Here is a 109,741-nt window from a genome sequence, read left to right as displayed (position 1 = left end):
CGGGTGAACCAGTCGGGAAGTCGGGCCTGTTCACGTTGCTTCCGCCGAGCGGCCGGTGTCGTCGAAGACGGTGTTGCGGAGACGGAGACGGCGGCGGGGAGTGCGGTGGACGGGTTCGGTGGTCTCGGGGATCGGTGGGACCAGGGCCGGGACGGCCTGGTCCCACCGGAACCGGAACGAGCAGGCCCCTAGCGGACGGTCGGGGACGCGAAGCCGAAGCCGCCGTGGTCGCGCATCCGGTAGTTGTCTCCCTCGACGCTGATGATCTCGGAATGGTGGACGAGGCGGTCGATCACGGCCGAGGCCACCGCGGTGTCGCTGAGGACGAGGTCCCAGCCGCTCAGGGGTTTGTCGCTGGTGACGATCAGCGAGCCGCGCTCGTAGCGGTGCGCGACGAGGGAGAAGAAGAGCTGGGCCTCTGCGGCCTGGAGGGGGAAGAGGCCCAGTGCGTCGACGATCAGCAGGGGGTACCGGTCCAGCAGGGCCAGTTCCTCGGTGAGGCGGCCCGCGGCCTTGGCGTCGGCAAGTCGGGCGGCCCATTCGGCAACGGTGGCGAACCGTACCTGGTGGCCGGCCTGGCAGGCGCGCGTGCCGAGGGCGACGGCGAGGTGGGTCTTGCCGGTGCCGGGTGGGCCGAGGAGGACCACGTTCTCCTTGGCGGTGATGAAGTCCAGCTTGCCGAGCATTGCCACGGCCTCCCGGTCTAGTGACCGGGGGTAGTGGTGGTCGAAGTCCTCCAGCGCCTTGGGGGCGGGGAAGCCCGCGGCGCGGATACGGGACTCGGCTCCCGGACCCCCGTACGACGAGGCCGAGGCCGACTTCACCGCCGAAGCGGAAGGCGCCGCCCGCCCTGCCGGCGTGGCATCGTCGTGCCACCCGGTGGACGGCTTCGGGATCAGGCGCCGGTTTCCTTCTCCGTGAGTGTCCGCATGGCCACTGCCCTCATGGCCGCCGCACGCGTGACCGCTCTTCCGCGGCTCCAGCATGGGGCCCGACATATAGGCCAGAATCCCGGCGGACACGATGAAGGCCATGTGGATCACGGTCCCCCAGAGCAGCGCGTGCCGGGAAGTGTGGTGCACGTCGACGAACATCTGCAGCAGATGGACGGACGAAATGCCCACGATGGCGGTGGCGAGCTTGACCTTGAGCACGTTCGAGTTGACGTGCGAGAGCCATTCCGGCTGATCGCGGTGGCCCTGGAGGTTGATGCGCGAGACGAAGGTCTCGTAGCCGCCGACGATCGTCATGATCAGCAGATTGGCGATCATCACGACGTCGACCAGTTTGAGGACGGCGAGCATGACATACGTTTCGTCGGCGTGGCCGTTGATGACATGAACGATTAATTTCCACAGCTCGTTGAAGAACTTGTAGACATAGACGCCCTGTGCGGCGACCAGGCCGAAATAGAGCGGGGCCTGGAGCCAGCGGGTGGCGAAGAGGGCGTATCCGAGCGCGGCGGGCGCGAAACTCGCGACGTCCTTCGGGTCGCGGAACGAGCCCGGGGCCGGAGCCAGGGATGAACAGCTGTGGTCGTGGGCGGACGTGTCATGACTGGTCAACGGCATCTCCAACGACTGCTGCGACGGGTGGCTCCATCATTCTGATGGGCCTTCGCCGACAATTTGAATTCGGTGCACTCGTTGGGATGAATAGAATTTCATTAGGACAAGAGCCAGTTCATGCAGTTGCGCGTCACACGCACATCAGGCGCCGTTTTCAGCGGGGCGAACGGGAGTCCTCGGGCAATGGGAATGAGAGCCGCATTACGCAATCGGTGAAGGGAGGGGGCAGATATTTTGCGGGTGCCCGGCGCGGGCGTGACCTACGGGTTCGTGATCCAGCACCGCTACGCCGCGTCCGTTAAGCCCGGTGTGAGAGCCGGGCGGGCAGGTCGGCCCCTGGCCCCTGGGCTTTGCCCCCAGGGCACACTCGGCGCATCAACTCCAAATCCGACCTCTGCGGCAGGGATGTCTCGATGGACAGCTACCCGGACCTGGTGGAGAAGACGTCTTACGAGGATTGCGGCCCGAGCCCCATCGCGCAGCCGTGAAAACGGCATCTTGGACGCATTTGTCACCAGCCATCCATGGGCCGTCCACACCGCGCGGAACTCCAATGGCGAGCGACATCCGTCGAAAGCCGATCCGGCGGAGGACGTCCCCCTCGTCGTGACCGTCGACGGCTCCAAACCCGCGCGGCGCGACCCGGTCGTGAAAGCACTCAACGCATGGATCAAAAGCGGCGAGTACGGCGAGACCGAGGAACTGGTCCTGTCCGACTGGCTGGAGCGGGTGCGGACCGGCGAGAACTCACGGAGATGAGCGAGCGCGAGTACTTCGCCAACGTCGGCCAGCGCCCTGGCACGTTCGTCGGCGAGAACCGACCTGATCTTCGGCTCCTGACCCGAAGCGAGAGCCACGGCTGCTTCTCAGCGGGGTCGCTCGGCCATGACGACCAGACCCGGCCCGCTCCGCTCGTCGGCGGGGAGCCGAAGTTCGGCGACCGGGCGCAGTCCGGCCCGTTCGATCAGGTCCACGAGTTGTTCCGGGCGCCATTGGCGTGTCGTCCAGCGGACGGGCACGCCTCCGTAGCCCTCGGTGCGCTCCACGTCCTCGTCGCCGACGTGCGTGGCCGTGATGAAGTGCCCGCCCGGCTTCAGGGCGCGTGCGAACACGGCGAGCACCTGGGGCAGGACGTCACGGGGGAGGTTGAACAGCGACCACCACCCGAGCACGCCGCCGAGGGTGGCTTCGCCGAGGTCGAGGTCGGTGGCGGAGGCGACGCCGAAGCGGCAGCCGGGATGAAGGCGGCGCGCGTTCTCGATCATGCGAGGCGAGAGATCGACGCCGGACACGTCGAGTCCGCGTTCGGCGAGGTAGGCGGTCACCGTTCCCGGTCCGCAGCCGACGTCGAGGACGGGACCGAGGCCGCCCACGGTGTCGGCGAAGGCGTCGATCGACGCCTTGAGCCATGGATGGCTGCGGATGTCGCCGACTCCCGTCGTCACCACCATGTGGGCGTAGTTGTCGGCCACGCGGTCATAGGACTCACGGACCGCGTCGAGATCGGCCGGGCGTTCAACGGGGTGGGCGCGCATCGGGCAACGGTAGTACGCGACGGCCCCGTTGGGGCGTTCGGGTGGCTGCCGCCGGACGAAAGACGCTAAGAGGCCTGGCTCAGTGCGGGATCGGTGCGCCAGACGGCGGCGAGTTCGGACAGGGGTACGCCGAGTACCTCGCTGAGCCGGACGATGGTGCCGAACGCGGGCGTCGGCAGCCGGCCGGTCTCGATCTTGCGCAGGGTCTCCGGCGAGATCTCCGCCGCCAGCGCCACTTCGACGGGGCGGCGTCCCGCTCGGGCCGTACGCAGCGCTGCCCCGAGGCGTCGGCCCGCCTCGATCTGTTCGGGGGCGAGCGGATGACGGACCATGCGCCCATGCTAGGGCCGCTGATGTCCGGCGGGCAACAGTCCACCCTCTGGTATAAATATACCTGCCGACCGCCCCTGGGAATCGAGAATCGCGTTGATCGAGCACAAATCCCCCGAAGACATCGAGCGCATGCACGTCACCGGACAGTTCGTCGGCCAGGTGCTGGCCGAACTGGGTGACCTCGCGAGGGTGGGGGTCAACCTGCTGGAGCTGGAGCAGCACGCCCGCCGCCGGATCAAGGAGCGTGGTGCGGAGTCCTGTTACTGGGACTACGCGCCCTCGTTCGGCAAGGGCCCGTTCCGTAACGTGGTGTGCCTCTCGGTCAACGACGCCGTGCTGCACGGACTGCCGCACAGCTACAAGCTGCGTGACGGGGATCTGCTGACCATGGACATGGCGGTGCGCGTCGACGGCTGGGCCGCGGACTCGGCCCGCTCCGTCGTCGTCGGCACCCCGGCCGAGGAGGACCTGCGGCTGATCGAGGCCACCGAGGTCGCCCTGGAGGCCGCGATCAAGGTCGCCCAGCCGGGCAACAGGCTCGGGGACATCTCGGCGGCCATCGGCGCCGTCGCCGCCGAGTACGGCTACCCGGTCAACCTGGAGTTCGGCGGTCACGGTATCGGCCGCACGATGCACGAGGATCTGCACATCCCCAACGACGGCCGCTCTGGCCGTGGCTGGAAGCTGCGTCCCGGTCTGACGATCGCGATCGAGCCCTGGTTCGCGGCCGGCACCAACAAGATCGTCTTCGACCCGGACGGCTGGACGATCCGCTCGGCGGACGGCTCGCGTACGGCTCACTCCGAGCACACGGTCGCCATCACCGAGACCGGCCCGCGCGTGCTCACCCGGCGCCCCGGGAAATAGGGCTTCCCCGTCGCCGAGTTGTCTTGACTCCGGCCGACGGGCCGTCTCCGCGTACGACTCAGCGGCTCCGCGGCTCAGCGGCTCCGCTGTCACCTTCGGCCCAACAGGGCTCCACAGGCGAGGAGTTGCGCATGGAAACACGGGGCGCCACGCCGCCGGGGAGCTGATGCTCTACGACACCCAGGGCGAGCGGGCCACCGGCCGGGGCGCCGTCATCGCGTGCGTGGACACCTCGCACTCCATGTACGTGCCGGGGCCCGGCGGAGTCACCAGGGAGGCGTGGGCCAAGGCGTGCGCCCTGGCGGGCTGCTGGATCAGGCCCGGCACGCCAAGCGCGACTTCGTCGGCATCCTGTTCGCCGCCGCCGACAAGATCCAGGTCTTCCGCTTCCCGGCCGGGGAGTCCGCCGACATCGCCCGGGTGGTCGACTTCGCGGAGACCTTCCTGGGCGGCGGCACCAGCTACCGGAGACCGCTGACCGTGGCCGGCGAACTGCTGGCGGAGGAGTTCGACGACACCGCCGGCATGCGCGGCGACATCGTGATGATCACCGACGACGAATGCGGCGTCAGCGAGGAATGGATGCGTGGCTGGAACGACGCCAAGCGGCGGCTGGGCTTCCGTGTCTTCGGCGTGGCCATCGGCGCGCCGGGTGCCGCCGAAGCCGGGTCGGTCCTGGACGCGCTGTGCGACAACCTGCGGTCCATCGAGGACCTGACGGACGTCCATGCCGCCGCCGACCTCTTCCGCGTGATCCGACCCGGGACTCGGGGTCCCGGGTCGGATCACGCGGATTCCGGCGCCGTTCAAGGGGCCGGACAGCCGGGTGGTCAGACGCTCGATGTCTCCCGGCGTTGCGTCTGCTGCTTCTTCTCTTCCTTCTGCGGTTGCGGCGGCGGTTGCGGCGTGGGTGTGGGCGCCACGGCCTCGGGGGCTTCGGTGGCCTCGGTGGCCTCGGCGCCTTCGGTCGCCGGGGCCGCCTGGCCGGCGGCGCCCGAGACCGCCTTCACGGCCTGGACGGTTTCGGCCGGGGTGGCGCGCTCCAGGAAGCGGAGCAGTTCGACGGGGAAGGGCAGAACGAGCGTGGAGTTCTTCTCGGCGGCGACAGCCACCACGGTCTGGAGCAGTCGCAGCTGAAGCGCGGCGGGCTGACCGGACATCTGCTCGGCCGCCTCGGCGAGCTTCTTCGACGCCTGAAGCTCCGCGTCCGCGTTGATGACTCGCGCACGGCGCTCACGGTCCGCCTCGGCCTGACGCGCCATGGACCGTTTCATGGTCTCCGGCAGGGACACGTCCTTGATCTCGACCCGGTCGATCTGCACGCCCCAGCCGATCGACGGGCTGTCGATCATCAACTCCAGGCCCTGGTTCAGCTTCTCGCGGTTCGAGAGCAGATCATCCAGATCGCTCTTACCGATGATCGACCGCAGCGACGTCTGCGCCATCTGCGACACCGCGAACCGGTAGTCCTCGACCCTGATCAGCGCGTCCGCCGCGTCGACCACCTTGAAGTAGATCACCGCGTCCACGCGCACGGTGACGTTGTCGCGCGTGATGCCGTCCTGGGCGGGGACCGGCATCGTCACGATCTGCATGTTGATCTTGTTCAGTCTGTCCACGAACGGAACGATCAGCGTGAATCCGGGCCCTCGGATGCCCTCGCGCAGCCGACCGAGACGGAACACCACGCCGCGCTCGTACTGCTTGACGACCCGGGCGGCCGACATCGCGAAGATCCCGCACACGCATATCACCGCTATGACCGCTATGACCAGTCCCTCGACCATGATGAACTCCTGACGCCAAAGGTGTCACTAACCACGATATGCCCCAAATGACCCAATGGTCGATCGGCGATCGGCGATCGGTGATGGGCGACCGGCGACCGTGCCGTCACCGGCTCACGCGTCGAGAACCGCCACCTCGACCCGCCCCAGCCGGTCCGCGTCCGCGATGATGTCGATCCCGGTGATCCTGTCGTCCACGATCGTGAACGCGAGCACCAGGAACAGCCGCCCGCCGGGGGCCATCACCAGCCCGGGCGAACCGTTCACCAGCGCGGGCCGGGTGAACCTGCCGCGCCGCGCCGCCACGGACGCGCCCTTGGCCACGCGCTGGGCACCGTGCAGCGTGAGCGGTACGGGGGTGGGGCCGGCCGACCGGTCGGCGCGGAGGATCACGCCCGAGTCGAGCAGCGCGAGAAGCGCCTCGAAGTTCCCGCGCCTGGACGCCGCCAGGAAGGCTTCGACGACGTGGCGCCGGCGCGCCAGATCCGCCTCGGGTACGGGCGATGCCCCCTTGACCCGGCGGCGCGCACGGCTCGCGAGCTGTCTGGCCGCCGCCGGGGAGCGCTCGATCATCGGTGCGATCTCCCCGAAGGGGACGGCGAACATGTCGTGCAGTACGAAGGCCAGCCGCTCGGCCGGCGCCAGCGTGTCCAGTACCACCAGAAGCGCCAGCCCGACGGAGTCGGCCAGCACCGCCTCCTCCTCGGGGTCGTACTCCCCCTCGCGCGGCGCGACGGGCGGCCCGTCCTGGCGGCCCGGTACGTCGAGCGGCTCCTCGCGCCGCGAGGCGCGCGTACGGAGCATGTTCAGGCACACCCGTGCCACCACCGTGGTCAGCCAGCCGCCCAGATTCCCGACCTCGCCGGTGTCGGCGCGACTGAGGCGCAGCCAGGTCTCCTGGACGGCGTCGTCGGCCTCGCTCGCGGAGCCCAGCATCCGGTAGGCGACCGCGCGCAGACGAGTCCGGTCTTCTTCGAAACGCTCCAGGAGCCACTGGCTCTCGTCCATCGCGTCACATTCCTCGGTCGCCGGGTGTCAGTGCAGTAGATCCTCTCAACCCGCCGATGCGGCCGGGAAGCACCCGGTCGGCGAGAAATTGGAGCAGCCATGACGTCATCGATCCTGGTCACAGGCGGCACAGGAACCCTCGGCCGCCTCGTCACGCCCCTGCTGCGCGACGCCGACGACAAGACACGGGGGGTACGGGTGCTCAGTCGGCACGGCCGCGGGTCCGAGAACAGCGGTGAGGACAGCGGCGAGAACGGCAGCGGGAACGGCAGCGGGGGCGGCGTCGAGTACGTCACCGCCGACCTGCTCAAAGGGGAGGGAATCGAGGCCGCGGTGGACGGCGCCGAGATCGTCCTGCATCTCGCCGGCGCCGCCAAGGGCGACGACGAGGCGACCCGGAATCTGGTGCGGGCCGCGTCGCGTACCGGCGTACGGCACCTGGTCTACGTCTCGGTCATCGGCGCGGACCGGATTCCGCTCGGTTATCCCAGGGCCAAGCTGGGCGCGGAGCGGGCCGTGGCCGAGTCCGGGCTGCCGTGGACGACGCTGCGGGCGGCCCAGTTCCACGACCTGGTCCTGACCATGGTGCGCGGCATGGCGAAGCTGCCGGTGATCCCGGTCCCCGGCGGACTGCGGATGCAGCCGGTCGACGCCCGCGACGTGGCGGCCCGGCTCGTGGAGCTGGCCCTCGGCGAACCGGCCGGCCGGGTGGCCGACCTGGCCGGGCCGGGGGTGTACGGGCTCGGGGAGCTGAGCCGCGGCTACCTCCGGGCGCGCGGCACGCGCCGGCCGGCGGTGCCGCTCCGGATTCCGGGAAAGGTCGGGCGCGCGTACCGGGCCGGGGAGAATCTGACGCTCGACGGGGCCGACCTCGGCAAGCGGACCTGGGAGGACTTCCTCGCGGAGCGGGTGGGCGGGGTGAGCCCCTGACCAGGCCCGTTCGGCGTCGTGGCGTCAGCTCCGGAGCGTGCGGAAGAACGCCCGTACGTCGTCCACCAGCAGCTCCGGCACCTCCATCGCCGGGAAGTGGCCGCCCCGGTCGTACGAGGTCCAGCGGGTGATGTTGTTCGTCCGGTCGGCGATGTGGCGCAGCGGGATGAAGTTGTCGTGCGGGAAGTCGGCCAGCGCGGTCGGGACCGTGGACGGCTCGCGGCTCTGCCCGCCGGGATGGGCCGGGATCGTACGGATCGGAGACGCCGCCGTCGTCACCACGCCGGACGCGCGGGGCGCCGAGGCGATGCGCGCGGCCGTACGGAAGCTGGCGTACGAGCAGCTGGCCGACCCCGTTCGGCTCGGCGCCGCCCTGCGCGGCACGGCCGCCCCGGTGCTCGACGTGCTGGGACCCGCCGCGCTCTCCTACCTGGACCGGGAGGCGTTCGTACCCGCGCTTGCCGAGGACGCGGGCGTGCGGGTCGAGCGGGTGGCACGCGACGACTCCGCGCTGACCGCGCTGCTGGCCGGTGTCGGCGAGGACGACGCGGGCGAGAGCGGTCTGGACGAGATCACCTCGCCCGCGTTCCTGCTCCGCGGAAGCGGGGCCACGGACAGGGCCGTCGTGGCGGCGGCCGGTTACGTGACCTGGCCGCGGTCGGTCGGCCATGTGTGTGTCCTGGTCGCCCCGCACCGGCGGGGCCGGCGGCTGGCCCGGATCGTGGCCTCGGCGGCGGTGTCGCACGCGCTCGACGCCGGTCTGCTGCCGCGGTGGCGGGCCCGGCCGTATCCGTCGCGGCGGGTGGCCGCGGCGCTCGGATTCCGGGAGCTGGGCGCTCAGCTCAGCGTGCGGATGTAGTTCGTGGCGGGGCGGCCGTCGATCTCGATCTCGCCGGTGGCGACGAATCCCGTACGGGTCAGCACGGCGCGCGAGGCGGGGTTGTCGTGGGTCGTCTTCGCGCGCAGCGTGGTCAGCCCGTACGTGTCGGCGGCCAGCGCGCAGATCTGCCGGACGGCGTCCGTCGCCAGGCCCTTGCCCGCCGCCTTCTCCGCCATCCGGTAGCCCAGCTCGGCCGACCCGTCCGCCACGTCGACCAGGTTGAAGCGCCCGATCACCTCGTCCGTCGTACTGCCGTCGCCACTCACCAGCACATGGAAGTAGTGCAGCCCGGCGCCCTGTTCGGTGAGCAGGTCGCCGTGCCGTGCGGCGAAGTCGGTGAAGTAGGAGTCGCCCCGGTCGGGGATCGAGGCGGCGAAGTAGGCCCGGTTCTCCCGCTCGAATGCGAGCAGTGCCGGAGCGTGGTCGAGAAGGAGCAGCTGAAGTTCGGGCATATCCGCACGCTACCCGGCGGCGGCCGGGTCATGGCTGGGTATTTTCGGCTCGGAGCGCACGTCAAGGGGCGTGTGGCGGGGGCGCGCCGCCGCCGTATATCGGTGGGGCGGCGGGCCGCCCGCGCGTACCGTTCCGTCGCATGACTGCTGACCTCGATCATGAACTCGATCGTGAACTCACCGAACTCGTGGATGCGGCGACCCGGCTCGTCGTGGCCCACGCAAAGGGCGACGACCACACCATGGCGTGCGCCGCCCGGAACCGGGACGGCCGGATCATCACCGGTCTGAACGTGTACCACTTCACCGGCGGCCCCTGCGCCGAGCTGGTGACCATCGGCGCGGCGGCGGCCGTCGGCGCGTACGACCTCACCACCGTCGTGGCCGTCGGGAACGACGGCCGGGGTGTGATGCCCCCGTGCGGGCGCTGTCGCCAGGTGCTGCTGGACTACTTCCCGCGGATCGAGGTCGTCGTGGGGACGCCGGACGGTCTGCGGGCCGTGCCGGTACGGGAGTTGCTGCCGTACGCGTACGAGTTCGTCCCGGACGTGCCCTAGTAGCCCCTAGGGTCTTTCGTTTGGATCTTGCCGGGCTCGCGGTCCCTGGCACCGCGCCTCGCCGCGTTGACGGCGGAAGGGGAGGCACGGCTCCCGCCATGCCGCTCTCCTCCGCCTCGCGATCCACGGCACCAGACCCCGCTCCCTCATCCGGCCTGACCCAAACGAAAGACCCTAGTCCAAAATCTCGGCCGTCTTGGTCATCGGCCCGCCCGCGCTGCCGGTGTTGATCGTCCCTGTCGGTTCGATCAGCAGGATCGCGGTCTCCTCGTCCGCCACCGGGCAGTGTTCGACCCCACGCGGAACCACGAACAGCTCACCGGGCTCCAGCACCACATCGCCGTCCCTGAGTTGGATGGTCAGCCGCCCGCTGATGACCAGGAACAGCTCATCGGTGTCCTCGTGGGTGTGCCAGACGAATTCGCCCTTGAGCTTGGCCAGCTTGACCTCGTAGTCGTTGAGCACGGCCACACTCTTCTGCGACCACAGCTCGCCGAACTGCGACAGCTTGTCGGCGAGGTTCACAGGAACAACAGGCTCGGACATACGGCACCCTTCCTCAAGGCCGGTCGCCCCGGGGTCGCTCCGCACGCCCCGCGTTCCGGCCGGCCCCATCAGGCTGCCGCGCCCGGACTCACGTGTCTTGTACGTTTTTAGCATGACCGGAGACCGACCCCGCACGTCCGTCAGAGCGTGGAAGCCGCCGGTCCCGGGGATCGCCGAGGTCTTCCACGCGCGCTTCACCGACCACGCGTACCCGGCCCACACCCACGACACGTGGGACCTGATGATCCTCGACCACGGCTCGGTCGATTTCGCACTCGACCGCCGCCGCCATGAGGCGACCGGCACCGCCGGCGTCATCCTGCTGCCTCCCGGCGTCTCGCACGACGGCCGGACGGTCACACCGTCGGGCTTCCGCAAGCGCAATCTCTACCTCGACGAGTCCGTGCTCCAGCGGCGACTGGCCGGCCGCGCGGTGGACGGTCCGGTCTTCGACGACGGGCCGCTGCGCGACCGGATCCACCAACTGCACATGTCCCTCAGCCATGCGGGAGAGACGTTCGAGGCGGAGTCCCGCCTCTCGTTCGTCCGGGAACGGCTCCACATACATCTGGACGCGCTCCGCCCCCGCACACCGGGCCGTGAGGCGAACCGGCTGGCCGTCACGTTGCGGGAGTTGCTGGACGCGCGGACAGCCGCCGGTATGTCCCTGCGTGAGGCCGCCGCCACCCTGCACGTCCACCCCACCCATTTGATCCGCTGCTTCAAGCAGACGTACGGCCTGCCGCCGCACACCTACCTCACCGGCAAACGCATCGACCGGGCGCGTCAACTGCTCCTCGACGGCCACCGCCCCGCCGAGGTCGCCACAGCCGTGGGCTTCCACGACCAGGCCCATCTGAACAGGCACTTCACCCGCCACGTGGGCACGACGCCCGCGCGCTACACGGGCAGATACGTTTCGGGATAATCCGCCACGGATCGAATTGTTACGCTGGCGAGCATGACCGCCATGACGCCCGCCCGGAGCGAACCGGACCTCTCCTATCTCCTCGACCACACCAGCCACGTCCTGCGCACCCGGATGTCGGCCGCGCTCGCCGGGATCGGGCTGACCGCACGGATGCACTGCGTCCTCGTGCACGCCCTGGAGAAGGAGCGCACCCAGATCCAGCTCGCCGAGATCGGCGACATGGACAAGACCACGATGGTCGTCACCGTGGACGCCCTGGAGAAGGCCGGACTCGCCGAGCGAAAGCCGTCCAGCACGGACCGGCGGGCGCGGATCATCGCGGTCACGGAGGAGGGCGCCCGGCTCGCCGCGCGGAGCCAGGAGATCGTCGACGGTGTGCACCGGCAGGCGCTGTCGGCGTTCTCCGACGCCGATCGCGAGGTCTTCCTGCGGTTCATGAACGGCCTGGCCGGCGGGGAGTTGGCCACCGCGTCCGAGACGGCGGGGACGGCGAGGCGGGCGCGCCAGCGCGAGAAGTAAAGGAACTCCCGAGAAAGATAGTCTGCAACGGGACTATCTATTAAGGTCTTTCCTGTCGGCCCGGTTCACGGGCGATCCATCGACGGGGGAGACCCATGTCCGCAGACACGAGCGCAAGTACGAGCGCAGACGCCGATCGAAACACCGGCCCAGGCACGAGCGCAGACACCGGCCCAAACATCGGCCCGGCGGGCACCGCGCCAGGCACCGCGCCAGGCGCCGGGCCAGGCGCCGGGCCAAACACACCCCTCACCGCCCGCACCCGCGCCCTCGCCCTCGGCGTGCTCGCCTCGGGCATGCTGATGATCGTCCTCGACGGCTCCATCGTCACCGTCGCGATGCCCGCCATCCAGGACGACCTCGGCTTCTCCCCCGCCGGCCTCAGCTGGGTCGTGAACGCCTACCTGATCGCCTTCGGCAGCCTGCTGCTCCTGGCGGGCCGGCTCGGCGACCTGCTGGGGCGCAAGCGCGTGTTCCTCGCGGGCACCGGCGTGTTCACCGCCGCCTCGCTCCTGGCGGGCGCCGCGACCTCGCCCGCCGTACTGATCGCGGCCCGCTTCCTGCAAGGCGTCGGCAGCGCGATGGCGGCGGCGGTCAGCCTCGGTATCCTCGTCACACTGTTCACCGAGCCGGGTGAACGCGCCAGGGCCATCGCCGTGTTCAGCTTCACCGGCGCCGCCGGGGCGTCCATCGGTCAGGTCATGGGCGGGCTGCTCACCGACGCCCTGAGCTGGCACTGGATCTTCTTCATCAACCTGCCGATCGGGCTCGCCGCCCTCGCGGTCGCCGCCCGCGTCCTGCCCGGCGACCGGGGCGCGGGCGCCGGTCGCGGTCTCGCCGCCGGCGCCGACGTCGTGGGCGCGCTGCTCATCACCGCCGGGCTGATGCTGGGGATCTACACCGTGATCGAGGTCGAGCGGTACGGCTGGGTCTCGGCGCACACGCTGGGTCTGGGCGCCCTCGCCGCCGCCCTGATCGGCGCGTTCGTCGCCCGCCAGGCGACTGCCAGGACTCCGCTCATGCCCCTGCGGATCCTGCGTTCGCGCAGTGTCGCCGGGGCGAACGTCGTGCAGATGCTGATGGTCGCCGCGCTGTTCTCGTTCCAGATCGTCCTGGCGCTGCACCTCCAGCGGGTGCTCGGATACGGCGCCGCCGAGACCGGTCTCGCGATGCTGCCGGCCGCGATCGTCATCGGCGCGGTGTCGCTGGGGGTCTCCGCCCGGCTGAACGCCCGCTTCGGCGAGCGCACCGTCCTGCTCACCGGCCTTCTGCTGCTGATCACGCTGCTCGCGCTGCTGAGCCGGGTGCCCGAGCGCGCCGACTACGCGACCGATCTGCTGCCCCTGATGCCGCTCGCCGCCGGATTCGGGCTCGCCCTCCCGGCGCTGACGTCGCTCGGGATGTCCGGCGCGGGGGAAGAGGACGCGGGGCTGGCGTCGGGGCTGTTCAACACCACGCAGCAGATCGGGATGGCGGTGGGGGTCGCCGTCCTGTCGACGCTGGCGGCCTCGCGGAGCGAGGGCCTGCTGGCGGGCGGCGCGAGCGAGGCCGAGGCGCTGACCAGCGGCTACCACCTCGCCTTCGGCGTCGGGGCCGGGCTGCTGGTGGCCGCGTTCGCGGTGGCGTTCGCGGTGCTCAGGCCTCGTACTCGGTGAGGTCGATGGAGTGGATGTTCAGCGCGAAGCCGTACTCGGGGTGCTTCGTCTCGCGGTCGAGGGTCAGGTCCAGCTTGCGCAGCACGTTCTCGGACTCGTCGTTGCCCATCCGGTTGATCGCGACGACGCGGTCCAGGCCCCGGTCCTGGAGGGCGAACTCCAGGACGGCTTGGGCGGCCTCGGAGGCGTAACCCTGGCCCCAGAACTGGGCGCCGAGCCGCCAGCTGATCTCCACGTCGGGCAGCACCTCGGGCAGGTAGTCGGGTACGGACAGACCGGCGAAGCCGATCATCTCGCCCGAGGCGAGCAGTTCGACCGCGAAGAGCCCGAAGCCCTCCTCGTCCCACTCCTCCTCCCAGCGCTCGATGTCCTCGGCCGTCTCGTCCAGGTCGCGGACCGAGCCGTCGCCGATCCAGCGCATGACCTGCGGGTCCGAGTTGATCTCGGCCATGGCGGCGAGGTCGTCGTCGGTCCAGCGGCGGAGGAGGAGGCGGGGCGTGCGGATCTCGGTCATGCGCCCATCCTGTCAGGCTGGTCAGGGGTGGATGTCCGCGTAGTCGGCCGCCCGCCACGCGGCGCGGAAGCCGTCGTGCGCGTCGTGCGTGTCCGGGTCGTGCGCGTCGTGCGCGTCGTGCGCGTCCGGGTCGTGCGCGTCCGGGTCGTGCGCGTCCGGGTCGTCCGTCGCCCAGATCCGTACGGTGTCCGTCCCCCAGCCCGGCTCGCCCGTCGCGGCGAAGTCCGCCCACGCCCGCACCATGCGGCGCGACAGCTCGTAGTCCTCGGGGAGCGGCGGGCCGCCGATGAGGAACGCGGTCTCGGGGTCGGCGAGGGTGCCGAAAGCGAAGGGGACATCGGCGCAGTGCCATGGGTGTACGACTCCGACTTCCGTGACGCGCCTTCTGGCGAAACGGGAGAGATACGTCCTGCGGCCCGCGTCGGCGTGGCGCTCCGCGAGGCGGCTGCTGTACTCGGCGAAGGACATGTCGCCGTAGACCGCGAGGTAGATGTCGAGCACGGGCGCGTCGGGCAGCCGCGCCCGGTACGCCGGTACGAGAGTGTCGGGGAGCCCGAAGTCCTTTGCGAACTGCGCCAGTTCACGGTCCGTCGTGATCTTCTTGCTGCTGCCGACGGCGTCCAGCAGCCAGTACTCCTCGGTCGTGTGGCAGACCAGCAGGTCGACGTCGGCGCGGTCCGCCGCGTCGGCGGCGAGGGGGTCGGCGGGCAGCAGCACCCCGTCGACGACCGGGCCGTAGAGCACCGGGTCGTAATGGCGCGGACCCGCCGCCGGGTCGTCGCGGAGGCGGGCGACGACCCGATCGGACGCGCGGACCAGGTCGTACGGGGACGCGCCCGTCAACCCGGCCGCCGTGGGCGGGACTTCGGCGGCCCGCGCCACGAGGCGCGTGGTGTCGGCGGCCAGTCGGGGCGAGTAGGCGGGGCCGACCGCGCTGTGGGCGATGGCGCGGCGGAACAGCCCGCGCGCCCGGTCCGTCACCGTCAGACAGGCGACGGACGCCGCGCCCGCCGACTGCCCGGCGACGGTGACGTTGGCGGGGTCGCCGCCGAAGGCCGCGATGTTGTCGCGCACCCACTCCAGGGCGGCGATCTGGTCGAGCAGACCCCGGTTCTCCGGATATCCGGCTGCCGGGACATGGCCGAAGCCCTCGAAGCCGAGCCGGTAGTTGAGGGTGACGACGACCAGCCCGGCGCGGGCCGGCACCGTGGCGTCGAATTCCGGCTGGGCCGACGAGCCGAAGGTGTACGCGCCGCCGTGGATCCAGACGAGCACGGGCCGCGCACCCCCGGCGCCGCCGCCCGGGCCGTCCGTCCAGACGTTCAGATTCAGCACGTCCTCGTCGCCGGGCGACCACGTCAGCGCGCCCGGCAGTTCGGCGGACTGCGGCGCGACCGGCCCGAAGGCGACGCACTCCCGGATGCCCCGCCATGGGCGGGCGGGCCGGGGCGCCTTGAAGCGGTCGGGGCCGAACGGCGGTGCGGCGTACGGAATGCCGAGCACCGCGACGACACCGGAGGCGGTCCGGCGGCCCCGTACCCGCCCGTTCACCGTGGCGAAGAGCGTCATCCGGCCGTATCTCCGCGCCCGCCCACACTGCCGCCCACACCGCTGTCCCCACCGCGCTCGCGCACCAGCACCTCGATCCCGTCCAGCAGGCGCTCCAGCCCGAAGGTGAAGTCCTGGTCGGGGTCCTCCGGTTCGTCCGGTACGTCCAGTACGCCGGCCGCCAGCATCTCCGCGACGGACGGGAAGCGCGCGGGGTCGGCCAGCCTCCGCATCGTGCGCCCGTATCCGGCCAGCACGTCGTCCGCCGTCCTGCCGCTCGCCGCGACGGCGGCGGCCAGGTCGGCGCGCAGCGTCGCCTCGTGCCCCACATAGCCGTTGACCAGCAGGATCGCCGACAGCTTCTCGCCCCAGTCGAGCCGGGTGCCCTCCAGCGCGACCAGCCCCCACTCCCACCAGGCCACCATCCGGGGCGTGGCGGGCGGGCCGGACACCGGGATACGCAGCGCCCACAGGTTCTCGTCGTAGACCCGGCGTATCGCCCACGCCCACCCCCCCAGCGCCGTACGCCAGTCGGTGCCCGGCGCGGGCGGCGCGGGCGGGTCGCCGATGATCGCCTCCTGCATCAGCATGTACAGCTCGTCCTTGGCCGCGACGTACCGGTAGAGCGACATCGGCGAGACGCCGAGCTTCTTGGCGACGCGGCCCATCGAGACGGCGGGCAGCCCCTCCGTGGCGGCGACACCGACGGCCGTGTCGACGATCCGCGCCAGGCTGAGGCCGGGCTTGCGCCCCTTCGCCGGGCGTTCGCGCAGCCCCCAGGCGGCTTCGATGCTGGCCGGCAGCCCCGTACCGCCGGCACCGTCCTCGTCCGTCATGTCTCCGCCCTCCCCGCTCACACTCCCGCTTGACGCCATCCTAGTTATGCGTAACCCTTACACATCAAGCGTAAGGGTTACGCATAAACGCATCGACGATGCGCGACGGAGGAGCGACGGCCATGAGCCCCCAGAGAGCGATCAGCGCCATCGGCCTGGAGAAGTCCTACGGACACGCGGACGGGCGGGTGAAGGTGCTCGACGGCATCGACCTGTCCGTCGAGCGCGGCACGGTCTTCTCCCTGCTCGGCCCGAACGGCGCGGGCAAGACCACCGCCGTACGGATCCTCGCCACACTCACCGACGCCGACGGCGGCACGGCCCGGGTGGCGGGATACGACGTACGGACCCAGCGGCGCCAGGTGCGCCGGGCCGTCAGCCTGACCGGCCAGTTCGCGTCGGTCGACGAGAAACAGACCGGCGAGGAGAACCTGCGCATGATGGCGCGCCTCGGTGGACTGTCACGCGCGGGCGCGCGCCGCCGGGCCGCGGAGCTGCTGGAGCGCTTCGACCTCACCGCCGCGGCCCGGCGGCTCACCGACACGTACTCCGGCGGCATGCGGCGGCGGCTCGACCTGGCCGCCGGGCTGGTCGGCGCGCCGGAGGTCATCTTCCTGGACGAGCCGACGACCGGGCTTGACCTGCGCAGCCGTCAGGAGCTGTGGCAGGTGGTGCGCGACCTGTCGGCGGGAGGCTCCACGGTCTTCCTCACCACCCAGTACCTGGAGGAGGCCGACCAGTTGTCGGACCGTATCGCCGTACTCGACGGCGGCCGGCTGGTCGCCGAGGGCACGGCGGCCGAGCTGAAGGGCCGGGTCGCCGGGCACCGTCTCGACGTGGTGGTGGCCGACACGGCGGCGTACGGGCGGATCGCGCCGCTCGCCGTGCGGCTGTCGCCGGACACGCTCACGCTCGGCCTGCCGACGGACGGCACGGCGACGCGGGTACGGGCGCTGCTGGACGAGATCGATCCGCGGCGCCGGGACGTCGTGAGCTTCGCCGTGCACGGCGCGACGCTGGACGACGTGTTCATGGCCCTGACGGGCCGCGTAGAAACCTCCGGGGAGCCGACCCATGTCTGACGCCGCGACGCTGTCCCCGGTGGGCCGGGCGCTGAACAACTCCCTTGTCATGACGGCCCGTTCGATCCGGCTCAACACCCGCAACGTGGACGCGATCTTTACCTCGCTGATGCTGCCGGTCATGCTGATGCTGATCTTCGTCTATCTCTTCGGCGGCGCGATCAGGACCGGTACGGGCGAGCCGTACGTCTCCTACGTCGTGCCCGGCGTCCTGCTGCTCTGCGCCGGATTCGGCTCATCCGGCACGGCGGTGGGCGTCAACGAGGACATGAAGGGCGGCATCATCGACCGGCTGCGCTCCCTGGACGTCGGCGGCGCGTCGATCCTGGCCGGCCATGTCGCTTCGAGCACCGTCCGCAACGTCGTCTCGACGGTCCTGGTCCTCGGCGTGGCCCTGCTGATCGGCTTCCGCCCGTCCCCGACCCTCCCGGCCGCCCTGGCGGCGGCGGGCCTGCTGCTCGCCTTCATCGTGGCGATCTCCTGGCTGGCGGCGGCGGTGGGGCTGCTCACCAAGTCCCCGGAGGCCGCGGGTTCCTTCTCGTTCTTCATGATGTTCCTGACCTATCCGAGCAGCACGTTCGCCCCGATCGACACGATGCCGACCTGGATCCACGCCTTCGCCTACAACCAGCCGGTGACCCCGGTGATCGAATCCCTGCGCGGCCTGCTGCTGGGCCAACCCGTGGGTTCGGACCCGTGGGTGGCGCTGGCCTGGTGCCTGGGGATTCTGCTGGTGGCGGTGGGGCTGTCGGGTCGGCTGTTCAGGAACCGGACGGCGTGAGCGCGGCACGCCATGGATGTCGAGGCACTTCGGTTGCCGGCCCGGAATGTACGTGATCAGGTCAGAGCCGCCACCGTGCGGTTCCGGGGAGGGCGGCCAGCAGTTCCCTCATCGACTCCATCACCACGGGGGCGCCCGCGGCTTCAAGCAACTCCCGCCCCTGCGGGCTTCCGTGGTAGCCGATGAAGGGCATGCCCACCGCCCGGGCCGTCATGAGGTCCGTCCGTGTGTCGCCGATCATGACGTGCCGCTTGGGGCCTCCGGCGGCCGGCACCATGGCCAGCTTGAGCGGGTGCGGATGAGGCTTCATCAGCCTGGTGTCCCGGTCGCGGCCGATGACCGGACCGTCGACGCGGTCGAGGACACCCAGCCGCTCCAGAACGCGGGCGACGGCGACCGGGTGGTTGTTGGAGGCGACCGAGAGATGCCGTCCCCGTGCCCGCCAGGCCCGGATGAAGTCGGTGGCGCCGTCGGTCTCCACGCCGTGCTCTGCGGCCTTCCACTCCGCGGCGTCGAGCGTGTCGCGAATCTCCAGGGCGACCCGGCGCCATACGCCGGTTCCGGGGTGCTGGTCGTGTGCCGTCAGGATCCGGTGGGGGTCGTCGACGCCGTCCAACTCGGGCAGTACGGTGCCGTTCAGCCGGGCGATGTCGTGCAGGTCCCGGGCGATGTCGGGGGCGACGCTGCCCGGCGGCCCGGCCCCGGCGCCTTCGCCTGCCCCGGGCCGGGCGAAGAAGCGGACGACGGGGCCGTCCAGATCCAGCACGACGCAGCCGGCCTCGCTCAGCATCCGCTTCAGGGCGGCATGCCGGGAAGCGGGCTGCGAGGCCGGCGGGGCGGACAAGGCGGCCTTGGCCGGTGAGTCCGGTGGGGCTGATGGGGCCTGCGGGGGGACAGGCCGCTCGGGTGAGGAGTGCGGCGGAGAGAGCACGATCAGAATTCCGCCTCGATCGCCCGGTGCTCCCAGCGCGAGTCGAAGAACTTCTGCGCCCGGCCCACGAAGCCCAGCCGGCCGGACGCGGAGTCGGCGCCGGGGTCCGCCCGGTAGGGATGGAGCAGTGAGGCCGATCCCAGACCGATCGCGTCCTTGATCGTCATCACTTCCCCGGTCCTCTCCCACATGACGTCGTGCTCCGTGATCTCGTAAAGCCCCTGGAGGGCCAGATTCCCGTTCAGGATGTACAACTTGAAATCGGGAATCCAGGACACGACCCGCACCTCGACCGTCACCTCGGGAACGAGCCCCTTGGCCTGAAGGTCGAACAGGGACTGCCGGATCTGGGACACACTCCTGAAGAGGATGCCCTGAAGCCGCTGGACCGGTCGCGGATCGTCGGGATCGTCGACGTTCGTCGGCACGTCCAGCGGAGCACGGGTGTCGGGCAGCATCAGGCGGGCCGTGATGCGCGCCGGGGGCCTCGTCCCGCCCTCCTGGATGCGCTGGGCCTGGTCGGAGACACGGTTCGCCAGTACCTCCGTGGTCATCGAGTAGACGTCGAGAGTGACCTCGTTCGCCTCGAACGCCTTGTTGAGGGACGGCCCGAGCAGCACGGCGGGCACGCTCTCCGAGACGATCGCCTCGCCCGCCGCCTCCACGGGCGCCGCGCCGCCGGGCAGTCCGGGCGCCACGAACGTCCCGCTTCCGCGCCGGGTCTCGATCAGCCGCTCGTCGCGCAGCACGTCGAGCGCCTTCACGACGGTCGACCTGGACGTGCCGAAGCGGTCGGCCAGTTCCTCGTTGGTCGGCAGCCGTCCGGTCGCCCGGTAGTCGCCGCGGTTGATCGCGGCACGCAGACCGTCCGCGATCGTCGCGTACAGGTACCGGGGCTCTTCGTGATCTGACTCTCGATGCACCACCCCGCAACCGTACAACCACGCCGCAGTTGTGTGCAGTTGAGTCGGACAACTTCCTGACCTCGCCCAACCCCGCTCGACCCTGCCCAACCAAAAGACATACAACTACACAAGTTTGCCAGCCACTTACCAGCGGGCATGAACAACACAGTCAACTACACAAATTTGTACGGGAGTTGATCGGCTTAGTTACCGGCAGCCCGCCCGAAGGAGACCCGCCATGCCCGTGATCGCACTCGTCCTCGCCATCTTCGCCCTCGGCGTCGAGCAGCTTGTCGCCTGGCACTTCGGCGCCATGGGCGTCATCGCACTGGTGCTGCTGAGCATCGGGATCAAGGCCAAGAACCCCACCTGCGCCGGCATCGGCGCGGTGGTGCTGGCCCTGCTCCTCATGCAACCGGGCCCCGGCTGACCACGCGGCGGTGCGGCGGCACGGAGGTACAGCGCTCCAGCGGCGCCGCCCCTCAGAAGATGTCCGGGCACCAGGGCCGTCGTGACGTACGCAGCAGCGCGTCCGTCCGGGCCGCCGCGCCCGGCGTCTCCTCCGTCACGGTGCCCAGCGCCGCCAGCCGGACCGCCGACTCGTCGCCCAGATACAGCGCCCCCAACTCCCGCACGTCCAGCGCCAGATCGGCCGATTCCGTGGTCGGGGCGCAGCTCGCGCCGGCCGGGGTCGCGTCCAGGCGGTAGCGGCCTGAGGCGAGGGACGAGCGGTCGTGGATGTCCAGGACCAGGGTGCCGGAGGCGGCGTACGTACGGGACTCCAGCGCTCGTACGGTGTCGAGGATCCGCACCCACAGGAAGTCCGCCTGGGTGACGATCCTGGCGGCGCGCGGGTCCGGGAGGAAAAGGGGGAGCAGGTCGTCGGGGGCGCGGTGGTCGGTGCGGACCGTGGTGATCCAGTCGACCGAGCAGACATACCGCCACAGCGCGCGCTCCGCCGCCGCCGTCACGCCGATCGCGTCGAGCACCGTCGCCGTGTTCAGCGGCTGCTTGGCATCGCCCCACACCTCGTCCGCCTTGTACGTCAGCAGGCCCTCGACCTCGCCCGACGCCGCGCGGTACACCGCGTAGAACGGCTCGGTCCACGGTGCGCCGTACGAGACGGCCGTGCCCGTGTGGACGCGCCACCAGCGCTCGTTGCGACTGATCACGCCGTGCCGCAGCGAGCGCAGCCGGTCGTGCAGTTCGGGGCCCAGCTTCCGTACCTCCGCGCCGTCGGCCAGGTCGATCCGCCCGCCGTCGTCCGGCTGTCCGGAGGCGCGCGGGTCCAGGCCGGCGCGCGGTACGTCGATCGACCACTGGGTGATCGAGGTGGCCGGGCCGAAGCCGTACCGCCCGTAGATCGGGTATTCCGCCGCGATCAGCGTGGACACGACGTCGCCGCGCTCCTTGGCCTGAGCCAGATCGTCGTTGATCATCCGGCTGAGCAGCCCGCGGCGGCGGTGCGTGGGCGAGACGGTGACGTTGGAGATCGCGCTGGCCGCGAGCCTGGCGCCGCCGACGGCGGTCAGCTCCTGCGGGAAGGTGCGGTACGTCGCCACGCAGCGGCCCTCGTCGAACGCGCCCCGCACGCGGCGCACGTCCATGAACGCCCCGCGGTCCGCGACGTCCTCCTCGCTCACCGCGGGCGACCTGAGGAAGCCGGTGTTCAGGGCGCGGAGCCAGTCGGGGAATTCGGATTCGCTGATCATTCGGACGTCGATGGCCATGCTCGTACGCTAAACACGGACCGGGCGGAATGTCCTGCGGATTTCCGCCGGCCGGCCGAAGGGACGCGTGGGAGACGCGTGGAGGGCGCGTGGGGGGATGCGTGGAGGGCGCGTGGTCAGAACACCGCCCGTACCTCGCCGACCTCCGCATCGCCTCCCAGCAGCGGCGCCCGCCCGATCCGCGTCACCACCGGCCCCTCGACCCCCAGCAGCCCCAACGCCCGTGCCAGCACCGGCCCCAGGGCGCGCAGGCCGCCGTCGTCCACCTTGAACGCCAGCGCGCGGCCGTCCGCCAGCGCCACCGCCTGGACGGCCTCCGCGCCCATCTTCGACAGCGCGCCCGGCACCTCGCGCATCAGCCAGGTGTCGGTCCTGCGTGTGCCGGCCACATACGCCGGATGCGCCCGCATCGCGTCGGCCACCCGGCGCTCGGCCGTGCCGGGCTCGGCGAGGACCAAGTGCCGGAAGGCGCGGGCGAGTCCGGTGAGGCTGATGGCCATCAGCGGGGCGCCGCAGCCGTCCGTACCGACCGCCGCGACCCGCTCCCCCGACGTCTCCTCGACCACCGCGCCGACGAGCCGCTGCAACGGATGGGACGGCTCCAGATACGTGTCCAGCGGCCAGTCGTTGCGCAGGCACGCCATCAGCATCGCGGTGTGCTTGCCCGAGCAGTTCATGGTGACCCGGTCCCTGATCCGCCCGGCCGCCAGATACGCCTCGGCCTCGACCGGGTCCAGCGGCAGATCGGCCGGGTTCAGCAGGTCGTCCGCCGTCAGCCCGGACTCGGCGAGCATCCGCTGTACGAGATCGAGGTGGAAGTCCTCGCCGGAATGGCTCGCCGCCGCCAACGCCAGCCGCTCATCCGACAGTTCGACCCCGGCGCGCAGCACGGCCGCGGCCTGGAGGGGCTTGTTGCTGGAACGCGGGAAGACCGGTGAGTGCGGGTCGCCGAGCGCGAACTCCACGCTGCCGTCGGCCGCCAGCAGCACCAGCGAGCCGCGGTGCGCGCCCTCCACGAAACCGGACCGCACGACCTCCGCGAGGACCGGGGGCACGGTGGTGGTGGCGTGCGCCGCCCTGGTCGTGGTCGTGGTCCTGCGAGTCGTCATCAACGGGCCTTCCGGGGCGGGGACCGCTCCGGAAGGCAGCAACGGCATGAGGCGGCCACGGCATTACGTGAGCAGGTCGTCTACTTGTGCTTCGCCCTCACGGTACCTGCGGGCGATCTCCGCGCCGCACTCGTCCGCCGTCCGCTGGAGATGGTGCCGGCGCTGCGAAACCTGCTGCTCGTGGCGGACCAGCCGGCCCATCGCGGCATGCAGTTCCTCGTCCGTACGGGCCACGAGGTCCGACAGCTCCACCTCGGCCAGCGCCTCGGCGGCGAGCAACCGGAACTCCTCGCTCCGCGGTGTGGAAAGAGTCACATGCCGGGCCGACGACCGGTGCAGCGAAGGGGTGTCGGCCAGGATCTCGGAGAGCCGGTCGACGACCGGCGTCTCGGGCGCCGCCCGGCGCGCCAGCTCGGCCCGCAGGATGTCGATACGGCCCTGGAGCAGCCGGCGCAGATAGCTGAGGTCGGCCTCGTCGCGCGTCGCGTCCCGGCGCAGGGCGCGCAACTCGGGCAGTCGCAGGGCGTTCCCACCGCCCGGTGCCCGCTGTGCGGGGGGCCGGACCGTCGCCGCACCGGCACCGGCACCCCTGCCGGACGCCGTACTGCCGATGATCGGTACAGGACCGGGCGACTGCCCGGCACCAGATGTGCTCATGCGTGCTTACTTCCCCTCGCTCCGCGTGCGTGCATCGTGCCACTCCTGCCCCCGCGCTTGCAGGCGATCTGCACCCGTTCGGCCCTGGATGGGCGCTGGATCGGCGCCGGATGGACGCCCGCTAGGTTGGTCCGTATGCGAGCAGTGGTGCAGCGGGTCGACGGCGCGAGCGTCGCCGTGGTGACGGAATCCGGGACCGAGACGGTCGGCGAGATCGCGGGCGAGGGGCTGTGTGTGCTGGTGGGGGTCGCCCACGGGGACACCGCGGAGAAGGCGGCCCAACTGGCCCGCAAACTCTGGACGCTACGGATCCTGCCGGGCGAGCGGTCCTGTTCGGAGGCGAACGCCCCGCTCCTGGTGATTTCGCAGTTCACCCTGTACGGGGACGCCCGCAAGGGCCGCCGCCCCACCTGGAACGCCGCGGCGCCGGGCGAGGTGGCCGAACCGCTGGTGGACGAGGTGGTGGCGCACCTGCGTGAACTGGGGGCGACCGTCGCGACGGGCCGGTTCGGAGCGGACATGCGCGTCTCGCTCACGAACGACGGCCCGTTCACGGTGCAGTTGGAGATGTGAGCCCCACCGAGACCCACCGAGACCCACAGAGACCCACAGAGACCCGAGCCCCACCGAGGCCCACCTGCGGCTCAGGCTTCCACGACCACTTCCTGCGCCGCCGCGGTGTTCCCCGCCAGCAGCTCGGCGTCCAGCGGCACATTGCGCTTGACCAGGGCCAGCGCGATCGGCCCCAACTCGTGGTGGCGGGCCGATGTCGTGATGAAGCCGAGCTGGCGGCCCTCCTCGCCGTCGGCGGCGAGCCGTACGGGCGTGCCGTGCCCGGGGAGCAGCACCTCGCTCCCGTCCAGGTGCAGGAAGACCAGCCGGCGCGGCGGCTTCCCCAGGTTGTGGACGCGCGCCACCGTCTCCTGGCCCCGGTAGCAGCCCTTCTCCAGGTGGACGGCGCTGCCGATCAGGCCCAGCTCGTGCGGGATGGTCCGGTGGTCGGTCTCGAAGCCCAGGCGCGGCCGGTGGCCCTCGATGCGCAGGGCCTCGTACGCGAGGATCCCGGCCGGCGGGCCGTTCTCACGGGCGTACGACTCCAGGTCGGCGCGCGGCAGGAAGATGTCACGGCCGTACGGCGTCTCCCGTACGACGGCCCCCGCGGGCGCCTCGGCGATGGACCCGGCCGGGACGTGGACGACGGCGAAGTCGTCCGTACGGTCGGCGACCTCCACGCGGTAGAAGAACTTCATCGACTCCAGGTAGGCGATCAGCGCCTCCTGGGTGCCCGGCTCGACGTGCGCCCATACCGTCTCGCCGTCGTCCACGAGGTAGAGCGCGTGCTCGATGTGGCCGTTCGCGGAGAGGATCAGCGCCTCGGTGGCCTGGCCGGCGGGCAGCTCGCTGACGTGCTGGGTGAGCAGCAGCTGAAGCCAGCTGAGCCGGTCGTCGCCGGTGATGGTGACGACGCCGTGGTGCGAGAGGTCCACCAGGCCCTTGCCGTCGGCGAGGGCGCGTTGTTCGGGGAACAGATCGCCGTAGTGCGCGGCGACACCTTCGTCCTGTCCTTCGGCGGCCACGGCACCGGGCAGGGAGAGGAGCGGGCTGGTCGTTGACTGTCGCTGCATACCGACAAGCCTACGACCCGCCTGCCGATGGCCCACGAATCGCCTACGAATCGCCGCTCGCCGCGCGGGCGGCGCAGCCCTGGCACGTGCCGAAGATCGCGAAGTGCTTCATGTCCGTCGTGAAGCCGAACGTCTCGCGCAGCTTGTCGGTGAAGTCGGCGGCGACCGCGACATCCGCCTCGATGACGTTCGTGCAGTCGCGGCAGACCAGATGGATGTGGTGGTGCCGGTCCGCGAGGTGGTACGTCGGCGCGCCGTGCCCCAGATGCGCGTGCGAGACCAGGCCCAGCTCCTCCAGCAGCTCCAGCGTCCGGTAGACGGTGGAGATGTTCACGCCGGACGCGGTCCTGCGCACCTCGACCAGGATGTCGTCCGGCGTCGCGTGTTCCAGGGTGTCGACGGCTTCGAGGACAAGCTGGCGCTGCGGGGTCAGGCGGTAGCCGCGCTGCCTCAGGTCACTCTTCCAGTCGGTGCTCACCACGCACCCAGTGTAGGCAGCGCCGCCCGGATCGCCGTAGGGGAAGCCGTACGCGGAACATGGGAGAGGTCTGTCCCCAGGGGGAGGTCTGTGGGGGAGGTCTACTTGAAGAACGCGATGCCGTCGTCCGGCAGATCGCCGATGTCCTTCGCCCAGGCCGCGACCTGCTCCGGCGAGACGACCTTCTTCAGGTGCCCCGACATGTACGCGCGCAGCGGGACCTCGGGGGTGGACTTCTCGCCGACCCACATCAGATCGCTCTTCACATAGCCGTAGAGCCGCTTGCCGCCGTTGTACGGGCCGGCGGACGCCGTGCGCGCGACCGCGTCCGTGACAAGGTCGATCTGCGGCTTCTGGTCGGCCAGCTCGCCGTACCAGATCTCCACGATGCCCTGGTCACGCACCATGACGACCTCGACCTCGCGGTTCTCGTCGACGCGCCAGAAGCCGGACTCGGACTCGATGGGGCGGAGCTTGTTGCCCTCGGCGTCGAGCGCCCAGGTGTGCGAGGTGTACTCAAGGAAGTCCCGGCCGTCGTGGCTGAAGGAGACCTCCTGGCCGAAGTTGGCCTTCTCCTCGCCGGGGAAGTCGAAGACGCCCACGCCCTCCCAGTCACCGAGGAGGAAGGCGAGCGGGACAAGGCCCGGGTTCAGGTCGGACGGGATCTCGATCATGAGCAGCTCAGGCGATCTGTAGGGATTCGAGTGGGCGGGGTGCCGTACGGCGGGTGGTCGCTCGGCCCGCGTCTAGTTCTGGCCCTGGTAGAGCTTCTTCACGGCCAGCACCGTGAACGCCAGGATGGCCACGGCGATCAGGGCCAGCAGAGCGGAGAAGAAGTTCTCAAGCACAGGGTGCTCCTCGAAGGGCGTCGGGGCGGTATAGGGCCGGTCCCCAGCGTAATGGGTGGGGACCGGCCCTTCTCCGCAGCCCTCAGCCGAGCAGCTGGTTCTGGAGGATCACCGTCTGCTGGAAGGGGACGCGGGGTGCGTCGCCCTCGCGGGACTGGACGACCAGCGCGAGCGTGTCACCGGCGGCGATGTACGCGTGCCGGACATGCACCGGGCCGCGCGGCGCGACCTCGTCGTACACGTACGTCTCAGTGCCGTACACACCCTCGGAGGGGTACGTCTCGTCGGCGGAGGACAGCTTCTCGACGTCCGTCACCTTCTGCGGCGCGTCGGTGGCGCCCTTGAGGTGGGTGCCGAAGAAGAACAGCGCGGTCGCGGTGGAGTGGAAACGCAGCAAGTAGATACGGGTGGACGTGCCGTCGTCCGCCATGGTCCAGCCGCGTGCCGCGATGTGCCGCAGGCCGTTGTCGCGGAGGTCGGCGGCCATCGCGGCACGGCTGCCCTCGTCGTACTCCTGGAGGAAACGGCTGACCGGCACCCGGCTGCCCTGGCCGGCCGGCGCCGGGTCCGGGCGGCTTCCCTCGGGCGCGGGCAGCAGCAGCCGCTCCAGGTCCGCGTAGTGGATCAGGCCGGAGTTGCCGCGGCCGTACGGGCCGACCGCGCCCGCGGGCAGGGTCGGTTTGGCCAGTGGCGGGTACGTCCAGCGGCCGTCGGCCTTGGTGGCGAGGGTGGGGACGTCAGTGCGGTCGCGGTCGGTCACGGCGTACGCGACGCTCGTGCCGAGCACGCCGAAGACGGCCGCGGCGGCGGTCCAGCGCAGGGCGGCGAACAGCGCGGCGGGTCGGCGGCGGGGTGCGGGGGCCGTGACAGGGGCGAGCGCGTCCGCCTGGGTGACGACCTCTTCGACGGGCGAGATGGCAGTGGTGGTTGTGGTGGTCCGGTCGCTCATGCGGACGCCTCCGGGGACACGACATGGTTCAGCTGATTGGCGAGCACGCGGGCGACCTCTTCCGTGTCCAGCTTCTCGGCGCCGTACGCGTACGCGGTGATCAGCACGTCGTGCACGTACGCGCCGCACAGCATGGCGTCCAGCTTCCGGCCTTCGGCGTCCGGCAGCGGATAGCAGTCGGCGTCGCCGTTCGCCTTGACCGGCGGGCCCTTGGGGAGAGCGCCGAGGATGTTCCCGGTGTCCGACCGGAACCGGGAGAGCGCGCGGTCGGCCCCGGCCTCCTCGACCTGCGCGAGGTGCAGCTCCACGACGAACAGGCTGTCCGCCGCGCTGTAGCTGCGCTGGGCCCCGCCCGTGAACGTCAGCTTCTTCAGGGCCTTGGCGAAACGGTCCCGCTCTCCCGCCTTGAGACCGCGTACGGCGTCCTTGGCGTGCCTGGTGGTGCGCGTGGCGTCCAGCACGTTGTCGTTGCCGAGCGGCCCGATGTCGGGGCCCGGCTGATAACCGTCCGGCACGGGGAGCAACTTGGCGCCGACGCCACCCGGCGGCAGCGGCTTCTCCTCTTCGGCGCTCTCCTCGTCCGGCGCCGGCCAGGCACGGGTGGCGGCGGTACGGTCGGCGGCGCCGACCTTGCCGACGGCCCAGATCCCGCCGCCGGTGGCGACGGCGAGCGCGAGCACGGCCGAGACCCCGACGACCACCCTCCGGGGGAGGCGCCGCGGCGGGGCGGCGGAGCCGATGATGTCCTCGGGGGCCTGCGGCGCCTCCGGCAGCCGGTCGGTCACAGAAGCTCCAACTGCCGCTTGGCGAGGGCCTCGAAGGCCTTCTTCGGGACGGGTCCCGCGTTGTTGTCGTAACGGATGTCCATCGCGATGTCACCGCGGAACGCGACGGCGCGCGCCTGGTAGTACGGGTTGTAACCCGGCTGCCGGTCCGGCTCGTCGAACACCCACGTACGGCCGCTCGTACTGCCCGCGATGGCCGAGCCGTTGTTGCCCGCCCAGTCGTCGTCCCCCATGTACCGCTGCTGGCCCGCCGCGAACGCGGACGCCTCCAGGCTCTGGTCGTCCCGGAACTGGACGATCGTGACCGTCACATGGATCTGGCCCCGCTCCGACCAGCCGACCGTGGCGGCGCGCCGGAAGTCGGCGCGCACCATGTCCTCGAACATGCCGTCCGGCCGCTCGAATCCGCCCGCGAATTCGGCAGGACCGACCCAGTCGGCCTTCGTCTCGGTCCGCGCGCCCTTGGGCTTCTTCACCAGCAGGTCACGCAGGTCACCGTCGGACCTGACCCACCGGTTCGCCGACAGCGACCGCGCCGTGGTCCTCCCGTCGGCCGGAACGAGTTCCGGCGTACCCAACTCGGCCTGGGCCAGCGGCGGCAGCGGCGTGGGCGGGCGCTGGTACTGCACCGCGTAGCCGGTGACGGCTCCGGCGAGTACGCCGAGAACGGCCGCCCCCGCGAGCAGAGCCGTGGTGCGCCGCCCACGGCGCGGGCGCGGTCTCGGGGTGCCGTACGGATCAGGGCTCGTTCCCTGATCAGGTACGGTTTCGGGCGATTCCAAGAGGTCCCCCCACAGGACTGAGGCGCGGATTCCGATACCCGCGCATCCAACAGACCCACCGCACGCCAACGGGGTTGTACAGCAGCGCATTACAGTTCGGGACATGGCGAAGAAGCTCGTGATCAAGGTAACCGCCGGCGCCGACGCCCCCGAGCGCTGCTCGCAGGCCTTCACCGTGGCGGCGGTCGCCGTGGCCAGTGGCGTGGAGGTGTCCCTCTGGCTGACGGGTGAGTCGGCGTGGTTCGCCCTGCCGGGCCGGGCCGCCGAGTTCGAACTGCCGCATGCCGCGCCGCTGCCGGACCTGATCGAGTCGATCCAGTCGGCGGGCCGGATCACCCTGTGCACGCAGTGCGCGGCGCGACGTGACATCACGGAGGACGACGTACTGGAGGGCGTACGGATCGCGGGCGCCCAGGTCTTCGTCAGCGAGGCGATGGCGGACGACGCGCAGGCGCTCGTCTACTGACGTGACCGACGTGTACGGGACGCCGCCCCGGCGCCACGAAATCCGCTCGCGGCGGGGCCGCCCGCCTCCTACCGTCGCCGCATGACGACAGCCACTCCCTCAACTCCCTCCCTCTCGCCTTTCGGGCCGCTCATCGACACCCGCCCGCTCTTCCCGCGCGAGCGGCACGCGCTGCTCGAACTGCTCCGCTCGCTGGCGCCCGCGGACTGGGCGGCGCCCACGGTCTGCCCCGGCTGGGACGTGCACGACATCGCCGGGCACGTACTCAACGACTATGTGCGCCGTATCTCCGGCGCCCGTGACGGACACCGCGGCGCCGTGTTCGAGAACGACGAGACGCTGCCGGACTATCTGACCCGGGTCAACGGCGTCTTCGTGGCGGCGACCCGCCAGATCGGCCCGCGCGTGCTGACCGACCTGCTGGCCCACCTCGGCCCGCAGATCGACGCGCTGTGGGCGACGGTCCCGCTCGACGGCCCGGCCAGGCTCGACGTCTCCTGGGCGGGCACCGACGAACCGAGTCCCGCCTGGCTGGACATCGCCCGCGAGTACACCGAGTTCTGGGCGCACCAGCAGCAGATCCGCGACGCGGTCGGCCGCCCCGGCGCGGCCGGACCCGAACTGCTGGGTCCCGTGATCGACACGTTCATGCGCGCGCTGCCGCACACCCTGCGCGGGCACGAGCGCCCGGACGGCACGTCCGTACGCTTCGACGTCACCGGTCCGGCGGGTGGGTCGTGGTCGGCGGTACGGCGTTCCGCCCGCTGGCTCCCGTCACCCACCGCGCCACCGGCCCCCGCCGCGCACATCACGACGGACCAGGACACCTTGTGGCGCCTGGCCACGCGGGGAGTGACGGTCGAGGAGGCCCGCCTGCGATGCGTACTCGACGGCGACGAGGCCCTGACCCGCGCGGCGACGACGCTGCTGGCGGTGGTCGCGTAGCGGGAAGCGGCCGGGCGGGCTATGAACCGGGGGCCAGCTTGTCCAGGTCGAGGTTGATCTCGAAGGGCACCGGACGACGGAGCGAGCCCCTGAAGATGCCGGCGGGCGCGTAGGAAGCGGTCGGCTCGTCGAGTTCGTAGACGTGGACGACGGGTGCGCCGTCCTCTTCCTCGACGCGCCAGTAATGCGGGATACCCGCCTCCGCGTACTTGCGAAGCTTCACCGTGCGATCGCGGTGGGCGGACTCGGGGGAGACCACCTCGACGGCGAGTCTCACCTCGTCCGGCGCGAACCACGTGCGGTCACCGTCGAAGTCGGCCGTCGTGACGAGCAGATCCGGCTCGGGCCGATTGTGCTGGTCGAGCTTGATGGTCATCTTCCGGCTGACTCTGACGTCGGCCGGTGTCTGCTCCATGAGCGCGACGGTAAGCATCGTGACGAGATGGCCGTGCCACCACCTCTGCGGCGACATCATGAAGACGAGTGCTCCATCGATCAGCTCGGTGTGACGGGGCGCCTCGGGAAGGCGGTCCAAGTCCTCCGCGAACCAGCCCTCCGCACGCGGCGGGCGCATCCAGTCGGGCAGTGCGGTCATGACTTCACCGTAGCGGCTCGCACGTCGAGCGACCTGCCCCGGCAATTATTTCGGCGGCGGCTTCTTCCTGCCGTCCAGCTCGTCCCACCACTCGTCCGACTTCGGGTCGCCCGACCGGTCCCCCGACCGGTCGCCCGACCGGTCCCCCGGCGGGTCGTCCCACCAGCGGTCGTCCGGGCCGCGGGCGTTCGCGATCATCGCCGCGACCGGTGGGATGACCATGGCGACGACGCACATGCCGATCGCGACCGGCACCGACCACAGGCGCACGAACGCCCAGGCGCTGACGAACAGGACGATGCATCCGCCCATCAGCACGAAGTAGCGGCGACGGCGTCGCGTGTACATACATCGAGCTTACCGACGGCACGAAGGGCCGCACCCCGTGTCAGGAAGCGTCCAACCCCTGGGGTGCGGCCCTCCGGCCGATCATGTCCTACTCAGCTCCGACCGCGAGCGGCATCAGACCGCGATGGCCACTTCCGCCAGCCCGCCGGTCCGCGCGACGACCGTACGGTCCGCCGTACCGCCCGGCACCAGCGCGCGTACGGTCCACGTGCCCTCGGCCGCGTAGAAGCGGAACTGTCCGGTCGCCGAGGTCGGGACCTCCGCGGTGAACTCTCCGGTCGAGTCCAGCAGGCGTACGTAGCCGGTGACGGGCTCGCCGTCGCGGGTCACGGAACCCTGGATGGTGGTCTCACCGGGCTTGATCGTCGAGGCGTCCGGGCCGCCGGCCTTCGCTCCACACATATGGGATCTGTCCTCCGGGTCAGGCGAATCTGGCGAGTCTGGCGAATTTGGCGGGCGGAACTACTTGTTGGCGCCGAGTTCGATCGGTACGCCGACGAGGGAGCCGTACTCGGTCCACGAGCCGTCGTAGTTCTTGACGTTCGGCTGGCCGAGCAGCTCGTGCAGCACGAACCAGGTGAGCGCCGAGCGCTCACCGATGCGGCAGTAGGCGATGGTGTCCTTCGCCAGGTCGACCCGCTCCTCCTCGTAGAGGGCGGTCAGCTCGTCGTCCGACTTGAAGGTGCCGTCGTCGTTGGCGTTCTTCGACCACGGGATGTTGCGGGCGCTCGGCACGTGGCCGGGGCGCTGCGACTGCTCCTGCGGGAGGTGCGCCGGGGCGAGCAGCTTGCCGCTGAACTCGTCGGGCGAGCGCACGTCGACCAGGTTCAGACTGCCGATCGCCTCGACGACGTCGTCGCGGAAGGCGCGGATGGACGTGTCCTGGGCCTTGGCCTTGTACTGCGTGGCCGCGCGCTCGGGCACCGCGTCGACCAGGTCGCGCGAGTCCAGCTCCCACTTCTTGCGACCGCCGTCGAGGAGCTTGACGCCCTGGTGGCCGTAGAGCTTGAAGTACCAGTACGCGTAGGACGCGAACCAGTTGTTGTTGCCGCCGTAGAGGATCACGAGGTCGTCGTTGCCGATGCCCTTCGCGGAGAGGAGCTTCTCGAAGCCCTCCTGGTCCACGAAGTCGCGGCGCACCGGGTCCTGGAGGTCCTGCTTCCAGTCGATGCGCACGGCGTTACGGATGTGGTTCTTCTCGTACGCCGAGGTGTCCTCGTCGACCTCGACGATGACGACCTTGGGGTCATCGATGTGGGCCTCGACCCAGTCGGCGTCGACCAGGACGTCGCTGCGGCTCATGTGTTTCTCCTCCGGGGCGGTGTGCGGCGGGTGGTGCGGGCGGCGGCGCCTTCCGGGCACGGGGGCGCGGCGGGCCGCGTACGGCACGGGTGGCACGGGTGGCACGGGGTTGGCCCTGACGGTGGTCGAAGGGCCGGGGAGAGGTGGCGGGAGGTGGACGTATCCCGCTCAGGCGGTGCGACAGAGCATGGCGGCGACGCGGCACAGGTCGACTGCCCGCCGCTTAGTGAGGTTCGCCTGTCCCCGCTGCTGGAGACCGCTGATGAAGCACTGCATGCGTCCGATCGTAGGGACGGATACGGTGCGATGTCACCGGTGTGTCGGATGGTGAGACGAGATCGTCCGATATGTGGGACCGATGGGCGTTCCCGGCGGCCGGGAACCGGCTCCCGCGCCTCCCGTACCCCTGTTCCATCTGCGGAATGGACATCCGCGTCTCACGATACGGCGACCGGCGGGTCAGCCGGCCGGACCGCCGGCCGGACCGCCGACCGGCGGTCCGGCCGGTCAGCCGGTCAGCTCGTCAGGTCGAGGTCCGTGCCCGTGCCCGAGAACCGCAGGCCGTCCTCGGTCGCCGTGACCTTGTCGAGCTTGATCGTCGACGGCAGTCCGTCGATCGCCAGGTCGTAGTCGACGGCCTTCTTCAGCTTGTCCTCGACACCCGGCACCGGCAGGCTGGGCAGCTCGTCGGCGCGCAGCCGTACCTTGTCGCCGTCCTCCAGCGTCACGGTGCTGTACGTCGTGAAGTCGTCCTTCACCAGTCCCTTGAGGGCGTCCGGCACGTCGATGCCCGCGCCCGCCAGCAGATCGTCCAGCGGCCCCGAGACCTTGACCTGGCCCTTCGCCGCCCGCTCGGCCCCGGCGAAGCCGACCGTCGCGCCCTTCGGCGCCGACTTGGTGAGGTCCGCGTACGAGATCAGCGCCGAACCCCGCACACTGCCCGCGACGGCCGACGAGAAGCTGTTGCTCACTCGCACGTCCCGAAGCTCCGCCTTCACCTCGGTGACCTCGATCGCGCGGCCCTCGGCGGTCGCGGTTATCCCGCCGACGCTGATCTCGATCTCGTCCAGCTTCGCGCCCACGACCTGGGTGAGGAAGGGGAAGCCCTTGACGGAGACCTCGGGCTCGCTGCTGAGACCCTGGCTGCTCTTGATCTTGCTCGCCACCTCGGACTCGGCGAAGTACACCGCGGCCCGGTCGACGGCGACGAACAGCCCGCCGAAAATCACGACGAAGATCAGCAGAATTCTCAGTGCGCGCATTGCTCGGTGTCCCCCACCCTGGTCGTACCAGCCCCCATGACGACGGTGAGCCTAATAGGTCGACGTCCGGGGCAACGCCTCGGTTCCGGTTGGCCGGTTCGCCCCCGACCGCCGGACAGGCCCACCGGCCGGGCTCAGAGCGCCCGTCCCAACAGGTAGATCGCGGGCACCGCGACCGTGAGCGGCAGGGCCACCCCGGCCGTCATGTGGACGAAGCGCGACGGGTAGTCGTAGCTCGCCACCCGCAGCCCGATCAGCGCGCACACCCCGGCCCCGAGGCCGAGCAGCGCGCCCTGGCCGCCGATGCCGGTCAGCCCGCCCGCCGCGACCCCGGCGCCCGCGCCGGCCGCGAGCGCGACCACGACCGAGACGAAGCCCGGCAGCGGGAGGGCGCGGGCGAGCGTCGCGGCGGCGACCGCGAGCGCGCCGACCGTCACGGCGTCCGGCACGGCGGCGAGATTCCCGGTCGCGATGATGGCGAGCGAGGCCGAGGCGACGGTGGCCATCAGGCCCTGCATGCGTTCGTCGGCGCCCGCGTAGCTGCGCAGTTGCAGCACGACCGTGAGCAGTACCCACGCGCCGAGCGTGCCGAGGATCGCGGCGAGCGCGTGCTCGTCGCCCACGGCGAGCACCGCGACATCGGCGACGAGCGCGCCCGCGAAGGCGAGCGCGATGCCCTGGCGGGCGGGCCACATGCCGTTCAGCCGGAACCAGCCGGCGGCGGTGACCGCCTGGAGGATGACGAGCGGGACGAGGAGCGCGTACGGGCCGACGGCCGCGCCGCCCGCGAGCAGCAGGGCCAGTACGACGGTCAGCCCGGCGGGCTGGACCCCGGGCGGGATGATCGGCGACCGGCCCTCGGCGCGGGCGCGCTGGGCGTCGGTGACGCGGGGGTTGCCCATGGTGGTGGGCGGGCTGTAGCTGTCCGGGGCGGGGGCGGCGGGCGCGGGGAATGCCGGGGACGCCGGAGGCTCGTACGAGGGCTGCGCCGGGCCGGGGTTCGGGACCTCCGGCGGCAGCGGGTACGCGCCGGACTGCTGCGGCAGGTAGGCCGTGTCGGCGGCGGCCTGCGGAGGCTGCGGGGGCTCGTACCGGACCAGCGGCTGGTAGCGCGTGTCCCAGGTCTGGCCCTCCCAGGTCTGCGCGTCCTGCGCGTTGGACGGTTCCTGGTACGGCTGCTGGTAGGGCTGCTGCTGGTACGGCTGCTGCGGGGGCTCGTACGCCTGAGCCGGTCGCGGTACACCGTATCCCTGCTGCCCGTACGGGTCGTCCTGGTTGTACGGGTCCTGCTGGTTGTACTGGTCGTCGCTCATGGTCGGCGGTTCACCCTCCTGCGAACGGCGGGAGCACTTCGACCGTGCCGCCCTCGGCAAGCCGTACGGTCTCATGCCCGCGGGTCCCCACGGGGTCACCGTCGACGAGGAACGAGCACCTCCGGAGCACCCGGACCAGCTCACCCGGGTGAGCGTCCCGCGCGACGTCCAGCGCCTGGGCCAGGGTGTCCGCCGCGTAAGGCTCTTCGGCGACGCCCGCCGCCGCCTTGGCCGCGGCCCAGTAGCGGATGGTTCCCGCTGCCATGGCGTACTCCTTCCGCTATTTCTCGGCAATTTTCTCGTCGGTCCCCGTCGGCCCTCCATGATGGCCGATCCCCAGCCCCGCCACGGTATCCGCCGCCTCCGGAGCGGGCCGGAGGAGAGATGACCCGCTGTTCCCGACCTCTGACACTGAGCACATGTGGGTTACTCTGCTGCGGAAGAGGATCCGGGCAATGTAGCCCCCGGGTCCTTTTGCGCTTTCCGCCCCAGGGTGCGGGACGGTCAGCGATGCCACATACGCCCCCACGCTCTTCCGGGTGTGGGAGGTGCCCCCTTGCAGGGACCGAGGAGGAACCGACGTAATGGGCGAGCCAATGACGCGGACACGGGAAAGCCGTCCGACCCGAGCAGGTGGGCGACGATGAGTTCTCTGCTGCTGCTCACGAACGCCCTCCAGCCGTCGACGGAGGTGCTGCCCGCCCTCGGGCTCCTGCTGCACCACGTACGGGTGGCCCCGGCCGAGGGTCCGGCCCTCGTCGACACCCCCGGCGCGGACGTCATACTGATCGACGGCCGGCGCGACCTGCCCCAGGTGCGGTCGCTCTGCCAGCTGCTGCGCTCCACCGGTCCCGGCTGCCCGCTGGTCCTCGTGGTGACGGAGGGCGGTCTCGCCGCCGTCACCGCCGACTGGGGCATCGACGACGTCCTGCTCGACACCGCGGGCCCGGCCGAGGTCGAGGCGCGGCTGCGGCTGGCCACCGGGCGCCAGCAGATCTCCACCGACGACTCCCCGATGGAGATCCGCAACGGTGATCTCTCGGTGGACGAGGCGACCTACAGCGCGAAGCTGAAGGGGCGGGTCCTGGACCTGACCTTCAAGGAGTTCGAACTGATCAAGTACCTGGCGCAGCACCCCGGCCGGGTCTTCACCCGGGCCCAGCTGCTCCAAGAGGTGTGGGGATACGACTACTTCGGCGGTACGCGGACGGTCGACGTCCACGTACGGCGGCTGCGCGCGAAGCTCGGCCCCGAACACGAGTCGCTGATCGGGACGGTCCGCAACGTCGGCTACCGCTTCGTCACCCCGGAGAAGGTCGAGCGCGCGCAGGAGGAGGCGAAGGCGAAGGCCATCGCCGAGGCCGCCGCGAAGGCGAAGGCGGCGGAGCCGGCGGCCCGCGCGCAGGACGACACCACCCACCACGCCGACACGTCCGAGGTACGGGAAGGTGCCGTACGGCCTGCCGGGAGATAGGTCACCACGCGTAGACTGCCGCGCGTGGCCAAGGTGACGCGGGACGACGTGGCACGACTGGCGGGGACTTCGACCGCGGTCGTCAGCTACGTCATCAACAACGGACCGAGGCCGGTCGCCCCGGCCACGCGCGAGCGTGTACTCGCCGCGATCAAGGAGCTGGGCTACCGGCCCGACCGGGTCGCGCAGGCGATGGCGTCACGGCGGACCGACCTCATAGGGGTCGTCGTGCCCGACGCGCGCCAGCCGTTCTTCGCGGAGATGGCACACGCGGTCGAACAGGCCGCCGCCGAGCGCGGAAAGATGGTGCTCGTCGGCAACTCCGACTACCGCAACGAGCGCGAGGTCCACTATCTGCGGGCCTTCCTCGGCATGCGGGTCTCCGGGCTGATCCTGGTCAGCCAGGGTCCGAGCGAGCGCGCCGCCGCCGAGATAGACGCCTGGGACGCCCGCGTCGTACTGCTGCACGAGCGCCCCGAGGGCATCGACGACGTCGCCGTCGTCACCGACGACATCGGGGGCGCGCAGCTCGCCACCCGGCACCTGCTGGAGCACGGCTATCCGTACGTGGCGTGCCTCGGCGGCGTCGAGTCGACACCGGTCGTCGGCGACCCGGTGACCGACCACGTCGAGGGCTGGCGGCGGGCGATGCAAGAGGCCGGTCTGCCGACGGAGGGGCGGCTCTTCAAGGCGCTCTACAACCGTTACGACGCGTACGACGTCGCCCTGAAGCTGCTGGCGGGACCGGACCGCCCCCCGGCGATCTTCTGCTCCACCGACGACCAGGCGATCGGCGTCCTGCGCGCGGCGCGCGAACTGCGCATCGACGTCCCCGGCGAACTGGCGGTGGCCGGCTTCGACAACGTCAAGGAGGCCGCCCTCACGGACCCGCCCCTGACGACGGTCTCCTCGGACCGCCCGGCGATGGCACGGGCCGCGGTGGACCTGGTGCTGGACGACGGGCTGCGGGTGGCGGGGTCACGCAGGGAACGGGTGAAGCAGTTCCCGTCGGCGCTGATCGTGCGGCGCTCGTGCGGCTGTTTCTGAGCGCGCTCGCCGCCGTCACTCCGGTGTGAACTCGTACCGCAACTCGTACAGATGGCCTGCCTTGGCCATCACGGTGACCTCGACGGGCCGCTGGTCGGCGCCGTACACCACCCGTAGCGTGCGCAGCACCGACAGGTCGCCGGGCAGTTGGAGCGCTTCGTACTGTTCCTGTGTCGGTATGCGCGCGGAGACGTGGTCGACGCCGAGCCGGGGCGGGTGGCCAAGTGCGGTCAGCAGGGTGGGAGTTCCGCCCTTGATCGGGCGCTGTTCGGCCAGCGGGGCGCCCCGGGCGATGTGCGGCGGGTAGTAGGCATGAACCAGCTCCACCGGGTCGCCGTCGAGGGTGAGTACCTGGCGTCGGAGAACCGCCGTGCCGTCGGCGGGCAGGCGCAGGGCTGCCGCGACGCCCCGGCCGCCTTTATATGGGGCATACGGGATTTTGCCGTGGTTCTCAGCGGGCACTCAGACAGCTCTCATCTGCCGGGCGGATTGTCGAAGACATGACCGACAGCTACCGCCGCAGCGGCGACGAAGACGCGAACCAGCAGCAGGAATCCGGCATCGGTGGCGGGCAGGCGTACCCGCCGCCGCCCCCGTACGACCCGGGCGCGCAGGCCGCAGGTCATCACGCGCAGCCGGGGCATGCCACCCGGGGGTGGGGTGCCGCCGCGCCCGCGCACTCCGGCGCTCCCGCCCACCGGGCCAAGCGGCCCGTCGCGTTGCTCGCCGCCGCCGCGTTCGTCGCGGCCGTCGTCGGGGGTGGGACCGCCGCGCTGACCTCGACGCTGACGGACAACGGCTCCAGTACGGCCGCGAGCACCGTCGCCACCGGTACCACCGTCTCGCAGAGCAGCAAGGGCACCGTCGCGGGTGTGGCGGCGGCCGTGTCGCCCGCCATCGTGGAGATCCAGGCCGAGTCCAGCTCCGGGCAGTCCACCGGTTCCGGTGTGGTCATCACGGGCGACGGCGAGATCATCACCAACAACCACGTCATCGCGGGCGCGCAGACGGTGAAGGCGCAGCTCAGCACCGGCAAGACGTACACCGCCGATGTCGTGGGCACCAGCCCGGACAAGGATCTCGCGCTGATCAAGCTCCAGGGCGCGAGCGGCCTCAAGACGGCGGCCCTCGGCGACTCCGGCCAGGTGAAGGTCGGCGACGAGGTCGTGGCGATCGGCTCGCCCGAGGGGCTGACCGGCACCGTGACCAGCGGTATCGTCTCGGCGCTCGACCGGGACGTCACCGTGTCGAAGGACGAGGGGCAGGGCCAGCAGCAACAGCAGCAGCAGGGCGACGGCAGTGGCCGCCAGTGGCCGTTCGAGTTCGGTGGGCAGCAGTTCAACGGTGACACGGGCTCCTCCACCACCACGTACAAGGCGATCCAGACCGACGCCTCGCTCAACCCGGGCAACTCCGGTGGCGCGCTGATCAACATGAACGGCGAGATCATCGGCATCAACTCGGCCATGTTCTCGGCGAGCGGTTCGAGCGGCGACAGTTCGGCGGCGGGCAGCGTCGGGCTCGGGTTCTCCATCCCGGTCAACACCGTCAAGGCCGACCTGAGCGCGCTGCGCGCCGGGAACAGCGACTAGAGCTGTCCGGCGTGCGAGGCTGAAGCGAGATCAGCGACCAGTGGCCGGCGACCGGTGGCCGGTGGCCGGTGGCCGGCAACCAGCGTCCCGTTCCCGAAGCCGTTCAGAGAAAGAGCGACGACATGAGCCCCGCCGAAGGCGATCCGCAACGCGTCCTGATCGTCGACGACGAGCCCGCCGTCCGTGAGGCGCTTCAGCGCAGTCTCGCCTTCGACGGGTACGACACCGAGGTCGCCGTCGACGGTGTCGACGCGCTCACCAAGGTCGCCGTCTACCAGCCCGACCTGATCGTGCTCGACATCCAGATGCCGCGCATGGACGGGCTGACGGCGGCCCGGCGGCTGCGCGCCGGCGGATCGACCGTGCCCATCCTGATGCTCACGGCACGCGACACGGTCGGCGACCGGGTCACCGGGCTCGACGCGGGCGCCGACGACTATCTGGTGAAGCCCTTCGAGCTGGACGAGTTGTTCGCCCGGATCCGCGCGCTGCTGCGCCGCAGTTCGTACACGGGGTCGGCGGGCGGCGAGCTGCCCGAGGACGACATCCTGGCCTTCGCCGATCTGCGGATGGACCTGGCGACGCGCGAGGTCACGCGAGGCACGCGCCGGGTGGAGCTGACCCGTACCGAATTCACCCTCCTTGAGATGTTTCTGGCCCACCCGCGTCAGGTGCTGACGCGCGAGCAGATCCTGAAGGCCGTCTGGGGCTTCGACTTCGAACCCAGCTCCAACTCCCTGGACGTGTACGTGATGTATCTGCGGCGCAAGACGGAGAGCGGCGGCGAGCCGCGGCTGGTCCACACGGTGCGCGGGGTGGGTTACGCGCTGCGCGCCGACGGCGGTCCGGGCTCCGCGACCGCCGGGCACGGCGGGCACGGCGGCGCGGAGTGACCTCTCTCGTCCATCGACTGCGTACGCTGCCGCTCCGCTCCCGGCTCGCGATGCTCGTCGCCACCACGGTCGCCGTGGCCGTGGCGGCGGCGGCGGTCGCCTGCTGGCTGCTGACCCGCGCCCAGTTGGAGGCCGAGCTGGACAACTCGCTGCGCAGCGTCTCGGCGCCCCAGAACCTGGTGCAGGAGACGCTGGCCCGCTGCGCGACGGGCGAGGCTCCCCCGGAGACCGTCAACGCGCCGTTCGCGTACATCCAGATCGTCGGCAGCGACGGCAGCCGGTGCGTGGACGCCTCCTCACAGCCGGTGAAGGTCCAGTCCTCCGACATCGCCGTCGCACGCGGCACGGAGTCCAGCACCCTGCACAGCTCCACCACCGACGACGGCGCCCCGGTGCGTGTCCGCACCGCGCGGGTGCGCATCGGCCCGGGCGGCGGGCAGTTCGCCGTCTCCGTCTCGCGCCCCCTCAGCGAGATCGACACCTCGCTGAACCGGCTCGCCCTGCTGCTGCTGGCCGTCGCCGGCGCCGGCGTCGTCGGGGCGGGCGCCGCCGGGCTCTGGGTCGCCAGGACCGGCCTGCGGCCGGTCGACGGACTGACCCGCGCGGTCGAACATGTCGCGCGGACCGAGGACTTGGGGCTGCGCATCCCGGCGGAGGGCGAGGACGAGATCGCCCGCCTCTCCCGCTCCTTCAACTCCATGACGGCGGCGCTCGCCTCGTCACGCGACCGCCAGGCGCAGCTCATCGCCGACGCGGGGCACGAGTTGCGTACCCCGCTGACCTCGCTGCGTACGAACGTCGAACTGCTCGCCCGCAGCGACGAGACCGGCCGCGCGATCCCCCCGGAGGACCGCAGGGCGCTGATGGCGTCGGTGAAGGCGCAGATGACGGAGCTGGCCTCGCTGATCGGCGACCTCCAGGAACTGTCCCGGCCGGACGCCCCCGATCCCGGCCCCCTCCAGGTCGTCGCGCTGCACACGATCGTGGAGAGCGCCCTGGAACGCGCCCGGCTGCGCGGGCCGGACCTGACGATAGAGGTGACGCTGCGGCCCTGGTACGTACGGGCCGAACCGGCCGCGCTGGAGCGGGCGTTGGTCAACGTCCTGGACAACGCGGTGAAGTTCAGCCCGCCGGGCGCGGCCATCGAGGTCGCGCTCAGCGCGTACGGCGAGTTGACGGTACGGGACCACGGCCCCGGCATCCCGGCGGAGGAACTGCCGCACGTCTTCGAACGCTTCTGGCGCTCCCCCTCGGCGCGTGCGCTGCCGGGCTCGGGCCTTGGCCTGTCGATCGTGGCACGCACGGTGCAGCAGACGGGCGGCGTGATCGCGCTGCGCCCGGCGGCGGGCGGCGGCACGGTGGCCGCGATCCGCATCCCGGGCGCCGCGACGCCCCCGCCGTCCGGCGGGGCGGGTGCGTCGAGAGCCTGAGCGCCGCTGCCCGTGCCCTCCTCGCGCCGCTGCCCGGCGTCGTGTTGCCGCTGTGAGCTTCCCCGACGCGCCGCCCGACGCCGCCCTGGTGCCCATATGCGGGGCGGCCCCCGGTGAGCCGGGGGCCGCCCCCCGTACGAACACCCTCGCAGACGGGTGACATAATTGTCCTACCGACCACGGGCCGAGCGGAGGGGTGGTGGAAGTGCGCCGGGAGCATCCGCGTGCCGAGCGACTGACCGAAGGACTGACCGTCGCCGTGGCGTCGGTCCTCTCGATCGGCCTGCTCGCCGGTCCGGCGGTCATCTTCGGCACGACCGTCTGGCACCTGGTCACCGACACCGGCACCACCGCGTTCAGCCGGCTCCCGGCGCCGGTGATCTTCCTTGCCCTTGTGGCGCTGCCCCTCGTCCTGGCCGGCCGGGTGTTCCGCTCGCGCCTGCGCAAGGGCGGAGAGCGGCTGACCGCGGCGGTCCCGGCGGTGCTGACGCTGCTCGGCGCGTCCGTTGTGCCGTTCACGGCTCTGTGCCTGCTGTTCGTGTACGCGGACTGACCTCGGACCGACCTCGACCTCGGACCGACCTCGACCTCGGGCTACGGCGGTCCGCCGTCAACTCGCCCTTCGCGCCCCAAGGTTCCGCCGCGGCTGCTTCCTCAGATACTCCGGTTCCTTGATGTACATCGCGCCCAGCGCGGAGAGCGGACACAGCGCACCGCCGTACCCGACGATGGCTCAGCGCCCGCTGTCGAGTGACTGGCCGGGAACCGGTCGCTAAACCGCGGATCTATCTCGTAGGTAAGAGCCGACCCTAGAGAGGCGAGGTTGCCGTGAACGGCGGGGATCGCGGGCAGCTCGTCGGAGGCGTACTCGGCCGCCCCGACCAGCACGACGTGGGACAAGTCGCCGTCCGGATAACAGAGTTCAGCCATCCGAGGCTGCCGGACGCCGCTCCATGTCGGCCACCTGCCGCAGCAGAGCCTCCGGGTCCCGGGCGCCCCGCACATCGGCCTCCACGCTCCGGCCGTTCTCCGCGGTGACGGTGACCTTGACGTCCGAGCGCCGCCCCTGGATGAGCCACGACACAACCGAACGCGCGAGGATGCCCGCGGCGCCACCGGATCCGACCGCGACGGTGATCACGTCCAGGGCGGCGCCCATGGCCCCCGGCACCGGGGCCGGGGCCGCACCCCGCAGAGCCACCACACCGCGAAGCGCGTCCACCTCACGCAACCACGCGTACAGACAGGCAAGTTGGTCATGGCCGACAGCGCCGCCCGGCGCGTTGCCCGGGTCGCAGCCCTGGGCGACGACCGACAGCCGTAACGCCGTGTCCCGCGAATCGAGGTCACTCATGGCGGCATCGTGCCAGGCGCGGAACGGCGAATGAGACGAAATCCGAGACTTCCACCCTTCCCCGGAGCCCGCCGCGCGACGCGGCACGCGACGCGCGGCGGATCTACCGGTCAGGGTTACCGGGTGGGGCTACTTGCCGCCGCCCCCGCCGCCCCCACTTCCGCCGCTCGGGGCGGGCTCGCGCGGCGCCTCGGGGGGCATGGGACCTCCGTCGTGCTTGCCGCCATCGGCCTTCGCCGGGACCACCGCGGTGCCGCCGCGCATGTCACGCGGGTGCCGGAACGGAACGCCCCGCCAGTCCTCGGCGTCCGGCGGTCGCGTCTCATACCTGTCGACGGTCGTCTGTGCGCTCACGCGCCGACCTCCTCTTTCGCGAAGGGCCGCGCCGCCGTAACGTCGACGGCGTGACCGGTGTACCGCGAGGGCGCAAGCCCTGCGGATTGGTCATCCGCCCCGACCACTTGACCTGTCCAGGGTTCTCACGGGTCGGGGCGGACGCTTTGATGGAGCGTCGGGCTGGGCTTCGCCTTCGTCAGCCGAGCGGCAGCGACGCGTGGCCCACGTCGAAGACCAGATACGGCCGTACGGTCCACTCGATCCACCGCCCGCCACTACTGAGCGAGAACCCGCACGGCTCCCCCCGATACAGCGCCGCGACGGCCCCGACGGACCCGCCGTACCCCGTCCAACTCAGCGCCCTCTCACGCTCGACGGGCGCGAGCCTGTCCGTGAGCGCACGCACATCGACGCGGATGGCGTGGACGGCCTCGGCCGGAGTGGGCATCGAGCAACGCGAGATGTGGGTGTGGGCGCGGGCGCGGCTGTCGGGTTCGAACGACTCGTACACGACCCGCTCACACCAGAAGGCGGCGAGCGGTGGGCCAGGTTGACGCGGTTGACGCATGCCGGGACCTCCTGCGTACGGCGGCGGCAGCCGCCCCCTGCTCGTAGCCGGCGTGACGAGCGGCGAGCAGGAGGCGGCCCTTGCAACGACCCCCAACTGGCGCAGAAGCAGGGGCCGATGAGCCGACGCTAGCGTTTGATACTCACCCGTATCAAGAGTGTTACTCCTAATGAGTGATACGAAAAATACTAATGGGTGGTCCCACCTGTCTCGGTGGGACCACCCGTCGTAAACACGCTGCGCGTCAGGCGAAGTTGTCGAACTCGCCTTCCTTGGCGCCGTCGAGGAACCGCTCTCAGTCCGTCTGAAGCCCCGCCAGGATCCGCTCGACCGCACGGCGGGCCGGCTCCGGCAGCGGATCAGCGGCGTCGGCGTGGCGGCCCACGATCTTCGAGCAGAAGAACAGCCGCATCAGCAGACCGTCCCGCGACTCCAAGTCCTCGCGCCGTTCACGCCGTACGCGCTCGGCCAGCTCCGGTACGGCCAGGGAATTGCCCCACAGAGAGGCGGCGTCCAAGCCGCGCGGCGCTGTCCCCCAGTCCTCCCAGTCGAAGAGACAGAACTGCGGAGCGGTCACATTCGCCCAGTTCATGTCGGCGTGCGCCACCGTCCACTGGTTGATCCGCGCGTCCGTCGCGCCGAATGCGCTGATGATCGCCTCGGTGACACGGGTCTGGGTGACGGTGACCGTATCCGGGGTCGCCATACGAGTGGCGTGCTGAACGGCAAGCGCGTCCAGCGAGCGGTTGAACTCCGCCCACCAACTCTCCGGCAGCCCCGGATCCCCGATCAGCGCCCCGCCCGCCTTCACCGGGGCGTCGGGAAGCAACTCCGTCTCATCCGCGCGCCACATCACCGGCTCCATACCGTCCCGCCAGGCCACACCGGCCCACCACTCCGGTTTCACGACCCCGTCAAGCACGGATGCGGGTTCGGTGCCGTTGCAGCCCTGCCCGCTGATCCGTTCAACAGGGCGGCGCTCCACCCGCACCCACGTGTCGCGGTCGCCCCGCCCTCCGACCGGCGTTTACGCACCACCGTGCTTCGGTCCAGCCGGATCCCCAAGGATCGCTCCACCCGGTCGAGCACTTGATCAACAGGGACTTCGCGAAGGTCGACGGAGGCGGGCAACGGAAAGGCCGTTATGACCGCAATGTGCCACGAGCCGACTGCCGGCCAGGCCCCATCCGGCGCGACGCGCGAACAACGGGCGGCCCCCACCTGCGCCGGTGGGGAACCGCCCGTTGTGAACGCGTCGCGCGTCAGGCGAGGTTGTCGAACTCGCCCTCCTTGGCACCTTCGAGGAAGGCGCGGAGCTTGACGCGGGTGGTGTGAATGACCACGCCAGGGTGGTCGCTCTCGCGCATCAGGATCTCGCCGCCGTGCTCTGCCAGTTCAAGGCAGGCGTCAGCCTCGTCGTCGGCGGACTTCGATGACTTACGCCACTGAATTTCCATCACTCTCACGCCTTCATAGTTGCTGTGCAATTGCGCGGATGAAGTCCCGCGAACTATCAGGGTCAAGCGAGCACTGCTCGGTGCGGTCAAGCACTGCCCGCCAGTTCGCGAGCGGTGTCTCCGCATCCAGGAAGGCCGACCCGGTCGGGGTATCCGTCTGGACAGTGTCGAGTTGCGGCACCACGCCATATAGGTACTGGCTCGAACTACCGGCGTTCGGGAAGCCGCCTGCCGCGAAAGGGATCGCGCGAATCGTGACGTTGTCCCGATAGGACTCCTTCAGCAGGTAGTCGAGCTGGCCGCGGGCGACCTCGACTCCGCCGTACACCATCCGCAGCGCCGCCTCGTGAATCAGGAACGTGCACGCCGGTGGATTGTCGCGGTCAAGTACATCCCGACGCTTCAGTCGATGCGAAAGCCGTCGCCGCAGCCGCGCGGGACTGGGCGCCGGCACAGCTCCCTCGTAGACCGCGCGGACGTAGTCCTCGGTCTGAAGAACACCAGGCACATGCATGATCTGCACGGATCGAATACCGGCGGCATGGTGCTCCAACTCCGCCAAGTCCAAGGCCTTGTTGACCAACTCGTTGCGGTACTCCTCCCACCAGCCCTGACCGCGCTCGGCGGCCATGTCGGCGAGTGCGTCGACGTAGGACACGTCGGGACACTGGTAGGCGTTGGCCCACGTACGTACTCGCTCAGCGCTCACACCGAATCTCGCCGACTCGGTGTTGCTGATGGTGGTGCGGTCAGTGCCGACTATCTCGGCGCCCTCGGCGATGTTGTAACCCGCACGCTCTCGCATCTTGCGCAGCTCGGTACCCAGTCGGCGCTGACGTGCCGTAGGCGCTTTCCTCGGTGGCATCGACCTCTCCATCTTGTCGGGTCTCAGTGTGTCCCGCGCCCCAACCGTAGTTCAACAGTCACTTTAATGCTGCTTAGATGTACCACTAATGAGACAGTGCGCTACGGTACTCACACCACTCGGCAACCGAGCGCAGCCGAACGCGGAGAGAAGGCGCCATGACCACCCCCACCGCCACCCCAACTCCCGTACCGCCCCCGCCCCCTCAGGGCGGTGAGACCTACCGACTCGCCGTGCCCAACACGGCCGCCGCGCCCAGAATCGCGCGGGACTTCCTCGGCACGCTCCTCCGCGTCAGTAGGCATGACGCCCTGGCCGACGACGCCCGCCTCTGTGTAACGGAGTTGGTCACGAACGCACACCGGCATACACGAACTCACCGGATCGGGGTGACCGTTGCCGTCAACCGGAAGCGGATCACCGTGTACGTGAGTGACGAGGCGCCCTGGTCCCTGCCCGTACCCAACACCCTCCCCACCGTCCACGAACTCGGCTGCGGACAGGGCGTGTTCCTGCTGGACCGCGTCGCCGAGACGTGGGGGTCGACCATCTACGGGGGCCTCTCCCCCAGCCACAAGGCCGTCTGGTTCACCCTGGCCAGGAACGACACACCGGCATGACCCACCTCGCCGGCCCCCACCCGCCACTGTGGGACTTCGCGATCCCGGCCGTCTGCCTCGGGCTGCTTGCCGGTTCGATCGTTTTCACGTCCACTCCACGGAGGTCCAAGCCGCCGAAATCGCCGGCGCCCCGCGATCCCGCCGACACGTCCAGGCCGGGAGCGAAGCCCCCTTCGTGAGTTTCGCCCAGGGCGACCGAGTTCCGCTCCAGACCCCGGCGTTCGAGCGTCTTGACGTGCTCACCGGTAAGTGCGGCGACGAGGGCGACAAGCTCATCTTCAAGATCCGCCGGCACGGCGACCACGAGGCGAGCGGTGAGGCGGATCTCGCCTTGCGATACGACCTCACGGTCCCCCTCGCCCGCGCCTCGGCGGCAAGGACTCACCGGCGTGTGGCGGCTCCCTGGGCATCGAACGCATCCTGCCCCTGCTGACGCGGGCAGATGAAATGGGCCAGTGATCAAGAAGCCCGATTCTGCGTGATTCATGGGGCGAATGAGTGCGAGGCGGGTACGGTCACGCTGCGGGACATGGACAGCGGCGAACAGACCCAAGTCCCTCTCGCGGCGGTGTGCACCATCCAGTTGACGGACCTGGATGCGTTTGACGATGCCCGATTCGAGGCTTGCCTCCGACGCCGCCGGCAGCTGGTATCGAGTTCTCCTGGCCGGCGGCTTCCTCGTCGCCGTTCCGTTCTTCGTGGCCGCCGCCTCCGCCCGAGTGGCGGAGGCGGCCAACTCGCCCTGATCCCGGCCCGGTCCGTACCCGTAGCCGAATACGCGTGAACGTTTCGCCGTGCTTCTCCGTCATAGTGAAAAGAGAGGGAGGACCGCGGATGGCGGCATGGCGCAGAGTCAGACAGGCCGGCTCGGACGCACGGTCGTCACCCCGCTCCGAGGACGCTTCCATTCGCGCGGTCCTCGCCCTGGGCGGGGTGCCCTGGACCGAACTCGACGACGGGGTGCAGCAGGTCAGGTTGAGGCTTCTGGAGGCGGAGGCGGACCCGGCGCGGGAGGAGATCCGTAATCCGGCGGCCTGGCAGTCGGTCGTGGCTTCCCGTGTCGCCGCCGACTGGCACCGGTCGCGCTCCAGGGACGAGGGGCTGCGGAAACGGCTTGCCGCGCGCTGGGCCCGGGACGATTCGGTTCGCCACCCGCAGGCGGACCGAGCCCTTGCCTTGTCCGTCGCGGATGCACTGGAACGCCTGGACGCGGCTCATCGGCAGGTCTTGACGTTGCGCTTCTACACAGACTTGACGGTGCGTCAAATCGCGCGCCAACTCGACATCCCGGAAGGCACGGTGAAGAGCCGGCTTCACACGGCCACCTCGGCTTTGAAATCGACGCTGCGCGACATGGAGGTGATCTGAGATGCCAGATTTGACGGACTCCGAGGAAGATCGGCTTCGCCGGGCTCTGGCCGTGATCGGCGAAGAGGCCGGACGGGGCGATCCCGTCAAGGGGCCGGTTCGCCCGCGCGCCTCCCGACGTCGCAGGGGAATCGGCATCGGCGCGCTCGTCGCAGCCGTGGCCGCGGGCATCGGCCTGCTGACCTTGACGCTGGGCAATCCGAACACCGCCTCACCGGGCGGCGGCGACCGTGCGGCTCCGGACGCAGGGGGTGCCGGGAGCGGCCAGGGCCAGACACTGCTGGAGTGGGTCGCCTGCGGGCGGACCATCGCGGTCGGCGACGTGATGGCTGTGAGCCCTTCCGGGCAGGACGGCCGACTGACGGTGACGTTCGCCGTGCGGGACTGGATCAAACCCTCCCAGGGCGAGCGCGAGATCGAACTCGACGTCGTCGACCCGGCAGAGGCGCGCGTACGTGAGCCGTGGCGCGTCGGCCAGCATCTGCTCATCGTGGTCCCGCAACGCCGTGACCTGGAGACGGACACGTTCGCCGGGGCCGAACTCGCGGACAATCAGGCAGATATCGAGGAGGCGCTTCCCGAGGCCGAGCGGACGCCGTGCCCGACCGTCTGGCGGGCGGAGCAGAACTGATCGTTTTTGTCCGTTGACGACGGACCGTCAAGTCGTATGTAGTGAACCTGTGCTGACTCGGGGGAGCCACACCACGACTTGTCTACTTGCCGCCAGTCACGTGTGCGCAGTGCAGAACGTCCGTGGTTTTCGCCGAGCAGGTTCTTGACCAACTCAGCGAACGGCGAGGTTGAACGTGTTCGGAAAAGACAAGAGACGAGACGACGGCTCGGGCGACACCGCGGCGCGTAGATCGCCCGTCAGGCGCGCCGCCGTGCCCGCCGTGACCGTGGCCGCCCTGCTGGTCGCCACCGGCGTCGCCTGGGCGGCGGCCACCGACAACATGGTTCCCACGAACAACTACAACAAGGGTTGCAGTGTAGGGAACGCCAACGAGGCGGTCGTCTGTCAGACGGACAACGCGCAGGTCACGTACTACATGGACAGCGGCGGCAGCAACGCGCTGGAGACCGTCGACAAGAACGTCGTGCAGAAGATGATGAGTTCGGAGTACGCGCCGACGGATCTCTCGATCAGCTACGACTCGACGCCCACCTGGAGCGGCAGCGGCGAGACCGACATCTACTACGCGGAAGCGACAGTACCCGGCGGCTCCAGCGGCGTCGCCTGGTGCAACGACGACAGCAGTACCTACCGGTGCGACCAGACGTACATCCGCATCGAAGGCGGCGGCGAGTACACCCATGGTATGACCTGTCACGAAACGGGCCACGCCGTGGGCCTTCTGCACGGAAACAACGCCTCGCCCAAACTGTCGAGGACGAACAGCGCACTTGGCTGCATGCGGACGCCGACGCCGTCCTCCCTCACTCTCGGATCGAACAACAGAGAAAACATCAACGGCCTCTACTGACCGCGAACGGAGGAATGGACAAACGTGAAAACGAACATGAAGAGAACACTGCGTATCGCCGCCATGACAGGTGCCGTCGCCACCGCACTCGTGGCCACCGGACTTCATCCCCGCCCCCGCCCAGAAAGCATGTAGTAGGCAGATGCCTTTCGTTCCCCTTTGGGAGGGGAACGAACGCGTATCACAGTCACCCGGCGATCTCGAGGGGTTCTTGCCTATTCGCACCGCTCCGAGGCAGATCCCGGTCCCAAATGTCTCTTGACGACGCCTCATCAGGTCGTATGTAGTGATCCCGTGTTGGCTCGGGGGAGACACACACCACACCTTGTCTTCTTAGCCGCCAGTCACGTGGGCGCGGGACAGAGTGTCGTGGCTTCGCCGAGCAGATGATCTTTCTCAGCTCTGCGAACGGCGAGGTTGAACATGTTCGGCAAAGACAAGAAACAAGTCGACGGCTCGGGCGACACCGCGGTGCGCAAGTCGCTCGTCAGGCGCGTCGCCGTACCCACCGTGACCGTGGGTGCCCTACTGGTCGCCACCGGCGTCGCCTGGTCGGCGGCCACCGACAACCTGGTCCCCACCATCAACTACAACAAGGCGTGCTACAAGGGCGTCGCCGGTGACGCGGGCGTCTGCCAGACGGACAACGCGCAGGTCACGTACTACATGGACAGCGGCGGCAGCAACGCGCTGGAGACCGTCGACAAGAACGTCGTGCAGAAGATGATGAGTTCGGAGTACGCGCCGACGGATCTCTCGATCAGCTACGACTCGACGCCCACCTGGAGCGGCAGCGGCGAGACCGACATCTACTACGCGGAAGCGGCAGTGCCTGGCAGCTACGTCGGTGCCGCCTGGTGCAACGACCCCAGCAGCACCTACCGGTGCGACCAGACCTACATCCGCATCGAAGGCGGCGGCCAGTACACCACTGGTCGCAGCTGTCACGAAACGGGTCACGCCGTGGGCCTTGTGCACGGAGCCGAATCCGCGCCCAGGCTGTCCCAGACCAGCAGCGCGCTCGGCTGCATGCAGACGCCGTCGAAATCCGGACTGCCGCTCGGACCGAACAACAAAGAGAACATCAACAGCATCTACTGACCACGAACCGAGAGTTGGACGAACGTGAAGAACGCACTGCGTATCGCCGCCATGACAGGTGCCGTCGCCGCCGCACTCGTGGCCACCGGACTGGGCGCCCAGGACTCGGACACTGTCCAGGCCGCCGCATCCGACAAGGGCAAGGGCAAAAGCAACGACATCATCCTCGCGCACGGAAGCGACCGGCTGCCCAACACCACCGCATCGGACTGGACCACCTACGCCGAACACGTCGTTTCCGTAACCCCGGTCGCCGAGTCGGAAATACCACCGACCCCGGAAGAGATCGAACGTGGCGAAGGGATAATCCTGCGCAACGTACAACTGCGCGTGGACAGAGTCGTGTGGTCCAAGGAAAACGTCAGCCGGCCCGCACCGACATCCTTCGACTGGACGGCCTACGGCTGGGCATTCACCGGCACCGACACCTCCCAGCGGGTGAAAATGGCCGGCGAGGACGAACCACGCCTCGAATCCGGCCACAGCTACCTCATGGCCATCGACTGGCAAGAACCCCGATGCAGCCCCGGCGACGCACCCGTACCCGGCCAGTGGCGAGGCCTCGGCGTGGACTCCACCATTCCCTTCGACAATCAAGTGATCGGCGAAGGCGAAATGGAGGGAAAGCCCCAGTCCGCCAAAAAGGTACTCGCGACCCTGGGCATCGAAGAACCGGACTTGAGCCTTGAGGACAAGATGACCGGCAAGGACACCGCCGCCCTCGACAAGGCCCTCGACACCGCCCCGCCCCAGACCGAAGAGCAGTTCGGCCCCGACCCGGCCGAGACGACATGTAAGTAGGCAGCAAGCCTTCCACGGTGACCGCCCGGAGCACAAATTCCGAGCGGTCACCGACCCTTACCCAACTCAGCGAACGGCGAGGTTGAACGTGTTCGGAAAAGACAAGAGACAAGTCGACGGCTCGGGCGACGGCTCGGGCGACACCGCGGCGCGTAAATCGCCCGTCAGGCGCGCCGCCGTGCCCGCCGTGACCGTGGCCGCCCTGCTGGTCGCCACCGGCGTCGCCTGGGCGGCGGCCACCGACAACATGGTTCCCACGAACAACTACAACAAGGGTTGCAGTGTAGGGAGCGCCAACGAGGCGGTCGTCTGTCAGACGGACAACGCACAGGTCACGTACTACATGGACAGCGGCGGCAGCAACGCGCTGGAGACCGTCGACAAGAACATCGTGCAGAAGATGATGAGTTCGGAGTACGCGCCGACGGATCTCTCGATCAGCTACGACTCGACGCCCACCTGGAGCGGAAGCGGCGAGACCGACATCTACTACGCGGAAGCGACAGTACCCGGCAGCCTCACCGGCATCGCCTGGTGCAACGACGACAGCAGTACCTACCGGTGCGACCAGACGTACATCCGCATCGAAGGCGGCGGCGAGTACACCCATGGTATGACCTGTCACGAAACGGGCCACGCCGTGGGCCTTCTGCACGGAAACAACGCCTCGCCCAAACTGTCGAAGACGAACAGCGCACTTGGCTGCATGCGGACGCCGACGCCGTCCTCCCTCACTCTCGGATCGAACAACAGAGAAAACATCAACGGCCTCTACTGACCGCGAACGGAGGAATGGACAAACGTGAAAACGAACATGAAGAGAACACTGCGTATCGCCGCCATGACAGGTGCCGTCGCCACCGCACTCGTGGCCACCGGGCTGGCCGCCCATGGCTCGGACTCCGTCCGGGCCACCACACCCGACAAACGAAAAGCCAACGACATCATCCTCGCGCACGGAAGCGACCGGCTGCCCAACACCACCGCATCGGACTGGACCACCTACGCCGAACACGTCGTTTCCGTAACCCCGGTCGCCGAGTCGGAAATACCACCGACCCCGGAAGAGATCGAACGTGGCGAAGGGATAATCCTGCGCAACGTACAACTGCGCGTGGACAGAGTCGTGTGGTCCAAGGAAAACGTCAGCCGGCCCGCACCGACATCCTTCGACTGGACGGCCTACGGCTGGGCATTCACCGGCACCGACACCTCCCAGCGGGTGAAAATGGCCGGCGAGGACGAACCACGCCTCGAATCCGGCCACAGCTACCTCATGGCCATCGACTGGCAAGAACCCCGATGCAGCCCCGGCGACGCACCCGTACCCGGCCAGTGGCGAGGCCTCGGCGTGGACTCCACCATTCCCTTCGACAATCAAGTGATCGGCGAAGGCGAAATGGAGGGAAAGCCCCAGTCCGCCAAAAAGGTACTCGCGACCCTGGGCATCGAAGAACCGGACTTGAGCCTTGAGGACAAGATGACCGGCAAGGACACCGCCGCCCTCGACAAGGCCCTCGACACCGCCCCGCCCCAGACCGAAGAGCAGTTCGGCCCCGACCCGGCCGAGACGACATGTAAGTAGGCAGCAAGCCTTCCACGGTGACCGCCCGGAGCACAAATTCCGAGCGGTCACCGACCCTTACCCAACTCAGCGAACGGCGAGGTTGAACGTGTTCGGAAAAGACAAGAGACAAGTCGACGGCTCAGGCGACGGCTCGGGCGACACCGCGGCGCGTAAATCGCCCATCAGGCGCGCCGCCGTGCCCGCCGTGACCGTGGCCGCCCTGCTGGTCGCCACCGGCGTCGCCTGGGCGGCGGCCACCGACAACCTCACCCCCACGAACAACTACAACAAGGCGTGCCGCAAAGGCAACGCCGAAAGTGGGGGCGTCTGCCAGACGGACAACGCACAGGTCACGTACTACATGGACAGCGGCGGCAGCAACGCGCTGGAGACCGTCGACAAGAACATCGTGCAGAAGATGCTGAGCGCGCAGTACGCGCCGACGGACCTCTCGATCAGCTACGACTCGACACCCACATGGGACGGAGGCAGCGAGACCGATATCTACTACGCGGAAGCGGCAGTGCCTGGCAACTTCGCCGGCGCCACCTGGTGCAACGACCCCAGCAGTACCTACGGCTGCGACCAGACGTACATCCGCATCGAAGGCGGCGGCTGGTACACCCCTGGTAACAGCTGCCACGAAACGGGTCACGCCGTAGGCCTTCTGCACGGAGCCAACGCCTCGCCCAAACTGTCGCAGACCAACAACGCACTCGGCTGCATGAAGACACCTGTGCCCTACTCCGAACCGCTCGGATCGAACAACAAAGAGAACATCAACGGCCGCTACTGACCGCGAACGGAGGAAGCGACGAGGCGCGCACGGGCAGCGGGCCACCACGGATCTCCCAGGAGATCACCTGTCCGCGAGCGCCGTCAGGCTCGGGCGCGAGGTCGACGCAGTGCAGGTTGCCGCCGCCGGATCCGCCGCCGTGTCCAGTTGGCCGCTCATGTCATGTGCGGCGAGGTGGCCGGCGATGTCGGACACGATCAACCAGGAGTGGCCTGGGGCGTTCCGGCCGTCAGAGGTGGCGAAGTGCCGCGGCCTCGTCGCCGAATCCCACGACGAGCCGGCCGTTGGCGGCGGTCACCGTGTGGACGGGCATCGGGAACAGCAGTTCCCGTCCGGCCTGTTGGAAGGTGGTCAGATCCCAGACCCGCACAGTTCCACACAGGGTCGGGTAGCTCCTTCCCCGCCGTCCGCCGGTGATCAGGTGGGGCCGTCCGTCGATCACCATCGTGGTTGTCGTCCGAATCCTGTCGGTGTCGCCCGTCAGGGTGCCAACCTCTTGACCTTCCGTCAGGTCCCATATGGATACGGCGTCATCGTCACCGGGATGCTCGTCGGGGGCGCCGGCCGTGATCGCGTGCGGGCGCCCGTCGATCACCGCGGTGGCCACGGCGCTGATGGGGTCCTCGGTGTCGGTGATCAGTTCGCGTACGGTCTCGCCCGTACTCAGGTCCCAGACCAGTACGCCCCACTTCTCGCTGCCGGTGACCGCGTGGGGACGTTCGTCGATCACGGTGGTGGCCACCAGTCGGACATGGTCACTGTGATCGGTGAACGGCTCGCCCACCTGCCGGCCGGTGGTCAGGTCCCACACGCGGGCGGTCTCGTCCTCCCCGACGGTCACGGCGTGCGGGCGACCGTCGACCAACGCCGTCGCCACCCCGTTCACTTCGCCGTCGTGGCCGGTGAGAGGCTCGCCCGCCGGTTCACCCGTGGCCAGGTCCCAGACCCGTACCGCCCCGTCCATGTCGCCGGTCACCGCGTGCGGACGCCCGTCGACCACGGTGGTCGCCACCGCAAGCACGTCGTCCTCGTGGCCGGTGAGAGATTCACCCGCCGGTTCACCCGTGGCCAGGTCCCAGAGCCGTACCAACTCGTCCGGGCCGCCGACGACCGCGTGCGGACGCCCGTCGATCACCGTGGTCGCCGCCGCGAACTCCACGTCCTCGGAGCGCAGCGAGTGGGCGAGGCGGGAAGGCCCGGTGGCCCATTCCACTCGCCACTCGGCGTCGGGCTCGCCCTCCACCGGGCTCGCGAAGAGACGGTCGGAAAGCTCCCTGTCTCCGCGCCGCGCCGCGTCCAGGGCGAGCAGTTGCCGACGCGTGACGGGATCGGTGTGGGCATGGGCGAGAGACTGCGGGTCGGTCGACTCGGCATCAGCCGTGGCAGGTTCACTTCTTGAAGTGGCGCTTTGGGTTGCGTGATCAGTCATGGTCGGCACGGTATCCGGCGCCTCTGACAGTGAGTACCGACGTCACGGGTGGCGTGATCGGACGCTCAGCGCCTTCCTCACCAACGCGATGGTCGTCGTCTTCACCGACTCCACGATGACGGCCGGGGGCGAGTCCCAACAGCTGCGCTACGCCGACGTGTTGATCAAGCGCGACGGGGCGTGGGCGTTCCAGACGATGATCCAGGGCGGCTGGGGCGACAACCTCCGCTGATCCGAACGGGAGTGCGGGGGGCCAGGAACGCCGTCAGGACGTACGCGGTCAGGTACGGAGTCGTACGGGGTTCAGGTACAGGGTGAGGGTACGGGTCAGGTACGGGGCTACAGGGGCCGGATCCGGGCGCGCAGGAGGCAGAACTCGTTGCCTTCCGGGTCTGCCAGGCAGTGCCAGCTCTCCATGCCGGTCTGGCCGACTTCGACGGGCCTGGCGCCGAGCGCCAACAGCCGCTCCAGCTCGGCGTCCTGGTCGCGGTCGGTGGCGTTGACGTCGATGTGCAGGGGGAGCTTCCCGGGCCGCGGGTCGCCGCTGGGGCTGAGGACGAGGGTGGGCTGCGGGCCGCCGAAGCCGGCGCCGGGTGGCCCGATCTCGATGCTTCCGTCGTCCTCCCGGCCGAGTTCGACGTACCCGAGAACCTCGCTCCAGAAGATGGCGAGCCGTTCGGGATCGGCGACGTCGATGACCAGCTCACTGATGCGGCATGCCATGGCCGTCAGTGTAGGTGGACGGCTTGAGAGGCAGGCAGAACCGGGACTTGACCCTCACGTGGCGTGAGGCTGGAAGGTGAGGTGCATGAGCGACCACTACAACGCGTTCGAGACGAGCCCCGTGCCCACTCCCGGCCCGGACGCGGTTCCGCCGGAGCCGTTCCGGGGCATCTACGGAATGCCCGCTTTCGTGACGATTCCCACCAGCGATATGGACACGTCGGTGGACTTCTGGACTCGTGGACTCGGGTTCTTCGAGCTGTTCGGCATCCCCGGCAGGCTGGTGCATCTGCGCCGGTGGGCGTTCCAGGACGTACTCCTCGTCCAGGCGGCGAGCGTTCCGGAGCAGGCACCGGCGATGAGCTTCAGTTTCGCGGGCGTACTCAGCCAGGTCGACTCCCTCGTCGAGAACTGCCGTACGTTGCGCCCGAACTCGGTCGACGGTCCACGGGACACCCCCTGGAACACCCGCGATGTGGAGGTGATCACCCCCGAGAACGCACGGGTCGTCTTCACCGCGGCGAAGCCCTTCGACCCGGCCAGTCAGGAGGCGCGGAACCTCGAAGGCATCGGGATCACCGCACCGGACGCCGTTCGCGGCGACAATGCGGAGCATGCCTGATGCCACTGACGCCGACGCCGATGGCCCGACCGATGGCCTGACCGTCGGCCAGGTCGCGGCGCGGCTGGGCGTGACCGTCCGCGCCCTGCACCACTGGGACGAGATCGGCCTGGCGCGACCGTCGTTGCGCACGGCCGCCGGATACCGGCTCTACACCGCCGGTGATCTGGAACGCCTGCACCGCGTCGTCATCCACCGCGAGCTCGGTCTCGGCCTGGACAGGATCCGGGCCGTCCTGGACGACTCGGCCGCGGACGTGCCCGGGGCACTGCGCGCGCAGCGCACGCGGGTCGCCGAACGGATCGACCGCCTCCAGCGGCTCGGCGCCGGACTGGACCGGATGATCGACGCCCACGATCGTGGCCTGCTGCTGACCGTCGAGCAGCAGACCGCGGTCTTCGGCCCCCGGTGGGACCCCGACTGGCCCGCGCAAGCCCGTCAGCGCTACGGGGACACGAAGCAATGGGCGCAGTACGCCGAACGCTCGGCCTCTCGCGGTCCGGAGGAATGGCGGGCCGTCGCCGAAGCCGTCGCCGGCCTCGACCGCGCCCTCGGGGACGCGATGGACGCGGGCGTCACACCTGGCAGCCCGGAGGCGCGTCAACTCGTCGAGCGGCACCGCGAAATCTTCGCCTCGTACTTTCCCCTCACCAGGCAGATGCAGGTCTGTCTCGGCCGCACGTACGAGGCCGATCCGGGTTTCGCCGCCCACTACGACGGCATCCGCGCCGGCCTCGCCACGTGGTTGCGCCGCGTCATCGACACCGACGCACGTGCCCACGGCATCGACCCCGACACCGCGACGTGGCAGTAGAAAGTGCCTCTGGCGTGCGCGGAGGTTCAGGTCCCACACACGGGTGTCGCCAGAAGCGACCCACCATTCGATGGTCAGTCATACGAAAGGCCGTAACCGCCCACGGCGACAGCCCAGTTGGCCCTCACCGGTCACGCTTCACACGCTGTCCAGATCCAGCCGAGCGGGACGAGTCCCAGACCCCGGGCGACCGACTGGGACGCGTGGTTGGCGGCGGTGGTGCTGTAGAAGAGCACGTCCTTTTGCCGGAGTTGGCGCCGGCGCCGGGACCAGGCGGTCACGACGGCCGGGGCGAGGCGTCGGCCGCGGAAGTCGGGGCGGGTCCAGACGCCCGCCTCGGCGGCGGTGCCGTTCGACGCGGGGGTGTGGCAGATCGACACCGGGGACTCGTCGTGCACCGCCATCGCCCACTCACCGATACGTCCTTCGATCAGCTCGGACCACTCACCGGGCTGCCAGTTGTCGGGCCGGACCAGTCGCCGGGCCGCGGCTCTCCCCTCGGCGGTGGAGACGATGACGGGCAGCGGAACGGGCCGGGGCGGGGCGAGTTGGGGCGGGAAGACGTAGGACGGGCCGCCCTCTACGGACACCGGCCGGTCGCCGAGGGACGCTGTCAGGCGGAGCAGCGCGGCAGGGGGCTCGCCGGGGGTGTACTTCTGGTGGTCGCCGTCATCAACGCCGCCCGGGTGCGCGATGCCTGATGCGAGGGCCAGCAGGCGCGCTCGGGGCGACCAGGCCCACACGGCGAGTGCCGTCGCGCCCTTCGCGAGCGTCTGCGGGTGGCGGTCGCCCTGGTACTCGTACGGGTCCGGATCGAGGCCGTGGATGACGTCGACCTCCAGGGCCAGCAGCCGCCCGTCGTCCCGCCCGTCGTCCCTGATCATGCCGCGATGCTAGCTTCGCGTTCGGCTCGGCTTCACCGGGTTTTCTGGAGAGGGGCAAGGGAGATGGGGATGGGGATGGAGATCGAGGTCCTTGAGACGCGTCGCGCTCTGCTGAGCAGGCTGCTGCCCGATGACGATCCGGCGGAACTCGACGTCCGCCAGGGGCAGTTCCACCATGTGGTGCTCGGCGCGGACCGTGTCGTGTGCTTTCCCCGTACCGAGGCGGCGGCCGGCAGACTGCCCGCGCGGGCGGCGGTGTTGCGTGTGCTCGCGGGGCTGGGGCTCGGCTTTCGTACGCCGGAGCCGCTGTTGGAGAGCGGAGACCGGGGAAGCCTGGGAACGGCGGACGAGGTGCCCTTCCTGGTTCTCAGTCGCGTACCGGGGGCGCCGCTGGCCGTTGGCGCGCTCAAGGACCGCGATGTGGCCGAGGCAGTGGCGTCGCAGTACGCCGCGCTGCTGGCCGGACTGGCAGATGCGGGCGCCGACCGTGCCGTACGGGCCGCGCTGCCGCACGCGCCGGAAGACGGATGGCGACGGTTCGCGGCGGGCGTACGCGCGGAGCTGTTCGGGCTGATGTCCGACGGCGGACGGCGGCGGGCCGAACGGGAGTTGGCCGCGCTCGACAGCCTCCCGCATCTCACCGGAGCGGTGGTGCACGGCGACCTCGGGGCGGAGAACGTCCTGTGGGAGGCAGGGGAGGCAGGGGACACGGAGGAGGCAGCGGGCAACGACGGACTGCCCCGGCTCGGTGGCGTGGTCGACTGGGACGAGGTCACGCTCGGCGACCCCGCCGAAGACCTCGCGGCGATCGGCGCCGGCCACGGCGAGGAGCTCCTGGCGCGGGTGCTCACGCGGGGAGGCTGGTCGGACGACGACGCACTGACCAGCCGGATCGCCACGATCCGCGCCACCTTCGCCCTCCAACAGGCCCTTGCCGCGCACCGGGACGGCGACGAGGAGGAACGCGCGGACGGCCTGGCCGGCTACCGCTGAGGCGCCCTTCGCCGTCCGCCCCGGTGCGCGGTGGTCACCAGATGTCCGGGGTGGGTATCGCCCGGCTGAAGTCACCGGCCCGCAGCGCCCCGGTGGGGATCGACCAGTGCATCCAGCCGCCGTCACCCCCGATGTACCAGTCTTCCCGTCCGGACAGTTGGAGCAGGTGGTGGTAGAGGGCCGGGTCTTCGCCAGGTGGCAGCCACGCCGGGCTTGCCGTGGGGAATTCCGGCCGGCCGAAGGCGATGTCCTCGTCGTCGAGCGCGCCCGGCCGCTGCGACCAATCGGGCAGCCGGCCCTCCAGATGCTGGGCGGGCATGGCCTTGGCCATGTAGTCGGCCTCCGGACCCAGGTCGAGGGTGTCCCAGGCCGGGTCCCAGGTGTCGGGAAAGACGAATCCGGGCGATGCCGTCCACGCGACCGGCTCGAAGACGCTGGACCGGGCAGGCGCGTTCGTCTCGACGGCGTGCGCGGCACGGGCCGCGATCACCTTCCCCATCTGTGGGTCCTCAAGGCCGTACGTGCGCGCCAGTTCGTACGCGCCGGGGTCGCACTGCTCGGAGTCGCTGTCGAGAGAGAAGAAGTTGAGCAGGCCCGTCCCGGCCGGGAGGAGGTCACCGAGCCAGGGGGCCAGGGCGTCGGCGTCGAGAACCGCGAGCAGCGTCAGCGGAAAGCCCTCGCAGGTCGGCCAGGGCGTGCCCGGTTCGAGCATCGCCCGGCCGCCGAATCGGCTGTGCCCGGTGGCCTCGCCGGGCTCGGCCGTGGTGAGCGCGAAACCGGGCCGGGCGAGGTCGACGAAACGGGCGGCGAGCGGTGGGCCGAGCCGTTCGGCGCAGAAGTCTCGCAGGGCGGTGAGGGTGGCCTGTGGGTCCATCGAAACATTCAAACACCCGCCTCTGACAGCGCTGTTGGGATCGGGGGCGACCTCGACGTGAACGCAGATGATCGAATCACTCCCTATTTTCCATAGAGAGGACACAGAAAGGTAGTTTGAGGTAAGATTCGTCCCCATGGAGAGCAGTGACCGCGAGCTGTACTCGGTCGGCGAGGTCGCCGAGCGGCTGGGGCTACATGTGCGGACCGTGCGGAACTATGTCCGCGACGGGCGGCTGAAGGCCGTACGGATCGGCAAGCAGTACCGGATCAGCCGGGCGGACTTCGAGGCGCTGACCGGCCACCCGGAGCCGGTGGCCGAGCCGGTGGCCGACGAGCCGCGCGGGCGGTACGTGGAGGTGTCGACCCTCGTGCAGATCGACTCGGTCGGCCCGGACGCCGCGAGCCGGCTGAGCACCTTCGTCACGGCGAGCGCGCAGTCCGCACGCGGCGGCGCGGCGCACTCCCTGCGTATCCAGACCGTCTACGACGAGGAGCGGGCCCGTATGAAGATCGTGATCCTCGGCAACGCCGCCGACACCGCCGACGCGCTGCACCTGCTCGACAGCGTGCTCGGACCGGGCAACGACCTGCTGCCCACCGAAGGAAGGGAGTCGGACCGTGCCTGATCTTCTCGTGGAGCACCACGGCGTACAGGTGCTGGTCTGCGACGCCGACGGCGCCCCGATCGCCACCGAACAGGACGCGCTCGACCAGCTCGTCGGCGCGGCCTTCCAGGGCGCCGAGCTGATCGCGGTCCCGGCCGGGCGGTTCGACGACAGCTTCTACGACCTCAGCAGCGGGGTCGCCGGCGCGATCCTCCAGAAGCTCGCCAACTACCGGCTCCGGCTGGCCGTCGTCGGCGACATCTCGCACCACCTGCGGGCCAGCGCGGCGCTGCCCGACCTCGTACGGGAGGCGAACCGGGGGCGGGACGTCTGGTTCGTGGCCGATCTGGACGAACTCGCGGCGCGGCTCGGCGCCCGCCCGTAAGCCCGTACGCCCGGTAAGCCCGCGACCAGCGTCGCCGGTCGCGGAAACCCCCTGGCCACGAGGCAGTTGGGGTCGGTACCTTCCCCTGGATGACAACTGCATCCGATACATCCAACGACGAACTCATCGCATCCGCCCAGGCCGTACTGAATCCGCACCAGGTGGGTGACCGGCTGTTCGGCGACGTGGGGGCCACGCTGGTCACCGAGGCGGGCAGCCTGTACTCGGGCGTCTGCGTCGATACGGGTTCCGGCACGGGCTTCTGCGCCGAACTCGCGGCCATCGCCGCCATGGTCACCGCCCGCGAGTACCGCATCGCGAAGGTGGTGGCCGTCTGGCGCAGTGACGAGGGTGCGCTGCATGTGCTGCCGCCGTGCGGCCGTTGCCGGGAGTTCATCCGCCAGATCGATCCGGCCAATCTCGACACCGAAGTGGTCCTGGGCCGCGACAGATCGGCGGCGCTCCGCGAGCTGCTGCCCGACCACGAGTGGCCCGACCCGCTGGACTAGGGCCTCTCGTTTGGTGTTCTGTCCATGGAGGTTGGGAACGCGGACAGGCGGAGGGCGGCGGGACGTGTAGCGTCCCGCCGCCCTCCGCACCTCTCCGTGCCCGTGACTACTTGATGATCGTGATCCGGTCGGTCGCCGGCGGTGCCAGCGGCGCGGTGGCCGTGGAGTTCGCCGCCAGGTAGGTGTTGAACAGGTCCAGGTCGGACGCGCCGACCAGCTTGTTCGTGCCCTCGGCCAGTACCGGGAAGCCGTCGCCGCCGCCCGCCAGGAACTCGTTCATCGCGACGCGGTACGTCTTCGCCGGGTCCAGCGCCGCTCCGTCCAGCTTCACGGAGTCGGTGACGATCCGGTCGGCGCCCGTCTTGGTCGTGTCCAGGGTGTAGGTGAAGCCCTTCGAGACCTGAAGGATCTTCATGGACGCCGCGTTGGCGCCGCTGACCTGCTGCTGGAGCGCGGTGATGAGCTGCGCGCCGGTGAGGTCCACGACGTTCAGCATGTTGGTGAACGGCTGCACGGTGAACGCCTCGCCGTACGTCACCACACCGTCGCCCTCACTGCCCGAGGCGGCGTACACGAGGTCCGAGCGGATACCGCCCGTGTTCATGAACGCGATCTGCGCGCCGCCCTTGTCGGCCGGAGCCAGGCCCGCGAGCTGCGCGTCGGCGATGACGTTGCCGAGCGGCTTCTCCAGCGCGGTGGAGCCGCGGCCCGCGATGTCGGCGGAGATGAAGCCCTGCGGCGCGCCCGCGATCGGCGCCGCGGTCTTGTTCCAGCGCGTGATCAGGTCGGTCATGTCCTTGGCCTTGGCCTGGTCACGGCTGACGACGTGGTTGGCCGACTTCACCTTCGTACGGACGACGTCATTGGTCCGCAGGTCGTAGGTGAGCGTGGTGTCCGTGTAGACCTTGCCGAACGACGAAGCCGAGGTCACCATGCGGTCGTTGCCCGCCGGGTCGGGGACGGTGCACGCGTACGCCTGGTGCGTGTGGCCCGTCACCAGCGCGTCGACCTTGGGCGTGATGCCCTTCGCGATGTCGACGACCGGACCCGAGATGCCGTCACCGGGGCCGGGGCTGTCGCAGTCGTAGTTGTACGAGTCGGAGGCCGGCGCCCCGCCCTCGTGGATGAGCGCGACGATCGACTTGACGCCCTGGCGGTCCAGTTCCTTGGCGTACTTGTTGACGGTCTCGATCTCGTCGTGGAACTTCAGGCCCTTGACGCCCTCGGCGGTGACGACGTTCGGGGTGCCCTCCAGGGTCACACCGATGAAGCCGACCTTGACGCCGTTCTTCTTCCAGACGGTGTATGGCTTGAGGACCGGCTTCCCGGACTTCTCGTACGTGGCGTTGGCCGCCAGGTAGGGGAAGTCGGCGCCCCGGAACTTCTTGCCCTTCTCGTAGCAGCCCCCCGTCGGGTGACAGCCGCCGTTCTGGAGGCGGGTCAGCTCGGCGGAGCCCTCGTCGAACTCGTGGTTCCCGACGGCCGTGACATCGAGGTCGATCTTGTTCAGCGCCTCGATGGTGGGCTCGTCGTGGAACAGGCCGGACATTATCGGGCTGGCACCGACCATGTCACCGGCGGCGGCGGTGACCGAGTAGGGGTTGCCCTTGCGCGCGGTGCGCAGCGAGGTGGCCAGATACTCGACGCCACCGGCGGGCACGGCCTTGACGGTGCCGTCTGCCTGCTTCTCGTTGACGTTGCCCGCGGACCCGGCCGGCGGCTCCAGGTTCCCGTGCAGGTCGTTGAAGGAAAGCAGTTGGACGTCCACGGTACGGGGCTTGGAGTGCCCGTGCCCCGGTCCATGACTCTGCGCCCCGGCGGCTGCGGGCGCGGCGGCGGCGAGAGCGCCCAGCGTGGCAAGCCCGGCCACGGCGGCGAGCGCCCGCCGGGCCGCGCGATTCTTCTGCGGTGTCGGTGACATCGGTCCCCTTGTTGCTTCCGCTTGTAAGTTCCGTGTGAAGGATAGGAGCTGCGTGCGGCAGCCTAGAGTCCACGCGCGTAGAGCAACAGGGTTGTTCTGGTTACGACCTGGTTGCCAATGCCCGTCAACGGGCGGCCTTCGCGCCTCACCCGTACGGCGGACATATGAGCGCAGGAACGTCACCGCACTGGCGTACACACGGAAGTGTGTACGCCATGGAAAGCGAGATCACGGCGAAAGCCGTCGTACCCCAGCAGGGGACATCCGAACTGCCCGCCGGTTTCTTCGAGTTGATCGACGACCTCAAATCGGTGGTGCGCGGCGCGCACGTACGGGCCCAGCTCAAGGTCAACACCGAGATGATCCAGATGTACTGGGAGATCGGCCGGACGATCCTGGAGCGGCAGCGCGAGGAGGAGTGGGGGAGCAAGGTCATCGACCGGATCTCCACCGAGCTGCGGACGGAGTTCCCCAACCAGCGCGGCTTCAGCCGCAGCAACGTCAAGTACATGCGACAGATGGCCCGTACCTGGCCGGAGCCAATTGGCCAACAAGCTGTTGGCCAATTGCCCTGGGGCCACATCGTGGTGCTCATGAGCAAGTGCGACACCCGCTTCGAGCTGGACTTCTACGCCCAGCACGCGGTCCACAACGGCTGGTCCCGAGACCGTCTGACGGTGGTGATCCGCGACGAGCTGCATCTCGCCCAGGGGGCCGCGGCCAACAACTTCGACGTGACCCTCCCGGCACGGTCCAAGGCCGTCAAAGAGATCACCAAGGACCCGTACCGCCTCGACTTCACCCGGCTGACCCGTGAGGCCGCCGAGCGAGATCTCGAAGACGCGCTCGTGGACAACCTCGTCCACTTCCTCACCGAACTCGGCTTCGGATTCGCCTTCGTCGGACGCCAGTACCCCATCACCGTGGGCACCAAGGAGTTCCGCATCGACCTGCTCTTCTACCACTTCAAACTGCACCGGTTCGTGGTGATCGAGCTCAAGACGACGGAGGCCCAGCCCGCGCACCTCGGGCAGCTCGGCTTCTACGTGGGCGCCGTGGACGCCTTCGTCCGCGATCCGGACCGGGACGACGACACCATCGGCATTCTGATCGCCGAGAGCCGCGACAAGGCGTCCGTCGAGTTCGCTCTCCAGCTTCAGAATCAGCCCCTCGCTGTCGGCACCTACGCCGGGCTGCCGGAGGAGGTGAAGGAGCTGATGCCCAGCGCCGAGGATCTGTCGCGGATCGCCGACAAGGTCCTCCACCCCGAGGCGGCCACCGATCGCCCGTAAAAGCGGAATTCCGAAAGCGGAACCCGGAGGGTACGCGTGATCGCGCCGTACCCTCGACGTATGAATGAAACGGCAGCCCCCGACCCGGGCCGGCAGATCGCCACCCTTGACGAGATCACCCCTGAGCAGGCACGGGCCGTACTCGCGCTGCTCGATGACGCGGCCCGGGCCGACGGGACGCAGGCCGTGTCCGAGCAGGGGCGGTTGCAGTTGCGCGGGGGGCCGAGGGACGGGGTGCGGCATTTTCTGCTGACCGCCGGTGGGCAGCTCGTGGGGTACGCCCAGCTTGAGGACACCGATCCCGTGGAGGCGCCGGCCGCCGAGCTGGTCGTGCATCCCGCGCACCGGGGGCGCGGGCACGGGCGGGCGCTCGGGGCCGCGCTGCTGGCCGCGTCCGGGAAGCGGCTGCGGGTGTGGGCGCACGGCGGCAAGTCGGCCGCCCGGCATCTGGCGCAGGTGCTCGGGCTGACCATGTTCCGTGAACTGCGGCAGCTGCGACGGCCGTTGGAGCCCCTGGACATCGCCGAGCCGGTCCTGCCCGAGGGCGTCACCGTCCGTACCTTCGTGCCCGGCGAGGACGACGCCGCCTGGCTCGCCGTCAACGCCGCCGCCTTCGCCCACCACCCCGAGCAGGGCGGGCTGACCCAGCGCGATCTCGACGACCGCGAGGCCGAGCCGTGGTTCGACCCGAAGGGCTTCTTCCTGGCCGAGCGGGACGGCCGGCTCGTGGGCTTCCACTGGACCAAGGTGCACGCCGACGAACACCTCGGCGAGGTGTACGTCGTCGGCGTCAGCCCCGACGCGCAGGGCGGCGGTCTCGGCAAGGCGCTCACCGCGATCGGGCTGCGGTATCTGGCCGCGCAGGGCCTGCCGGCCGCGATGCTCTACGTCGACGCGGACAACACGGCGGCCGTGACGGTCTACGAGCGCCTGGGCTTCACGACGCACGAGGTCGACCTCATGTACCGCACGGAGACGTAGAGCACTGAAGCACCAGGCCAAGTAGGCCAAGGGGCGGTGAAGTTGACACCGCCCCTTCTTCACCCCATCCTTTCACTACTTCCCTAGTGAAAGGGTGCTTGCGGGTGATCGAATACCGCATCGACCGGCGCAGCGGTGTCGCCACATACCTCCAGATCGTCCAGCAGACCAAACAGGCCCTACGGCTCGGCCTGCTCGAACCCGGCGACAAACTGCCCACGGCACGCGAGGTCGTGGAAGCCACGGCCATCAATCCCAACACCGTCCTCAAGGCCTACCGCGAACTGGAGCGCGAAGGCCTGGCCGAAGGGCGGCGCGGGCTGGGGACCTTCGTACGCGGCACCCTCGGCGGCGGCCCCGCCGACAGCCCGCTGCGCACCGAACTGCGCGCCGAACTCGCCGCGTGGGCCGAGCGTGCCCGCGCCGGAGGGCTGGAGAAGGACGACGTGACGGCGCTCTTCACCTCCGTCGCCGACGAACACTTCGACACGGAACACCAGAACCAGGGGGAACGCTCATGACAGCTGCGGCGATCGAGGCGACCGGCCTCGGCAAGCGCTACGGAAAGCGTCGGGGCTGGGCGCTGCGCGACTGTTCCTTCCGCATCCCGGAGGGCCGTGTCTGCGCCCTCGTCGGGCCCAACGGCGCCGGCAAGTCCACCCTCCTCGCCCAGGCCGCCGGACTGCTCCCGGCCACCGAGGGCGGCGTCCGCGTCCTCGGCGAGCACCCGGGCGACGTGCGCGACCGCCTCGCGTACGTCGGCCAGGACAAGCCCCTGTACGGGCGGTTGACCATCGGCGAGACGCTGCGCATGGGGCACGAGCTGAACCCCGGCCGCTGGGACGCCGAGGCCGCCGAACGGATCGTCACCGAGGGGCGGCTCGACCTCGGGGTGCGCGTCCGTACGCTCTCCGGCGGCCAGCGCACCCGCGTCGCGCTCGCCCTCGCGCTCGGCAAGCGGCCCGAACTGATGCTGCTGGACGAACCGATGGCCGATCTCGACCCGCTCGCCCGCCATCAGCTGATGGGCACGCTCATGGCCGACGCCGCCGCGCACGGCACCACGGTCGTGATCTCGTCGCACATCCTCACGGAGCTGGAAGGCACCTGTGACTACCTGCTGCTGCTCGACGAGGGCAGGGTCCGCCTCGGCGGCGAGAGCGAAGACCTGCTGACCGCGCACCGGCTGGTCACCGGCCCCGTACGCGACCTGGCCCCGCACACGGTCGTGGACTCCCGCACCACGGGCCGCCAACTCACCGCGCTGATCCGCCCCGACGGGCCGGTCGGCCCCGACTGGCGGACCGTGGAACCTTCCCTGGAGGAAATGTTGCTCGCCCATCTGCGCTCCCCGGGCGCGCCCGTCCTGCTCACCCCGAGCGCCGAAGCCGGGCAGGGCGCCGCGCGCACCGTCGCCGACGAGGTGACGGCATGAGCGCGCTGACACCGCGCGGCCCGGCCTGGGTCGCCGTACGGCAGCACCGCCCCGCGCTGTGGACGGCGCTGCTCGTCGTGGTGTTCGCCATCGGCTGCTGGGGCGCGGCCCGTGTCTGGGTCGGCTCGGCGGGGTTCACGGTGAGCTGCGGCAAGGGGTGTGCCGCCTCTACGGAGGCGGCCGGCTGGTTCCACTGGGCGGAGAGCTACGTCGCGGGCACGACCGTCCTGCTGCCGCTGCTCGTCGTGGTGTTCACCGCCGGTCCGCTGATCGCCCGCGAACTGGAATCGGGCACATACCGACTGGCCTGGACCCAGTCGGTGTCGCCCGCCCGCTGGCTCGCCGTACGACTCGCCTGCGTCGCCGCGGTCGCCATCGCCGCCACCGTCCTGCTGGTCGTCACCTTCCGCTGGAGCAGGCACCACACCCTGAACGAGCCGGACGCGGACCTGTACTCGTCCCTGTTCTGGGGCGACCGCACGGTCTTTCCGGCCATGGGGGTGACCGCTGTCGGCTACATCCTGCTGGCGGTCTCCGTGGGCGCGCTCGCGGCCCTGATCGTGCGCCGCACCCTGCCGGCGATGGCCGTCGGCCTGGTCGCCACGGCGGGAGTCGGGCTGTTCTTCGCCTGGGTACGGCCCCATCTGTGGCCGGCCCTCACGGCCGAGGGGGCCGACGTGAGGGATGGCTCCCACCTGTGGTTCGTGCAGCAAGGCGTCCTCCTGCCCGACGGCAGCCGGATGACCCGGGAACAGTGCTGGGACATGGGCTACTCGAAGTCGCCGTGCGGCCAGGAATCCCCGGCCCTCACCCCCTTCTCGGACTACCACCCCGAATCGCACTTCTGGCCCCTCCAGCTCGTCGAAACGGGCCTCGTGCTGCTGCTCGCCGCGGCGTGCGTCTTCGCCGCTTTCAAGGTATTGCGCCGCGTCCACGGCTGATCCCGGCCGGCCACGTGGTCCCGTCCGCCGCAGGGGGGCGGACGGGATCACGTACGTTCGCCCCGTACGTTTCACCGCGTACGACCCGTGCGCCGCCCCCGCCACGCCCCGCCCCGCTTCCCCGCACGTCATGTCGCCGTTACCGGCCATTCAGACGCGCTTGCGACCCTCACGGAATGCAGCCCGCTGTACCCCCCACTCCGAACGGCAGGACCGGCAGGACCGGCAAGACCGGCAAGACCGGAAGGTTCCGCCTCGCCCCCGCCGGCTCCGACGCGCCTGTCGTGCCCTCCGCGCGGAACAATGGAGGTATGAGCCAGCCCAGCCAGCAGCCTGCCGAGACCCCGGCCCACCCGCAGCCCTCCGTCGGGTCCATCGCCGCACACCGGCCGCACACGGTCGCCGCCGCCGTGTCCGATCTGGAGCCCGATCTCGACGCCGATCTCGACTCGTACGAGCAGGACGACCACGCCGAGGGCGACGAGCTGCCCCAGGGCCGCTTCCTCGACCGTGAGCGCAGCTGGCTCGCCTTCAACGAACGCGTACTGGAACTGGCCGAGGACCCGGCCACCCCGCTACTCGAACGGGCGAACTTCCTCGCCATCTTCGCGTCCAACCTGGACGAGTTCTTCATGGTCCGCGTCGCGGGCCTGAAACGCCGGATAGCGACCGGCGTCGCCACCCGTTCGGCCTCAGGGCTCCAGCCCCGCGAAGTGCTCGACCTGATCTGGACCCGGTCCCGGGAGCTCATGGCCCGGCACGCCGCCTGCTTCCAGCAGGACGTCTCCCCCGCGCTCGCCGACGAGGGCATCCACCTGATCCGCTGGGCCGACCTCACGGAGAAGGAGCAGGCGCGCCTGTTCACCCTCTTCCGGCAGCAGATCTTCCCCGTCCTGACGCCGCTGGCCGTCGACCCGGCGCACCCCTTCCCGTACATCTCGGGGCTCTCCCTCAACCTCGCGGTCGTCGTCCGCAACCCCGTCAGCGGCCACCGCCACTTCGCCCGCGTCAAGGTCCCGCCGCTGCTGACCCGCTTCCTGGAGGCGTCCCCGCAGCGGTACGTGCCGCTGGAGGACGTCATCGCGGCGCACCTGGAGGAGCTGTTCCCGGGGATGGAGGTGCTGGCGCACCACATGTTCCGGGTCACCCGCAACGAGGACCTGGAGGTGGAGGAGGACGACGCGGAGAACCTCCTGAAGGCGCTGGAGAAGGAGCTGATGCGGCGCCGCTTCGGCCCGCCGGTGCGCCTGGAGGTCGAGGAGTCGATCGACCCGTACGTGCTGGACCTGCTGGTGCGTGAGCTGAAGGTGTCCGACGCCGAGGTGTATCCGCTGCCGGGGCCGCTGGATCTGACCGGGCTGTTCGGGATAGCCAAGCTCGACCGGCCGGAGCTGAAGTTCCCCAAGTTCATCGCGGGCACGCACCGCGACCTCGCGGAGGTGGAGTCGGCGTCGGCGCCGGACATCTTCGCGGCGCTGCGGGAGCGCGACGTACTGCTGCACCACCCGTACGACTCGTTCTCCACCTCCGTCCAGGCGTTCCTGGAGCAGGCGGCGGGCGACCCGGACGTGCTGGCGATCAAGCAGACGCTGTACCGCACGTCCGGCGACTCCCCGATAGTCGACGCGCTGATCGACGCCGCCGAGTCGGGCAAGCAGGTGCTGGTCCTGGTCGAGCTGAAGGCCCGCTTCGACGAACAGGCCAACATCAAGTGGGCACGCAAGCTCGAAGAGGCCGGCTGCCATGTCGTGTACGGGCTCGTCGGGCTCAAGACGCACTGCAAGCTCTCGCTCGTGGTCCGGCAGGAGGGCGAGACCCTGCGCCGCTACAGCCACGTCGGCACCGGCAACTACCACCCCAAGACGGCACGGCTCTACGAGGACATGGGCCTGCTCACGGCCGACCCGCACGTCGGGGCCGACCTCTCCGACCTCTTCAACCGGCTGTCGGGATACTCGCGCCGCGAGACGTACCGCAGGCTGCTGGTCGCGCCCAAGTCGCTGCGCGACGGGCTGATCACCCGCATCAACAAGGAAGCGGCGCACCACCGTTCGGGGCGCCCCGCGTACGTACACATCAAGGTCAACTCGATGGTGGACGAGGCGGTCATCGACGCGTGCTACCGCGCGGCGCAGGCCGGCGTACCGGTGGACATCTGGGTGCGCGGCATCTGCGCCGTACGCCCCGGCGTGCACGGCCTGTCGGAGAACATCCGGGTGCGCTCGATCCTCGGGCGGTTCCTCGAACACTCCCGGATCTTCGCCTTCGGCAACGGCGGCGAGCCCGAAGTGTGGTTCGGCAGCGCCGACATGATGCACCGCAACCTCGACCGCCGTATCGAGGCTCTGGTACGGGTCACCGACCCGGCGCACCGCGCGTCCATCACCCGGCTCCTGGAGACCGGCATGGCGGACACCACCGCCTCCTGGCACCTGGGCGCCGACGGCAACTGGACCCGGCACTCCGTCGACGCGGACGGGCAGCCGCTGCGGCACGTACAGGAAATGCTCATTGACGCCCGGAGGCGCCGGCGTGCAGCACCATGAAGCGGACACCGCGGGCTCGGTGGGTACGGCGCGGCCGGCCCACTGCGGCGGCGCGTTCGAGGAGACGGCGGGCCAGGTGCTCGCCGGGTATCTGAACGCCCGGTGCGGGGACTTCCTGCGCAGCCTGCGGCTGTACGGGGAGGCCGGCTCGGACACGGCGGCGGCCCAGGACGCCGCGTCGGCGCTGCGCCGCTCGGCGCGGCGGATCGGGGGCGGCCTGCACACGTTCCGGGTACTGCTGGACCCGGTGTGGGCGGACCAGCTCCGCACGGAACTGGGCTGGCTGTCCGGCACCCTCGCGCAGGAGTACGCGTGCACGGCGCGGCTGCACCGGCTGGTGTCGGCGCTGGCGCGGCTGTCGGGGGCGGGGCCGGTGCCGGGGCCGGTGCCCTCCGCCCGAAACGGCGAAGGCGTGCTGACGGTCGGGGCATCACGCGCCGGGGCGCTGCTGGAGCGGCAGTTGACGCTCGCGCGTACGCGGTCACACTCGGCCGCGCTCCAGGCGCTGGGCTCGTCCCGCTTCCACGCGGTGGCCGACGCCGTCGCCGTACTGGCCTCCGAGGTACCGCTGGCGCCGCTCGCGGGCGCGCCCGCCGCCGAGATCCTGGCGGCACCGCGCGGCGCCGCCGAACGGCGCCTGCTCGACGCGGTGGCCGCGCTGCCCCTGACGCGCGCCGCACACCCGTACAACGCGGAAGCCCTGGTCCACGGCCTCGCCACCCCCTCCGACGGCGAGGCCCAGGACGCCCCGTGGCACCAGGTGCGACTACTGCTCAGGCTCCACCGGTACGCCCAGGAGGTCCGCCGGTCGGCCGGCACCCCGGACCCGGCACTCACCGACGCGGGCAGCGCCCTGGACCGCCACCGCGACGCGGCCGAGGCGGCAGCCGCCGCCGCGAACGCGGCCCGCACCCCGCGGATCGCCCCGACGACGGCGTACGCGCTGGGGGTGCTGCACGCGGACCAGCGCCACGAGGTGGAGGCGGCGCGCTACGACTTCCAGCGGATCTGGCAGCGGACGACGGCGGTGACAGCGTGAACGAGCCCACCGGCGCCCGTACGCACACGATCCTGGCGGCGGGCTGCGTACTGTGGCGCAAGTCCCCATACGCGGCGGACGGCAACGGCACGGAGATCTGCCTGGTCCACAGGCCGAAATACGACGACTGGTCCTTCCCGAAAGGAAAGCTCAAGCACGCGGAGGACGCCCTGGCGGGGGCGCTGCGCGAAGTCCTGGAGGAGACGGGCCACCACTGCTCCCCCGGCCCCCGGCTCGGCACGGTCAGCTACCTGGCCAACGGCCGCCCCAAGCAAGTCATCTACTGGGCGGCGGAAGCCACGGACGGCGCCTTCACCCCGAACGACGAGGTCGACCGCGTCCTCTGGCTCCCCCCACCCACGGCCCGCACCCACCTGACGCAACCACGCGACCGCCTGCTGATCGACACGCTGCTGGACTCCCACTCCCTGCCGGAGAGGCACCCGAAGAGCGCGCCGGAGGCATAGCGGGCGTTGCCGGGCCACAAGGGTCCGCTCTGCCTCCTTCAGACGAGACCGTGTCGCCAACGCAGCGACGGGTTGTCCTCAATCCAGTACGTGTGGGACCTGTCGGTGATGTGGAGCCGTACGGCGTCGATGTCGGGGCTGCCCGCGTCCTGCCACGCGACGAGGGCCTGCTCGATGGCGTCCCACAGGGCCACCGGGCCGCCCTGGCGGACCGTCCAGCCGTCGCCGGCGCCGTCGCCCTCAGCGGTGAACTGGGCGAAGGACTCGCGCTCAGGGTCGAAGACGTACAGCAGTCTGGTCCCGTCGCTCCGAGCGGCCCGGACGAAGTGCGCTCCGGGCGCGGCGAGTTGGGCGAGGAACGCGGGCATCCACTCGTCCAGCATGGTGGGAGGCACCTTCGTCTGACTCTCGCTGTCCGCGTAGGCCGTCCGAGCGGACAGATCACCGGCCACCGGCACCACAGCCTGGGATCGTGCCTGCATGAACGAAGACCGGCCGATGATCCGGCCCTCGGCGGTGCCGTCCCTTCCCACGGTGACCTTGGCCAGGCCACTGCCGTAGCCCCAGGAGCCAACCGTGCCCAGGATGATTCCGCCGGGCTTGGTCTGCCGGACCCACGTGTGCGGAATACGGCGGACGGCGCAGGTGGCGATCACGCGGTCATACGGAGCGCGGCGTGGATGTCCGAGGAGTCCGTCCCCGGCCACGGTCCATGTCGAGAACCCAGCCGCTTCCAGCGCGAGGTCCGCCCGTGCCGCCACATCCGGGTCCACCTCGACCGTCGTTACGTTCTCCTCGCCGAGGCGGTGACACATCAGGGCCGACGAGTAGCCGGAGCCGGTGCCGATCTCCAGCAGCCGCTGCCCGTCCTCCACGTCCAGGTGCTCGATCATGCCGACCACGGTGACCGGAGTGGTTGACGACGATGTGGGCGCCCCGGTGACGAGGTCGGCGGTCCGGTCGGCGGTGAGGTATCCGTCGAGCTGGGTGACGAGAGACTGATCCGTGTAGGCGATCTCCGCCCACTCCGCAGGGCCGGCTCCGAGTGCGGTGACCGGTCGCCACCGGTCGGCGCCCTCGGGCAGGAACACCCCTGGATTCAGGAACAGCTCACGTGGTACGGCCTCCACCGCGGCTCGCCACCGGGGAGTCGTGAGGACGCCGGCCTTCTCCAGCCGGTCGGCAAGGGCCTGCCGCTGGGGCGCGGTGTCGGTCATGGTGCGTCTCCTCGTGTCAGCAAGTCAGCGAATGCGGCGGACATCTCCAGCCCGGTCCTGGCCTCCAGCCACCCCCACTGGCCGTTCGGGTTCAGCTCCAGCCACCAGTAGTCACCCGTCCGGTCCACGGCGAGGTCAAAGCTGCCGGACAGCAACTCGAAGTGTTCCAAGTAGCCGAGAAGCGCCTTGTTTACGTGGTCGGGAAGGTCCACCACGGCGTAGGAGAGGGCTGAGTAGTCCTTGCGCCAGTCCAACAGGCCGGAGTCGATCCGTACGGCGAACACTCGCCTGCCGACCACCAGCACCCGCAGATCAGCCACCTTGTCCACACGGGCCTGGAACAGGTGAGGCGTCACGCTCACGCTGTCGTCAACCTCGGCGGCGGTCACCGGCTCCGCCCACCCGGTCACCGGAACTCCGGCTCGCTCGTAGGGGGTCCACCGCAACGTTTTGTGGATGACCTGCCCGTGGGCGTCGATGAACTCTCGCGCCTCGGCCGGGTCGTTGGTGACGAGCGTCGGCGGCACGGTAAGGCCGAGTCGCTGAGCGAGGGCGAGTTGAGCGGGCTTGTAGTCGGCGGCGGCGTTGCGAAGGGGGTGGTTGACCCACAGCGGACCGTCGAGCGCGTAGAGGGTGCCTCCGAGTCCATATCGGACCTGTGCGGCGGCGAAGCGCGCGTCGTCGTCGCCCAAATGCTCGAAGGTAGGCCAGACAGGGCGGCGCCAGTACACCGACCGCACCTCGGTCAGGTCGGCGGTCCTCGACAGGGTACGAACCTGCCCAGCCACGGGTGCCGGGCGGGTACCGAACCGAGCCGAGACCGTCAGGCCCGCTCCCATATCGGCGGGGTTGAACCTGACCACCGGCACACTTCGCCGGTTGAGTTCATTGATCACCATGTCGGCGGTGACATCGTCCGCATCGGTGGCCACGAGCACGGGCCTCGGCTCGGTCGCGGACACTAGTCGCGCTCGTTGTCCTGGTCGTGGCCCTGGTCGTTCGCAGAGTCCGAGTTGGTGATCGTCGAGGTCTCGGTGCCGCAACTGGTGCCGTGCTTGCCCATCTCGACCACCTGGCCGAAACGGTCGCGGAACATGCCGACCTGCGTCACGGGGTCGATGGTGACCGTGGCGTGCGGACGGAGAATGGTGGTCGGATACGGCGCGAGTCGGCCGGCACCCCAAGGGGGGACGGTGGCGAACCGCAGAGTGGCTGGGGCGCTCTCGGCCGCCCCAGCCATGAAGTCACACGTAGTAGCCATGAACGGAACGTTAGAGACGCAACGTCATGACCAGCGCCGAGATTTCTTGATTTTTCTCAGTCGAGGCCATATTTGCTCCTGATTTCTTGCATGGTTGGCTACCTCCTGTCCCGTGGGATCACAGGATCAGAGATGCTGACGGTTCAACCCGGCGGAAGGACTCGGCCATGGCTCGGCAGCTGCGCTTCAAAGGCACGGACAGCAAGAACGGTGGCTGTCCCGCACTGCATGAGGACATCGATTCAGGCGAGTGGATCGTCCAGGGCAAACCACTCACCGACCCCGAAGACACCTCCCAGCTTCAGCACTTCACGCCCGGGGAGTCCGCGATCGTCGTGCCGCGTGAACTGCTCGTACACTTCGGCCCCAAGGAGGTCGACCGCGTGCCCCAGACGATCAGCTTGGAAGAGTTCGGCCGTCTCTTCGAGACGTTCGAGCACTCCGCCTGGCGGCTCGAAACTCGGCGCGGCTATGCCTCCGACCGAGAAGACGAGACCTACCGGGAGTTCGTGGAGACGGGCACCGTGCAGTGGGATCTCGATGACGAGTGGTGCACGAACATGCGTCATCAGACATCACAAGGAAAGAGCGTCGGCAGGGTCCGCATTGTCGACAGCCCGCCGACTAGCGGGCAGCTCTTCCTTCTTGACAACGCACGGCGCAATGCGGCCACAGGTGAGGACATGCGCAACCTGTGGCGTGCGGACGCCGACCGGCTGCGACTGCCCGCCGAGGACTTCTGGATCTTCGACTCACGGATGATCGCACTGCTTCACTTCGACGACGCGGACAACCTCCTCACCGTCGAAACAATCACGGATCCGGTCGAGGTCAACCGCTACGCCCAGACGCGTGACGCGGCCTTGCACCACGCCATCCGATACGACGAGTTCGCGGTGCGGGTGGCTGCGACAGAACAGTGAGACCGAACCGGTGAGTACGGACTACCAGCAAGCGCGGGTCGCCCTTGGGATACGGCTCCGTGAACTCCGTCTCTCACGACCCGATGGCCGGCTCACCGGTTCACAACTGGCCGCCCTTCTCGGCTGGCCGAACTCAAAGATCAGCAAGCTGGAGCACGGACGGCAAACCGCGACCCCCGAGGACCTGCGGGCATGGGCAGAAGCGACGGGGCAGCCTGACGCATATGACGAACTCGCGTCACGGCTACGGGGTTTCGAGTCCCATATCCGGTCGTGGCGGCGCCAACTCGCCAACGGGCACCGGCCTGTGCAAGACACCTGGAACGCGCAGGTTGACCGGTCCCACACCATCCGCGTCTGGGAAGAGTCCGTTGTCGCGGGCATGCTGCAAACCCCCGACTACGCACGCCACATGTTCACCCTGTACGCGGAACTCCACGGTCTCATCCCGGACACCGAGGCAGCGGTCCGGTCGAGGATGAAACGTCAGGAATGGCTGTACCGGTCGGGCGGAAAGCTACGCGTCATCATGTGGGAAGCCGCCCTGCACGCCTTGATCTGCCCACCCTCCGTACTCGCGACGCAGCTGGACAGGCTGACTGGGGCCATAGGCATGGACACCGTGGAACTCGGCATCGTTCCCTTCGGCGCCTCGCTCAAGATCCCGGCCGCGAACGGCTTCTGGATCTTCGACGACCGGCTCGTCATCACCGAGGACTGGCATGCGGAATTGTGGGTGGACGACAACGTCGGCCTCGCCACGTACCTCAGAGTGTGGGACACGCTGCGCGAATCCGCGGTGTACGGCGCCGACGCGCACCGCGTCATTACGCGAGCGGGCCGGATGCTCTCCGCGTCATGACGTGCGATCCGGCCGATCGGCCTTGACGCCACCGAGGAACGTGGCGAACGCGCCTGCCGTGACGGCGAGCAGCGGGCCGTGCGGGATCTTGGAATCACGGATGCCGGTGGTATCACCGGCGAAGGCCACCTCGACGCAGTTGTCGCCACCCGAGCTGAAACTGCTCTTCACCCAGTGGGCGGCTTTCAGATCAGCCTTGCTGGTCAAGCTTCCTCCTTGATAAGGCCCTTGATGAACTCACGGGACGCCGGAATGTCCAGTGCCCGCGCACGCAGGTGGTTGAACGCGATGTCATAGCGCCCCACGTACCTGGTCGTGTTTCTCCACTTCACCGGGGGAAGGCGAACTGTCCCCGGAGGGTGACGAGGAGCGCACGGCTGACCCGGCCGTCGTACGGCTCTGTTCGGCGGCCTTCGAGGCGGTGTGGGAACGGTCCGTCCCACACGAGCAGTACAGGCCGTCCTGAACCACGAGTAAAGCAGGCACAGTTGCCTCGTGGCCCAGCCATCGGCCCTTTCGCCCTGCGCCTACTCCCTCGCGGACGCAAGTACGCGCGCCAACGTGTCGGCTACGCGAGCCCCCGCCACGGCTCCGGCGGCGACGAGGCGAAGAACCGCAGGATGCCGAGCAGCCGGGAGGCCGGGGGTGCCGTCCAGTGGCGTTCGCCCGGGACCGGGGCGGGGTTCGTCAGGCGGGCGAGCGCCCAGGTGAGGTGGTGGCGCAGGACGCGGGCCTCCCAGGCACGGTCGTACGAATCGCCGTCCGCGTCCCCGCCCGCCTCCCGGTAGCCGTCGAGCATCGCCGGGACGCCCGGCAGTGGCGTCTTGGCGAACTCGACCGCCGGGTCCGCCCACATCGCGTCGCCCCAGTCCACGATCCCGGTCAGCGACACCGGCCCCGGCCCCGGCGTCACCATCAGGTTCTGCGGGGCGATGTCGCCGTGCAGCAGGACGCGGGGCGCCGCGCCGCCGGGGATCCGTTCCGCGAGCCGGTCGAACCAGCCGTCCAGCCAGCGCGCGGCCTCCGCGTCGAGCATGCCGTCCGCCAGCAGCCCGGCGACCAGCCGGTGCGGGGCGTCGGCCTCGGGCTCGTACTCCACAGGAACGCCACGCGCGCCTCCCGGCGGCACCCGGTGCAGCCGCGCCAGCTCCCGGCCCACCTCCCGGAAGACCTCCTCGGCCCCACCGGAATCCCCCAGCTCCGCGAGGTCCACCCCCGGCACCCGCTCCAGCACCATGTACGGCACACCCACCTCCGTACGGCTGTCGTCGAAGGTGACGAGCGCCGGGGTACGCACCCCCGCCGCCCGCGCGACCGGAATCACCGCCGCCTCCTTCACCAGGTCGGCGGCGAACGCCTCCGTACGCGGAACACGCAGCACCAGGTCGGGTCCGAGGAGATACGCGCGATTCGCGACCCCGGACACGGTCGGGCGCACTTTTTCGGCGGGTACGCCGTGTCGGGCGGCGATGGCGGCCAGAGCCGCACCAGGCTGTCCGTCACGGTTCACCTTCCGTTCACTCCCATCCGTCAGCGGCTTCACCTGATCTGCCTAATTTCGGACTTACACAGTGACCGGCACACCGCCGGATCCACCACCCCGACGCACGCCGCCGTACAAGTGCGTACACGCACCCAGGCGGCTCCTGGAAGGAACAACCCGAAGTGAAGCTTCAGCGCACGAACCGGCTGCGCGCCACCGCGCTCGGTGCCCTCGCCGTCTCCGGCGCCCTGGTTCTCACGGCGTGCGGCTCGGACGACAATACGCAGAACTCCGGCTCCGGCGACAAGAGCGCCGCCGCCTCGAACATCAAGTGCGACGACGCCAAGGGCCAGGTTCTGGCCGCCGGGTCGAGCGCCCAGAAGAACGCGATGGACCTCTGGGTCAAGAACTTCCAGCAGGCATGTGCGGGCGTCGAGATCAACTACCAGCCGATCGGTTCCGGCGGTGGCATCACCAAGTTCACGCAGGGCCAGGTCGCCTTCGCGGGCTCCGACTCCGCCCTGAAGCCCGAGGAGGTCACCGCCTCCGAGGAGATCTGCAAGGGCGGCAAGGGCATCAACCTCCCGATGGTCGGCGGCCCCGTCGCCATCGGCTTCAACGTGCCGGGCGTCGACAGCCTCGTCCTGGACGCCCCGACCCTCGCCCAGATCTTCGACTCGAAGATCACCAAGTGGGACGACAAGGCGATCGCCGACCTCAACCCCGACGCCAAGCTGCCGGGCACCGCGATCCAGGCGTTCCACCGCTCGGACGAGTCGGGTACGACGCAGAACCTGAACAAGTACCTCAAGGCCGCCGCGCCGTCCGACTGGAAGTACGACGACAGCTCGAAGTCCTGGGAGGCCAAGGGCGGCCAGGCCGCCAGCGGTTCCTCCGGCGTCGCCTCCAGCGTCAAGGAGACCGAAGGAGCCATCGGCTACTTCGAGCTGTCCTACGCGACCGCCAGCGACATGACCACGGTCAAGGTGGACACCGGCGCCGGCGCGCCGGTCGAGGCCACCACGGAGAACGCCTCCAAGGCCATCGCCGCCGCCAAGGTCAAGGGCACCGGCAACGACATGGCGCTGGAGCTCGACTACGCCACCAAGGCCGAGGGCGCCTACCCGATCATCCTGGTGACGTACGAGATCGCCTGCGACAAGGGCAACAAGGCCGAGACCCTGCCGGCCGTCAAGGCGTTCCTCAACTACGCCGTCAGCGAGGAGGGCCAGAAGGTCCTGGCCGACGCCGACTACGCGCCGCTCCCGACCGAGATCGCGGCCAAGGTCCGCGAGATCGTCCCCACCCTGTCCTGACCCCCGGACGTGGCCGGTCCCCGCGACGGGACCGGCCACGTCTTCCGGTGCACCGCCGCCAGGAGCCGTAACCCGGCTCCGCAGACCGGAGAAACCCGATGGATACAGCAGCCGCACCCACCGACTCCCCGCCACCGCCCCCACTCGCGGGCCAGGGCGCGCCCAAGGGAAAGAAGCAGCCCGGCGACCGGATCTTCCTGGGCCTGTCCCGGGGTTCCGGCATCACCCTGCTGGTCATCATGGCCGCGATCGCCGCGTTCCTCGCCTACCGCGCCGCCCTCGCGATCTCGAAGGACGAGGCGAACTTCCTCACCGCCTTCGAGTGGAACCCGCAGGGCGACCCGCCGCAGTTCGGCATCGCCGTACTCGCCTACGGCACGGTCGTCAGCTCGATCATCGCCATGGTGATAGCCGTCCCGGTCGCCATCGGCATCGCGCTGTTCATCTCGCACTTCGCGCCCCGCCGGGTCGCCGCCCCGATCGCCTACCTGGTCGATCTGCTGGCAGCGGTACCGAGCATCATCTACGGCCTGTGGGGCGCCGTCTTCCTCGTCCCGTACCTCGACGGCCTCAACAAGTGGCTGGACGAGTACTTCGGCTGGACGTACATCTTCGAGAAGACGAACGAGGGAATCGCCCGCAACCTGTTCACCGTGGGCATCCTGCTGGCGATCATGATCCTCCCGATCATCACCAACGTCATCCGCGAGGTCTTCCTCCAGTCGCCGAAGATGCACGAGGAAGCCGCACTGGCCCTCGGTGCCACGCGCTGGGAAGTCATCCGCATGTCGGTCCTCCCCTTCGGCCGTTCCGGCATCATCAGCGCCTCGATGCTCGGTCTCGGCCGCGCGCTGGGCGAGACGATGGCCGTCGCGGTCGTCCTGTCGCCGAGCTTCCTCTTCTCGGGCCATCTGCTCGACGCGGGCGGCGGTACCTTCGCGCAGAACATCGCCGCGAAGTTCAACGAGGCGGACGGCTTCGGCAGGGACGCGCTGATCGCCTCCGGTCTCGTCCTGTTCGTCATCACCCTGCTGGTCAACGGCGCGGCCCGCGCGATCATCGCCCGCCGCAAGGAGTACTCGGGGGCCAACGCATGAGCCACACGCTTCAGGACCAACGGCCCACGGCCATAGAGCCCCAGGGCTCGCTGTCGCACGCCCGGATGCCCCGCTGGGCCCCCGCGGCCATCGCCGCCGGCTCCCTGGCGCTGGGCTGTCTGATCGGTGTGACGGCGGGGCTGGACAGCAAGGTCCAGTGGGGGCTGCTCGCCGCGCTGCTCTTCGTCTCCGGTACGTACCTGATCACCGCCAAGGTGGAAGGCAGCCGGCAGGGCAAGAACCAGGTCGCGACCAGCCTCGTCTGGGTCTGCTTCCTGCTGGCCGTCATCCCGCTGTTCTCGCTGGCCTGGATCACCGTCAGCAAGGGCGCCTCGGTCGTCGACGGATACTTCCTGACCCACTCGATGAGCGGACTCCTCGACACGGACGAGGGCGGCGGCATCTACCACGCGCTGCTCGGCACCATCGAGCAGGTCGCCATCGCCGCCGTGCTCGCCACCCCGATCGGTCTGCTGACCGCCGTCTACCTCGTGGAGTACGGTCGCGGCAGGCTCGCCCGCGCCGTCACCTTCTTCGTGGACGTGATGACCGGCATCCCGTCGATCGTCGCCGGCCTGTTCGTCCTCGCGACGTGGAACCTGATGCTCGGCTTCGGCCCCTCCGGCTTCGCCGGCGCCCTGGCGCTCGCGATCCTGATGATGCCGGTGATCGTGCGCTCCACCGAGGAGATGCTGAAGCTCGTCCCGAACGAGCTGCGCGAGGCGTCCCTGGCGCTGGGCGTGCCCCAGTGGCGCACCATCCTCAAGGTGGTCCTGCCGACCGCGATCGGCGGCATCACCACGGGCGTGATGCTCGCGGTGGCGCGTATCACCGGCGAGACGGCGCCCGTGCTGCTGCTCGTCTTCGGTACGAAGCTCATCAACCCAAACCCGTTCGAAGGCGCCCAGTCGTCACTGCCGCTGTACGTGTACGAGCAGTACTCGGTCGGCACCAGCGCCTCGATCGAGCGCGCCTGGGGCGCGGCCCTCGTACTGATCGCCTTCGTCATGCTCCTCAACCTGGTGGCGCGCGGCATCGCCCGCTGGAAGGCCCCCAAGACCGGCCGCTGAGGCCCCGAAAACCGGCCCCGAAGTTCCGGCTCCGAAGTTCCGGCTCCGCCGAGCGGGGTCACGCAGAAAGCAGTGATTGAAGATGGCCAAGCGAATCGACGTCAGCGGCCTGACGGCGTACTACGGCACCCACCGGGCGATCGACGACATCTCCATGACCGTCGAGCCCCGCTCCGTGACGGCCTTCATCGGCCCGTCCGGCTGCGGCAAGTCCACGTTCCTGCGCACCCTCAACCGTATGCACGAGGTCACGCCCGGTGGCCGCGTCGAGGGCAAGGTCCTGCTGGACGACGAGAATCTGTACGGCCCGAACGTCGACCCGGTCGCGGTGCGCCGCACGGTCGGCATGGTCTTCCAGCGGCCCAACCCGTTCCCGACCATGTCGATCTTCGACAACGTCGCGGCCGGCCTGCGGCTCAACGGCAAGTACCGCAAGAGCGAACTGGCGGACGTCGTCGAGAAGTCCCTCAAGGGCGCCAACCTCTGGAACGAGGTCAAGGACCGCCTCAACAAGCCCGGTTCCGGCCTCTCCGGCGGCCAGCAGCAGCGGCTGTGCATCGCCCGCGCGATCGCGGTCGAGCCGGACGTCCTGCTGATGGACGAGCCGTGCTCGGCGCTCGACCCAATCTCCACGCTCGCGATCGAGGACCTGATCGGCCAGCTCAAGGAGCGCTTCACGATCGTCATCGTGACGCACAACATGCAGCAGGCGGCGCGGGTCTCGGACCGTACGGCCTTCTTCAACCTGTCGGCCGTGGGCCAGCCCGGCAAGCTCATCGAAATAGACGAGACGGAACGCATCTTCGCCAACCCGTCCGTGCAGGCCACGGAGGACTACATCTCCGGCCGCTTCGGATAGGCCCCGGCGCCAAAAGCGTCCTGCGGTGCTGCATGGCGGTGCCACCGCGAGGCGAAGGGCCCGCCCCCTCTCCCAGGGGGCGGGCCCACTCACGTTCGGTACGGCCTTACGGCTGCGGGACCGGGCGCCTCAGCCGAAGGCCGGGTTCACCAGCCAACGGTGCTTCCCCGGGGGACGACCCCCGGCCCCCCAGCCAAGGGGACACCCCGCAACCCACTCAGCCGAACGCCAAATTCACCAGCCAGAAACTGACCGCCGCCACCAGCGCCGCCGCCGGCATCGTGATGAACCAGCCCAGGATGATGTTCTTCGCGACACCCCACCGCACCGCGTTCACCCGCTTCGTCGCGCCGACGCCCATGATCGCCGAGGTGATGACGTGCGTCGTCGAGATCGGCGCCTGGAAGATGAACGCCGAGCCGAACATGATCGACGCGCCCGTCGTCTCCGCCGCGAACCCCTGCGGCGGGTCCAGCTCGATGATCTTGCGGCCCAGTGTCCGCATGATGCGCCAGCCGCCCGCGTACGTACCCAGCGAGAGCATCACCGCGCAGGCGATCTTCACCCAGACCGGGATCTCGTCGCCCTGGCCCTCGACGTCGGCGATGACCAGCGCCATCACCACGATGCCCATCGTCTTCTGCGCGTCCTGAAGGCCGTGCCCGAGCGCCATGCCGGCCGCCGAGACCGTCTGCGCGATACGGAAGCCGCGCTTGGCCTTGTGCGGGTTGGAGTTCCGGAACATCCACATGATGCCGACCATCACCAGATAGCCGACGACAAGACCGACGATCGGCGACAGGAACATCGGGATGACGATCTTCTCCAGCACCCCGGTCCAGATCACCTCCGTCCCGCCGGCGAGCGCCGCGCCCACCATGCCGCCGAAGAGCGCGTGGGACGAGGAGGACGGCAGGCCGTAGTACCAGGTGACCAGGTTCCAGACGATCGCGCCGACGAGCGCGGCGAAGAGGATCCCCATCCCTCGCTGCCCGTGCGGTGTGGCGATCAGCCCTTCACTGACGGTCTTGGCGACCCCCTGGCCGAGAAACGCGCCCGCGAGGTTCATCACCGCGGCCATCGCCAGCGCGGCGCGCGGGGTCAGCGCCCGCGTCGACACCGATGTCGCGATGGCGTTCGCGGAGTCGTGAAAGCCGTTCGTGTACGTGAAGCCGAGCGCGACACCGATGGTCACGATCAGGGCGAAGGTGTCCACGTGGTTCAGGACTCCTTGACCGCGATCGTCTCCACCGTGTTCGCGACGTGCTCGAAGGCGTCGGCGGCCTCCTCCAGCACATCCACGATCTGCTTGAGCTTGAGGACTTCCATCGCGTCGTACTTACCGTTGAAGAGCTGGGCGAGCAGCTTGCGGTGGATCTGGTCGGCCTGGTTCTCCAGGCGGTTGACCTCGATCCAGTACTCGGTGAGGTTGTTCATCGTGCGCAGGTGGGGCATCGCCTCGGCGGTGAGCTCCGCCGCCCGCGCCAGCACCTCGATCTGCTGCTCGACGCCCTTGGGCAGCTCCTCGACCTGGTAGAGGACGACCAGGTCGACGGCCTCCTCCATGAAGTCCATGATGTCGTCGAGCTGCGAGGCCAGGTTGTAGATGTCCTCGCGGTCGAACGGCGTGATGAAGGAGGAGTTCAGCTGGTGGAAGATCGCGTGTGTGGCGTCGTCCCCCGCGTGCTCCGCCGCCCGCATCCGTTCCGCGATCTCGGCCCTGGCGGAGGAATCCGCTCCGAGCAGTTCCATGAGGAGCTTGGAGCCCGTGACGATGTTGTCCGCGGACGCGGCGAACATGTCGTAGAAGCTCGTCTCCCTGGGGGTCAGACGAAAGCGCACGAGGGATCCTCGGGTTACATGGGATTCGGTCAGGCTGATGCTAAGCGCATCATCCGGCCACGGCTAACCGGCGGCCTTCAGTGTGCTGCATGGGACACGACGATCATGAAGTGCCCCTGCCCCCGCGCGAGCGACTGGGTATCATATACCTACCTAGGGTATTTACGACCCTTTCGGACATCCACCCCGAAGCACCCCACCAGGAGGACGCGATGACGACCACCGAGGCGGCCGGCGCGGCGACCAGCGACGCGACCTCCGGCACGACCACCGAGGCCACCACCGAGACCACCACCGTCGGCGACGAGATCGTCACCGATCACGACCGCGGTGTGCACGGCTACCACAAGCAGAAGGACGAGCACCTCAAGCGGCTGCGCCGGATCGAGGGCCAGATCCGCGGCCTCCAGCGGCTCGTCGACGAGGACGTCTACTGCATCGACATACTCACGCAGGTCTCGGCCTCCACGAAGGCGCTCCAGTCCTTCGCGCTCCAGCTGCTGGAGGAGCACCTGCGGCACTGCGTGGCGGACGCGGCGGTCAAGGGCGGGGACGAGGTCGACGACAAGGTCCAGGAGGCGACGAAGGCGATCGCGCGCCTGCTGCGTACCTGACGGACGTGGGAGCGCGGCGGTCAGCTCTCGGTTTTGCTCAGCGGCAGGACGCTCTCCCGCCGCGCTCCACGCCCACCTTCAGCACTTCGTCGATGCGGTCCGCACTGAGCCGTTCACCGTCCGCGGCCGACGCCGCGATCATCAGCTCTCCGCAGAGTTCGATCTCGGCGAGGGCCACGTGGTCCTGGACGGTCGGCGTGCGCGACAGAGCCACGTGCGTTCACCTCTTCCTGCCGGTGTCGTCCTCCTGGCGGTGTCGACTGCCGGCTTCCTAGGGTAAGGAGGGTGAGGCGTGACGCGCATGGCACGTCCGGACCATTTACACCTTGATCTTCCCGGTGAAGATCTGGTCCTCCGGGGGGAGCCGCACCCCGACGGCGGCCCCGAATTCGTACAGCAGTGTGGTCGAGGCGACGGCGACCGTACGCCCCTGATTCCGGTAGCTGAACTGGTGCCTGACCTTGCGCAGCCGCCCCGCCTCGTCCAGATACGCGTCGAACGGCACGGCGTCCTCGGTGAAGCCCCGCGCCGCCGCGACCAGCGCCTCGCGTGCGTACGGCGCCGCCAGCTCCGCGGCCCGCCCGATGTCGGTGACGCCCCGGTAGTGCCGGACGCGGACGCCGGCCAGCTCCTGCTCGCCGACGAGGACCACATCCTGCGCGGCGCGCAGCAGTTCGGCGGCGGTCAGCGGGTCGGTCGCGCCGCCGGTGACCAGATTGCCGTCCGCGAGGGCGGTCGAGTCGAGCATGACCCACTTGTCGTCGGGCACCCCGGCGCCCCGGTTCTTCATGTAGAGGGCGGCCGGCGCCAGCAGCTCCGCGATCGGCCGGTGCTCGTCCGCGCCCGCCGGGTCCTTGGGCAGCAGGACCGAGAGCCGCCCCAGCCGTTTCCGGAAGTCGTACCGGCCCTCGCCCCTGATGGTCACGCGTGTCCCGCCCGTCGCCATCACCAGCGAGGTCCGGGCCTTGGAGCTGCCCGCGACGGCCAGCACATCGGCGGACCTGAGGACCGCGGCCGGATCGCCGAGTGGCCGGTCGTCGGCCACGGCGCCCTCGCTCCCGGAACAACCGGCGCTCGCGGCCACGACTCCCGCCACCGTCACGGCGGCGGCGACGAGCGCCACGCCCCTGTGTCTGTGCTGCCGCTCCACCATCGCCTGCCAACCCCCAACGCCTTACCGTTGCTTGTCCGAGACCCCGCCCTGCCCCCATAACGACGTCCCGCGCGGGTCGTCACGCACCTCCCCTGGCCAGGAACGTATGCGCGAGTACGGTGGAGAGGTGCGCGAGCAAGAGACCTCGGACCCGCCCACCGCCCCCCACACCTCCCACGCCCCACCTGCCGGACTCATCACGTCGACCTTCGAACGCGGCTCGTTCTCCCTGGCCCGCTGCACCTGCGGCTGGTCGGGACCGGCCAGGCGCTCCCGCGACCGGGCAAGGACTGACGCCGCGTCCCATCAGGCGGCACACTGACATCACCGACACCCAGGGGGAGGACGCCCGATGGAACGGCGCACGCTGCTGGCCGGAGCGCTGACCGTGACCACGGCGGGCGCGCTGAGCGCCTGCACGAGCGACGGCGGACGGGGCGGGAACGGCTCACCGGGCTCACCAGGCCCACCTGGCTCCCCCGCGAACAAGCCGCCCTCTGCGACGCGTAACAGCACGTCCGCCACCGGCTCCACCGCCCCACCGCGCTGGGACACGCTCGCCTCGGGGCTGGACGGCCGGCTCGTACGGCCGGGGGACAGCGACTACGCGACGGCCCGCCAGCTCTACAACACACGCTTCGACAACCTGAAGCCGGCGGCCGTCGCGTACGTCGCCGGCGAGGACGACATCCGCGAGTGCCTGGCCTTCGCCAGGACGTACGGCACGCCCGTCTCGATCCGCAACGGCGGCCATTCCTATGCCGGTTGGTCCAGCGGCGACGGCCGGCTCGTCATCGACGTCTCCTCGCTCGACGGCCTCGGTGACGCGGCGTCGGACGGGGTGATCGGCGCGGGCGCCAAGCTCATCGACGTCTACGGCGCGCTCGCCCGGAAGGGCCGCACGATACCGGGCGGCTCCTGCGCCACCGTCGGCATCTCCGGTCTCGTCCTCGGCGGCGGTCACGGGGTCGTCTCCCGCGCGTACGGTCTGACCTGCGACAACCTCACCTCGGCGACGATCATCACCGCCGACGGCAAGCGGCTGACCGCCGACGCGGAGCGGAACAAGGACCTCTTCTGGGCCCTGCGGGGCGCGGGCAACGGCAACTTCGGCGTCGTCACCGAACTGCGCTTCCGTACCCACCCCGCCTCCACCGGCGTCACCGCGAACCTCAACTGGCCCTGGTCAAAGGCCCGTTCGGTGCTCGCGGCCTGGCAGGAGTGGGGTCCCGACCAGCCGGACGAGATCTGGTCGTCGTTCCACGCGGCGGTCGGCGCGGGCGGCGGAGCCGACCCGACGGTCGCGATCTCCGCCTTCACCCTCGGCACCGAGGGCGACCTCAAAAACGCCGTCGACCGGCTCGCCGACCGCGTGGGCTCCTCGGCGAGCTTCGTCTCACTGCGACCGAGCGGCTACGAGGAGGCGATGCGCGCGTACGCCGGCTGCGCCGGACTCGGCGAAGCCCAGTGCCGGCTGCCCGGCACGACGCCGGGCCGCGGGAAGGACGGCGCGCTGGGACGCGAGACGTACGCCGCGACGTCGGACTTCTTCGACCGCTCACTCCCGCCGGCGGCCATCGGCGCCCTGCTGTCCGCCGTGACGGACTTCAGCCGGATCAAGGTGGCGGACGGCGCGGGATCGGGCACGGTCTCGCTGACCGCGCTCGGCGGCGCGACCAACCGGGTGGACCCGCTCGCGACGGCCTTCGTGCACCGCCGCTCCCGGATGCTCGCGCAGTACGTGGCGTCCTGGCGCCCCGGCACGTCCGGCACCTCGCAGCGGGCGTGGTTGAGAACCAGCCAGGGTGCGCTCCGAAGTCACGCGTCGGGCGCGGCGTACCAGAACTACACCGACCCGGAACTGCCCGACTGGCGCTCGGCGTACTACGGCCCGGCGGCGGGCCGCCTGAAGGAGCTGAAGGCCCGCTACGACCCGGAGCGGCTGTTCGACTTCCCGCAGGCGCTCTAGGTTCTCGTAGCCGCTACGCCGCGAGGTTGTTGTCGTCCGGCCGCGGCTCGGGGATACCCAGCGTCCGGGTCCCCGGCGCCTCGGCGGCCTCGGCGGCCGCTGCGGCCTCGGCCCGGTCCGCCTCCCGCGCGGCACGCGACCGTACGAGCAGCCCCACCCGCCCCGAACGGCACACCGCCGACACCAGCGGGGTGAGCAGCGCCATGGCCAGCGGCGCGAGGAGCAGCACCACCGCCGTACCGAGGGCGAACCCGCCGATCACGTCCGTCGGATAGTGCACGCCCATGTAGACCCGGCTGAAGCCCTCGACCAGCGCGAGCCCGATCGCGGCGAGCCCGAAGCCGCGGTGCGCGACGAAGATGCCCGCGCCCAGGGCCATCGCCAGCGTGGCGTGGTCGCTGACGAAGGAGAAGTCGGTCTTGCCGGCCGCCAGGACGTCGAGCCCCCGGTGGTCGACGAAGGGACGGTCGCGGCCGACGAACTCCCGGATCGGGATGTTGACCAGCAGCGCGACACCGGCGGCGAGCGGCGCCCAGAGCAGCCCGGCGACGGCGGCCACCGAATCCTCGGCCGCCCCGCGCCGCCGCACGCTCCACCAGCACCAGAGCGTGAGGAGGACGAGGGCGAGCATGATCCCGTACTCGCCGACGAACTCCACGCCGCGGTCGAACCAGCCGGGGGCCGACTTGGCCAGACCGTTGATGTCGTAGAGCAGGCTGACGTCGGGGTTCGACCCATCGATCGCGAGTCCAGCCATGTGCCGCGGCCCCTTGCCTTGTCGCCCACCACGACACGCCTCCGGGCGTGTCGCTTCCACCAACCCCCGTGGTGCTTGCGGTCAGTGCTGCGCGATCAACGCCACAGCCCCAGTCCAGGGAACGGCCTGGTCCCCCTCCAGGTTCCACTCTTCACCGGACGATCTCCAGGACGTTATCGAAGAGTGACACATCGTCCCAGCTCAGAGGGGTGACCGAAGAGAGAATTCCGGCCACGCGCCCCCCTGGTCCACCCCGACTCCACCCTTCCGGCGGTCAACCCTTCGCCACCCTCACACCCCGTCGGACCGACGCCCCGTCAGCCGCTTCAACGGCTCCATCCGCTTCACGTGCCGGACTTCCGCCCGGTGGGCAGATCCGTCGGCAGCGATTTCGCGCCGTCTTCGGTGACCCGGGTCGCCCCGAAGTAGTCGGGCGTATCGATCTTGTCGAACCGGATCACGGCCCCGGTGTACGGAGCGTTGATCATGTACCCGCCACCGACATAGAGGCCCACGTGCCGGATGGCCCGCGAGTTGGTGAGGTCGTCGGAGAAGAACACCAGATCGCCGGGCATCAGCTCGTCGCGGGAGGGATGCTCGCCGGCGTTGTACTGATCGTTGGCGACCCGCGGCAACTCGATCCCCACTGACCGGTAGGCAGCCTGCGTCAGCCCGGAACAGTCGAACCGCCCCTGCTGCTCGGGAGTGCCGTTGCCGCCCCACAGGTACTTCGTACCGAGCTTCTGCTGCGCGTAGTAGATGGCGGAGGCGGCCTGCTTGGAGGGCTCGACGCGGCCGACGGGGCGGGCGAAGCTCTGCTGGAGGGTGGTGATGACCTTCACGTAGTTCTGCGTCTCGGGGTACGGAGGGACGCCGCCGTACTTGATGACCGCGTACGCGCCCGCGTTGTACGCCGCGAGCATGTTCTTGGTCTGGTCGCCCGGCACGTCGTCGACGTACCCGGCGAGTTTGCAGTCGTACGTCGCGGCCGACGGAATCGCGTCCTGCGGGTCCCAGACGTCGCGGTCCCCGTCCTTGTCCCCGTCGACGCCGTGCGCCGCCCAGGTCCCCGGGATGAACTGCGCGATGCCCTGCGCCTGCGCCGGGCTCACGATGTCAGGGTCCCAGCCGCTTTCCTGGTACAACTGCGCGGCGAGCAGCGCGGGATTGATCGCGGGGCAGAGATTGCCCCACTCCTGCACCAGCCCCTGGTACTTCGCGGGCACGGCCCCCTTGGCCAGCGCGACCGCCCCACCACCGCCCGCACCGCCGGCGAGCCCGGCGGCGGCGGAGTACGTACCGACGACGAGCAGCGCGATGAAGCACAGGCTCAGCCCGAGCCCGATCGCGCCGGCCATCCAGAATTTACGCACCCCTCAACCCTCCCCCATCCGGGACACGTTCACCGCCATTTTCCCGCCTGTCGTGTCGGTGCTATTCGGACACGGCCTCACGGCGCATCGGACATGAACCCGGTGCAGACGACACTCTTGTGGCTCGTGTCCGAGGTGGCGTGGTGGTAGACGACGGTCCACTCGCCGGGGTCCTCGGAGAGTGGCAGCGCGGGCCGGACCTTGCCGCCGTCGCCGTCGGCGCGGGAGGAGAAGTCGTCGGGATAGGTGAGGTAGATCCACTCGGTCTCGTCCCCCTCGTACAGATCGGCCGCCTCGCTCACCGCACCGAACTGGTCGGTGTTCTCATCGGAGGTGGTGGGGCGGCCGGTCGCGTCGAGCCGGTGGGGTGGCTTCACTTCGACGGAGAGGTAGTACGGGGGGAGGTTCGGTTCCTCGTACTTGAGCCGGTAGCCGATCTCCACCTTCCCGGGCGGGAGTTCGCCGGTGTAGTCGGTCTCGGCGGTGGTGACGGAGTACTGGAACTGGAGCGGCGGCTCCTCCTCACCGGGAAGGTTGCAACTGTCCCGGAGTCCGTTCCAGGCGTGCCGGGAGGTGCCGATGTCCTGGATGCGGCCGGGAGGGCCGACTGCCGGCTTCTCGGTGGACGTCCGGTCCTGACCGCTCGGGGCGGCGGCGCCCCCCGACTCGTCACCGCCTGCGCCCTTGTCGCCGGGAAGCAGCCACACGGCCAGGGCGACGGAGACCCCGATGACGACACCGGTGGCGACGGCGACGAGCCAGGGGACGGGGCGCCGGGAAGTCGGGGTTCCCGGAGGTGCGGTGGGACCTTGCGTGGGAAGGTCATGGATCGCCGGGGTAGGTGCATGTTCAGGCCGCTGAGGCCGCTGAGGCGTGTCCGGCACGACGTCGGCCATGGCGACCAGCGGCTGGTAAGCGGGATCGTCCACAAGGGCGGTATCCACGGCACACCGCCGGATGAGCTCCGCCGGATCGGGCCGCCGGGCGGGGTCCTTGGCGACACACTCACGGATCAGCGCGGCGAGAGCGGGCTCGACCCCGACCGTGTCGATCTCCTCATGAACAGCCCGGTAACTCACGGCCGCGCCGTCCCCGACCCCGAACGGCGCGCGCCCCGTCGCCGCGTACGCGACGGTCGCGCCAAGAGCGAAGATGTCGGCGGCATCGCCCACTTCGTTGCGCGTCAGCACCTCGGGCGCGGTGAAGCCGGGCGTACCGGGTGCCTGACCGTCCTGGGTGAGGGCGGTCTGCTCAACCCCGCGGGCAATCCCGAAGTCGATCAACTGCGGCCCCTGGGAACCCAGAAGGACGTTCTGCGGCTTCAGGTCGCGGTGCGTGACGCCGTACGCGTGAACGCTGGCAAGCCCCTCGGCCATGGCGGCGATCAGCCGCCGACAGGTCCCGGCGGGAAACGGCCCCCGCTCACGCACGGCGCGGGCGAGGGTCGGGCCGGTCACGTACTCGGTGGCGATCCAGTACGGGTCCCCGTCCAGCCCGGCGTCAATGAGATTCGCGGTGTACGCGCTGCGCACGGCCCGAACGGTCTCCGCCTCCCGCCGAAACCGGGCAAGAGCCTCCGGATGCTCGGTGATCTCCTCCCGCACCACCTTGACGGCCACAAGCCGCCCCCCGGGCGACCGCCCGAGATACACCTGCCCCATCCCCCCGGCCCCGAGCCTCGCGAGCAGCACATAGGCACCGATACGCGCGGGGTCTTGGGCTCTGAGGGCATCCACGGGAACGACTGTGCCACAGGGGCGGGTGTGGGGGCAGGCGGAGCTGACCGCGGCTCAGATGCGGGGTGGGCGTGTGGGCGCGGACCAGAAGTCGTCGCGGATGTCGGGGCGCGGAATAGGACCGCCGGCGTAGTTGTGCCCGTCGGTCTCGGCCGTGGGGTCCGCCACTGCCGACTTCTCCACACATGGAGTAGCCACTTCGAAAAATGCCTGGCCCTCTCCGCCGATGCTGAGTCTGATACCAAAGCCGTCAAGGGACTTGGCATAGATGGCCGGGAACCTCTGACTGCTGTTGACGGAGGTGATCTCGTAGCCACTCTTCCGCCAATACCGCTCGACAACTCCGAGAAAACCGCCACGTTGCCGCTCAGAGACAATCGTCATGACAGCTCGACGCCGCGACAGGTCGCAACTTCCCACCGTGGTCTCACCGTGCGTCCACTTGACCCCGGGGCGGATCGCACGAAATGTGCCATCAAGAATGGAATCCGCCCTTTCTGCAGCCTCCTGCATGTTCAAGATTCGCTCCCCATCCGCTCTAGAGCCGTCGAGCGCCGAGCATCCGGCCACCATGACGCATGTCAACAGAAATCCCAGGGCGCGCCGCACTCTCATCCCCTCCTGCGCTCATCCATCTGAACGTCCCGGTAGTCCCCGACCACGATCCTGGCAATATTGTCGGCGGACGTGACATCTTTCCCCGGGTTGAAGTAATTCGAATGCGCCTTGACCCCACCCATTTCCATAATCGGCCGCGGTCCCTCATCCACCCGAAACCTCCTCGCCCCGAAATCCTCATGCGCCGGATCCGTGCCGAACCAGATCTCGCTCTCAGCCGTCTGCGCGTCCTGCGCGAAGTACGCCACCGCCGCTCCGCCCGCCCCGCCCACCACCGCGCCCACCGGACCTCCCAGTACCGCCCCCGCCGACGCCCCGCCCAGTGCGCCCATTCCCATGCCTTGTGCCTCTCCCTTCGCCGGTGCTCGCGTCACCGGGTCGTTCTCCGCGGCGCCGACGAATACGTGGTCTCTGCCCACTCCCAGATCAGCCGCGGAATCCGCGCCCGTTCCGGGGCTGCCCACCAGGACAATGTCGTCGACGCCCGGGATTCCGCCGTCCCGCTGGGCGGCCTGGCCCACCGTGAGGGAACCGTAGGAGTGGCCTACGGCTGTCAGGTGTGGGTTCTCGTGGTGGTTCGTGGCCGCGATTCCCGACATGAAGTCGCCGTACGCGGGCGCTCCCGCCTCCGCGTGGTCCGTAAACATGACGTCCGTGTTCCCCGTGATGTCGTCCACCGAAAGCTGCGGCGCGTCATAGCCCAGCCATACGATCGACGCCGTCGACGAGTCGTACTCCGCCGCACCCACCAGCGTGTCCCTCGCCCGCTTCAAGTCGTCCTCCGCGAATGTCTCGTCCAATCCCGTCCCCAGCCCCGGCACATACGCCGACACGTTCCTCGCCGTGTCCGGATTCCCGTACGACACGATCGCCCGCCCGTTTCCCTCGTCGCCGATACCCAGCAGAAACATCGGCGGATGCCCGCCGGCCCGTAGCTGTCCGTCGATGGAGCGCAGCCCGGCCAGCATCGTCCGCGACCTGTCGTCCTCCGCGGCCGCGCCCTCCAACTTCCCCATCAGCAGCGCCAAGTTGTCGCGGTTCGCCGCGTCGCGTACCGCTGCCGGGATGCCGTCCAGGTTGCCGATCGTGTCCGGGTGGACCGCCAGGTACTCCTCCCTCCGTTCCTCCGTCAGGCCCTGCCACCACGCGAGGCGTTTCGCGGGTGTCGCGTCGTGGGGGATCGCCGCGTCGAGGTAGTCCGTCGCGAGCGCGCGTACCGCCGTCGCGTCCGCGTTCACGTCCGTCCACATCGCGTCCGTGACCTTCAGGCCGTCCTGCGCGATCAGCTTGCGCAGCGTCCGCGTGTACCGCGCGTCGGTCTCCGCCGCGTCGCTCAGCGCGCGGGCGATCCGGTCCGCGATGTCCTGCGCCTTCGGCGCGAGGGGGTTCGGGCTCGTGAACTCCGACGACGGGGCGGTCAGCGGGTACGCGTGGCCCGACGCCGTTCCGCCCCGCAGCTTCTTCTCCGTGACCGGGTTCTCCCCGGCCTCCGGGTAGCTCACCGACCCGTCCGTCCCCACCGTGAACTTCAGGGCCGCCGCCTCCTCCAGCGCGTCCCAAAGCCGCCGTTGCGTGCCCCGAAGCTCCTGGGCGAGGCTGTTCAGCGCCGTACGGACCAGTCCGCACTCCGTGTAGATGTACTGGAAGTTCCGCCCCAGCGCCCGCAACCGCCCGGCCGCCGCCCGCGCCGCCTCGCCCTCCTGGGACGCGGTCAGCCCGGCGAGGAGCTGCTTGTCGATCCGGTCGCGGGCCGCGTCCGCGCGGTTGCTCGCCTTGCCCCAGCCGTCCGCCGCGCCCTCCAGCTCGGCGCATCTGACGTCCCGTAACTGCGCCCAGGTGAGCCCGCCACCGCCGCCGCCAATCACCGGCCGGCGCCCGTATCGGCCCCGGCGTCGGCTCCCGCGTCGACCCCTGCGTCGATCCCCGCGTCGATCCCCGCGTCGATCCCCGCCAGCGTCGACCTGATCGCGGTGTCGTGCTCACCCTGCGTCCTCGCCACCGCGCGCAGGCTGCCCGCCAGGCTTCCGCATTCGTCTCGGGCTGCCTCGATGCGCCGTTCCCACGATGTACGTACGGTGCCCAGGACCGCGAAGGCGCTCAGCCCCTCCCCGCAGCCGGCCACGCCCTCGTGCGCCGTTGCGAACTCGGTCTTCACGTAGGCCATCTGCGTACGCATCACCTCGGCCCCGCCCGCCGCCCGGGTCCATGGCCCGTCGCTGTGTCTCAGCCGTTCCCGCGACGCCGCGCCCGACGCTCCCGGCCCCGTGCCCGCCTCGTCGGCCAGCGCCCGCAATCCGCCCGAATAGCCCGCCATGCCACCCGCCCCTGTCCTCTGTTGTCCGGGATGTCGGGTGGCACTGTCCCAATCCGGGGTCGGCGAGTTGCCGCGCGGAAGCGAAAGGAAGGAACCGGCCGGGGGGCTACGGGAGGGCGGGAGCCCCGTCCCCCGTTGGCATCGGCCGCGATCGGCAACAGCGCGGCGTCCCGCACAGGTTCACCCGTACGGTGGACCCGCCGCCCGCCCTCGGGCGGCGCACGGATGGCGCACGGACGCAAAACCGCGGCGGGCGCAAGAGTGCACAACGCCAATCATTGCCCGGAGTCACCCTCCGTGATACACAGAGTGACCATACGCGTACTCGCATACTCCGGTTCATGACGCAGGTCAGAACAGTCGGATCGGTCAAACGTGCGGGGATCGGGTAAAGAGACCCGCCAAGTCGGCATACGAGGGCGGTTCCATCAGCGAAGATAGAAGGCGATCCGTGCCGCCGGGCGCGGGCACTTAACAACCCAACAGGGGCGGTGAGTTGCATGGACGTGGACGCCGAGAAGGGCGACATCAACACCATCATCGGTGGTATCGCTCCGAGCTGGGGGCCGTTCGGGAACCTCGGTACCGAAGCTCGCATCATTGTCGAGGTGGTGATGGCCATCGCCATCCTGCTCTGCCTCGCCATCGCGATCTGGGGTGCCGCCAAGCAGCGTATCGGCGCGACCGCGCTGCGGGACACCTTCAGCGCGGAACAGGGCAAGGGCCTGATCGTCGCCGGACTGACCGGCGTCTTCATCATCGGGTCCCTCGGCACGGTCTTCACGATTGTGTACGGGATGGCTGTTTAGCGTCACACCTATTCGATCCGATCCGCACCGGGTACGCCCGGTCCACCCTCAACACCATCCGTCCCCACACACCATCCGTCCGTCGCGCCCATCCGCCGAGGTTGCGTCTCCCTGATGTCGAGTCACCACACCGCGCCCGCGCGGGAACCAGCACGGCTACCGTCGTGTTACGCGGTACTGCAAGCGGAACTGCACACGGTTGAACCGGTCGAGGGGGCGGACGCGGCATGAGCTTCGGCGATGAGCACGGCCACGGGAGCGACCCGGGCCGTACGACGGACGACAGCTTCGGCGGAATGGGCCAGACGCGCACACGTCTGCCGGACGGCGGGGGCGGCGACGGATTCGGGGGCGGCGGCCGCCGGCCCCAGCGGAACTCGCGCTCGCTGATCGCGGTGGTGGGTGTGGTGGTGCTGCTGATCGCGGCCATCGCGTTCGCGAACCGCGGAAGCGGCGGCGACACCGACGCGTCGGGCTCCGGCGGGAGCGGCGACAGAGCGGCGGGCTCGGAACCGACGACGGCGTCGGGGGTGAAGCCGGTGACGGGGAAGAGCGGGGGGATTCCTTCGGGGTTCGCGAAGGATGAGCAGGGGGCGGAGAGTGCGGCCTCCAACTACGCGGTCGCCCTCGGCTCGGACGGCATGTTCAACAGGGACAGCAGGCACGGGATTGTCGACACCGTCTACACACCTGCCGCCGCCGAGAAGCTCAAGGTGCCGCAGGACAAGGCCTACTCCCCAGAGTTCCTGGACAAGCTCGGTCTCGACCCCAACGGCACTGCCCCCACCGGCAGCACCTTCATCTCCCGGACGGTCCCGGTGGGCACCAAAGTGGAGAGTTTCGACGGCGGGGACGCGCGAGTCTCGGTCTGGTACACGGGTCTGATCGGTATGTCCGGTCCCGATTCCACCGACCCGGTCAGCACGACGTGGAAGACCTGGACCTTCGACCTTCAGTGGACGGCTGGCGACTGGAAGGTGGCCGCCGACTCCCAGAGGGACGGCCCCGCGCCGGTTCCGGGTGACATCGCTGCCTCAACCGCCGACGAGATCAGCAAGGCTGTTGACGAGTACGGGGGCTTCACCTATGCCAGGTAGCTACCGCGTCCGTACGCGTTCGGTCGTCACCGCCCTGGTGACTGTGCAGACGGGGCTGTTCCTGCTCGCCACGCGGGCATCAGCGGCGCCCACTCCCTCGCCGTCTCCGTCGGCGAGCAACGACGCCTGCGACCTCTTGATCGGCCCCGCCAAGGAGTACTGCGAAGACGGCGACTCCGCCAGCAGCAGCGACAGCAACTCCCCCCTCAGCGACCCCACCAGCTCCCTCGACCCCCTCACCTCCCTCGCCCGCGGCTGCGCCGACGCCGCCGCGTGGACCGTCGACACCCTGTCCAAGGCCGTGAAGGAGACCGCCACGGTCGACTTCACCAACACCGCCTTCCTCTCCCAGTACGCCGTCGTCTTCGCCGCCGCCACCATCCTCACCCTCATCCTCTGGCTCCTCGCCGTCGCCAAGCGCGCCATCCGCGGCGTCCCGTTGACCACCGCCATCTCCGAGGCCATCGGGTTCCTCTGGCTGACCGTCCTCGCCTCCGCGTTCACGCCGCTCATCCTCTACACGCTCGTCTCCGCCACCGACGGCGTCACCGAGGTCATCGCCGGTGGGACCAGTGGGCAGACCGACGTGTTCTTCGGGACGTTCTCCGAGGCGCTGAAGAAGGACACGGAGATCGGCGGCGGGCCGATCATGCTGATCGTCGTGTCCCTCGTGACGATCCTCGCGGCCGGCATTCTCTATCTGGAGTTGTTCATCCGGGCGATCCTGCTCTACGTCGGCGCCCTCCTCGGCGTCGTCGTCTACGCGGGGCTCGTCGACAAGAACATGTGGGGGCATGTACGCCGCTGGGCCGGGCTCATGATCGCGGTCATCATGGTGAAACCCGTGATCGTCATCGTCCTCGGTCTCGCCGGCGCGCTCACCTCGTCCGACGAGGGGCCCGACTCGTTCTCGGCCGTCGTCTCCGGGCTTGCCATCATCATCCTCGCGATCTTCGCGTCTGCCATGATCTACCGCTTCGTCCCCGGCTTCGGCGACGAGATCGCGAGCGCTCGCAGCAACGCCAAGCTGTCGACCGACGGCGGCCGGGCCGCCGCCGTGATCAGTTCGCCCGCCGGTGTCGTCTCGCAGGGCATCAAGACGCACAGCGGCCGAGGCGGTGGCGGCGGTGACAGCGGCGGTGGCGGGGCCAGGCCGTCCAACCCCGTCTCCGGTGGTGTCGCCGCCCACAGCGGCCGCCCCTCTTCAGGAGGCGGGGGCGGCGGAGGTGGCGGTGTCCCCTCGCCCGCACCCGCCCCCCGCTCCACCAGTCCCACCAGCGGCACCCCTCACAGCAGCCGCAGCAGCCACGGCGCTCGCGGAACCGGTAACAACAGCACAGGAGGTGGAGGGCGTTGACGATTCAGTCCCATCCCATCGCGCCCCGCCGTACGTATCTCATCGGCCGCGCACGGCCGAACGCGATCGTCGGCAAGAACCGTGAGACGGGCGAGATCGCGCTGATCATCGCCGGCGCGTTCCTCGGCATGATGAGCGGGCTCATCGTCCCCGTCCTGTCCCTGCGGATCGTGACGCTGCTCGGGTTCCCCCTCCTCGCGCTGGCCGCGGTGTACGTCCCGTACAAGCACCGCACCCTCTACAAGTGGTTCGAGATCAACCGCAGTTTCAAACGGACTCTGCGCAACGGCACCACCTACCGTTCCGCCGCCATGGAGTCCGGCACCGCGGCCGACGGCCGTGAGGTCGAGATCGGGCCGCCGCCCGGTATCGGGCGGATCAACTGGCTGGCCGCGCCCTTCGGTCCGGACGAGATCGCCGTACTGCTGCACGCCGACCGCCGTACCGTCACCGCCGCCATCGAGATCGAGGGACCCGGCGTCGGCCTGCGCGACAGCGAGGACCAGGAGGCCCTGGTCGACCGCTTCGGCACGCTGCTCAAGCACGTCGCGAACGGGGACGGCTTCGTCACCCGCCTCCAGATGCTCGCCCGTACGCTCCCCGCCGACCCCGACGCGCACGCCAAGGACGTCGCCCAGCGCGGCGACTCCGGTTCCCCGGGCTGGCTCCAGGAGTCGTACGAACAGCTCCAGTCCATGGTCTCGACCTCCAGCGAGCAGCACCGCGCCTACCTCGTGGCCTGCATGCACTACACCCGCGACCTGGCCTCCGAGGGCCAGGCCATGGCCCGTGCCACCCGCCAGGCCTCCGGCGGCAAGGGCCGGGGCCGCAGGCTCGACAAGGACGCCGGCCTCGCCGTCGTCATGGCGCGCGAGCTGACCGACATCTGCGCCCGTCTCGCGGAGGCCGACATCCGTGTCCGGCAGCCGCTCGGGCAGGCACGGCTGGCCTCGCTCGTGCACTCGATGTACGACCCGGACCACCCCATAGACCACATCCAGGCCATGACGAAACGAAACGCCTGGCCCGCCGAGCTGGACGCCATGGAGCCCACGTACCTCCAGGCCAAGACCCGCGAGTCGTCCACCCGCGCCCCCTGGTGCCACTCCACGGCCTGGGTGAAGGAGTGGCCGATGACCCCGGTCGGCGTCAACTTCCTCGCCCCGCTGCTCGTCCACACGCCCGATGTGATCCGTACGGTCGCGGTCTGCATGGACCTGGAGCCGACCGAGGTCGCCATCGAGCGGATGCTCACGGAGAAGACGAACGACGAGGCCGACGCCAGCCGCGCCGCCAAGATGAACCGCACCGTCGACCCGCGCGACATCGCGGCGCACGGCCGGCTCGACCAGCGGGGTGAAGATCTCGCCAGCGGTGCGGCGGGCGTCAACATCGTCGGGTACATCACGGTGTCGTCCCGCTCGCCCGAGGCCCTGGCCAGGGACAAGCGGACGATCCGGGCGTCGGCCGGCAAGTCGTATCTGAAGCTGGAGTGGTGCGACCGCGAGCACCACCGGGCGTTCGTGAACACCCTGCCGTTCGCCACCGGCATCCGCCGATGAGCACCCGCCCGGGACCGAAGACCACCGCCGAGCCGACGACCGCCGATCAGAGGCCGACCACCGCCGAGCCGACGACCGCCGCTGATAGGGGCCTGTGATGCGAGATCCCATGTCCGCCTTCACGGACGCCTTCACCAGCTTCCTCTTCGGGAAGGTGGAGACCACCCGGCTCCCGGTCCGTACGTCGACCGGCCAGGCCCAGGCCGTCTATCTGCCGACCGCGGCCCCCGGCCTCGGCGACTCGGGCGTCATCATCGGCCGCGAGGTCTACAGCGGCAAGGGCTACATCTACGACCCCTTCCAGTTGTACGGGCAGCAACTCCCCGCCCCGCACTGGCTGGTCCTCGGCGAGTCCGGCAACGGCAAGTCGGCGCTGGAGAAGACGTACGTCCTGCGGCAGCTGCGCTTCCGCGACCGACAGGTCGTCGTCCTCGACGCCCAGGGCGAGGACGGCGCCGGCGAGTGGAACCTCATCGCGCAGGAGCTGGGCATAACCCCCATCCGGCTCGACCCGATGGCGGCCCTGGACGGCGGCATCAAACTCAACCCGCTCGACCCGGCGATCACCACGACCGGACAGCTCGCCCTGCTCCGCACGATCATCGAAGTCGCCATGGGGCACGGTCTGGACGAGCGCTCCGGCTTCGCGCTCAAGGTCGCGCACGCCTATGTCCACTCCACGATCGTCGAGCGCCAGCCCGTCCTGATGGACATCGTGGAGCAACTGCGGCACCCGGAGCCGGAGTCGGCCGAGGCGATGAACGTCGACATAGACGACGTGCGGGCCTGGGGCCTGGACGTGGCCCTCGTCCTGGACCGGCTCGTCGACGGTGACCTGCGCGGCATGTTCGACGGCCCGACGACCGTCGGCATCGACCTGGACTCGCCGCTCATCGTCTTCGACCTCTCGCACATCGACCGCAACTCGATCGCGATGCCGATCCTGATGGCGATCGTCGGCGTCTGGCTGGAGCACACCTGGATCCGCCCCGACCGGAAGAAGCGCATCTTCCTGGTCGAGGAGGCCTGGCACATCATCAACTCCCCGTTCGTCGCGCAGCTCTTCCAGCGGCTCCTCAAGTTCGGCCGCCGGCTGGGTCTTTCGTTCGTGGCGGTCGTCCACCATCTCTCCGACGTGGTCGACGGCGCCGCCGCGAAGGAGGCCGCCGCCATCCTCAAGATGGCGTCGACCCGGACGATCTACGCGCAGAAGGCGGACGAGGCCCGCGCCACCGGCCAGGTCCTCGGGCTGCCGCGCTGGGCGGTCGAGATCATCCCGAGCCTCACGCCCGGTATCGCGGTGTGGGACGTCAACGGCAATGTCCAGGTGGTCAAACACCTGGTCACCGAGGCGGAACGGCCACTGGTCTTCACCGACCGCGCGATGACGGAGAACAGCCAGGCGTCCGACGCGTCGGACGCCGCCGACGCCATGACGGGCGGGCTGCCCGACGACGTACGGGCCGCCGAGTGGGAGGCGGAGCAGCGCGCGATCCTCATGGAGCAGCAGCGGTTGAACGCGTCCTCCGAGTCGACGGTGGCCTGAGCGGCGTGGCGGCGGGCGGTGGGGCCGGACGGCCCGGACCCGGACCCGGTTCGGGTTCGGGTTCGGGCGAGCAGCGCGGGGTTCCGGACGGGCTGATCCTCGGCGTGCTGGGGTTCCTGCTCGGCATCACGCTGTTCGCGTGGACGGCGACGGGTCTCGCCGCGCTCTTCGCGCACGGCTCCTGGCCGGACTCGGTGACCTTCACGCGTACGCCGGCGGCGGTACGGCAACTGATCTCCGCCCCGCACGACCTGCCGACCGCCTGGCCGGACACCCCGGCTGGCGAGCTGTCCGGATACGGGCTGTTCTGGGGCCTGTTCATAGGCGAACTGATGGTGGCGGCCGTGCTGACGGTGTTCGTGCTGGGCGTGGTGGCCCGCTGGCGCGCGCTGCGTACGGTACGGCTCCGGGAGAGCGAGCGGGTGCGGGAGCGGACACGGGAGCTCGCGGAGGAGCGGGCTGCCGAGCGGGTGGAGGAGCGCGTACGGGAGCCAGTGCGGGAGGCCCCGGCGCCGTACGTACCACCGGCCCAGCCCGCCCCGACTCCGCCCGCCCCCGCCTCGATCGAACAACCGCCGGTCGAGCAGGCACCAGTCCAACAGCCACCAGTCCAACAGCCACCGGTCGAACAGACGCCCGCCCCCGTCCTCCCCCTCCCCGCGCCCCGTACCGCCCCCTACGCCCACGTCCGCTACGGCGCCCCCCACACCCGCCGCCCCGCCGCCGTGCGGGCCATCCAGGACGCCGAGGGCCCCGCGCTCGTCGTCACGTCCGACCCCACCGTCTGGGCCGAGACAAAGGACGCCCGCGCCAAACTCGGCCCCGTCCTCGTCTACGACCCCAGCCATCTCTGCGACACCCCGGCCCGTCTCCACTGGTCCCCCACCGCCGGCTGCGCGGACGCCGACACCGCCGCCGCGCGTGCCGTCGCGCTGCTCGCGCCCGTACGGCCGCTGGCCCGGCTCGACGCCGCCATGGCCGACACCGCGGAGACCCTGCTGCGCTGCTGGCTGCACGCCGCCGCCGTGGACGCGCGGCCGTTCCGGCAGGTGCACCGCTGGGCGCAGGGCGGCAACGCCCACGAGGCCGTACGGCTGCTGCGCACCCACCCCAAGGCCGCCTCCGGACTCGCTGGCCTGCTGGAGTCCGCGCTCACCGCGCACCCCGAACGCCGGGAGATCGCACAGCAGTTGACCACCCGCGCGCTGGCCTCGCTGTCGTCCGTCCATATCCGTGAGGCGTGCACACCCAATCGTGCCGACTCGCTCGCACTGGATTCTTTTGCGGCCGAGGGGGGCACGCTCTATGTGGTGGGTGAGCCGATCGAAGATCCGCGCACCCGTCCGGGAGCGATGCCGCTGCTCACCGCTCTCGCCTCAAGCGTGGTCGAGCACGGCCGCCGCATGGCCGTACGGTCATCCGCCGGTCGGCTCGACCCACCAATGACGCTGGTGCTCGACGACGTGGCGGCGGTGGCGCCCCTGCCCGCGCTGCCCGAGCTGCTGACCGAGGGCGACGAGCGGGGGATGCCCGCGCTCGTCCTGCTGCGCTCGCGCGAACAGGGCAGGGACCGCTGGCCAGACCGCTGGCCACAGCACGAACTACCCGCCTGAGTGCCCTCGTTCACCCCCGCGCGGCCCCTGGCCGCGGCAGCGCCAGCTCGAACTCCCGCGCGCCGGGCTCGTTCTCGACGGCGACGGTCTCCCCGGTCGGCTCGAATCCGAGCTTGCGGTAGGCGGCCCGCGCCCGACCGTTCCGCTCGTGGACGTGCAGCCGCACCCGCTCGGCGCGGGGCTCCGCCAGCGACCACATCCACGCGGTGGCCGCGTCGAACAGCTCACCCAGCAGACCGGCGCCCCGGTACTCGGGCCGTACGAACACGGCGACGAGTTGCCCCTGGTCGTACGCGCTCAGGCCGCCCAGCACATCGGTCGCGCCCCGCCGCTCGACCAGCACCACCACCGAACCGGCCCATGCGCCGTCCGCCAGTTCGGCCACGAACTGCCGCGCCGCCGTGCCCCGCGCCGATCCCTCCGTGCGCTCGCGCCAGAAGGAATCCGGGCGGCGAAGGGCGTCGTCGTACGTTTCGAGGAAGGCGACCGGCGCGGCCGGATCCCGCAGGGCGTCCAGCCGAAACTCCCTGGCCTTGCCCCATTCGTCGGCACGCGCAGCACGTACCACCCATCTGTCATTCCCAAGATTTACGGCGCGCTTCGCGCGATTCGTCCGGTCCATTCCACGATCCTCCGCGCCCACCGCCGTCGCCCACAATCGAGTTTCGTGTCGTCACGCGTCGTACCGGGGTAGTACGCCCCGTACGCATTGCCCACCCCCGGTCCGACGTTCCGGCCCCGCCCGCTGCCTACCGTCGAACCCATGATCAAGGCCAACAAACTCACGAAACGCTACGGCGGCAGGACCGGCAGGACCGGCAAGACCGTCGTCGACGACCTCACCTTCAGCGTCGAGCCGGGCGCGGTCACCGGCTTCCTCGGCCCCAACGGCGCCGGAAAATCCACCACCATGCGCATGATCCTGGGCCTCGACACCCCCACCGCCGGCCACGTCACCGTCGGCGACCGCCCCTACGCCGCCCACCCGGCCCCGCTCCACGAGGTCGGCGCCCTGCTGGAGGCCCGCGCCGTGCACCCGGGCCGCACCGCCCACCACCACCTCATGGCGCTCGCCCACACCCACGGGATCCCCGCCTCCCGCGTCGCGCACGTCCTGGACCTGACCGGCCTCACCGACGTCGCGGGAGACCGGGTGAAGGGCTTCTCCCTCGGCATGGGCCAGCGCCTGGGCATCGCGGCGGCCCTGCTCGGCGACCCGGCCACGGTCATCCTGGACGAGCCCGTCAACGGCCTCGACCCGGAGGGTGTCCTGTGGATCCGTAACCTCCTCAAGTCCCTTGCCTCCGAAGGCCGTACAGTCTTCGTCTCCTCCCACCTGATGAGCGAGATGGCGCTGACGGCCGAACGGCTCATCATCATCGGCCGCGGCCGGCTGCTTGCCGAGACGACGGTGGCCGACTTCGTACGGGACTCCGGCGCGGCGGCCATGAAGGTCGTCTCCCCCGACGCCGCGACGCTCGCCGCGCTGCTCACAGGCCCCGGCGTCGAGATCACGCCCGGCGCCGACCCCGACGAGCTGGACGTACGGGGCGTCGACGGCGCGCACATCGGCCGTATCGCCGCCGCGCACGCCGTCCCCGTGTACGAGCTGACGCCGCGCGCCGTGTCCCTGGAGCAGGCCTTCATGGACCTGACGCGCGACGAGGTCGAGTACCAGGCGGGCGCCACCCACGACGCACTGACGGGAGCGGCGGCATGAGCGGCGGCATGAGCACCGTGGAAACCAAGCGCGCGGCACCCGCCCGCATGGGTGTCACACCGGCCCGCGTGCTGCGCTCGGAGTGGCACAAGTTCTGGACCCTGCGCTCCACTTGGGTCACCCTCGCGGCGACATCGGTCCTCATCCTCGCCACCGGCCTGGTCATGGCCATCGGCCACGAACCGGCCGGCGGAGGCTTCGGCGGGGTCAACGACCCGGTCGTACTGACCCTGATCGGCGTCCAGTTCGGGCAGATCTTCCTCACCGTGCTCGGCGTCCTGTTCAGCGCGGGCGAGTACGCGACCGGCATGATCCGCGCCTCGCTCGCCGCCGTCCCCCGACGGCTCCCCGTGCTGTGGGCGAAGGCCGCGATCTTCGCCGCGGTGACGCTCGTCGTCTCCACGATCACCGTCTTCACGACCTTCCTGCTCGCCCAACTCTTCCTCTCGGACACGGACATGGGCGCCTCGCTCACCGATCCGGGCATCGCCCGCGCCATCGCGGGCACGGCGGTCTCGCTCACGCTCCTCGGGGTACTCGGCCTCGGCCTCGGCGCGCTGCTCCGCTCCGTACCGGCGGCCCTCGGCGCGTTCTTCGGCGGCGTGGTCATCCTGCCGGAGGTGCTGGCGGCGATGTCCTCCGATGCCGTGAAGGACACCGTCGCGTACTTCCCGGCCCGCGCCTCCGAATCCCTCGGCGCGGTCAGCCAGATCGACGGCAGTCTGCCGGACGGGGCGGCTCTGCTCACCCTGTGCCTGTGGGCGGCGGCGGCGCTGGGAGCGGCGGGGTGGCTGCTCAAACGGCGCGATGCATGACGATGGGGGAATGAACGGGACGGGGGACAAGTGAGCGGCATGCGGGGCGGCGGCGGCAGAAGCACAGAAGTACGCGCAGAGGCACGCGCAGAGAAACGCGCAGACGCAGCCGGCAGCGGATCGCTCACCCAGCTCATCAACCGCGCGGCCCGGCGGATCAGCGCGTTCGACACGTCGCACCCGCTCGCCTGGGACCTGCTGCTGACCGGCTGTCTGCTGATAGGCGGCACGGTCGACCTGCTCAGCGGCGGCTGGCGATCCGTCGCGCCCAACCCTGACGGACCGCTGTGGGCGGCGGTGGTCTGCACCGTTGGCTGCTCCCTGGCCGTGCCGCACCGCCGTACGCGCCCCCTGGAGACGCTGCTCGCGACATTGCCGTTCGCCCTGCTGCTCGCCTGGTCGGGCGCCGGGCTCCAGGTCGCCGTGTTCTGCCAGCTGATCGTCGTCTTCAACATCGCGCTACGGCTGCCGATGCGCCAACTCGCCCTGACCGCAGTCCTGCTGAACGTCCCCCTCGCCGTGGGCGCGGCCCGCTTCCCGGAGGACAACTGGGTCATTGCCTTCCAGTCGTCACTCACCAGCTTCGTCGTCGTGGCCCTGCTGGGGATCGTGATGCGTACGAGACAGGAGTACACGGCCTCGTTGAGAGAGCGGGCGAAGCAGTTGGAGATCGAACGCGACCAGCAGGCCCAGCTCGCCGCCGCCGCCGAACGCACCAGAATCGCCCGCGAGATGCACGACATCCTCGGCCACAACCTCTCGGTCATCACCGGCCTCGCGGACGGCGGTTCGTACGCCGCGAAGAAGAACCCACAGCGCGCGACCGAAGCCCTGCACGCGATCGCCACCACCAGCCGCCAGGCCCTCACAGAACTCCGCCGCCTGCTCGGCATCCTCCAGAACGACGCCCCGGCCGAACTGACACCACAGCCCGGCCTCGGCGACAGCGACCTCGGCCAACTGATCGACGGCGTACGGGCGGCGGGCCTGCGCGTGCACATCACGGCCACCGGCGACCTCGAAGCCGTAACGACAGGGCGCCAGCTCACGGTCTACCGCGTCATCCAGGAAGCCCTCACGAACACCCTCAAGCACGCCGGCCCGAACGCCACGGCACGGGTCACGCTCAGCCGCACGCCCGAGTCCGTCACCGCGGAGATCACCGACACCGGCAGAGCCACGGAATCGAGCGCGGGAGGACACGGCATCACCGGCATGCGGGAACGAACCGCCCTGTACGCGGGCACACTTGACGTCGGCCCCCTGCCGCCACCCGCCGGCGGCTGGCGGGTCCACCTGCATCTGCCGAACGACGAGGACGACCGGCTGTGACGACCGTACTGATCGCCGACGACCAGCCCTTGCAACGCATGGGCTTCCGGATGCTGCTGGAGAGCCAGGAGGACATGACCCTGGTGGGCGAGGCGAGCGGCGGCGCCGAAGCCGTCCGCCTGATCGCCCGGCTCCACCCGGACGTCGTCCTGATGGACGTTCGCATGCCGGGCCTGGACGGCATCGAGGCGACCCGCCGCATCGTCGCGGCCGGCAGCCGTACGAGGGTGCTGATCCTGACCACCTTCGACCTCGACGAGTACGCGTACGCGGCCCTCCGAGCCGGCGCCAGCGGCTTCCTCGTCAAGGACGCGCTCCCCGAAGAGCTGCTGTCCGGCATCCGCGCGGTCGCCAGCGGCGACGCGGTGGTCGCACCGAGCCTCACCCGCCGACTGCTGGACGCGTACGCCCACCGCCTCCCGACCACGAACGGCACCGAGGGCACGACACCCGACGAACCACACCCGGGAATCGCCCTGCTCACCGACCGGGAACGGGAAATCCTCACCGTCATCGGCCAGGGCTGGACGAATGCCGAGATCGCCACCCGATTCCATCTCGCGGAATCGACAGTGAAGACGCATGTGGGCCGCGTCCTGTCGAAGACGGGCTCACGCGACAGGGTCCAGGCGGTAATCCTGGCGTACGAGGCAAAACTGGTCCGCCCGTCGTGAAACGGCCTCTGAACGCAGAAATGCCCCGCACCAAAATGGTGCGGGGCATTCCCGACTCAAAAATTGTTCGGCGGCGTCCTACTCTCCCACAGGGTCCCCCCTGCAGTACCATCGGCGCTGAAAGGCTTAGCTTCCGGGTTCGGAATGTAACCGGGCGTTTCCCTAACGCAATGACCACCGAAACACTATGAAACTGCTGAACAACCGGATGATGTCACGGACTGTTCGTTGTCTCAGAACTAACACAGTGGACGCGAGCAACTGAGGACAAGCCCTCGGCCTATTAGTACCGGTCAACTCCACACCTCACGGTGCTTCCATATCCGGCCTATCAACCCAGTCGTCTACTGGGAGCCTTACCCCATCAAGTGGGTGGGAGTCCTCATCTCGAAGCAGGCTTCCCGCTTAGATGCTTTCAGCGGTTATCCCTCCCGAACGTAGCCAACCAGCCATGCCCTTGGCAGGACAACTGGCACACCAGAGGTTCGTCCGTCCCGGTCCTCTCGTACTAGGGACAGCCCTTCTCAAGACTCCTGCGCGCGCAGCGGATAGGGACCGAACTGTCTCACGACGTTCTAAACCCAGCTCGCGTACCGCTTTAATGGGCGAACAGCCCAACCCTTGGGACCGACTCCAGCCCCAGGATGCGACGAGCCGACATCGAGGTGCCAAACCATCCCGTCGATATGGACTCTTGGGGAAGATCAGCCTGTTATCCCCGGGGTACCTTTTATCCGTTGAGCGACGGCGCTTCCACAAGCCACCGCCGGATCACTAGTCCCGACTTTCGTCCCTGCTCGACCCGTCGGTCTCACAGTCAAGCTCCCTTGTGCACTTACACTCAACACCTGATTACCAACCAGGCTGAGGGAACCTTTGGGCGCCTCCGTTACTCTTTAGGAGGCAACCGCCCCAGTTAAACTACCCATCAGACACTGTCCCTGATCCGGATCACGGACCCAGGTTAGACATCCAGCACGACCAGAGTGGTATTTCAACGTTGACTCCACCTGAACTGGCGTCCAAGCTTCACAGTCTCCCACCTATCCTACACAAGCCGAACCGAACACCAATATCAAACTGTAGTAAAGGTCCCGGGGTCTTTCCGTCCTGCTGCGCGAAACGAGCATCTTTACTCGTAGTGCAATTTCACCGGGCCTATGGTTGAGACAGTCGAGAAGTCGTTACGCCATTCGTGCAGGTCGGAACTTACCCGACAAGGAATTTCGCTACCTTAGGATGGTTATAGTTACCACCGCCGTTTACTGGCGCTTAAGTTCTCAGCCTCGCCACACCGAAATGTGACTAACCGGTCCCCTTAACGTTCCAGCACCGGGCAGGCGTCAGTCCGTATACATCGCCTTACGGCTTCGCACGGACCTGTGTTTTTAGTAAACAGTCGCTTCTCGCTGGTCTCTGCGGCCACCCCCAGCTCACACCGTAAAGATGATCACCAGAAATGGCCCCCCTTCTCCCGAAGTTACGGGGGCATTTTGCCGAGTTCCTTAACCATAGTTCACCCGAACGCCTCGGTATTCTCTACCTGACCACCTGAGTCGGTTTAGGGTACGGGCCGCCATGAAACTCGCTAGAGGCTTTTCTCGACAGCATAGGATCATCCACTTCACCACAATCGGCTCGGCATCAGGTCTCACCCTCAACAAGAGACGGATTTGCCTATCTCTCGGGCTACACCCTTACCCCGGGACTACCACCGCCCGGGCTGGACTACCTTCCTGCGTCACCCCATCGCTTACCTACTACAAGTCTGGTCCGACGGCTCCACCACTCCCCTTTGCCCGAAGGCTCCAGGACGGCTTCACGGTCTTAGCATCGCCTGATTCGATACTGGGCGTTTCAAAGCGGGTACCGGAATATCAACCGGTTGTCCATCGACTACGCCTGTCGGCCTCGCCTTAGGTCCCGACTTACCCTGGGCAGATCAGCTTGACCCAGGAACCCTTAGTCAATCGGCGCACACGTTTCCCACGTGTGTATCGCTACTCATGCCTGCATTCTCACTCGTGAACCGTCCACCCCTCGCTTCCGCGGAGGCTTCACCCGGCACACGACGCTCCCCTACCCATCCGCACGCCCGTTGAGGCTACATGTACGAATGACACGACTTCGGCGGTACGCTTGAGCCCCGCTACATTGTCGGCGCGGAATCACTTGACC

Annotated in this window: 119 protein-coding genes, 2 rRNA genes and 6 pseudogenes (1 of these 127 running past the window's edge); 67 read left to right on the top strand and 60 right to left on the bottom strand. The window is 69.7% G+C overall.

Features of this window, described 5'->3' with window-relative positions; genetic code table 11:
- Positions 1 to 188: 188 nt before the first annotated feature.
- Positions 189 to 1,565, bottom strand: a complete 1,377-nt coding sequence (gene istB, locus OG700_RS21825; RefSeq protein WP_405616069.1) for an IS21-like element helper ATPase IstB — start codon at positions 1,563 to 1,565, stop codon at positions 189 to 191.
- Positions 1,566 to 2,066: 501 nt separating this feature from the next.
- Here istB and OG700_RS21820 point away from each other — a divergent pair.
- Positions 2,067 to 2,327: a hypothetical protein gene (locus OG700_RS21820; RefSeq protein ID WP_405616067.1), complete on the top strand. Its 261-nt coding sequence runs from the start codon at positions 2,067 to 2,069 to the stop codon at positions 2,325 to 2,327.
- A 107-nt stretch (positions 2,328 to 2,434) separates the two neighbouring features.
- On the opposite strand, the gene OG700_RS21815 is transcribed toward OG700_RS21820, so the two are convergent.
- A complete protein-coding gene (locus OG700_RS21815) occupies positions 2,435 to 3,103 on the bottom strand; it encodes a class I SAM-dependent DNA methyltransferase (protein WP_405616065.1) in 669 nt (222 codons plus the stop codon).
- 65 nt (positions 3,104 to 3,168) lie between these two features.
- Positions 3,169 to 3,435, bottom strand: a complete 267-nt coding sequence (locus OG700_RS21810; RefSeq protein ID WP_405616063.1) for a helix-turn-helix domain-containing protein — start codon at positions 3,433 to 3,435, stop codon at positions 3,169 to 3,171.
- A gap of 94 nt (positions 3,436 to 3,529) precedes the next feature.
- Here OG700_RS21810 and map point away from each other — a divergent pair, with 94 nt between their 5' ends.
- Positions 3,530 to 4,303 carry a type I methionyl aminopeptidase gene (gene map, locus OG700_RS21805; protein WP_405616061.1) on the top strand — a complete coding sequence of 258 codons (774 nt, stop codon included), beginning with the start codon at positions 3,530 to 3,532 and terminating at the stop codon, positions 4,301 to 4,303.
- A 145-nt stretch (positions 4,304 to 4,448) separates the two neighbouring features.
- Positions 4,449 to 5,059, top strand: a pseudogene (locus OG700_RS21800) (VWA domain-containing protein); the annotation flags it as partial.
- Positions 5,060 to 5,133: 74 nt separating this feature from the next.
- Here the strand turns inward: OG700_RS21800 and OG700_RS21795 are convergent.
- Positions 5,134 to 6,090 (bottom strand): slipin family protein, encoded by a 957-nt coding sequence (locus tag OG700_RS21795; RefSeq protein ID WP_405616059.1) that lies wholly within the window; start codon positions 6,088 to 6,090, stop codon positions 5,134 to 5,136.
- Positions 6,091 to 6,204: 114 nt separating this feature from the next.
- Complete coding sequence (locus tag OG700_RS21790) at positions 6,205 to 7,098, bottom strand: sigma-70 family RNA polymerase sigma factor (protein WP_405616057.1); 894 nt, start codon at positions 7,096 to 7,098, stop codon at positions 6,205 to 6,207.
- Positions 7,099 to 7,197: 99 nt separating this feature from the next.
- Here OG700_RS21790 and OG700_RS21785 point away from each other — a divergent pair, with 99 nt between their 5' ends.
- Positions 7,198 to 8,028, top strand: coding sequence for an SDR family oxidoreductase (locus OG700_RS21785; RefSeq protein ID WP_405616055.1), 831 nt, complete (start codon positions 7,198 to 7,200; stop codon positions 8,026 to 8,028).
- A 24-nt stretch (positions 8,029 to 8,052) separates the two neighbouring features.
- Here the strand turns inward: OG700_RS21785 and OG700_RS21780 are convergent.
- A pseudogene (locus tag OG700_RS21780) lies at positions 8,053 to 8,247 on the bottom strand (alpha/beta fold hydrolase); the annotation flags it as partial.
- Between the two features lie 88 nt (positions 8,248 to 8,335).
- Here OG700_RS21780 and OG700_RS21775 point away from each other — a divergent pair.
- The gene (locus OG700_RS21775; protein WP_405616053.1) at positions 8,336 to 8,887 is read left to right on the top strand and encodes a GNAT family N-acetyltransferase; all 552 of its coding nucleotides are present in this window, start codon (positions 8,336 to 8,338) and stop codon (positions 8,885 to 8,887) included.
- Here OG700_RS21775 and OG700_RS21770 read toward each other — a convergent pair.
- On the bottom strand, positions 8,866 to 9,360 hold the full coding sequence (locus OG700_RS21770; protein ID WP_405616051.1) for a GNAT family N-acetyltransferase: 495 nt from the start codon (positions 9,358 to 9,360) through the stop codon (positions 8,866 to 8,868). The two genes, OG700_RS21775 and OG700_RS21770, sit on opposite strands and share 22 nt — an antisense overlap.
- 140 nt (positions 9,361 to 9,500) lie before the next feature.
- Between OG700_RS21770 and OG700_RS21765 the strand changes: the two genes are divergently transcribed.
- A complete protein-coding gene (locus OG700_RS21765) occupies positions 9,501 to 9,917 on the top strand; it encodes a cytidine deaminase family protein (protein WP_405616049.1) in 417 nt (138 codons plus the stop codon).
- 174 nt (positions 9,918 to 10,091) lie between these two features.
- Here the strand turns inward: OG700_RS21765 and OG700_RS21760 are convergent, their stop codons facing one another.
- Complete coding sequence (locus tag OG700_RS21760; protein WP_405616047.1) at positions 10,092 to 10,463, bottom strand: cupin domain-containing protein; 372 nt, start codon at positions 10,461 to 10,463, stop codon at positions 10,092 to 10,094.
- A 112-nt stretch (positions 10,464 to 10,575) separates the two neighbouring features.
- Here OG700_RS21760 and OG700_RS21755 point away from each other — a divergent pair, with 112 nt between their 5' ends.
- The 3 genes from OG700_RS21755 to OG700_RS21745 all read left to right on the top strand — a co-directional run bounded on the left by OG700_RS21755 (position 10,576) and on the right by OG700_RS21745 (position 13,568).
- Positions 10,576 to 11,391, top strand: a complete 816-nt coding sequence (locus OG700_RS21755; RefSeq protein ID WP_405616045.1) for a helix-turn-helix domain-containing protein — start codon at positions 10,576 to 10,578, stop codon at positions 11,389 to 11,391.
- A gap of 33 nt (positions 11,392 to 11,424) precedes the next feature.
- Positions 11,425 to 11,913, top strand: a complete 489-nt coding sequence (locus tag OG700_RS21750) for a MarR family winged helix-turn-helix transcriptional regulator (protein WP_405616043.1) — start codon at positions 11,425 to 11,427, stop codon at positions 11,911 to 11,913.
- A 95-nt stretch (positions 11,914 to 12,008) separates the two neighbouring features.
- Positions 12,009 to 13,568 carry an MFS transporter gene (locus tag OG700_RS21745; RefSeq protein WP_405616041.1) on the top strand — a complete coding sequence of 520 codons (1,560 nt, stop codon included), beginning with the start codon at positions 12,009 to 12,011 and terminating at the stop codon, positions 13,566 to 13,568.
- Here the strand turns inward: OG700_RS21745 and OG700_RS21740 are convergent.
- From OG700_RS21740 to OG700_RS21730, 3 genes are read right to left on the bottom strand one after another with little or no spacing between them, the layout of a single operon-like run.
- Positions 13,549 to 14,082 carry a GNAT family N-acetyltransferase gene (locus OG700_RS21740; RefSeq protein WP_405616039.1) on the bottom strand — a complete coding sequence of 178 codons (534 nt, stop codon included), beginning with the start codon at positions 14,080 to 14,082 and terminating at the stop codon, positions 13,549 to 13,551. The genes OG700_RS21745 and OG700_RS21740 overlap by 20 nt on opposite strands.
- Positions 14,083 to 14,103: 21 nt before the next feature.
- Positions 14,104 to 15,651, bottom strand: a complete 1,548-nt coding sequence (locus tag OG700_RS21735) for a carboxylesterase/lipase family protein (RefSeq protein WP_405616037.1) — start codon at positions 15,649 to 15,651, stop codon at positions 14,104 to 14,106.
- A complete protein-coding gene (locus OG700_RS21730) occupies positions 15,648 to 16,466 on the bottom strand; it encodes a TetR/AcrR family transcriptional regulator (protein WP_405616036.1) in 819 nt (272 codons plus the stop codon). The genes OG700_RS21735 and OG700_RS21730 overlap by 4 nt, the downstream gene beginning before the upstream one ends.
- Before the next feature lie 122 nt (positions 16,467 to 16,588).
- Here OG700_RS21730 and OG700_RS21725 point away from each other — a divergent pair, with 122 nt between their 5' ends.
- Entirely contained in the window at positions 16,589 to 17,548 is a 960-nt protein-coding gene (locus OG700_RS21725; RefSeq protein WP_405616035.1) for an ATP-binding cassette domain-containing protein, read from the top strand.
- Positions 17,541 to 18,329, top strand: coding sequence for an ABC transporter permease (locus OG700_RS21720; RefSeq protein ID WP_405616033.1), 789 nt, complete (start codon positions 17,541 to 17,543; stop codon positions 18,327 to 18,329). The genes OG700_RS21725 and OG700_RS21720 overlap by 8 nt, the downstream gene beginning before the upstream one ends.
- A gap of 61 nt (positions 18,330 to 18,390) precedes the next feature.
- On the opposite strand, the gene OG700_RS21715 is transcribed toward OG700_RS21720, so the two are convergent.
- Entirely contained in the window at positions 18,391 to 19,119 is a 729-nt protein-coding gene (locus tag OG700_RS21715; RefSeq protein WP_405616031.1) for an HAD family hydrolase, read from the bottom strand.
- 143 nt (positions 19,120 to 19,262) lie between these two features.
- Positions 19,263 to 20,183 (bottom strand): GntR family transcriptional regulator, encoded by a 921-nt coding sequence (locus tag OG700_RS21710; protein ID WP_405616029.1) that lies wholly within the window; start codon positions 20,181 to 20,183, stop codon positions 19,263 to 19,265.
- A 220-nt stretch (positions 20,184 to 20,403) separates the two neighbouring features.
- Here OG700_RS21710 and OG700_RS21705 point away from each other — a divergent pair, with 220 nt between their 5' ends.
- Positions 20,404 to 20,595: a hypothetical protein gene (locus OG700_RS21705; protein ID WP_405616027.1), complete on the top strand. Its 192-nt coding sequence runs from the start codon at positions 20,404 to 20,406 to the stop codon at positions 20,593 to 20,595.
- Positions 20,596 to 20,647: 52 nt separating this feature from the next.
- Here the strand turns inward: OG700_RS21705 and OG700_RS21700 are convergent, their stop codons facing one another.
- From OG700_RS21700 to OG700_RS21690, 3 genes are all read right to left on the bottom strand, one after another.
- Positions 20,648 to 21,895 carry a GNAT family N-acetyltransferase gene (locus tag OG700_RS21700; protein WP_405616025.1) on the bottom strand — a complete coding sequence of 416 codons (1,248 nt, stop codon included), beginning with the start codon at positions 21,893 to 21,895 and terminating at the stop codon, positions 20,648 to 20,650.
- 116 nt (positions 21,896 to 22,011) lie between these two features.
- Complete coding sequence (locus OG700_RS21695) at positions 22,012 to 23,004, bottom strand: asparaginase (protein ID WP_405616023.1); 993 nt, start codon at positions 23,002 to 23,004, stop codon at positions 22,012 to 22,014.
- 63 nt (positions 23,005 to 23,067) lie between these two features.
- Positions 23,068 to 23,661: an ABC transporter substrate-binding protein gene (locus OG700_RS21690; protein WP_405616021.1), complete on the bottom strand. Its 594-nt coding sequence runs from the start codon at positions 23,659 to 23,661 to the stop codon at positions 23,068 to 23,070.
- A gap of 135 nt (positions 23,662 to 23,796) precedes the next feature.
- On the opposite strand from OG700_RS21690, the gene dtd reads away from it, so the two are divergent.
- Positions 23,797 to 24,234, top strand: coding sequence for a D-aminoacyl-tRNA deacylase (dtd, locus tag OG700_RS21685; protein ID WP_405616019.1), 438 nt, complete (start codon positions 23,797 to 23,799; stop codon positions 24,232 to 24,234).
- Between the two features lie 71 nt (positions 24,235 to 24,305).
- Here dtd and OG700_RS21680 read toward each other — a convergent pair whose 3' ends face one another.
- The 6 genes from OG700_RS21680 to OG700_RS21655 form a co-directional block, all read right to left on the bottom strand.
- Complete coding sequence (locus OG700_RS21680; protein WP_405616017.1) at positions 24,306 to 25,286, bottom strand: YgfZ/GcvT domain-containing protein; 981 nt, start codon at positions 25,284 to 25,286, stop codon at positions 24,306 to 24,308.
- A gap of 43 nt (positions 25,287 to 25,329) precedes the next feature.
- Complete coding sequence (locus OG700_RS21675; RefSeq protein WP_405616014.1) at positions 25,330 to 25,767, bottom strand: Fur family transcriptional regulator; 438 nt, start codon at positions 25,765 to 25,767, stop codon at positions 25,330 to 25,332.
- A gap of 98 nt (positions 25,768 to 25,865) precedes the next feature.
- On the bottom strand, positions 25,866 to 26,438 hold the full coding sequence (locus OG700_RS21670) for an FABP family protein (RefSeq protein WP_405616012.1): 573 nt from the start codon (positions 26,436 to 26,438) through the stop codon (positions 25,866 to 25,868).
- A gap of 256 nt (positions 26,439 to 26,694) precedes the next feature.
- Positions 26,695 to 27,561, bottom strand: coding sequence for a hypothetical protein (locus tag OG700_RS21665; RefSeq protein WP_405616010.1), 867 nt, complete (start codon positions 27,559 to 27,561; stop codon positions 26,695 to 26,697).
- The gene (locus OG700_RS21660; RefSeq protein ID WP_405616008.1) at positions 27,558 to 28,346 is read right to left on the bottom strand and encodes a hypothetical protein; all 789 of its coding nucleotides are present in this window, start codon (positions 28,344 to 28,346) and stop codon (positions 27,558 to 27,560) included. The genes OG700_RS21665 and OG700_RS21660 overlap by 4 nt, the downstream gene beginning before the upstream one ends.
- The gene (locus tag OG700_RS21655) at positions 28,343 to 29,128 is read right to left on the bottom strand and encodes a hypothetical protein (RefSeq protein ID WP_405616006.1); all 786 of its coding nucleotides are present in this window, start codon (positions 29,126 to 29,128) and stop codon (positions 28,343 to 28,345) included. Before OG700_RS21655 ends, OG700_RS21660 begins: the two co-directional genes overlap by 4 nt.
- Before the next feature lie 103 nt (positions 29,129 to 29,231).
- On the opposite strand from OG700_RS21655, the gene OG700_RS21650 reads away from it, so the two are divergent.
- Entirely contained in the window at positions 29,232 to 29,594 is a 363-nt protein-coding gene (locus OG700_RS21650; RefSeq protein WP_405616003.1) for a DsrE family protein, read from the top strand.
- Between the two features lie 81 nt (positions 29,595 to 29,675).
- Entirely contained in the window at positions 29,676 to 30,539 is an 864-nt protein-coding gene (locus tag OG700_RS21645; protein ID WP_405616001.1) for a maleylpyruvate isomerase family mycothiol-dependent enzyme, read from the top strand.
- A gap of 19 nt (positions 30,540 to 30,558) precedes the next feature.
- On the opposite strand, the gene OG700_RS21640 is transcribed toward OG700_RS21645, so the two are convergent.
- The 8 genes from OG700_RS21640 to OG700_RS21605 all read right to left on the bottom strand — a co-directional run bounded on the left by OG700_RS21640 (position 30,559) and on the right by OG700_RS21605 (position 35,624).
- Entirely contained in the window at positions 30,559 to 31,134 is a 576-nt protein-coding gene (locus OG700_RS21640; RefSeq protein ID WP_405615999.1) for a Uma2 family endonuclease, read from the bottom strand.
- A 45-nt stretch (positions 31,135 to 31,179) separates the two neighbouring features.
- Complete coding sequence (locus OG700_RS21635; protein ID WP_405615997.1) at positions 31,180 to 31,482, bottom strand: DUF3099 domain-containing protein; 303 nt, start codon at positions 31,480 to 31,482, stop codon at positions 31,180 to 31,182.
- A gap of 114 nt (positions 31,483 to 31,596) precedes the next feature.
- Entirely contained in the window at positions 31,597 to 31,884 is a 288-nt protein-coding gene (locus OG700_RS21630; RefSeq protein WP_093800238.1) for a DUF1416 domain-containing protein, read from the bottom strand.
- 60 nt (positions 31,885 to 31,944) lie between these two features.
- On the bottom strand, positions 31,945 to 32,784 hold the full coding sequence (locus OG700_RS21625; protein ID WP_405615994.1) for a sulfurtransferase: 840 nt from the start codon (positions 32,782 to 32,784) through the stop codon (positions 31,945 to 31,947).
- Positions 32,785 to 32,952: 168 nt separating this feature from the next.
- A complete protein-coding gene (locus OG700_RS21620; RefSeq protein WP_023540667.1) occupies positions 32,953 to 33,060 on the bottom strand; it encodes a putative leader peptide in 108 nt (35 codons plus the stop codon).
- 239 nt (positions 33,061 to 33,299) lie between these two features.
- Positions 33,300 to 34,046: a DUF2993 domain-containing protein gene (locus OG700_RS21615; RefSeq protein WP_405615992.1), complete on the bottom strand. Its 747-nt coding sequence runs from the start codon at positions 34,044 to 34,046 to the stop codon at positions 33,300 to 33,302.
- A 134-nt stretch (positions 34,047 to 34,180) separates the two neighbouring features.
- Positions 34,181 to 35,359 carry a hypothetical protein gene (locus OG700_RS21610; protein WP_405615989.1) on the bottom strand — a complete coding sequence of 393 codons (1,179 nt, stop codon included), beginning with the start codon at positions 35,357 to 35,359 and terminating at the stop codon, positions 34,181 to 34,183.
- A gap of 10 nt (positions 35,360 to 35,369) precedes the next feature.
- A complete protein-coding gene (locus OG700_RS21605; RefSeq protein WP_405615986.1) occupies positions 35,370 to 35,624 on the bottom strand; it encodes a MoaD/ThiS family protein in 255 nt (84 codons plus the stop codon).
- Between the two features lie 378 nt (positions 35,625 to 36,002).
- Here OG700_RS21605 and OG700_RS21600 point away from each other — a divergent pair, with 378 nt between their 5' ends.
- The gene (locus tag OG700_RS21600) at positions 36,003 to 36,833 is read left to right on the top strand and encodes a response regulator transcription factor (RefSeq protein WP_405615984.1); all 831 of its coding nucleotides are present in this window, start codon (positions 36,003 to 36,005) and stop codon (positions 36,831 to 36,833) included.
- Between the two features lie 24 nt (positions 36,834 to 36,857).
- Complete coding sequence (locus tag OG700_RS21595; protein ID WP_405615982.1) at positions 36,858 to 37,880, top strand: LacI family DNA-binding transcriptional regulator; 1,023 nt, start codon at positions 36,858 to 36,860, stop codon at positions 37,878 to 37,880.
- A gap of 15 nt (positions 37,881 to 37,895) precedes the next feature.
- Here OG700_RS21595 and OG700_RS21590 read toward each other — a convergent pair.
- Positions 37,896 to 38,285: pseudogene (locus OG700_RS21590) on the bottom strand (UTRA domain-containing protein); the annotation flags it as partial.
- Positions 38,286 to 38,380: 95 nt separating this feature from the next.
- On the opposite strand from OG700_RS21590, the gene OG700_RS21585 reads away from it, so the two are divergent.
- The 4 genes from OG700_RS21585 (at position 38,381) to OG700_RS21570 (ending at position 42,348) form a co-directional block, all read left to right on the top strand.
- On the top strand, positions 38,381 to 39,472 hold the full coding sequence (locus tag OG700_RS21585; RefSeq protein ID WP_405615980.1) for a S1C family serine protease: 1,092 nt from the start codon (positions 38,381 to 38,383) through the stop codon (positions 39,470 to 39,472).
- A 122-nt stretch (positions 39,473 to 39,594) separates the two neighbouring features.
- The gene (locus OG700_RS21580; RefSeq protein ID WP_405615978.1) at positions 39,595 to 40,365 is read left to right on the top strand and encodes a response regulator transcription factor; all 771 of its coding nucleotides are present in this window, start codon (positions 39,595 to 39,597) and stop codon (positions 40,363 to 40,365) included.
- Positions 40,362 to 41,795, top strand: coding sequence for a sensor histidine kinase (locus OG700_RS21575; RefSeq protein ID WP_405615976.1), 1,434 nt, complete (start codon positions 40,362 to 40,364; stop codon positions 41,793 to 41,795). The genes OG700_RS21580 and OG700_RS21575 overlap by 4 nt, the downstream gene beginning before the upstream one ends.
- Before the next feature lie 199 nt (positions 41,796 to 41,994).
- Positions 41,995 to 42,348 carry a hypothetical protein gene (locus tag OG700_RS21570; protein WP_405615974.1) on the top strand — a complete coding sequence of 118 codons (354 nt, stop codon included), beginning with the start codon at positions 41,995 to 41,997 and terminating at the stop codon, positions 42,346 to 42,348.
- Between the two features lie 369 nt (positions 42,349 to 42,717).
- On the opposite strand, the gene OG700_RS21565 is transcribed toward OG700_RS21570, so the two are convergent.
- The 6 genes and pseudogenes from OG700_RS21565 to OG700_RS21540 all read right to left on the bottom strand — a co-directional run bounded on the left by OG700_RS21565 (position 42,718) and on the right by OG700_RS21540 (position 46,375).
- On the bottom strand, positions 42,718 to 43,149 hold the full coding sequence (locus OG700_RS21565) for a hypothetical protein (protein ID WP_405615972.1): 432 nt from the start codon (positions 43,147 to 43,149) through the stop codon (positions 42,718 to 42,720).
- A 129-nt stretch (positions 43,150 to 43,278) separates the two neighbouring features.
- Complete coding sequence (locus tag OG700_RS21560) at positions 43,279 to 43,503, bottom strand: hypothetical protein (protein WP_405615970.1); 225 nt, start codon at positions 43,501 to 43,503, stop codon at positions 43,279 to 43,281.
- 178 nt (positions 43,504 to 43,681) lie between these two features.
- Positions 43,682 to 44,053: a hypothetical protein gene (locus tag OG700_RS21555; protein ID WP_405615968.1), complete on the bottom strand. Its 372-nt coding sequence runs from the start codon at positions 44,051 to 44,053 to the stop codon at positions 43,682 to 43,684.
- A 295-nt stretch (positions 44,054 to 44,348) separates the two neighbouring features.
- Positions 44,349 to 45,199, bottom strand: a pseudogene (locus OG700_RS21550) (hypothetical protein).
- 116 nt (positions 45,200 to 45,315) lie between these two features.
- On the bottom strand, positions 45,316 to 45,510 hold the full coding sequence (locus tag OG700_RS21545; RefSeq protein WP_405615966.1) for a DUF397 domain-containing protein: 195 nt from the start codon (positions 45,508 to 45,510) through the stop codon (positions 45,316 to 45,318).
- A 13-nt stretch (positions 45,511 to 45,523) separates the two neighbouring features.
- The gene (locus tag OG700_RS21540) at positions 45,524 to 46,375 is read right to left on the bottom strand and encodes a Scr1 family TA system antitoxin-like transcriptional regulator (RefSeq protein ID WP_405615964.1); all 852 of its coding nucleotides are present in this window, start codon (positions 46,373 to 46,375) and stop codon (positions 45,524 to 45,526) included.
- Between the two features lie 158 nt (positions 46,376 to 46,533).
- Between OG700_RS21540 and OG700_RS21535 the strand changes: the two genes are divergently transcribed.
- The 12 genes and pseudogenes from OG700_RS21535 to OG700_RS21480 all read left to right on the top strand — a co-directional run bounded on the left by OG700_RS21535 (position 46,534) and on the right by OG700_RS21480 (position 54,112).
- Positions 46,534 to 46,995, top strand: coding sequence for an ATP-binding protein (locus tag OG700_RS21535; protein ID WP_405615962.1), 462 nt, complete (start codon positions 46,534 to 46,536; stop codon positions 46,993 to 46,995).
- Between the two features lie 175 nt (positions 46,996 to 47,170).
- Positions 47,171 to 47,428, top strand: coding sequence for a hypothetical protein (locus tag OG700_RS21530; protein ID WP_405615960.1), 258 nt, complete (start codon positions 47,171 to 47,173; stop codon positions 47,426 to 47,428).
- A gap of 9 nt (positions 47,429 to 47,437) precedes the next feature.
- A pseudogene (locus OG700_RS21525) lies at positions 47,438 to 47,554 on the top strand (His/Gly/Thr/Pro-type tRNA ligase C-terminal domain-containing protein); the annotation flags it as partial.
- 49 nt (positions 47,555 to 47,603) lie between these two features.
- On the top strand, positions 47,604 to 47,741 hold the full coding sequence (locus OG700_RS21520; protein WP_405622276.1) for a hypothetical protein: 138 nt from the start codon (positions 47,604 to 47,606) through the stop codon (positions 47,739 to 47,741).
- Between the two features lie 88 nt (positions 47,742 to 47,829).
- Positions 47,830 to 48,363 carry a sigma-70 family RNA polymerase sigma factor gene (locus OG700_RS21515; protein WP_405615958.1) on the top strand — a complete coding sequence of 178 codons (534 nt, stop codon included), beginning with the start codon at positions 47,830 to 47,832 and terminating at the stop codon, positions 48,361 to 48,363.
- 1 nt (position 48,364) lies between these two features.
- Positions 48,365 to 48,994: a hypothetical protein gene (locus OG700_RS21510; RefSeq protein WP_405615956.1), complete on the top strand. Its 630-nt coding sequence runs from the start codon at positions 48,365 to 48,367 to the stop codon at positions 48,992 to 48,994.
- A 253-nt stretch (positions 48,995 to 49,247) separates the two neighbouring features.
- On the top strand, positions 49,248 to 49,847 hold the full coding sequence (locus OG700_RS21505) for a hypothetical protein (RefSeq protein ID WP_405615954.1): 600 nt from the start codon (positions 49,248 to 49,250) through the stop codon (positions 49,845 to 49,847).
- A gap of 423 nt (positions 49,848 to 50,270) precedes the next feature.
- Positions 50,271 to 50,948, top strand: a complete 678-nt coding sequence (locus OG700_RS21500) for a hypothetical protein (protein WP_405615952.1) — start codon at positions 50,271 to 50,273, stop codon at positions 50,946 to 50,948.
- A gap of 24 nt (positions 50,949 to 50,972) precedes the next feature.
- A complete protein-coding gene (locus OG700_RS21495) occupies positions 50,973 to 51,749 on the top strand; it encodes a hypothetical protein (RefSeq protein WP_405615950.1) in 777 nt (258 codons plus the stop codon).
- A gap of 88 nt (positions 51,750 to 51,837) precedes the next feature.
- Positions 51,838 to 52,527, top strand: coding sequence for a hypothetical protein (locus tag OG700_RS21490; RefSeq protein WP_405615948.1), 690 nt, complete (start codon positions 51,838 to 51,840; stop codon positions 52,525 to 52,527).
- A 90-nt stretch (positions 52,528 to 52,617) separates the two neighbouring features.
- The gene (locus tag OG700_RS21485) at positions 52,618 to 53,334 is read left to right on the top strand and encodes a hypothetical protein (RefSeq protein ID WP_405615946.1); all 717 of its coding nucleotides are present in this window, start codon (positions 52,618 to 52,620) and stop codon (positions 53,332 to 53,334) included.
- Positions 53,335 to 53,512: 178 nt separating this feature from the next.
- Positions 53,513 to 54,112, top strand: coding sequence for a hypothetical protein (locus tag OG700_RS21480; protein ID WP_405615944.1), 600 nt, complete (start codon positions 53,513 to 53,515; stop codon positions 54,110 to 54,112).
- Positions 54,113 to 54,341: 229 nt separating this feature from the next.
- On the opposite strand, the gene OG700_RS21475 is transcribed toward OG700_RS21480, so the two are convergent.
- Positions 54,342 to 55,541, bottom strand: a complete 1,200-nt coding sequence (locus OG700_RS21475) for a hypothetical protein (RefSeq protein ID WP_405615942.1) — start codon at positions 55,539 to 55,541, stop codon at positions 54,342 to 54,344.
- A 73-nt stretch (positions 55,542 to 55,614) separates the two neighbouring features.
- Between OG700_RS21475 and OG700_RS21470 the strand changes: the two are divergent.
- Positions 55,615 to 55,773, top strand: a pseudogene (locus OG700_RS21470) (nuclear transport factor 2 family protein); the annotation flags it as partial.
- Between the two features lie 107 nt (positions 55,774 to 55,880).
- Here OG700_RS21470 and OG700_RS21465 read toward each other — a convergent pair.
- Positions 55,881 to 56,264, bottom strand: a complete 384-nt coding sequence (locus tag OG700_RS21465; protein ID WP_405615940.1) for a VOC family protein — start codon at positions 56,262 to 56,264, stop codon at positions 55,881 to 55,883.
- Positions 56,265 to 56,349: 85 nt separating this feature from the next.
- Between OG700_RS21465 and OG700_RS21460 the strand changes: the two genes are divergently transcribed.
- Positions 56,350 to 56,886 carry a VOC family protein gene (locus OG700_RS21460; protein WP_405615938.1) on the top strand — a complete coding sequence of 179 codons (537 nt, stop codon included), beginning with the start codon at positions 56,350 to 56,352 and terminating at the stop codon, positions 56,884 to 56,886.
- Entirely contained in the window at positions 56,879 to 57,700 is an 822-nt protein-coding gene (locus OG700_RS21455; RefSeq protein ID WP_405615936.1) for a MerR family transcriptional regulator, read from the top strand. The genes OG700_RS21460 and OG700_RS21455 overlap by 8 nt, the downstream gene beginning before the upstream one ends.
- A 131-nt stretch (positions 57,701 to 57,831) precedes the next feature.
- On the opposite strand, the gene OG700_RS21450 is transcribed toward OG700_RS21455, so the two are convergent.
- Positions 57,832 to 58,584: a GNAT family N-acetyltransferase gene (locus tag OG700_RS21450; RefSeq protein WP_405615934.1), complete on the bottom strand. Its 753-nt coding sequence runs from the start codon at positions 58,582 to 58,584 to the stop codon at positions 57,832 to 57,834.
- 81 nt (positions 58,585 to 58,665) lie between these two features.
- Between OG700_RS21450 and vph the strand changes: the two genes are divergently transcribed.
- Positions 58,666 to 59,577, top strand: coding sequence for a viomycin phosphotransferase (gene vph, locus OG700_RS21445; protein WP_405621870.1), 912 nt, complete (start codon positions 58,666 to 58,668; stop codon positions 59,575 to 59,577).
- Between the two features lie 34 nt (positions 59,578 to 59,611).
- On the opposite strand, the gene OG700_RS21440 is transcribed toward vph, so the two are convergent.
- Positions 59,612 to 60,451 carry a DUF1963 domain-containing protein gene (locus tag OG700_RS21440; protein WP_405615932.1) on the bottom strand — a complete coding sequence of 280 codons (840 nt, stop codon included), beginning with the start codon at positions 60,449 to 60,451 and terminating at the stop codon, positions 59,612 to 59,614.
- Positions 60,452 to 60,587: 136 nt separating this feature from the next.
- Here OG700_RS21440 and OG700_RS21435 point away from each other — a divergent pair, with 136 nt between their 5' ends.
- The 3 genes from OG700_RS21435 (at position 60,588) to OG700_RS21425 (ending at position 61,952) form a co-directional block, all read left to right on the top strand.
- Positions 60,588 to 61,079, top strand: a complete 492-nt coding sequence (locus tag OG700_RS21435; protein ID WP_405615930.1) for a helix-turn-helix domain-containing protein — start codon at positions 60,588 to 60,590, stop codon at positions 61,077 to 61,079.
- Positions 61,072 to 61,443 carry a DUF4180 domain-containing protein gene (locus OG700_RS21430; protein WP_405615927.1) on the top strand — a complete coding sequence of 124 codons (372 nt, stop codon included), beginning with the start codon at positions 61,072 to 61,074 and terminating at the stop codon, positions 61,441 to 61,443. Before OG700_RS21435 ends, OG700_RS21430 begins: the two co-directional genes overlap by 8 nt.
- An 89-nt stretch (positions 61,444 to 61,532) precedes the next feature.
- Entirely contained in the window at positions 61,533 to 61,952 is a 420-nt protein-coding gene (locus OG700_RS21425) for a cytidine deaminase family protein (protein ID WP_405615925.1), read from the top strand.
- A gap of 106 nt (positions 61,953 to 62,058) precedes the next feature.
- Here the strand turns inward: OG700_RS21425 and OG700_RS21420 are convergent, their stop codons facing one another.
- Complete coding sequence (locus OG700_RS21420; protein ID WP_405615923.1) at positions 62,059 to 63,873, bottom strand: bifunctional metallophosphatase/5'-nucleotidase; 1,815 nt, start codon at positions 63,871 to 63,873, stop codon at positions 62,059 to 62,061.
- Positions 63,874 to 64,088: 215 nt separating this feature from the next.
- On the opposite strand from OG700_RS21420, the gene OG700_RS21415 reads away from it, so the two are divergent.
- From OG700_RS21415 to OG700_RS21380, 8 genes are all read left to right on the top strand, one after another.
- Complete coding sequence (locus OG700_RS21415) at positions 64,089 to 65,165, top strand: YhcG family protein (protein WP_405615920.1); 1,077 nt, start codon at positions 64,089 to 64,091, stop codon at positions 65,163 to 65,165.
- A gap of 60 nt (positions 65,166 to 65,225) precedes the next feature.
- Positions 65,226 to 66,146 carry a mycothiol synthase gene (gene mshD, locus OG700_RS21410; RefSeq protein ID WP_405615918.1) on the top strand — a complete coding sequence of 307 codons (921 nt, stop codon included), beginning with the start codon at positions 65,226 to 65,228 and terminating at the stop codon, positions 66,144 to 66,146.
- Positions 66,147 to 66,250: 104 nt separating this feature from the next.
- Positions 66,251 to 66,667, top strand: a complete 417-nt coding sequence (locus OG700_RS21405) for a GntR family transcriptional regulator (protein WP_405615916.1) — start codon at positions 66,251 to 66,253, stop codon at positions 66,665 to 66,667.
- On the top strand, positions 66,664 to 67,581 hold the full coding sequence (locus tag OG700_RS21400; protein WP_405615913.1) for an ABC transporter ATP-binding protein: 918 nt from the start codon (positions 66,664 to 66,666) through the stop codon (positions 67,579 to 67,581). Before OG700_RS21405 ends, OG700_RS21400 begins: the two co-directional genes overlap by 4 nt.
- The gene (locus OG700_RS21395) at positions 67,578 to 68,522 is read left to right on the top strand and encodes an ABC transporter permease (RefSeq protein WP_405615911.1); all 945 of its coding nucleotides are present in this window, start codon (positions 67,578 to 67,580) and stop codon (positions 68,520 to 68,522) included. Before OG700_RS21400 ends, OG700_RS21395 begins: the two co-directional genes overlap by 4 nt.
- 311 nt (positions 68,523 to 68,833) lie before the next feature.
- Positions 68,834 to 71,068: an RNA degradosome polyphosphate kinase gene (locus tag OG700_RS21390; protein ID WP_405615909.1), complete on the top strand. Its 2,235-nt coding sequence runs from the start codon at positions 68,834 to 68,836 to the stop codon at positions 71,066 to 71,068.
- Positions 71,069 to 71,087: 19 nt separating this feature from the next.
- Entirely contained in the window at positions 71,088 to 72,107 is a 1,020-nt protein-coding gene (locus tag OG700_RS21385) for a CHAD domain-containing protein (protein ID WP_405621868.1), read from the top strand.
- Entirely contained in the window at positions 72,104 to 72,574 is a 471-nt protein-coding gene (locus OG700_RS21380; protein WP_405615907.1) for an NUDIX hydrolase, read from the top strand. Before OG700_RS21385 ends, OG700_RS21380 begins: the two co-directional genes overlap by 4 nt.
- A gap of 38 nt (positions 72,575 to 72,612) precedes the next feature.
- On the opposite strand, the gene tgmC is transcribed toward OG700_RS21380, so the two are convergent.
- From tgmC to tgmA, 3 genes are read right to left on the bottom strand one after another with little or no spacing between them, the layout of a single operon-like run.
- Complete coding sequence (tgmC, locus tag OG700_RS21375) at positions 72,613 to 73,791, bottom strand: ATP-grasp peptide maturase system methyltransferase (protein WP_405615905.1); 1,179 nt, start codon at positions 73,789 to 73,791, stop codon at positions 72,613 to 72,615.
- Complete coding sequence (tgmB, locus tag OG700_RS21370; protein ID WP_405615903.1) at positions 73,788 to 74,753, bottom strand: ATP-grasp ribosomal peptide maturase; 966 nt, start codon at positions 74,751 to 74,753, stop codon at positions 73,788 to 73,790. The genes tgmC and tgmB overlap by 4 nt, the downstream gene beginning before the upstream one ends.
- A complete protein-coding gene (gene tgmA / locus OG700_RS21365) occupies positions 74,753 to 75,031 on the bottom strand; it encodes a putative ATP-grasp-modified RiPP (RefSeq protein WP_405621866.1) in 279 nt (92 codons plus the stop codon). The genes tgmB and tgmA overlap by 1 nt, the downstream gene beginning before the upstream one ends.
- A 188-nt stretch (positions 75,032 to 75,219) precedes the next feature.
- On the opposite strand from tgmA, the gene OG700_RS21360 reads away from it, so the two are divergent.
- Together OG700_RS21360 and OG700_RS21355 are read left to right on the top strand one after the other, a co-directional pair.
- Positions 75,220 to 75,975, top strand: coding sequence for a DUF6879 family protein (locus OG700_RS21360; protein WP_405615901.1), 756 nt, complete (start codon positions 75,220 to 75,222; stop codon positions 75,973 to 75,975).
- A 10-nt stretch (positions 75,976 to 75,985) separates the two neighbouring features.
- Positions 75,986 to 76,837 carry a helix-turn-helix domain-containing protein gene (locus tag OG700_RS21355; protein WP_405615899.1) on the top strand — a complete coding sequence of 284 codons (852 nt, stop codon included), beginning with the start codon at positions 75,986 to 75,988 and terminating at the stop codon, positions 76,835 to 76,837.
- On the opposite strand, the gene OG700_RS21350 is transcribed toward OG700_RS21355, so the two are convergent.
- The gene (locus OG700_RS21350) at positions 76,832 to 77,044 is read right to left on the bottom strand and encodes a DUF397 domain-containing protein (protein ID WP_405615897.1); all 213 of its coding nucleotides are present in this window, start codon (positions 77,042 to 77,044) and stop codon (positions 76,832 to 76,834) included. The genes OG700_RS21355 and OG700_RS21350 overlap by 6 nt on opposite strands.
- Before the next feature lie 139 nt (positions 77,045 to 77,183).
- Between OG700_RS21350 and OG700_RS21345 the strand changes: the two genes are divergently transcribed.
- Entirely contained in the window at positions 77,184 to 77,303 is a 120-nt protein-coding gene (locus tag OG700_RS21345; RefSeq protein WP_405621864.1) for a DUF6879 family protein, read from the top strand.
- 102 nt (positions 77,304 to 77,405) lie between these two features.
- On the opposite strand, the gene OG700_RS21340 is transcribed toward OG700_RS21345, so the two are convergent.
- Complete coding sequence (locus OG700_RS21340; RefSeq protein ID WP_405615895.1) at positions 77,406 to 78,263, bottom strand: phosphotransferase family protein; 858 nt, start codon at positions 78,261 to 78,263, stop codon at positions 77,406 to 77,408.
- 239 nt (positions 78,264 to 78,502) lie between these two features.
- Here OG700_RS21340 and pstS point away from each other — a divergent pair, with 239 nt between their 5' ends.
- The 4 genes from pstS to pstB all read left to right on the top strand — a co-directional run bounded on the left by pstS (position 78,503) and on the right by pstB (position 82,662).
- On the top strand, positions 78,503 to 79,636 hold the full coding sequence (gene pstS / locus OG700_RS21335) for a phosphate ABC transporter substrate-binding protein PstS (RefSeq protein WP_405615893.1): 1,134 nt from the start codon (positions 78,503 to 78,505) through the stop codon (positions 79,634 to 79,636).
- A gap of 98 nt (positions 79,637 to 79,734) precedes the next feature.
- Entirely contained in the window at positions 79,735 to 80,733 is a 999-nt protein-coding gene (gene pstC, locus OG700_RS21330) for a phosphate ABC transporter permease subunit PstC (RefSeq protein ID WP_405615891.1), read from the top strand.
- On the top strand, positions 80,730 to 81,803 hold the full coding sequence (gene pstA / locus OG700_RS21325; RefSeq protein ID WP_405615889.1) for a phosphate ABC transporter permease PstA: 1,074 nt from the start codon (positions 80,730 to 80,732) through the stop codon (positions 81,801 to 81,803). The genes pstC and pstA overlap by 4 nt, the downstream gene beginning before the upstream one ends.
- Positions 81,804 to 81,885: 82 nt before the next feature.
- Positions 81,886 to 82,662 (top strand): phosphate ABC transporter ATP-binding protein PstB, encoded by a 777-nt coding sequence (gene pstB / locus OG700_RS21320; RefSeq protein WP_405615886.1) that lies wholly within the window; start codon positions 81,886 to 81,888, stop codon positions 82,660 to 82,662.
- A 217-nt stretch (positions 82,663 to 82,879) separates the two neighbouring features.
- Here pstB and OG700_RS21315 read toward each other — a convergent pair whose 3' ends face one another.
- Positions 82,880 to 83,878, bottom strand: coding sequence for an anion permease (locus OG700_RS21315; protein ID WP_405615884.1), 999 nt, complete (start codon positions 83,876 to 83,878; stop codon positions 82,880 to 82,882).
- A 5-nt stretch (positions 83,879 to 83,883) separates the two neighbouring features.
- Positions 83,884 to 84,504 (bottom strand): DUF47 domain-containing protein, encoded by a 621-nt coding sequence (locus OG700_RS21310; protein WP_382561593.1) that lies wholly within the window; start codon positions 84,502 to 84,504, stop codon positions 83,884 to 83,886.
- A gap of 212 nt (positions 84,505 to 84,716) precedes the next feature.
- On the opposite strand from OG700_RS21310, the gene OG700_RS21305 reads away from it, so the two are divergent.
- Entirely contained in the window at positions 84,717 to 85,118 is a 402-nt protein-coding gene (locus tag OG700_RS21305; protein ID WP_405615882.1) for a metal-sensitive transcriptional regulator, read from the top strand.
- A 37-nt stretch (positions 85,119 to 85,155) separates the two neighbouring features.
- Here the strand turns inward: OG700_RS21305 and OG700_RS21300 are convergent, their stop codons facing one another.
- Together OG700_RS21300 and OG700_RS21295 are read right to left on the bottom strand one after the other, a co-directional pair.
- Positions 85,156 to 85,332, bottom strand: coding sequence for a hypothetical protein (locus tag OG700_RS21300; protein WP_405615880.1), 177 nt, complete (start codon positions 85,330 to 85,332; stop codon positions 85,156 to 85,158).
- 105 nt (positions 85,333 to 85,437) lie between these two features.
- Positions 85,438 to 86,271, bottom strand: a complete 834-nt coding sequence (locus tag OG700_RS21295) for a hypothetical protein (RefSeq protein WP_405615878.1) — start codon at positions 86,269 to 86,271, stop codon at positions 85,438 to 85,440.
- A gap of 352 nt (positions 86,272 to 86,623) precedes the next feature.
- Between OG700_RS21295 and OG700_RS21290 the strand changes: the two genes are divergently transcribed.
- Positions 86,624 to 88,240 (top strand): FAD-binding oxidoreductase, encoded by a 1,617-nt coding sequence (locus tag OG700_RS21290; protein WP_405615875.1) that lies wholly within the window; start codon positions 86,624 to 86,626, stop codon positions 88,238 to 88,240.
- A 13-nt stretch (positions 88,241 to 88,253) separates the two neighbouring features.
- Here the strand turns inward: OG700_RS21290 and OG700_RS21285 are convergent, their stop codons facing one another.
- The 6 genes from OG700_RS21285 to OG700_RS21260 all read right to left on the bottom strand — a co-directional run bounded on the left by OG700_RS21285 (position 88,254) and on the right by OG700_RS21260 (position 95,038).
- Positions 88,254 to 88,997 (bottom strand): phosphatase PAP2 family protein, encoded by a 744-nt coding sequence (locus tag OG700_RS21285; RefSeq protein WP_405615873.1) that lies wholly within the window; start codon positions 88,995 to 88,997, stop codon positions 88,254 to 88,256.
- 344 nt (positions 88,998 to 89,341) lie between these two features.
- Complete coding sequence (locus OG700_RS21280; protein ID WP_405621862.1) at positions 89,342 to 90,355, bottom strand: NlpC/P60 family protein; 1,014 nt, start codon at positions 90,353 to 90,355, stop codon at positions 89,342 to 89,344.
- A gap of 92 nt (positions 90,356 to 90,447) precedes the next feature.
- Positions 90,448 to 92,106, bottom strand: coding sequence for a serine/threonine-protein kinase (locus OG700_RS21275; protein ID WP_405615871.1), 1,659 nt, complete (start codon positions 92,104 to 92,106; stop codon positions 90,448 to 90,450).
- 54 nt (positions 92,107 to 92,160) lie between these two features.
- Complete coding sequence (locus OG700_RS21270) at positions 92,161 to 92,619, bottom strand: hypothetical protein (RefSeq protein WP_405621860.1); 459 nt, start codon at positions 92,617 to 92,619, stop codon at positions 92,161 to 92,163.
- A 98-nt stretch (positions 92,620 to 92,717) separates the two neighbouring features.
- Positions 92,718 to 94,586, bottom strand: a complete 1,869-nt coding sequence (locus OG700_RS21265; protein WP_405621858.1) for an alpha/beta hydrolase — start codon at positions 94,584 to 94,586, stop codon at positions 92,718 to 92,720.
- Positions 94,586 to 95,038 (bottom strand): hypothetical protein, encoded by a 453-nt coding sequence (locus OG700_RS21260; protein WP_405615869.1) that lies wholly within the window; start codon positions 95,036 to 95,038, stop codon positions 94,586 to 94,588. The genes OG700_RS21265 and OG700_RS21260 overlap by 1 nt, the downstream gene beginning before the upstream one ends.
- 500 nt (positions 95,039 to 95,538) lie before the next feature.
- Here OG700_RS21260 and OG700_RS21255 point away from each other — a divergent pair, with 500 nt between their 5' ends.
- The 6 genes from OG700_RS21255 (at position 95,539) to OG700_RS21230 (ending at position 103,022) form a co-directional block, all read left to right on the top strand.
- Complete coding sequence (locus tag OG700_RS21255; protein ID WP_329385727.1) at positions 95,539 to 95,847, top strand: hypothetical protein; 309 nt, start codon at positions 95,539 to 95,541, stop codon at positions 95,845 to 95,847.
- Between the two features lie 227 nt (positions 95,848 to 96,074).
- Positions 96,075 to 96,944, top strand: a complete 870-nt coding sequence (locus tag OG700_RS21250) for a hypothetical protein (protein ID WP_405615866.1) — start codon at positions 96,075 to 96,077, stop codon at positions 96,942 to 96,944.
- Complete coding sequence (locus OG700_RS21245; RefSeq protein WP_405615864.1) at positions 96,934 to 98,301, top strand: hypothetical protein; 1,368 nt, start codon at positions 96,934 to 96,936, stop codon at positions 98,299 to 98,301. The genes OG700_RS21250 and OG700_RS21245 overlap by 11 nt, the downstream gene beginning before the upstream one ends.
- On the top strand, positions 98,298 to 99,863 hold the full coding sequence (locus OG700_RS21240; protein ID WP_405615861.1) for an SCO6880 family protein: 1,566 nt from the start codon (positions 98,298 to 98,300) through the stop codon (positions 99,861 to 99,863). Before OG700_RS21245 ends, OG700_RS21240 begins: the two co-directional genes overlap by 4 nt.
- A gap of 97 nt (positions 99,864 to 99,960) precedes the next feature.
- On the top strand, positions 99,961 to 101,409 hold the full coding sequence (locus OG700_RS21235) for an ATP-binding protein (protein WP_405615859.1): 1,449 nt from the start codon (positions 99,961 to 99,963) through the stop codon (positions 101,407 to 101,409).
- Between the two features lie 5 nt (positions 101,410 to 101,414).
- Positions 101,415 to 103,022, top strand: a complete 1,608-nt coding sequence (locus tag OG700_RS21230) for a type VI secretion protein (protein ID WP_405615857.1) — start codon at positions 101,415 to 101,417, stop codon at positions 103,020 to 103,022.
- Positions 103,023 to 103,032: 10 nt separating this feature from the next.
- Here the strand turns inward: OG700_RS21230 and OG700_RS21225 are convergent, their stop codons facing one another.
- Positions 103,033 to 103,644, bottom strand: a complete 612-nt coding sequence (locus tag OG700_RS21225) for a GNAT family N-acetyltransferase (RefSeq protein WP_405615855.1) — start codon at positions 103,642 to 103,644, stop codon at positions 103,033 to 103,035.
- Between the two features lie 141 nt (positions 103,645 to 103,785).
- On the opposite strand from OG700_RS21225, the gene OG700_RS21220 reads away from it, so the two are divergent.
- The 4 genes from OG700_RS21220 to OG700_RS21205 are packed head-to-tail and all read left to right on the top strand — an operon-like array spanning position 103,786 to position 107,563.
- Positions 103,786 to 104,742 carry an ATP-binding cassette domain-containing protein gene (locus OG700_RS21220; RefSeq protein ID WP_405615853.1) on the top strand — a complete coding sequence of 319 codons (957 nt, stop codon included), beginning with the start codon at positions 103,786 to 103,788 and terminating at the stop codon, positions 104,740 to 104,742.
- Between the two features lie 8 nt (positions 104,743 to 104,750).
- Positions 104,751 to 105,557: an ABC transporter permease gene (locus tag OG700_RS21215; protein WP_405615851.1), complete on the top strand. Its 807-nt coding sequence runs from the start codon at positions 104,751 to 104,753 to the stop codon at positions 105,555 to 105,557.
- A gap of 39 nt (positions 105,558 to 105,596) precedes the next feature.
- Positions 105,597 to 106,889, top strand: a complete 1,293-nt coding sequence (locus tag OG700_RS21210; RefSeq protein ID WP_405621856.1) for a sensor histidine kinase — start codon at positions 105,597 to 105,599, stop codon at positions 106,887 to 106,889.
- Positions 106,886 to 107,563, top strand: a complete 678-nt coding sequence (locus OG700_RS21205) for a response regulator (RefSeq protein WP_405615849.1) — start codon at positions 106,886 to 106,888, stop codon at positions 107,561 to 107,563. Before OG700_RS21210 ends, OG700_RS21205 begins: the two co-directional genes overlap by 4 nt.
- A 65-nt stretch (positions 107,564 to 107,628) precedes the next feature.
- Here the strand turns inward: OG700_RS21205 and rrf are convergent.
- Together rrf and OG700_RS21195 are read right to left on the bottom strand one after the other, a co-directional pair.
- Positions 107,629 to 107,745: ribosomal RNA gene (gene rrf / locus OG700_RS21200) — 5S ribosomal RNA — on the bottom strand.
- An 81-nt stretch (positions 107,746 to 107,826) separates the two neighbouring features.
- Positions 107,827 to 109,741, bottom strand: a 23S ribosomal RNA gene (locus tag OG700_RS21195); it runs 1,209 nt beyond the window's last position.

Origin of the sequence: Streptomyces sp. NBC_01508 (genome assembly GCF_045040315.1) — a bacterium.
Classification (GTDB): Bacteria; Actinomycetota; Actinomycetes; order Streptomycetales; family Streptomycetaceae; genus Streptomyces.
Note: the sequence above shows the minus strand (reverse complement) of the source record. Positions and strands in the feature narration are given on the sequence as shown.

Excerpts from the sequence above, each read along its gene's own strand:
- OG700_RS21390 (WP_405615909.1), top strand. The coding sequence starts at position 68,834 with ATGAGCCAGCCCAGCCAGCAGCCTGCCGAGACCCCGGCCCACCCGCAG.
- OG700_RS21270 (WP_405621860.1), bottom strand. The coding sequence starts at position 92,619 with ATGCAGGAGGCTGCAGAAAGGGCGGATTCCATTCTTGATGGCACATTT.
- OG700_RS21235 (WP_405615859.1), top strand. The coding sequence starts at position 99,961 with ATGCGAGATCCCATGTCCGCCTTCACGGACGCCTTCACCAGCTTCCTC.
- OG700_RS21635 (WP_405615997.1), bottom strand. The coding sequence starts at position 31,482 with ATGTACACGCGACGCCGTCGCCGCTACTTCGTGCTGATGGGCGGATGC.
- OG700_RS21690 (WP_405616021.1), bottom strand. The coding sequence starts at position 23,661 with ATGAGCACATCTGGTGCCGGGCAGTCGCCCGGTCCTGTACCGATCATC.
- OG700_RS21815 (WP_405616065.1), bottom strand. The coding sequence starts at position 3,103 with ATGCGCGCCCACCCCGTTGAACGCCCGGCCGATCTCGACGCGGTCCGT.
- OG700_RS21515 (WP_405615958.1), top strand. The coding sequence starts at position 47,830 with ATGGCGGCATGGCGCAGAGTCAGACAGGCCGGCTCGGACGCACGGTCG.
- OG700_RS21305 (WP_405615882.1), top strand. The coding sequence starts at position 84,717 with ATGACGACCACCGAGGCGGCCGGCGCGGCGACCAGCGACGCGACCTCC.
- OG700_RS21650 (WP_405616003.1), top strand. The coding sequence starts at position 29,232 with ATGGCGAAGAAGCTCGTGATCAAGGTAACCGCCGGCGCCGACGCCCCC.
- OG700_RS21645 (WP_405616001.1), top strand. The coding sequence starts at position 29,676 with ATGACGACAGCCACTCCCTCAACTCCCTCCCTCTCGCCTTTCGGGCCG.
- OG700_RS21360 (WP_405615901.1), top strand. The coding sequence starts at position 75,220 with ATGGCTCGGCAGCTGCGCTTCAAAGGCACGGACAGCAAGAACGGTGGC.
- OG700_RS21250 (WP_405615866.1), top strand. The coding sequence starts at position 96,075 with ATGAGCTTCGGCGATGAGCACGGCCACGGGAGCGACCCGGGCCGTACG.
- OG700_RS21705 (WP_405616027.1), top strand. The coding sequence starts at position 20,404 with ATGCCCGTGATCGCACTCGTCCTCGCCATCTTCGCCCTCGGCGTCGAG.
- OG700_RS21420 (WP_405615923.1), bottom strand. The coding sequence starts at position 63,873 with ATGTCACCGACACCGCAGAAGAATCGCGCGGCCCGGCGGGCGCTCGCC.
- OG700_RS21695 (WP_405616023.1), bottom strand. The coding sequence starts at position 23,004 with ATGACGACTCGCAGGACCACGACCACGACCAGGGCGGCGCACGCCACC.
- OG700_RS21435 (WP_405615930.1), top strand. The coding sequence starts at position 60,588 with ATGGAGAGCAGTGACCGCGAGCTGTACTCGGTCGGCGAGGTCGCCGAG.
- OG700_RS21670 (WP_405616012.1), bottom strand. The coding sequence starts at position 26,438 with ATGATCGAGATCCCGTCCGACCTGAACCCGGGCCTTGTCCCGCTCGCC.
- OG700_RS21770 (WP_405616051.1), bottom strand. The coding sequence starts at position 9,360 with ATGCCCGAACTTCAGCTGCTCCTTCTCGACCACGCTCCGGCACTGCTC.
- tgmA (WP_405621866.1), bottom strand. The coding sequence starts at position 75,031 with ATGGCTGGGGCGGCCGAGAGCGCCCCAGCCACTCTGCGGTTCGCCACC.
- OG700_RS21785 (WP_405616055.1), top strand. The coding sequence starts at position 7,198 with ATGACGTCATCGATCCTGGTCACAGGCGGCACAGGAACCCTCGGCCGC.
- OG700_RS21395 (WP_405615911.1), top strand. The coding sequence starts at position 67,578 with ATGAGCGCGCTGACACCGCGCGGCCCGGCCTGGGTCGCCGTACGGCAG.
- OG700_RS21720 (WP_405616033.1), top strand. The coding sequence starts at position 17,541 with ATGTCTGACGCCGCGACGCTGTCCCCGGTGGGCCGGGCGCTGAACAAC.
- OG700_RS21545 (WP_405615966.1), bottom strand. The coding sequence starts at position 45,510 with ATGGAAATTCAGTGGCGTAAGTCATCGAAGTCCGCCGACGACGAGGCT.
- OG700_RS21455 (WP_405615936.1), top strand. The coding sequence starts at position 56,879 with ATGCCTGATGCCACTGACGCCGACGCCGATGGCCCGACCGATGGCCTG.
- tgmC (WP_405615905.1), bottom strand. The coding sequence starts at position 73,791 with ATGACCGACACCGCGCCCCAGCGGCAGGCCCTTGCCGACCGGCTGGAG.
- OG700_RS21500 (WP_405615952.1), top strand. The coding sequence starts at position 50,271 with ATGTTCGGCAAAGACAAGAAACAAGTCGACGGCTCGGGCGACACCGCG.
- OG700_RS21220 (WP_405615853.1), top strand. The coding sequence starts at position 103,786 with ATGATCAAGGCCAACAAACTCACGAAACGCTACGGCGGCAGGACCGGC.
- OG700_RS21625 (WP_405615994.1), bottom strand. The coding sequence starts at position 32,784 with ATGAGCCGCAGCGACGTCCTGGTCGACGCCGACTGGGTCGAGGCCCAC.
- OG700_RS21715 (WP_405616031.1), bottom strand. The coding sequence starts at position 19,119 with ATGCTGAGCGAGGCCGGCTGCGTCGTGCTGGATCTGGACGGCCCCGTC.
- OG700_RS21540 (WP_405615964.1), bottom strand. The coding sequence starts at position 46,375 with ATGCCACCGAGGAAAGCGCCTACGGCACGTCAGCGCCGACTGGGTACC.
- dtd (WP_405616019.1), top strand. The coding sequence starts at position 23,797 with ATGCGAGCAGTGGTGCAGCGGGTCGACGGCGCGAGCGTCGCCGTGGTG.
- OG700_RS21520 (WP_405622276.1), top strand. The coding sequence starts at position 47,604 with ATGCCCGATTCGAGGCTTGCCTCCGACGCCGCCGGCAGCTGGTATCGA.
- OG700_RS21415 (WP_405615920.1), top strand. The coding sequence starts at position 64,089 with ATGGAAAGCGAGATCACGGCGAAAGCCGTCGTACCCCAGCAGGGGACA.
- OG700_RS21210 (WP_405621856.1), top strand. The coding sequence starts at position 105,597 with ATGCGGGGCGGCGGCGGCAGAAGCACAGAAGTACGCGCAGAGGCACGC.
- OG700_RS21290 (WP_405615875.1), top strand. The coding sequence starts at position 86,624 with ATGGAACGGCGCACGCTGCTGGCCGGAGCGCTGACCGTGACCACGGCG.
- OG700_RS21765 (WP_405616049.1), top strand. The coding sequence starts at position 9,501 with ATGACTGCTGACCTCGATCATGAACTCGATCGTGAACTCACCGAACTC.
- OG700_RS21615 (WP_405615992.1), bottom strand. The coding sequence starts at position 34,046 with ATGCGCGCACTGAGAATTCTGCTGATCTTCGTCGTGATTTTCGGCGGG.
- OG700_RS21475 (WP_405615942.1), bottom strand. The coding sequence starts at position 55,541 with ATGACTGATCACGCAACCCAAAGCGCCACTTCAAGAAGTGAACCTGCC.
- OG700_RS21295 (WP_405615878.1), bottom strand. The coding sequence starts at position 86,271 with ATGGTGGAGCGGCAGCACAGACACAGGGGCGTGGCGCTCGTCGCCGCC.
- OG700_RS21750 (WP_405616043.1), top strand. The coding sequence starts at position 11,425 with ATGACCGCCATGACGCCCGCCCGGAGCGAACCGGACCTCTCCTATCTC.
- OG700_RS21640 (WP_405615999.1), bottom strand. The coding sequence starts at position 31,134 with ATGACCGCACTGCCCGACTGGATGCGCCCGCCGCGTGCGGAGGGCTGG.
- pstC (WP_405615891.1), top strand. The coding sequence starts at position 79,735 with ATGGATACAGCAGCCGCACCCACCGACTCCCCGCCACCGCCCCCACTC.
- OG700_RS21745 (WP_405616041.1), top strand. The coding sequence starts at position 12,009 with ATGTCCGCAGACACGAGCGCAAGTACGAGCGCAGACGCCGATCGAAAC.
- OG700_RS21735 (WP_405616037.1), bottom strand. The coding sequence starts at position 15,651 with ATGACGCTCTTCGCCACGGTGAACGGGCGGGTACGGGGCCGCCGGACC.
- OG700_RS21700 (WP_405616025.1), bottom strand. The coding sequence starts at position 21,895 with ATGGCCATCGACGTCCGAATGATCAGCGAATCCGAATTCCCCGACTGG.
- OG700_RS21460 (WP_405615938.1), top strand. The coding sequence starts at position 56,350 with ATGAGCGACCACTACAACGCGTTCGAGACGAGCCCCGTGCCCACTCCC.
- OG700_RS21600 (WP_405615984.1), top strand. The coding sequence starts at position 36,003 with ATGAGTTCTCTGCTGCTGCTCACGAACGCCCTCCAGCCGTCGACGGAG.
- OG700_RS21285 (WP_405615873.1), bottom strand. The coding sequence starts at position 88,997 with ATGGCTGGACTCGCGATCGATGGGTCGAACCCCGACGTCAGCCTGCTC.
- mshD (WP_405615918.1), top strand. The coding sequence starts at position 65,226 with ATGAATGAAACGGCAGCCCCCGACCCGGGCCGGCAGATCGCCACCCTT.
- OG700_RS21580 (WP_405615978.1), top strand. The coding sequence starts at position 39,595 with ATGAGCCCCGCCGAAGGCGATCCGCAACGCGTCCTGATCGTCGACGAC.
- OG700_RS21680 (WP_405616017.1), bottom strand. The coding sequence starts at position 25,286 with ATGCAGCGACAGTCAACGACCAGCCCGCTCCTCTCCCTGCCCGGTGCC.
- OG700_RS21755 (WP_405616045.1), top strand. The coding sequence starts at position 10,576 with ATGACCGGAGACCGACCCCGCACGTCCGTCAGAGCGTGGAAGCCGCCG.
- OG700_RS21665 (WP_405616010.1), bottom strand. The coding sequence starts at position 27,561 with ATGAGCGACCGGACCACCACAACCACCACTGCCATCTCGCCCGTCGAA.
- OG700_RS21280 (WP_405621862.1), bottom strand. The coding sequence starts at position 90,355 with ATGGCCGGCGCGATCGGGCTCGGGCTGAGCCTGTGCTTCATCGCGCTG.
- pstA (WP_405615889.1), top strand. The coding sequence starts at position 80,730 with ATGAGCCACACGCTTCAGGACCAACGGCCCACGGCCATAGAGCCCCAG.
- pstB (WP_405615886.1), top strand. The coding sequence starts at position 81,886 with ATGGCCAAGCGAATCGACGTCAGCGGCCTGACGGCGTACTACGGCACC.
- OG700_RS21630 (WP_093800238.1), bottom strand. The coding sequence starts at position 31,884 with ATGTGTGGAGCGAAGGCCGGCGGCCCGGACGCCTCGACGATCAAGCCC.
- OG700_RS21225 (WP_405615855.1), bottom strand. The coding sequence starts at position 103,644 with ATGGACCGGACGAATCGCGCGAAGCGCGCCGTAAATCTTGGGAATGAC.
- OG700_RS21535 (WP_405615962.1), top strand. The coding sequence starts at position 46,534 with ATGACCACCCCCACCGCCACCCCAACTCCCGTACCGCCCCCGCCCCCT.
- OG700_RS21605 (WP_405615986.1), bottom strand. The coding sequence starts at position 35,624 with ATGGCAGCGGGAACCATCCGCTACTGGGCCGCGGCCAAGGCGGCGGCG.
- OG700_RS21565 (WP_405615972.1), bottom strand. The coding sequence starts at position 43,149 with ATGAGTGACCTCGATTCGCGGGACACGGCGTTACGGCTGTCGGTCGTC.
- OG700_RS21215 (WP_405615851.1), top strand. The coding sequence starts at position 104,751 with ATGAGCACCGTGGAAACCAAGCGCGCGGCACCCGCCCGCATGGGTGTC.
- OG700_RS21255 (WP_329385727.1), top strand. The coding sequence starts at position 95,539 with ATGGACGTGGACGCCGAGAAGGGCGACATCAACACCATCATCGGTGGT.
- OG700_RS21775 (WP_405616053.1), top strand. The coding sequence starts at position 8,336 with ATGCGCGCGGCCGTACGGAAGCTGGCGTACGAGCAGCTGGCCGACCCC.
- OG700_RS21740 (WP_405616039.1), bottom strand. The coding sequence starts at position 14,082 with ATGACCGAGATCCGCACGCCCCGCCTCCTCCTCCGCCGCTGGACCGAC.
- OG700_RS21795 (WP_405616059.1), bottom strand. The coding sequence starts at position 6,090 with ATGGTCGAGGGACTGGTCATAGCGGTCATAGCGGTGATATGCGTGTGC.
- OG700_RS21510 (WP_405615956.1), top strand. The coding sequence starts at position 48,365 with ATGCCAGATTTGACGGACTCCGAGGAAGATCGGCTTCGCCGGGCTCTG.
- OG700_RS21555 (WP_405615968.1), bottom strand. The coding sequence starts at position 44,053 with ATGCGTCAACCGCGTCAACCTGGCCCACCGCTCGCCGCCTTCTGGTGT.
- OG700_RS21730 (WP_405616036.1), bottom strand. The coding sequence starts at position 16,466 with ATGACGGACGAGGACGGTGCCGGCGGTACGGGGCTGCCGGCCAGCATC.
- OG700_RS21610 (WP_405615989.1), bottom strand. The coding sequence starts at position 35,359 with ATGAGCGACGACCAGTACAACCAGCAGGACCCGTACAACCAGGACGAC.
- OG700_RS21585 (WP_405615980.1), top strand. The coding sequence starts at position 38,381 with ATGACCGACAGCTACCGCCGCAGCGGCGACGAAGACGCGAACCAGCAG.
- OG700_RS21725 (WP_405616035.1), top strand. The coding sequence starts at position 16,589 with ATGAGCCCCCAGAGAGCGATCAGCGCCATCGGCCTGGAGAAGTCCTAC.
- OG700_RS21760 (WP_405616047.1), bottom strand. The coding sequence starts at position 10,463 with ATGTCCGAGCCTGTTGTTCCTGTGAACCTCGCCGACAAGCTGTCGCAG.
- OG700_RS21790 (WP_405616057.1), bottom strand. The coding sequence starts at position 7,098 with ATGGACGAGAGCCAGTGGCTCCTGGAGCGTTTCGAAGAAGACCGGACT.
- OG700_RS21425 (WP_405615925.1), top strand. The coding sequence starts at position 61,533 with ATGACAACTGCATCCGATACATCCAACGACGAACTCATCGCATCCGCC.
- OG700_RS21440 (WP_405615932.1), bottom strand. The coding sequence starts at position 60,451 with ATGGACCCACAGGCCACCCTCACCGCCCTGCGAGACTTCTGCGCCGAA.
- OG700_RS21465 (WP_405615940.1), bottom strand. The coding sequence starts at position 56,264 with ATGGCATGCCGCATCAGTGAGCTGGTCATCGACGTCGCCGATCCCGAA.
- OG700_RS21245 (WP_405615864.1), top strand. The coding sequence starts at position 96,934 with ATGCCAGGTAGCTACCGCGTCCGTACGCGTTCGGTCGTCACCGCCCTG.
- OG700_RS21260 (WP_405615869.1), bottom strand. The coding sequence starts at position 95,038 with ATGGCGGGCTATTCGGGCGGATTGCGGGCGCTGGCCGACGAGGCGGGC.
- OG700_RS21620 (WP_023540667.1), bottom strand. The coding sequence starts at position 33,060 with ATGCAGTGCTTCATCAGCGGTCTCCAGCAGCGGGGACAGGCGAACCTC.
- OG700_RS21400 (WP_405615913.1), top strand. The coding sequence starts at position 66,664 with ATGACAGCTGCGGCGATCGAGGCGACCGGCCTCGGCAAGCGCTACGGA.
- OG700_RS21450 (WP_405615934.1), bottom strand. The coding sequence starts at position 58,584 with ATGATCAGGGACGACGGGCGGGACGACGGGCGGCTGCTGGCCCTGGAG.
- OG700_RS21810 (WP_405616063.1), bottom strand. The coding sequence starts at position 3,435 with ATGGTCCGTCATCCGCTCGCCCCCGAACAGATCGAGGCGGGCCGACGC.